A 110,723-nucleotide genomic window follows, 5' to 3' on the forward strand; every position below is an offset into this window, starting at 1 on the left:
GGGCCGCAAGGGCCGGCGTACCCCGTGAGGGTCGGCGGTTCAGTTGGCGAGGCCGAACTGGATCTCGATCTCGTGATAGCGGGCGCCCTGGCCCGCCCAGCGGTGGTAAATCTCGCGGCTCTCGCCGGAGAAATTGTGCCTGGACATCTCGATCTTTGCGACCAGCGGCGCGTAGCCCTGGGTGAAAAGGCTGCGCATCGGACCCTGGTGCAGCGTGGACGCCACCATGATCGGCTCCAGTTCGATCAGATCGAGCGCGCCGCGATAATCCTTGCCGCCCGTGACCGGGCGGCAGATGCGCCAGTCGAACGGCGTCTTGGCGTTTTTCGGTAGATCGTTCGCGATGAAGATCCAGGGACCTGCGGGCATCATTCCTGCACGTTCCATCTCCGCCTCGATGAGAGGCGCCAGCATGGCGCTCTCCGTCTTGACGTCTGGAATGGTGAGCCGCCGACCGATCGATAACACCCGCATGGCGTCGGTTTCCTTGATGAGCATTCGAGCCTCCGTTTCGGTGCGAAGGTCCTGCGCGATCAGGTCAAGCGCAAGCAAAAAGCCGGAATAATCTTGCGATTTTTTCTCGACAATGGGCTCCCTCGGGAATCGTTTTGCGTGCACATGCCTGGCTGCCGCCTGCGCTTGCTTGAAGGCAGGGAGGCTCTATCTTGATGGCAGTGGCGACGTCGTCGCACCGGGAAGTAGAGGAGATGCATGCATGCGTTATGAGGGAAGCTGTCATTGCGGCAAGATCGCCTTCGAGGTGGAAGGGGAATTTGGCGAAGCGATCGACTGCAATTGCTCGCTCTGCCGCCGTCGCGGCGGACTGCTCGCCTTCGTTGCCCGCGACAAGCTGACGCTGACGACGCCGGAAGCGGACCTCTCGACCTATGTCTTCAACAAGCATGTGATCCAGCACCGGTTCTGCGACACCTGCGGAATCGCGCCATTCGGTGAGGGCGACGGGCCGCGTGGGAAGATGGCGGCGATCAACCTGCGCTGCCTGCCGGAGTTCGATATCGAGGCGGTGAAAGTCGTCAAATACGACGGCCGGTCGGTTTAGGACCGGACCGAAAAATGCAGTCCTGGTTGCGCGTGCGCATATGGCACAACGAGACCTTGCCGATTAAATTGTTGCTACCCTTGTCTTTTGGCGGGCAGCGCCTACATCTTCAGCGGAAGCTGATAAACCCCAAAAAGCGACAGGAACGGTGATTTTTACCGAATCATCCGGTTTTTCAGCGGAAATGCTTGACGGGATCGAAAATTCTGGGAATCACCATTTCCGAATAAGAAATGGCGAGATGACACGGCGGTTAGGGAATCATGCCAGAGACGTTTCAGTGGCAGGACTGTCGGAGCTTGTCCGCTTTGCCACGAGTACACTCGTGGTTAAACAGGAATTAAACATCATCCCGTTACGTCAGGGGAAATGATTCGGTGGCGGGTGCGCGGCGCACCCGGACCTTCGAGCGGCATTGGCACCGGGCTCACGCCGGTTGCGACAAGGAAAGCGACGAACTAAATGGCAACCAAAGTCAAAGAAAACGAAGAAGCTGACGTAGAACGCGAAGGCGCTCCGGACGGCCCGCTTCTCGATCTTTCCGATGACGCTGTCAAGAAGATGATCAAGGCCGCCAAGAAGCGCGGCTACGTGACGATGGACGAGTTGAACTCGGTCCTTCCGTCCGAGGAAGTCACCTCCGAACAGATCGAAGACACGATGGCAATGCTGTCCGACATGGGCATCAACGTGATCGAGGACGAGGAAGCCGAAGAAGCTGCCGGCGGCGGCGACGATGAGGCCAGCGACGACGATAACGAAAGCGAAGGCGGCGAACTGGCCCCTTCCAGCGGTACTTCGCTTGCGACCAGCAAGAAGAAGGAACCGACCGATCGCACCGACGACCCGGTTCGCATGTACCTGCGCGAAATGGGTTCGGTCGAGCTTCTGTCGCGCGAAGGCGAAATCGCGATTGCCAAGCGCATCGAGGCTGGCCGCGAGACAATGATCGCCGGTCTCTGTGAGAGCCCGCTGACCTTCCAGGCGCTGATTATCTGGCGCGACGAACTGAACGAAGGCCAGACGCTTCTGCGCGAGATCATCGATCTCGAGACCACCTATTCCGGTCCCGAGGCCAAGGCTGCTCCGCAGTTCCAGAGCCCGGAAAAGATCGAGGCCGACCGCAAGGCTGCCGAGGAAAAGGAAAAGACCCGCAAGGTTCGCTCGCCTGCCAATGACGACGACATCACCAATGTCGGCGGCGACGTCATGCCGGCCGAGGAGGAAGAGGAAGACGACGACGAGTCGAACCTCTCGCTCGCCGCCATGGAAGCGGAACTGCGCCCGCAGGTCATGGAAACCCTCGACATCATCGCGGAGACCTACAAGAAGCTGCGCAAGCTGCAGGACCAGCAGGTGGAAGCCCGCCTTGCTGCCACCGGCACGCTGTCGCCCGCCCAGGAGCGCCGCTACAAGGAACTCAAGGACGAGCTGATCAAGGCGGTCAAGTCGCTGTCGCTCAACCAGAACCGCGTCGACAGCCTGGTCGAGCAGCTCTACGACATCTCCAAGCGCCTGATGCAGAACGAAGGCCGCCTGCTGCGTCTCGCAGAATCCTACGGCGTCAAGCGCGACTCGTTCCTGGAGCAGTATTCGGGCGCCGAACTTGATCCGAACTGGATGAAGTCGATCAGCAACCTGGCCGGCAAGGGCTGGAAGGAATTCGCCAAGAGCGAAAACCAGACGATCCGCGACATCCGCCAGGAGATCCAGAATCTGGCCACGGAAACCGGCATCTCGATCGCCGAGTTCCGCCGCATCGTTTCGATGGTGCAGAAGGGCGAGCGCGAAGCGCGTATCGCCAAGAAGGAAATGGTCGAAGCGAACCTGCGCCTCGTCATTTCCATCGCCAAGAAGTACACCAACCGCGGCCTGCAGTTCCTCGATCTCATCCAGGAAGGCAACATCGGCCTGATGAAGGCGGTCGACAAGTTCGAATACCGCCGCGGTTACAAGTTCTCGACCTATGCCACCTGGTGGATCCGTCAGGCGATCACCCGGTCGATCGCCGACCAGGCCCGCACGATCCGCATCCCGGTGCACATGATCGAGACGATCAACAAGATCGTCCGCACCTCGCGCCAGATGCTGCACGAGATCGGCCGCGAGCCGACGCCGGAAGAACTGGCCGAAAAGCTCGCCATGCCGCTCGAAAAGGTCCGCAAGGTCCTGAAGATCGCCAAGGAGCCGATCTCGCTCGAAACGCCTGTCGGTGACGAAGAGGATTCGCACCTCGGCGATTTCATCGAGGACAAGAACGCGCTGCTGCCGATCGACGCCGCCATCCAGGCGAACCTGCGCGAGACAACCACCCGCGTTCTCGCTTCGCTGACGCCGCGCGAAGAGCGCGTTCTGCGCATGCGCTTCGGCATCGGCATGAACACCGACCACACGCTTGAAGAGGTCGGCCAGCAGTTCTCGGTTACCCGCGAACGTATCCGTCAGATCGAGGCGAAGGCGCTCCGCAAGCTCAAGCATCCGAGCCGCTCCAGGAAGCTCAGAAGCTTCCTCGACAGCTAAAGTCGGGTACATGGAAAGATCGAAAGCCGGGCCACGTGCCCGGCTTTTTCGTTTCCGCCTCACCCATGCGATTTATTGTGGGCGCTTTCGCCGGGGAGTATAGTCGCCCCTTCGCAGTAATCTGGGGCACCCCGTCTTGTACGCGGGAGCAATCGCACCGCGGGCGTGAAGCGTGCCCCCGTGGAGGTGTCAGATGACGACGTATGTCATGCTCCTCAACTGGACCGAGCAGGGCGTCAAGAATGTGCGTGATTCCCCGAAGAGGCTCGACCTCGCACGGAATGTGCTCGGCGAGATGGGCGGCTCCTTCAAGCATTTCTTCCTGACCATGGGTGACTACGACATGGTGGCCATCGTCGAAGCGCCTGACGATGCGGTGGCCGCACGCTTCGCGCTCACGCTTGGCATGGCCGGCAATGTGCGCTCGACGACGCTGAAAGCCTTCCCTGAGGCTGCCTATCGCGAACTGATTGCCTCGCTTGGATGAACAGCCGGTGTTGCGGCCGTGAGGATAATCGCGGCCACAACGCCAGATGCCTCGTTCACGGCGCACCGTTTCCCGAGAGGATGCGGGCCGCGCCGCGCATGGCGTTGCGAAAGGCGTCGTCAAAGCTGATGCCGCTCAACTGCCAGCGGTAACGCTTGCCGCCCGCGTCCATCTGCCATTGGGCGATCCAGCCACGGGCGGCGTCGGACCAGACGAGCGTGCCGATGAGCCGCACGTCGCCGTCGGTTTGTGTCACGGGTGAAAAGAGCTGCGCCGGATCCGCTTGCGGCAGGGTGTCGAGCGCGGGTTTCCGGGCGGTTACGGTCGCTGCATCCGGCAGCACGGTCGAAAGCGCCAGCGGCTTTGCAGCTGCCTCAAGCGAATCCGCCATATAGGGACTTTCACTGCTGTCGCGTGTCAGCACGAAGCGGCGCTTCTGGTCCTTGACCGCCAGCCATACGGCGATCGCCGGGCGAGGGGAGAGCCATGGCTTGCGGCCGAGTTCTGCGAGAAGCGGATCCAGCGTTGCTGGCTGGTACCGGCAGGTGAGGTCATGCGGGCGGTCGTGCGTGCCCTGTTCGTCATGGATCGGGATGCCTTCGAGGCGATCGCGATAGGAGAAGGTCGAGACGAAGCTGCCGGCCTTGGCCTCCGCTGCAGCAAACCGGGGCGCCTCCGTGATCGTCGGATCGCCGGATAGTTTGACGAGCACTTCACGCAGGCATTCGCGAAAACCGATCGCACGATTGGCCTCACCCGTGCCGGTGACGATCGCGTCACTGCGATAAAGCGCGTCGATATCTGCCGCCCCGGCGTGGCTGCCGGCGTGGCAGAGAAGCGCCGCTACGAGCGCCGTGACCGTCGCTCTTTTCCGGATCAGTTTGCCGGCGGCAGGACGCAACTGAGATCGCCCTCCTCACAGCTCAGATAGGTCTTGAAGTCGGCGACGCGCTTCTGTGTGCGATCGTCGCGGCATTCAAGCGTGATCATCGGCTGGGCGGAGCCGCCGGCAACGCCCGAGCTTGCGAAATCGCATTCGGCATCGCGATAGGCGATCCAGGCCCTTTGCGCGGCAACCAGCAGCTTCGTCTTGTCGGCATCGTCCTTCAGGCGTCCCTGGATTTGCTTGTAAAGGGCGTTCAGTTCGGCGTCGGAGGCCTTCAGCGCCTTGTCGGCGCAGGCATTCATCGTCGCCTGGTCGCTCGCATCGGCGCATTCGTCGGCGCGCGCGAGGCCAGTCGCGGCGAACAAGCCGGTGAAGGCGAGCACCATCAAGGCGGATATTTTCATCGATACGCTCCTTTGCGCCCAATGGCTGGCGCGGCATGTCTCCCGTGGATCGTAAAACCTCCGGTGGCGAAAGTTCAATGGCCGGGCCTTCGATGGTTCTCCTTTGAATCAAAAGAGATCCTTAAGGTTTACGTTTTATCAATCTCTGGAGCGCCGCGGCCCCGACGGGCGGCCCGTGGTGTTCGAGCATTTTTCCCGCGGCATTGCCTTGCGCGCAATCGCCGTGCTGCGGGGAAGCAAGAGGTTCTGCGATGCGTTGCGTATTTGTCGTCGTCCTCCTGTTGCTGGCCGGCTGCGGAACGGTGCCGAGAGACACCCGGAATGCCTGCGCGGTTTTCGAGCAGCAAGATGGCCTTTTCAACAATTGGCGCCGGGAAGCCTATAGCGCCCAGCGTGAATACGGCGTGCCCGTGCCGATCCTGATGGCGACGATCTACACCGAATCCGGCTTCCGCCATAATGCCCGTCCGCCACGCACCAAGCTTTTCGGCTTCATCCCCTGGACGCGCGCTTCGACAGCATACGGCTATTCCCAGGCGCTCGACGGCACCTGGGCGCGCTATCAGAGCGAGACCGGCCGCTGGGCAGCGCGGCGTTCGGACTTCGGCGACGCGATTCGCTTCATCGCCTGGTACCATCGCGAAAGTGCCCAGCGGAACGGCATCGCCCTCAACGACGCTTACAGGCTCTACATCGCCTATTACCATGGCCACGGCGGCTATTCCCGAGGCAACTGGAGCGATACGGCCAAGAACGGCGCCAAGCGGGCGGCCGGCATGGCCCAGGTCTACAGCAAGCAGCTCAGAGGCTGCGGCAGCTAACGCCGCAGCCCGGTTGAGCCGGCGCCAGGGGACCGTTCTTCCGCTTAACCAGCGGCTGCGCGATCAAGTTCCGCGACATCGATCTTCACCATGCCCATCATCGCCTGCTGGGCGCGGGCCGCACGCGCCGGATCAGGATCGCCGAGGTGACGCATCAGGGCGTCCGGGATGATCTGCCAGGAAAGACCGAACCTGTCCTTCAGCCAGCCGCAATGCTGCGGCGTGCCGCCGTCCAAGAGCCTTTCCCAGAAGTAGTCGACTTCCGCCTGGTCGGTGCAGCGCAGGAAGAACGACACGGCCTCGCTGAACTTGAAATGCGGCCCGCCGTTGAGCCCCATGAAGTGCTGCCCCTCGAGCTCGAAGGATGCGGTAAAGGCCCTGCCGTCGGGGCCCCGCTTCACGTCGGTGATGCGGGTGTTGCGGAAAATGGCGGTGTAGAAAGCGATGGCGTCCTCCAGCTGATCGTCGAACCAGAGAAACGGCGTGATCTTCTGCATGGGTGTCTCCCGATTTGGATGCTACCGGCCAAGGACGAACGGGGAAGCGCGGTTCCGACAAAAGCCGCGCCGCACTTGAAAGAAAATTCCGTCCCGATGTCGGAACTCTTGGCCGTCCTGCGTCCTATGCTCGTAGAACGAACAGAGGAGACTATATCGATGACCTATGTGGATGGCTTTATCGTTGCCGTGCCGAAGGCGAATATCGAGGCCTACAAGGCGATGGCGAAGGCGGCGGGTGCGGTGTGGATGGAGCACGGCGCGCTCGCCTACAACGAATGCCTGGCGGATGACGCGCCCTATGGCGAAGTGACGTCCTTTCCCCGCTCGGTGCAGGCCAAGGACGATGAGACGGTGGTGTTCTCCTGGATCACCTACAAATCCCGCGCCGAGCGCGACGCGATCGTTGCCAAGGTCATGGCCGATCCGCGGCTGCAGGGCGATGCCTGGAAGCAGGTGTTCGACGGCAAGCGCATGATCTATGGCGGCTTCGAGACCTTCCTGGAGATGTAGGCACGCCACCGCGACGGATTGCGGCAGATCGCCTTGGACCGGGAACGGTCCGGGGATAGAAGCATTGGGCATATCAACGGGTCGCACCGCCTCTCGGGCGGATGCGACCGCCTGCCGGAGGCCTTCATGCCGCAAACGCGCATCACCATCGCCACCCATGGCCAGGGGCTCTATGAATTTACCGACGAGGCGGCGGCCTTCGTACGCGCCAACGCCGACGGCGAGGGGCTGCTCACGGTCTTCGTGCGGCACACCTCCTGTTCGCTTCTCATCCAGGAAAACGCCGACCCGGACGTGAAGCGCGATCTGGACGCCTTTTTCCGCCGCCTCGTGCCGCCTTCCTCGGATCCCTCCATGCGCTGGATCGTGCACACCCAGGAAGGCCCCGACGATATGCCGGCACATATCAAGGCGGCGTTGACGCCGGTATCGCTCGGCATTCCCGTCAGTGGTGGCCGGATGCTCACCGGCACCTGGCAGGGGCTCTACCTCTTCGAGCATCGCGACCGCCCGCATCGCCGCGAGATCGTCCTGCATCTTTCCGCCTGATTGGCCGGCGCCGACGATTGAACGGCGGCGCAAGGGTTCTAGATAAAGGGGCGAGAGCAAGGGCTTGGGAACCGGCCTTCGAGGCTAGGGAGGAACCGGAATGACCGATGCACAGACGATTGCCAGCGGCTTTATCGAGGCGCTGAACCAGCGGGATTTCGAGGCGCTGGCGCGGCTCGTGCATGAGGACATAGAACTCGATTCGCTGACCGGTCAACGCACCGTCGGCGTCGGCCCCTTGCGCGCCTGGCTGATGAACTATCTGCGCCGATTCGACGAGCAGTTCGGAGACGTGGTGCTGATGCGCGATGCCTTCGGCCAGCGCGTGGCCGCCGATTTGACGGTACGGGGCACCTACCGCGAGACCATGGAAGGCTTTCCCCCTGCGACTGGCCAGAGCTACTCTATCCCCAGCGTGCTCGTCTTCGAGATCGAGGACGGCGCCATCACCCGCCTCAGCCATTATCGCAATATTCGCGTCTTTGAGCGGGCGCTTGCCGCCTGAGGGACGCGTAGCCGACCGCTCCTGACGGCCGCGCCCCTTCATTTTCAAGTTTTCTTACTGACCGCCGGATGACTGATCATGTCTTGATCGGGAAAATACCGGCGCGAATCACTTCTGGCACGCCGATGACGGCGGCTGATTCGCCGCTTGTCCAAGCGCAGGCGAAGGCGCGTCCCGGCGCCTTGGCCGCGGTCAAAGCCCTTCGAAATACTTGTTTATAAGCAATGCCTTATCGACTGTGACTTGCACGAAAGTCTCCTCCACGCGCGTGTGGTCATCACGTTCTGGCAATCTGAACGTCCCATGAACATCGGGTTCCGCTGTCGTTCAGCTTGGCGACCCTATTCTCTGATCAATCGCTTGGGACGGTGATTGCCCCTCGAACCCTTCAAGCTTGGAGAGATCTTATGAAGAACCGCCTTTTTAACGCCGCTGCCGCCGCCGTCATCGGACTTACCGGCCTGCTGGGTGCCGCCTCCACCGCTTCGGCGGAATCGATCGAATTCGGTTTCGGCCCGCGCGGTGGCGTCGACGTCCAGTATCGCGACTACGACGGCGGCTACGGTGACGAGCGCGACTGGGGTCGCGGCCGTGACCGCCACTGGGACCGTGACCGCCGCGGCCGTTGCGCGCCCTGGATGGCCGTCGACAAGGCCCGCGATCGTGGACTCCGCCGCGCCTATGTCGCCGACGTCTCTTCGCGCCGCGTCGTCGTCGAAGGCCGTCGCCACGGCCAACGCCAGACGATCGTGTTTGCGAACGCCCGCGGCTGCCCGACGATCGGCCGCTGGTAACACCTAAGCAATCTTCCCGCCTCGTCTCCCCCGGCCGGCGGAAGAATGGCCCCTCATGCCAAGGCATGGGGGGCTTTTTGTTTGACGCCGCAGCGACCAAGGGGCCGGTTGCGCGCAGTCCTGGTCGGGACGCGTGAACGAAGCGAAGTGGATCAGGCCGACAGCGCGGTCCACACGTGCGAATCGTCCGCTCGGGCGATCGTCGTGTCAGGCACCGTAGTTGCCGAACCGACGGCAAAGCTCCGGCCGGTTTGCCCTCTAGCATTGCCAGACGAATGAACGCGCGGCGCAGTTCCATCGCGGACATCTGCGGCCTAGGCATCGGCTGATCTTCTTCAGACCAGATCCAGCCCATGTGTCAGCCATCGCCCGGAATACCTGCCAAGGATCTCCTCGACCGAACACTCGGGACCAACGATCCATGCGATGTGGCTGGAGGTCCGCTTTAGCGGCGAAGATGACGAGGACGTGGAGGCGAGGGCGACGCCAGGCGGAGATCGCGGAGCGGTCGCGGGCGATGCCGCAGGGCGAGGGGCGGCAGCAAATCGCGCGCGGGAAGCGATGTCAAAGCAGGTGCCGGCAAATTTAAGCCTGGAGGTCGGACGGCATTCAGCGCCGGGCCCGGTCTTAGTCGAGTGCATCGCGAGCACCAGCGCCCAAAAGAAAAGCCCCCGGCACCGATCCTTTGGCACCAGGGGCGTTCGATCGTTGAACGCCCGCGCTTGGCCGCGGGCGTTGCTGACAAGCCTTACTGCTTGATTTCGAAGGTCACGTTGACCGTCACGTTGTAGCTGTTTTCGCCGGTTGCGACCGGAACGGCGTCGGCGGCATATTCCTTGGCCATGCCGGCGCGCATCATCGGCACCGGCTCGGGGCGGAAGCCCTGCTCGGAGATGTTGACGATCTTGCCGACCGAGACGCCGGCCGCTTCGGCCAGCACCTTGGCCTTCTCAACGGCATCGGCAACGGCTGCCTTGCGCGCTTCGGTGATCACGGCTTCCGGCTTGTCGTTGGTGAACTGTACGCCGCCACCCTGGTTGACGCCGAGCGAAACCGACTTGTCGATCACTTCGCCGAGCTTGGCGAGATCGCGAACGCGGACGCTGACGCCGTTCGTCACCTGGTAGCCGATCAGCTCCGGCGCGCGGTTGCTGCCGTCGGTGTTGGTCGGGTAGCTGTATTGCGGGTTGAGCATGAAGCCGCTCGTCTGCAGGTCGCGATCGGCAATGCCGCCGTCCTTCAGCGCCTTCAGCACTTCGGCCATGGTCTTGTTGTTGGCGTCCAGCGCTTCACGCGCGGTCTTGCCATCCTTGACGACGCTCAGCTGCAGGACTGCCATGTCCGGCGCGGTCGTCGCGCGGCCTTCGCCGGCAACGACGATGGTGGCCTTGTCCTTGTCCGTCTCCTGCGCCTGAGCGGCGGCAACGCCAGCAAAAGCTGCAGCGAAGGCGGCGATCGAAAGCGTGCGGGCAGTGCGTGTGGAAATCATCTTCAATGTCTCTCCGGTTGTTCCGTCCCAAGCGTCTTCTTGGCTATCGATTGTGTGAGCATTGCGGCAATGGCTTGTCCGCAAAAAGGTTTTCCGCTAGAGCCTTGGCCACCCGCAAACTGCCATTGGTTCGCGGGCCTGGATCACGACGGTGCCACGCCTCGTTCAGAAGCGCAAAGGCCGCCGTAGCACTTAAAGTTGCTGCCCCGTGTCTTATCCCTGGACCGTTACGGTTTAAGGACAGGAGCGGATCCAGAGTGGGCCTGTAGCTCAATGGTTAGAGCCGGCGGCTCATAACCGCTTGGTTGGGGGTTCGAGTCCCTCCGGGCCCACCAGTCACTTGCGAACATTGAATTTTCTAGGTTTTCTGGCTGATTTTTGCCCAGATTTGATGTGCGCGCAGGTTTGGGACACTTCCAGCGATTTTGTTACGACGCGAAATTGCGCACGGCATGTTCCGCCAACGTTGGATAATCCAACCCTCTTCCTCGTGGTTTCTGCTAGGATGGCCGGCCAGGCAGCAATGGAGAATTTCGATGGCTGGTCCGGGCGCGGAAATGGTGCGAATCGTACGTCGCAACAAGCTGGTTGGCTTTTGGGCGGCGGAGAAACTGGCCCTTGCCGGCGAAAATGCCAAGACCTACTCGGATGGTCTTGCGATGGCGGCGCTGGACGTCGAACGCAGCGACATTCTTGCGATCATTCGAAGAGACTTTGACGCGGCAGGCGTGGTCCAATCGGACGACGACATTCTGGCGGTCATGAACGTCTGCTGGCTGGAGGCGGGAAAACGAACAAAGGGGTCAGACGGCAGCGATGCAGCGCTGGTGCAGATTGCACGTCACCTCATGCAAGGATCGTGAGCGACGGATCCTCTCCGGCGCAACAGCTATTCGGGTGCCACGAACGTCGATGCCGGCAAGCTGCTGGTCAACGGCAACCAGTCGATTGCAACCGGACTGACGACGGTTGGTTCTGGTGCCTTGCCCGGCGGCAGCGGCACGATCGGCGGCAGCGTCGTCGTGATCGACCGCAGCACGCTTGCGCCCCGCAACAGCCCGGGAACGTTGACGATCAATGGCAATCTGTCGCTCGCTGCCGCTTCCTTCCTCGATTTCGAATTCGGCCAGGCCAATGTCGCCGGTGGCGCGCTCAACGATCTTGTCGATGTCGGTGGCAACCTGGTGCTCGACGGCACGCTCAACGTTTCCGTCCCCTCCGGCGGCAGCTTCGGCGCCGGCATCTACCGGGTCTTCAACTGCGGCGGCACGCTGACCAACATTGGTCTACAAAGCGCTCGCCTGTCACGACCGCTTTGTCAGGACATACCCTTTCCGAGGCTGCGTTCGCGGTTGTCTCCGCCAACGCGGCCAGATCCTTAGCCGGAAGCGGGGATGGCCCGGGGCTTCATCGTGGCCCTCGGGGTGCTCGAGTTTTCCAGTGCCGAAAGCGCCACGGCGTCCCATTGGGAGAGGATATGTTCGGCGTCGTAGCGTCTGACATTGGCTTCGGCGTTGGCCGCGAGACGGGCGCGCAGGGTCTCGTCGCCCATCAGGTTGGAGAGGGCTTCGGCCAGGGCGTTGATGTCGCCGTTTTCGACGAGGATGCCGTCGTCGCCGTTGGCAATCATGTCGGTCGGGCCCCATTCGCAGGCGAAGGAGACGACGGGGAGGCCTGCGGCCATCGCTTCAAGCAGGGCGATGCCCCAGCCTTCGTAGCGGGATGACAGGACGAAGAGGTCGGCGGTTTCGACCCAGAGGCCGGGTTTCGCGGTGACGCCGGGCATTTCCACCCGGTCGGCCAATCCGAGCGCGTTGCGCTGGGCTTCCAACGCTTTTCTCGCCTCGCCTTCGCCCCAGATGACGAGCTTCCATTCGGGGTGGTCACTGGCCACCTTGGCGAAGGCTTCGAGCAGCAGATCGAAGCCTTTTTGCTCAGTCAGGCGCCCGACGGCGGTGAGCACATTGTTGCCGCGCTTCTTTTGCCAGCCGTCGGGCAGATTGATCGCATTGGCGATCACCCGGCTGGAGCGGCGAACATTCGGCGGGAAATAGTCCAGCGCGCCCTTGGTCATCGTCACCAGCGCAAAGGCGCGCGGGTAGAGACGAAGCTGCAGCCATTTCCAGAAGGGGCCGAAGGGCTGCACCGCCGGGTTGTTGCGCTCGGACACGATCACCGGAAGCCTGAGGCCTCGTGTTGCGAGCAGCGTCAACACGTTCGTGCGCGTCAGGAAGCTCAGGACGAAGTCGGGACGGGTGCGGCTGATCGTGGAGCGCAGTCGGTAGAGCCGCCTTGCCACCAGCCAGGCGGCTCGCAGCTTGCCAGCCTTCTGAACCGGCACGTCGAGCCGCTCGATGGTGACGCGCGGATCGAGCCTGTAATAGGGTTCGGAGGTCGGCGCTTCGAGTGTAATCACCGTGACGGTGCAGCCGAGGCGGGCCCAGTGGCTGGCAACGAGACTGACGACGTGCTCGGTGCCGCCGGCGCCGAGTGCAGAAACAATGATGGTTATGCGCGCGCCAGCGATGCCGGCGGCTCCGACGATGTCGGCACCTGTATCTTGATCCAATTTGGATTGCCCCTCGCTCTCCGCTTTCTATTATTAACAACTCCTTAAATTCGCGCAATGGGACTTTCGCAGTGTGGTAAACGCGCTGGCGAGCAGCCGATCGCGGCTGGCCGGCGCGCAGTTCGCATGTCCCATCGGCAAGGCGAGGCCAGACGTTGGAAGGCCTCAGCCCGTGCAATGGGCGTCGAGGATGGGGCGGGTTGAAGCGGCGCGCGGGGGAAGGTGTCGTCTCTGGGAATACCGGGCGGCTGGTGCTCGCAGGGCTACCGTGCGCGCAAAAAAATGCCCGCGGGAGGCGGGCAGTTTTGGAGTGGGCGCATACGCTCAAACATGTTGCGCCTCGCTCCAAGGTGGCCGTCAGAGGTCAAGGATCCGTAAATGCGCGATAGCTAAAAATAGCGAATGGCAGCGGCCCGTCGTCCCCGCCAGCCGCCGCCGTCCGGATTCCAGCGGAGAACCGGTGGCTGGGGTCGATTTTTTGTCCGGGGACATCAGCCGTAGCATTGGCCGGATATTGCCACCGGGCGTGGTGGCGCGGAAGCGGCAGAGACGGATCGCCGTTCGCCGATGCCGTGATACAGGGGGCCCGGCAAGCCTTTGCTTTTCCGCAATTGTTTCGCTCATAGCCCGCGCCGATGCCTGCGTCCGCCGTCCGCAAGGCGTCGATGTTCGCCAGCGCAAGGCGAAAGCGGCGGCACAACCATGGCGGAATCTCTAAGAAAGGAATTGTTAATTTAAGCAATGAATAATGAAAAAGGGGGTTGAAGATCGCCGCCTTTTCGCCCAAAGGAAGCCCCAGGCGGCTGGACCGCTATTCGAAAGGACGTTTATGCGAATCAAAACCGCATGTGCCGGCGTAGGCCGCACCGCCGTTTCGGGTTTCAAGTTTCTCGTACCGACGACATCAGTTCTAAGCCTCCTGCTTCTGTCCGCCGGCTGCTCGTCGACGGTCGTCAGCGAAACGCCGCTGTTTGCATCGGGCCATTCGAGTGCCTATGCGAGCCCTTCGATCAAGGTCCGCAAGGAAGAGAAGCAGCTGAAGATCGCCGAGGCGGATGAAGACATCGTCGAGCCGGCACCGACGCGCAGGCGCACGGCAACCTACCTCGGCCGCGCGCCCTATATCTGCTCGCCGAGCGGCTTCGGGCGCACGTCACACTGTTTCCTCAGAGCCTCGCTCTAACAGTCTGTCGCGTTCGGGAAGGCAGGCGCAATCGATCATGGAGACGGGGCGGTTGCCAGCCTTGGCGGCGGCCTTTTTGCCATCCGGGCATGACGCCCACGGCCTCGCGATCGCACCGGCTTCCAGCGCGCAGCAAGCCATGTCTGGTTTTATGCGGTGCCAGATGTGGCACGCCGGAGAAAATCGTTGCCTATTGCTGTCCCAAGATCGGTCCTCGGTGCTGGCGCGCTGGCGCTTCTGGCGGTTGCCGGAGTCACGCCGGGCCGCGCGCAGGATCCCGTAGACGGTATCGACCGGTCGCTGACGACCGCCGCCATCACGCCTGAGGCAAGGGAGCGGGAAACACGCACGGTCGAAATCGGTGTTTACGATCCGCATGATGCGGTCGCATCCAGCGACGCGCTGACACTCGAGCATGTCTTCGTCTACTGGCAGAAGCCGGATCGGGCGCAGCTGAAACGGAAGTTCGCAAATGCCGCGCGACAGGGGCGGGCGCTGATGCTTTCGGTCGAGCCCTATACCCATGCCGCCGACTGGCGCGCCGGCGGCAACCGGCTGTTTGCCGATATCGGTAAGGGCCGCTTCGATCGCGAGATTACCGATATTTGCACGCGCGCCGCCGACTTCCGCGGGCCGGTCTACGTTCGCTGGGGCCATGAGATGGAGGAGCCCGGCGAGCGCTATCCCTGGGCGCGGCGCGACAGCGAAGGCTACAAGACGGCGTTCCGCTACTTCGTCAGCAAGTGCCGGGAACTCGCGCCGGCCGCCCGCTACGTCTGGTCGCCGAAGGGCCATCGCAATCTCGCGGCCTATTATCCGGGCGACGATGTCGTCGATGCGATCGGCATCCCTGTCTGGGGCCTGCAGAAGATGGACGTCGACTATTGGGGCCGCGAGCGTCGCTTCGGCGAAGCGCTCAAGGAAAAGTACCAGCGCGTTTCGCGTTACGGCAAGCCCGTGATCGTTGCCGAACTCGGGGTCTCCGGCTCGGCCGATTACAAGCGTGCATGGTATGCCGAAATCCTGGATCAGCAGACCTACCGCCAGGCCTTCCCGCTTCTGACGACCGTCGTCTTCTTCAACGACAAGGAGCCGTACAAGTGGCCGCTCGGTTACGGCGCGCCGGACTGGCGGCTCGACAAGGCGGCGCTCAAGGCGCTTGCCGACCGTGGACCGAAGGAAGCGGCCGAACTCGCCGACTGATCGCCGCGCGTGGCATGAAATCTTGCTGATCGCAGCAGAGGTGCTTTCGGTCGGGGCGATGCGCCGATCGTCCTTCGGCGCATCGTGAAAGCTTCAAACTCCGAGCTCTTGATATCCCGGATCACCTTTGCGGTTCCGGATCATCCCGGTCGCCCGCATCAGGCCAGCAACAGGCCCGATTCCCGGGCGGCTGCGGCAAAGCAGCGGCTCGCTCGGTCCGTACTCGTCAATCCATCCAGCGCATCCAGGCAGCGCCTGAGGGCTGCGCGATATTCCCGGCCACGACGGCCCGGCCACTGCCTGAGCAGTTCCACGGCTTCGAACACCGTTCTGACCACGGTCTGCCGTCGTGCCGAAAGTTTCAGGGGGATGGGAGTGGGAAAGAGTTTCTCGCTCATTGCATTCCTCGTTCACAGTCTTTTCGAGCGAGAGGGCAACGCGAGAGCAGCGGGATGGTTCCATGTTGTCGACCGATTTTATTCGCGCTGACGGCAGGCGAGTTCTCTCCGGCTTTGCGAACCTGATCTTTTGGTTGCGTCGCTTTTGCCGACGGCGGACGAAGGGAGGTGCGGCGGGGAGCTCCATCGGGCTCGGACCGGTGTTGAAAAGCTTTGAAAATCCAGGCCCGGCGCAGGTGGCGGCACTAGAGTTCCAGCGCTGCCTTGAGGTCGGTCGACTTCAGAACGCGCAGGTCGAGGTCGGCTTCGATATGGTCGATGTGGTGGACCATCAGCCGCGCGGCCGCGTCGATGTCGCCACGCTCGATCGCGTTGACGATCTCGTCGTGTTCGCTGTGGCCGCAGCTCGAAACGGTCGATTGTCCGTAAAGCGCGATGACCAGCGAGGAGCGGGCGACGAGCTCGTCCATGAAGCGGCGCAGAATGGTGTTGCCCGAGAGGTCGGCAAGCGCCAGGTGGAAATCGCCCGATGCCTTGATTTCCGCACGACGGGCCGATTGACCGCGCTGTTCGGTCAGTTGGCGCTCGGCTGCCAGCATGCGCCTGAGTTCGGAAAGCTCCGCCTTGCCGATCTGGGCGGCGGCGGCGCGCACGACGCCGGGCTCGATCAGCCGGCGGGTCGCAAAGATCTGGCGCGCCTCGTCGATCGAAGGGTGCGCAACGAAGGCGCCGCGGTTCTTCTCGACGTTGACGAGGCCCTCATAGGACAGCGCCTGCAGGGCGGCGCGCACCAGCGTTCGGCTGACGTTGAACAGTTCGCCGACGTCGCTTTCCGAAAGCTTCGTGCCAGGCGCAAGCCGCCGCTCGACGATCGCATCGCGCAATGTATCGCGGATGTGCTGACTGCCGGTGTCGGTGGTCGGGTCTGTGGCCAGTTCGGCCTGATGGGGCGTGGTGGTCAAGGACATGAATCGATCCGCGAAGCAACGCGCCATCTTATCGTCGGACGAAGCGAAGGGAAACGACAATCTGACGCGCAAAGGTTGCGGGGGCATCGTCCGGTCTAGCGAGGCTACTTGTCGAGCTCCGGATAGACCCGGTCGAGGAAGCCCGGCCGCAATTTCTCGCCGATCAGGCAATCGGGCGCCGGGAAGGCATCGACATAGCGTATGGTCGGCGGCGGTGGCAGGCCGCTGACTTCGAGCACCAGTTTCTGGCGGATCGCGATGGAGAAATCTTCGGGCTCGTGCACCGGCAGCACGAAGGAGCCGGGGCCGCCGATGACACATTCGGCATAGTATTGGTCAAGCGGGCCGGTCGAAACCGACGGGCGGATGAGGATGGCAAGCCCGTTGATGGTGATGCCGCGCGTGATCGCGATCTCGCGGGCTGGAAGCACCGGCGGGCCGATGTTGTTCGGCCCGTCGCCGGAGATGTCGATGACCCTACGCACGCCGCTGAACGCGTTGGAATCGATCAGCGCCGTGCCATAGGTGATGGCGTTGGAGATGGAGGTGCCGCGGCGTGTGCCGACCGGCCGCGCTTCGATCAGCTTGGCGAAGGCGTCGGCGTCGGCGGCATTGTCGATGACCTTCCAGGCGACAACGGAGGACTCGTTCACCGTTCCGGCCCATTCGAAATAGCCGATGGCGATCTTGCCCAGCTGGCCGCTTTCGACCGCATCAAGGAAGTCGCGATGCCGGAGTGCCTCGACATAGCCGGCCCGCTGGATGCGGGCCTCGTCGAGATCCATCGATCCGGACATGTCGACCGCCAGGATCAGTTCGACGTCGACATTCGTCGCCTCGGCGGTCGATGGGCTCGGGCCACCACTCAATGAAAGGAGTAACGCCAACACGCTCAACATCGCTTCAACCAGTCATTGCGCGCGGTCAGATTAGAAGACTGTAACACAAGATTGGATTTCGGCGACCGTTTGGGTGTAGTTGGCCTTCACTAAAGAGTGATTTTGCCGGGTCCTGCATGAGGCCGGATGTCGGACAGGAAAGGCGAAATGCCGCAGCGTACGGAAAATACTGAGCGATTTCAGATCGATCGATTGCAGCAGACGGCGTTCGGGTATTTCCTCGAACATTCGGATCCGGTCACCGGACTGATCGCCGACACCGCGTTGCCGGGCGCGCCGGCGAGCATCGCTGCGACCGGCTTCGGCCTTTCCTGCTATCCGATCGGCGTCGAGCGCGGCTGGCTTTCGCGCAGCGATGCCGCGCGGCGGGTGGCGACGACGCTGCGCTTCCTTGTCCAAAGCCCGCAGTCCCGCCACCGGCAGGCGACCGGCTATCGCGGCTTCTACCATCACTTCCTCGACATGCGGACCGGCGAGCGTACCTGGCAGAGCGAGCTTTCGACCGTCGATACGGCGCTGCTGATCGCCGGCTGCCTGACCGCCTCTGCATATTTTTCCGGTAGGGATGCGGACGAATGCGAGATCCGCGCTCTTGCCGATCGGCTCTATGCGCGGGTGGACTGGCGCTGGGCGCTCAATCGGGGCGACACGCTGACGATGGGCTGGCGGCCGCCGGGGCGGTTCTTGAAGCATCGCTGGCGGGGTTACAGCGAAGCGCTGCTGCTCTATGTGCTGGCACTCGGCGCGCCCGACCATTCGATCGAACCGGAGCACTATGCGGCCTTTGCCGAGGGCCATGACTGGATTCCCGTCGACGGCCGGCCGCATCTGCATGCGGCGCCACTCTTCATCCATCTCTTTCCGCAGGCCTGGCTCGATCTGCGCGGGCTTTCCGACCGGCCGATGCGGGAGCGGGGGACGGACTATTTCGAGAATACCCGACGCGCCATCGCCTTGCAGCGGGACCATGCGCGCTCCAATCCCGGCGGTTTCGCCGGATATGGCGAGCACCTGTGGGGCCTGAGCGCCTGCCATGCGCCGCGCGGCCGGCTGCGGCTTGCGGATGGGCGCCAGCAGCGGCTTTTCGGCTATGTGAACCGCGGCGCACCCTACGGCCTTGATGACGGCACGCTCGTGCCCTGGGCGCCGCTTGCCTGCCTGCCGTTCGAGCCGGATGCGGCGCGGGCCTCCCTGGTGCATATGGCAGACAGTTATCCGGGACTTTTGAGCGAAGGGCGCTTTCCTGGCGGCTTTAACCCGAGCCTGGCCGCCGGCGCAGGCCCGGAGGGCTGGATCGATGCGCGGGTCGTCGGTCTTGACCAGGGCCTCGTTGTCATGATGATCGAGAACTGGCAAAGCGGCCTTAGCTGGGCGCTGATGCGCAGCATGCCGGCGATCCGCCTCGGCCTTGAGCGGGCGGGCTTCGACGGTGGCTGGCTGCAGGAGGGGGAAGGCGCGTGTGGTAATCCGCCCGCATCCCGCGCCAGAGGATGAGAACGGACGACGGAGACGGCATGCGCTTGAACGACCACCGGCCGACAGCGGAGACCGCGGCGTTTGCGCCGCAGGCGCTGGCCGTCGCCGACCATCCGCGTGCCCAGTTTCCCGAGGCTGCCGTCTCGCTCGGGCCGGCGGCCAGTGATTTCAGCGCGCCGGGCGACTTCTGGGCTGCGGGCAGCGCTGGCCTCGAGGCGGGGCTCGCCTATCAGGATTTCTTTGGGGTCGGCATGACCGACCGGGTCCGGGCGGCGCATCTGATCGCCTTCTATAGCCGCCAGCTGAGCGTGGTCCTTGGCGCGTTCCATCTCGGCGCCGGGTTGCAGGCGGAGGTGGCCGGCATTCGTTTCGAGGATTGGACGCGGCTTCACCGTGGCGTCGAAATCGCGGGCAAGCGCTATCATTTTCGCCTGCATCCGCCGGCGACGGAGCGCCAGGGTGGCGAAGGTGCCAGCGCATTCGAACAGGGCTTCATCGCCCATCTGGCACCCGTCGTTGCGGTTCTGAAAGCGCGAGCAGGGCTGTCGAGCGGGGCGCAATGGCGGCTCGCGGCCGATGCCCTGGCCGGCGCGTTCCTGGAAATCGGCCGCGCGATCGGCGACGAGGCGCGCGGCATGGCCGAGGCGCTGGCGATCGTCAAACGACCGGGTTCGCGGCTCTACTCAGAGGAGCTCTGCTACGAGCAGATCGCGGCTCTCGATCCGGCAAGCGGCGCTGAGCTGTCGCGCCAGTATCGGATCCGTTGCGGCTGCTGTCTCTACTTCAAGACGGAAGGGGGCAGTTTCTGCGACTCTTGCGTGCTGCTGGAGCCGGAAGATCGCCGCGCGCGGCTGGCGGCGCATCTCATGCAAAACGGCGGGACCTGAACCCCGCCGTCGCTTTGCTGACGATCTGTGATCTGTGATCTGTGATCAGTGATCACTGTGCCTTGACGAAGCGCTCGTTGATGAAGCCGGAGACGACGCCGAGCACGATCCAGAAGGCAAGCGTGGTGGCGAGTGCGGCAACCGCAAACTCGGCGCCGAGCACGGCCGGAACGTTGCTGGTGATATCGAGCGGCTGCGGCGCCCCGTAGACATGGGGTGCTGCGATCGCCACCAGGCCTGCGACCTTGGAGACGATCTCCTCGCGCAGGACGACGAGATAGAGGCCGACGGCGGAGAGCGCCACGGTCACCAGCCACCAGGTCTGGCGGTCGCCGAGTTCGGCTGCCGGAAAGCCCGGCAGTTCCGGCGGCAGACCGATCGCCGGCAGCATGTGCACGGCAAGCCAGCCGCAGGCGCCCCACAGCGCGCCGTTCCTGAGCGTGATCGGGTAGCCGATCACCAGGCTGACGCCGGCGAGCAGCAGGCCGAAGCCGGAACCTGTGACGAGGTTCGCCATCAGCGTGCCGGAGAAGCGGCTCATGCCGAACATGATGCCGCCTTCCTCATGCTCGCCCTCATGGGCATAGGCCGGGGTGATCGGCGACAAAGCGTCGAGGAAAGCGCCGAACGGCGACACGGCTTTGAGCGACGAATGCTGGTCGTGGTTTTCTGCGGCCGGCTGTGCCGCACCCGGCTGGGCGGCGGGCTGTTCGGTAGCGGCCGGTGCCTCGCCTTCGAATTCTTCTGCATGCAGGATCAGCGGTGTGACGCGCAGTTCCTGGGCGCCGGTCATGAAGACACCGGCAATCAATCCAGCCACGATCGCGGCCAGAAGCGTTCTGACAATCATCTTGAAATCCCTCGATAACGACAAAAGCCACGCCCTGTGGCGTGGTCCTTGAGCCTTCCCATTTTCCCTATGCTGCGGATGGCCTTCGCGCGCCGGAAAAACCGGGATGCACGCAGGCCTCCATCCGGCTCGGGCCGGATGCGTTCAGGTCCGCAGATTGTTCGATGCGGAACGTTGTTCACGTTCCGGCGCATCGGTCAGTGGCAGGGGAAGCCGTAGGAGTGGCGGGTGTCGTGCGCCGTGTCGTGCAGCACTGCCGAGTTGGCAAGGCCGGCGCCAAAGACGAGGAATGCGCCGATGAAGAGCGCGATGACGCCAGCGGTCAGACGATCGCTGAGGGAGAGCGGGGTGCTCGAAATGGTAGACGTAGCCATGACAACCTCCGTGATGGCATCGGGAAATTCCCGGTTGGGCCCTATGCCCGTATCGAGTGGCAGGTTTCCTGGCTCACGGCGTTGGGCTCGATGCCCTCGATCTGCCTCGCCTTCCCAGCTCGGCCGCCCTCTCGCGGTCTTGCCAGTGGCTTCTTCCGGATCGCTCCGGAACGGTGGATCGACGTCGCTCTACAGTCGCGGGGTCGGCCGTGATTTGAATGCCCAGCTTGGGTCCATCCGTCACATTCCCGTTTACTCCCGAAACACGTTCGCGTCCCGGGAACCAATCGATCCCAGATGATTAGGATTGTGTCATGGAGTTGTCAATTGAGTGCGCGCCGCCGCGCGGTCCATCCGCGACAAAATCCTTGATGGTCATGCGTTTGTAGGCTTCGACGATCTGGTCACCCTCGGCCCGGTCGACCGAGACTGCAAGTCGCATGGTGCAGTCGCCGAGATGCATGATCAGGAAGGCGGCGCTGTCGATCTCTTCGCGCGGTGTCTCCGGCACAAGGCGGGCCCAGACATCGGCAAGCAGCTTTCCGCCGGCGCGGCTTTGCGCAAGATCGATCTCGCGCAGCGCCTTGTCGGCCTGCATCGCCGACCAGATGTCGCGCATGACCGGCTCGGCGAGGAACATGTCGTAGTAGATGTCGAACAGCAGCGAGAAGGCGTCGCGCAGTTCGGCTATCGACGTGACCTTGGCCAGTTCGGCCGCGATGCACTCGTTGCAGACCGCATTGTAGCGCTCGGCCAGCGTGCGCACGATTGCCGCCTTGTCGGGAAAGTACTGATACAGCGAGCCGATCGAAATCCCCGCCTTTTCAGCGACTTCGCTCATGCGCATGGCGTCGCTGCCCTTCTCCTGGATGAGCGCCGTCGCGCAGGCAAGGATCTGCTCGACGCGCTCGCGGCTGCGCTTCTGGCTCGGCGTCCGGCGCAGCGCAGGCTCGTCGTCGGCGGGAAGCGTGGCGGGACTTGCATCTGGAATCATGAGTAATGCTCACATTTTGACTTGACTCCTAAAATACGAGGATTTATCACATTTGCAAATGTGAGAGATACTCATGTTTGTTGGTGGAACCTCAGGAGGAAACGATGTCTCAGAAAGTCACACTGGTTTTGGGCGGTACCGGCAAGACGGGGCGGCGGGTGGCCGATCGCCTTCGGGAGCGGGGCATAGCGGTCCGCATCGGCGCCCGTTCGGCGTCGCCTTCCTTCGATTGGACGGATGAGGCGACCTGGACGCCCGCCCTTGAAAATGTCGATCGCATCTATGTCTGCTACCAGCCCGATCTGGCGGTGCCGGGCGCCGTCGACGTCATCGCCAAGTTCTCGAGCCTTGCCGTTCGCTCCGGCATCAAACGGTTGGTGCTCCTGTCGGGCCGCGGCGAGGACGAGGCGGAAGCCTCCGAGCGTGCGCTGCAGGCCTCCGGCGCCGACTGGACGGTCATCCGGGGCAGCTGGTTCTTCGAGAATTTCGACGAAGGTTTCCTGGCCGACGGCGTGGTGAGTGGTTCGGTCTTCCTGCCGGTGGACGAGGTCACCGAGCCCTTCGTCAGTTGCGACGACATTGCCGACGTGGCGGTTGAGGCCCTTCTGGACGATGCGCATATCGGCAAGGTCTATGCCTTGACCGGCCCGCGCCTGATGACCTTTGCCCAGGCCGTCGCCGAGATCGCCGCGGCCGCCAACCGTCGGATCTCTTATCAGGCCATTCCGGTTTCCGACTTCGCAGCGCATCTCAAGGCGGACGGCGTGCCGGATGACTATGTCGAACTCATCCGCTATCTCTTCACCTCGGTGCTCGACGGACGCAATTCCAGCATGACGTCCGATGTCGAGCGCGTGCTTGGGCGGCGTCCGCGCGACTTTGCCGATTACGCCCGGGAAACCGCAGCAACTGGTGTTTGGAGTCTTGCCGCATGATCCCGCTGATCCCCGCTCTGGCGTTTGCCGCCGCGATCGGTTCCGGCCTGATGGCCGGGCTGTTCTTCATCTTCTCGGTTTGCATCATGCAGGCCCTGTCGCGGCTGCCGCCGGAGCAGGGGATCGCCGCGATGAACGCCATCAATGTCGTGATCCAGAACCCGATCTTCCTCAGCGCCTTCATGGGCACGGCGCTGCTCGCCCTGGCGCTCGTCGTCGTCGCCTTCATCTCGGGGGGCGAGGGCAGGTGGTGGCTTGCCGCCGGTGGCATTGCCTATGTCGTTGGCGTGCTGCTGGTGACCATTGTCTTCAACGTGCCGATGAATGACGCGCTCGCCGCGGCAGCCCCCGGTCAGGCGGCGACCGATCTCTGGCGTGAGCGCTATCTGACCGATTGGGTCTGGTGGAACCACGTGCGCACATGGGCCTCGATCGGCGCGCTGGCGTTTTTCGTTCTCGGTTTCGCCCGCGCCTGACGAAAAGCGCCGGCAAGTCGATCCTTGCCGGGGCCTGCACGCGCCTTGACCTTCAAGCACATCCCGCCGTCAGGGCTTCGGAATACGCGCGTCGTATTGCGCTTCAAGGTCGGCAAACTTGCTCCAGAAGGCTGCCGGCTTTTCGCCTTCGAGCAGGGAACGCAATATGTCGAGGTGTACGTGCCAGCCGGCGGAGAAGCTGGTCATGACCGCGCGGTCGGCGATGCGCTTATGGGTGACGACGAGCAGCACCTTGTCGCCGCGGGGGCTGAGTTCGAAGCGGACCTCCGACGGGGTGCCGGTCTCTTCGTTCCAGGTATAGGCCAGTAGTCGTGGCGGCTCCCAGGCGAGCACGTGGCCGTAATTGCGCACCTCGCCGGCGTGCTCGGCGTATTTCTGCGGTGGCCGATCGTCCTCCGTCGTCAGTTCCGAATGGCGGAAGACGTGCTCGACCTCGGCCCCTTCCTTCGATCCGATCGTTCCGGACGCCATCCAGAGCCGGCGCTTGCTTTCCTCCGTCAGATAGGACCAGACCCGCTCGATCGGGCCGGGAAGCAGGCGCTCGATGCGCACCGCGTCCGGTGCGACGACACGGCCGTAATCGGCGCCGGCAAAGGCTGTGGCAGACGAAGTCATGGCTTTTCCTCCGGATCAGTTTGGATTGTGGCGTCTTCGGCGAGAAGCAGCGCCTCGAGTGCGTCGATGCGGGTGCGCCAGAAGGCTTCGTAGTGGCGCATCCATTCCATGCCGGCATGCATCGGCGCGGCATCGAGCCGGCACACATGCGTGCGACCTTTCACTTCGCGGCGCACCAGACCTGCTCCTTCCAGTACCTTGATGTGCTTCGATGCCGCGGCCAGCGAGATCGAGAACGGCGCCGCAAGCTCGCCCACCAGTCTTTCGCCCTGCGAAAGGTCTTGGAGCATGGCGCGCCGCGTCGGGTCCGAAAGCGCGTGAAACACGGCATCGAGATGTGCGTTCTGATATTCAACCATATTGTTGAATATCCTCTCGCTCGACCTAATTGTCAACCGTTCGGTTGAATTTAAAAGTATCGCGAAAAGAGACCAGGCCGCGGTGGGTCGTCGTGGAGGCGCCGCCCCTTCCAGGCGGCAAGCGCATCGGCAAGATCGTCGGTCGGCACCATCTGGGCAAACTGTTCGCTTTCGACCAGCAGCCCCTCGGCGATCGACATGTTGAGGCCGCGGGTGACGGCGGTGATGATCGAGCGCACTGCAAGCGGGGAGTGGCCGATGATGCGTTTTGCCAGGTCACGGGCGGCCGACATCAGTTCCTCATGAGCGACGACGTGGTTGACGAGCCCCAGCTCCAGCGCGCGATCGGCCAAGAAATCCTCGCCTGTCAGCAGCAGTTCAAGCGCGCGCTTGCGGCCGGCGAGCCGCGGCAGGCGCTGGGTGCCGCCGAAGGTCGGCGGCATGCCGAGCTTGATTTCCGGTTTGGCAAAACGCGCCCGGTCGCTTGCAACAGCGAGATGCACCGCTTCGGTGATCTCGCAGCCGCCGCCATAGGCAAGCCCGTTGACGGCAGCGATGACCGGCTTCGGAAAGGCTTCGAGCCGGGCCGTCAGGCCCTGGCCGCGACGGACGAAATCGCGCACGGCCGCGTTTACGCCCTTGGCCACGCTTTCCGAGAACTCATGGATATCGCCGCCGGCGGAAAAGGCGCGGTCGCCGGTGCCGGTGATGATCACGGCGCCGACGCCGTCGTTCGCTTCGATCTGGTCGAGAAGGCTCATGAGCCGGTCGATCAGCTCGTAGTTCAGCGCGTTGAGTTTCTCTGGTCGGTTGAGAGTGAGGAGGGCGATGCCCTCGGAAATCTGCATCAGCACGGTGTTCGACATGGTTGCTCTCCGGCAGCTGTTGACGGGGAGAGGCTAGGTGAGGGAAGATGCCATGTATATTCACTAGTCGGTATACATGAGAGATGGCGAAAGCAGAGAAATCGACCCGGGACCTGATCGTCGCAGCGGCGGAAAAGCTGTTTTATGCCGAGGGCATCCGCGCCGTCAGCGTCGATGCGGTGGCGGAAGCCGCGGGCGTGACCAAACGCACGCTCTACTATCATTTCGACAGCAAGGACGAGCTGATCGCCGCCTATCTCGAAGGCCGCGACCAGCCCAATCTGAAACTCTTCCGCAAGTGGTTCGACGCGGGCGACGGGGACATTGCCGACAAGGTCGAGGCGATCTTCGTCAACCTGGCGCGGGCGGCGCGCCATCCGAAATGGAAGGGCTGTGGCTTCCTGCGCACCTCCGCCGAGCTTGCCAACATGCCCGGTCATCCGGCGATCCGCATCGGTGCCGCCCACAAGAAGAAGTTCGAGGCCTGGATTGCCGAGACCTTTACCGAAGCCGGTGTCGCCGAGCCGGCCGTGCTGGCAAAGCAGATCCTGCTGCTGCTCGACGGCAGTTTCGCGGTCGTGCTGCTGCACCGGGATCCAAACTACATGGAGGTGGCGGGCAAGGCTGCGGCGACGCTTGTGCGGGTGGCGCTTGCCGGAGCAAACCCGAAGGCGCCATCGGAACATGCGGCGGCTTCATTCTGAAGCGAGGCGATTTCCGCTTTCAATCGGCTGCCGTTGGCGGGCAGTATGAGCTGTATCGTTATCAGCCGAACAACCAGTAAGCGTCGATGCTGCCGCGTTGCGGCGCGTCGAAGGGAGCAGAATTCCATGACAGTCAAGCGTATCGTCTCAAACCTCTACGCCCCGGACCCGCAAGTGGCGCGCGCCTTCTACGGCGACCTGCTTGAACTCGACGTGGTGATGGATCACGGCTGGATCCTGACCTTTGCCGCCGAGGGCAAGGCCGCGATGCCACAGGTGAGCATCGCCAGCGAGGGCGGCAACGATACGCCGGTGCCGGTGCTTTCGATCGAGGTGGACGATGTCGACCGGGCCTATCAGCGAGCCAAGGCCGCCGGTGTCGAGATCGTCTACGACATCACCAACGAGCCCTGGGGCGTGCGCCGTTTCTACATGCGCGACCCGTTCGGCAATATCGTCAACATCCTGGCGCACTGAGCAGTTCCAGGAAAAGTGCGCAGCGGTTTTCCGTCCGGAATTGCACCAGCCAAGCGAGCGAATTCCAGGAAAAGTGCGAAGCGGTTCTCCGTCCGGAATTGCGCCAGCCAAGCGAGCGAATTCCAGGAAGAGTGCGTAGCGGTTTTCCGTCTGGAATTGCGTCCTTGCAAACTCGCGAAGGATGCCGCCGGCTGGACCGGCGGCCTCTTGCATCAGGCGAGCGACAGCGCGTTTGAAAGATCGGCCACGAGGTCGTCGGGATGCTCGATACCGATCGACAGGCGGATGGTCGATTCCAGCACGCCGATGCGGTGGCGCACCTCGATCGGCACGCCGGAATGGGTCATCGCTGCCGGGTGGCTGGCGAGCGATTCCGTGCCGCCGAGGCTGACGGCGAGCTTGAAGATCTGCAGCGCATTGAGGAAGCGGAAGGCCGCCTCCTGGCCGCCAGCGATATCGAAGGAGAAGGTCGAGCCAGCGCCGGTGCACTGCGTCTTGAAAGTGCGGCCGACCGGCGTGTCCTCGCCGTGGAAGGGCAGGTAGTGGATACGCTCGACCTTCGGGTGGTCGTGCAGGAATTCGGCGACGATGCGGGCATTGTCGTCGGCCTTCTGCATGCGCACCGCCAGCGTTTCGAGCGAACGGCCGAGCATCCAGCAGGAATGCGGATCGAGCTGCGTGCCGATCGCACCGCGTAGCGCCTTCACCTGCTTCATCACCGCCTTGGAACCGAGCGCGGCGCCGGCGATCAGGTCGGAGTGACCACCGACATACTTGGTCAGCGAATAGAGCGAGATGTCGGCGCCGTGCTCGATCGGCCGCTGGAAGACGGGCCCAAGCAGCGTGTTGTCGCAGGCGACGATCGGGGTATGGCCCTGCTTCCTGCCGATCGCATCGGCAACGCGGCGGATCATGGCGACGTCGACGAGACTATTGGTCGGGTTCGCCGGCGTCTCGATCAGGATCACCGAGACCCGGCCCTTGGCCATCGCCTCTTCTGCGGCGGCGCTGACGGCCGCCTCGTTCACGCCATCGGCAAAACCGACGGCGGAAACGCCGAGATTGAGGAAGGTGCGGGCAAGCAGCGTCTCGGTGCCGCCATAGAGCGGCTGGCTGTGCAGCACCGCGTCGCCCGGCTTGACGAAGGCGAGCAGCGTCGTGGCGATCGCCGACATGCCTGACGAGAACAGTGCGCAGCTTTCGGTGCGCTCGTAGACGGCGAGACGGTCTTCGACGATCTCGCTGTTCGGGTGGTTGAAGCGCGAATAGACGAGGCCGGCGCCGACACCCGCCGGCGGTTCCTTCCGGCCGGAGACAAAGTCGAAGAAGTCGCGGCCCTCTTCGGCGGAGCGGAAGACGAAGGTGGAGGTCAGAAAGACCGGAGGTTTGACCGCGCCCTCCGACAGTTCCGGATCGTAGCCATAGTTCAGCATCTGCGTTTCAGGATGCAGCTTGTGGTTTCCGATGTGGGTTTTGGAGGGATGCGGTGCGGTCATGGCTTGTCTCCTCAAGCGAAGCGGACTCGACTGACAGGCAAATTATATCAGATGCTTGGACCGATCCTTGCTATTTCCGGCGGGATCGCCTTGAGTTGCGCAAAGATTTGGCTGAGTTGAGAAGATATGGCGCAGAAAATTGCCGACGAGACGGATCGCAGGATTTTGAAGGAACTGGTGGCGGATGCCCGCCTGACCAACAACGAGCTCGCCGAGCGGGTGGGGCTCTCGGCGTCGCCCTGTCTGCGTCGGCTACGGCGGCTGGAAGAGACCGGGGTCATCCGCGGCTATACGGCTTTGGTCGATCCCGCAGTCGACGGCTGGACGATGACGGCGATTGCGACCGTCACGCTCAGCCGCCAGCACGAAGACGAGATCGTCATGTTCGAAGAGGCGGTGCGCGGCTGGGACGAGGTGCTCGAATGCCATCTGGTGACCGGCTCGCGCGACTACGTGCTGAAGGTGATGAGCGCCGGCCTCGATCAGTACGAGCGTTTCATCAAGGAAAAGATCGCAAGGCTCAAATGCGTCGCCTCGATCGAGACGAGTTTCGTGATGAACACGATCAAGGAGCGGCGAGTCTAGCGCCAACCCCTCCATAAGCCTCTGAAGCGGTTCGATAATCGTCCATCCGGCTTTGAAACCATCAGGGATGCCCTAGATTCGAGTTAGGAGGGCGTCCCACACGCTCGGCGGGCGCCTTGCTCTCTCGGAGAGAGACGATGGATTTCGCAACAGCGCTCGATGCCGCCGCTTCCTGGCTGCAGACGGTCTTTTTGAACGAGTGGACCTATTATCAGCTCGCCATCATCGTCGCCGGCTACCTGGTCTGCGGCGCACTGGCGAAGCGGATAGAGCCGCGGGTCGAAGCCCGAGCCCGTCTGATCAAGGGCAATCCGGATCTCTTGCGGGTCATCATCGCCTTCATGCGGCGGCTGCGGTGGCTGTTTCTGATCGTCTGGCTCTGGATTGCCGACGGCATGATCCTGCGCTTTGGCTGGCCGTCCTATCGCTGGCTGGTGGCGACCGCGCTGACGCTGACGGCGGCGTGGTTCGTCATCTCGGTGCTCACACGCATCATACGCAACCAGATGCTGGCGCGCGTCACCGCCGTCGTCGGCTGGATCTATTTTGCGCTCTATGCGGTCGGGCTCGACCGGGTGATCCTGACGACACTTGACGGCGTTGCCATCAATCTCGGTGCGGTTCGCCTATCGCTGCTGCTCGTCCTGAAAGCCATCGTGCTCTCCGCCGCGCTGATCTGGCTTGCCGTTTTGATCGGCAATGTCTCGTCGCACTGGATCCAGCGGTCAGCGGACCTGACACCCTCGTTCAAGGTTCTGATCAGCAAGCTGGTCAAGATTGCGCTGATTGGCTTTGCCGGCGCAATCGCGCTATCGGCCACCGGCATCGACCTGACGGCGCTGACGGTTTTTTCCGGGGCGGTCGGTGTCGGCATCGGTTTCGGTCTGCAGAAGGTGGTTTCCAACTTCATCTCCGGTATCATCATCCTGCTCGACAAATCCATCAAGCCGGGCGACACGATCACGCTCGGCGATACCTTCGGGTCCGTGCGCGACCTGCGCTCCCGCTTCGTCTCCGTCATCACCCGGGACGGCAAGGAATACCTCATTCCAAATGAGGACTTCATTTCGCAGCAGGTGGTGAACTGGTCGTTCTCCAGCGACTTCGTCCGCATCGAGGTCGATTTCGGCACCTCCTATGACAGCGACCCGCACGAGGTGGCGCGCATCGCCATCGAGACCGCCGCATCGCTGCCGCGGGTGGCGAGCAGCTACGCCCAGCCGGTGTGCTGGATGACGGGTTTCGGCGCCTCGTCGCTCGATTTCAAGCTGAGGTTCTGGATTTCCGATCCGAGCAACGGGCTCACCAACATTCGCGGGCAGGTGCTGATGGCGCTCTGGGATGCGTTCAAGGCGGCGGGCATTTCGATCCCGTTCCCGCACCGTGAAATCATCATGAAGACGCCGGTCGAGGTCACCCGGGTTTAGGGGCCGAAGTGCCCGTCGACCGGTTCGCGTCAGGGTCTCTTGCGGTTGTAGGCGATTGACTGGACACGCCGGGGAAGCGACATTGCCGGCGCCGGAACAGCCCGCAGTCGTTCCGGTGACCGTGCCAGCATCAGTGGGGACCCGACGCCATGGACCATCTTCAACAAACGCCGCTGTCGAGGTTGCCGATGCCGCGTTTTCTCTCGACGCTGCTGGCATCGTTCTCGACCACGGGGCTCATCGTCGGCGTCTTCTTCTTTGCCATGTCGCTGACGCCGAGCCTCATCCCGCGGCCCTATGTGGTGCAGGCGGTGATTTCGGGCCTGTCGCTTTCCGCCGGCTATGCGATCGGCGTACTGTTGCGCTGGCTGTGGTCCTTGCTCGACCTGCCGGAGATCCGCGGCCGCACAGGCCTTACGGTGAAGGTGCTAGCGGCGCTCGGCTGCACCGCGGTTGCGCTCGCCTTCCTCTGGAGGACCGCCTACTGGCAGAACACGGTGCGGCAGATCATGGGGCTCGACCCGGTCGAAAGTGCTGAGCCGTTCAAGCTCGGGCTGATCGCGGCCCTCGTGTTTGTCGCCATCGTGCTCATCGCGCGCCTGTTCCGCTTGACCTTCCGGTTTCTGACCCGCCGCTTCGAGCATGTGCTGACACGGCCGCTGGCGAAGGTCGCTGGCGTGGTCGCGGCGCTGGCGCTTTTCTGGTCTGCGGCCGATGGCGTTATCTTCCGGTATGCGCTGCATGCGGCCGACAGCTCGTTCCAGCGGTTGGACGCGCTGATCGATCCGGATGTCGCGCCGCCGACCGATCCGTTGAAGACCGGCAGCAACGCGTCGCTGATGACGTGGGACGCACTCGGCCGCCAGGGGCGCCAGTTCATCGCTTCCGGTCCGGCGGCGAAGGACATCGCCGGCTTCTTCGGCGGAGAGGCAAAAGAGCCATTGCGCGTCTATGCCGGCCTCAATTCGGCCGAGACCGCCAAGGAGCGGGCGAAGCTCGCGCTGGAGGAATTGAAGCGCGTCGGCGGCTTCGAGCGCACGAACCTTCTGATCGTGGTGCCGACCGGCACCGGCTGGATCGATCCGCCCGGCCTCGATTCGCTCGAATATCTGATGAAGGGCGATGTCGCCAGCGTCGCTGTGCAGTATTCCTATCTCACGAGCTGGCTGTCGCTGCTGGTCGAGCCGGAATATGGCGCGGAGACGGCCGATGCGCTCTTCGATGCGGTCTATGGCTACTGGACGACGTTGCCGAAGGACAGAAGGCCGAAGCTCTATCTCTATGGCCTCAGCCTCGGCTCGATGAACTCGCAAGGCTCGGTCGATCCCTTCGATATCATCAGCGATCCGTTCCAGGGCGCGCTCTGGGTCGGCTCGCCGTTCCCGACCAAGACCTGGCTGCAGATCACCCGAAACCGCAATCCGGGCTCGCCGGAGTGGCGGCCGCTTTATCGCGACGGCTCGGTGATCCGTTTCACCAATCAGGAGAATGCGCTGAACATCCCGGGCGCGACCTGGGGCAATGTCCGCATCGTCTATCTGCAATATGCCAGTGACCCGATCACCTTCTTCGATCCATATTCCTTCTACCGCGAGCCCGACTGGATGAAGGCGCCGCGCGGTGCCGACGTCTCTCCTGCGCTCAGATGGTTCCCCGTCGTCACCATGTTCCAGTTGCTTGCCGACATGGCGCTCGCGACGACCTCGCCGATCGGCTACGGCCATGTCTATGCGCCGGAGCACTATATCGACGCGTGGATGCAGGTGATGGCACCGGCTGATGTCAGCGAGGCGGACGCCGAGCGGCTGAAGGCGCTGCTCAAGGGTCGCTACTGAACCTGCTTGTCGCCGGACCGCTCGCCACGCAGGTGCGCGGCGATCTGGTTGGCGAAGGCCTGGATCAGCGGCTCCTCCGCCTTTTCCGTCGGGCAGAGCAGATAGTAGCCGGCCGAGGCCGGTATCGCCGTCGGGAAGGGCTGGATCAGGCGTCCTTCGTAGAGGTAGGAGCGTGTCAGCACGTCGGAGACGAGCGCGATGCCCTGGCCCTGTAGCGCCGAGGCGACGGCGATCGCGACCGATTGCACCCGCACGCTCCGGCTGCCTTCGAGCGAGATGCGCGATGCGGCCGACCAGCGCGTCCATTCCCGGCCGTCATCCTCATGCAGCAGCGTGACGTCGCGCAGCTTCCGCTCGCGCAGCGGGCCTTCGAGCCGGGGGAAGAGGAGCGGCGAGCAGACCGTCCTGAGCTTCACGTCGCTGACTGCCTGCCACCACAGGCCGTCGAAGGGCGGATTGTCGTAGACGACGGCGAGATCGACATCGTCCCAGACGACGTCGCTGGCGCGGATGCAATTGCGCATCGAAAGATCGGTGACGCCGCGCGCACCCGCGAACTGTACGAGGAGGCCGGCCATCCAGGCAATCGCGAGCGCCGGGGGCAGGCCGACCGTCAGCTTGCGCTGGTGGCTTTCGAGCCGTCGGTCGGTGCCGTCCTCGACGGCGGCGGCAAGGTTGCCGATCGCGTGGGAAACCGTCTGCGCGAACTCGCGGCCGGCGGCCGTGAGCTTGATGTTGCGGCCGGATTTTTCAAGCAGCGTCAGGCCGGTCGTCTCCGAGAGCCGGCGCAGCTGCAGCGACACGGCGCCGGGACTCAAGCCCAGCTCATCCGCCGCCTGGCGCACGGAACCGATGCGCGCGACCGCCTCGAACGCCCGGATATAGGGTAGGAAATGCAACGCCTTCACGTGAGCCCTCCCGCTCTGATCGCGCGCCTCACGGCGTGAAATCGTTTAGCCAGACTGCACAATATCAAGCATAAAAAATCGCTATTCCCAATCGATTTTTGCTCCTATGAATCGGACCGGAGAGAGGGAGGACTACGATGATCGAGGCACAACCGTTTGATTTTCCTTATGATGGAAAGCTGGTTCCGGCGCAGACGGCGCTGATGGTGATCGATCTGCAGATCGACTTCTGCTCGCCCAACGGTTACTTCGCCTCGATGGGCTACGATCCGGCGCCGCTGGCCGCGATCGTGCCCGCGGTCAACCGGGTGATTGCGGCGGCACGGCAAGCCGGCTGCCTGATCATCCACACGCGCCAGGGCTACCGCGCCGATCTCGCCGACATGACGCCTTACGAGAAATGGCGGCGCAAGCGCTCGGGACTTGAGAACACGCAGGTGCTTTTGCGTTCCAGCCCCGGCTTCCAGTTGCTCCCGGAACTCGATGTCGCCGGCACCGACGTCATCATCGACAAGACCTGCAACAGCTCCTTCACCTATACGGATCTCGAGCATGTCTTGAGATCCCAGGGCATCACCCACATGCTCTTTACCGGCTGCACCACGGACGTTTGCGTGCATACGACGCTGCGCGAAGCCTGCGACCGCAATTTCCAGTGCCTGACGATTTCGGACTGCTGCGCCAGCGGCGAGCAGTGGGCGCATGAGGCGGCGATCAACATGATCTCGATCGAGAACGGCATCTTCGGGACGGTCTCGACCAGTGATGCCGTTATTGCCGGACTGGCCAAGGCCGCCGCCCGCTAGCGCTCTGGCGCCGCGCAATTCCGGGCGAAAAGCCGCTTCACGCTTCTCCTGGAATTGCTCCAGGCGCGGTCCTCACATTTCCAAAGCTTTTGCCAACCGTTCAACGGAATGATGCCCCATGCAAAGATACATCTCGCTGATGCGACTGACCTCGAAAGGACTGGCCGAGCTTGCCGATAGTGGCAGCCGGCGCAAGGTGAGCGAGGATCGGGTCGCAGCGCTCGGCGGCCGCTCGGTCGCCTTCTATGCCACGCTCGGGACCTATGACTTCGTCCAGGTTTTCGAGATGCCGGACAATGCGTCGATGATGCAATACGTGCTGACGGCGCGGCGCGACGGCTTTGTGGATCCGCTCATCCTTCCTGCCTTCGACAGCCAGACCTATGGCGACATCGTCGGCCGCGTTTCACCAGCACAATGAGGGGAATGAAGATGATCAGACTGGCATCCTGCGCAACCCTTCTTGCAGCCGCCGTGCTTACGGCCGGCGCCGCACAGGCCGAGCCGCCGGCTTTCGCCGCCGATGGAGAGGTTGGCGTCTGCACTACCGCGGCCTTTCCGCCGCTTTCCTTCAAGGAACATCCGGCCGATGCGAAGCCGACCGGCATCGACATCGAGATCGCCGAAGCGCTGGCCGCGCAATGGAATGCGAAGGTGAACTACACCGTCACCGAATTCGCCGGCCTCTTGCCGACGCTCGGGGCAGGGCGCTGCGACGTCATCGTCAGCGGCATCTACATCAACGCCAAGCGGCGCGAGACCTATGACGGCGTGCCCTACATGAAATCGGCGACCGCCATGGTCACCAAAGCGGGCAGCGATACGATCAAGGCGCCGGAGGATCTCAGCGGCAAGGTCATCGCGCTCGAAGCCGGCGCCTACTACAAGGAAGAGCGGATCGGACCCTTAAACGAGGCGCTCGCGGCCAAGGGCCTGCCGCCGGTCGATGTGCAGGAATACCCGACCCAGCAGGCCGCCTACCAGCAGGTGCTCGTCGGCCGCGTCGATGCGACCGTAACGGAAGAGGCGGAGGGCGCCTATCGCGCGTCGCGCTCCGACGGCGCGCTCACGCTCCCCTATATCTGGGCCTCGGACTTCAAATACGGCATCTACAGCCGCCGTGACGGTGGCGATGCAGCCGCGGTGAAGGCAGGGCTGAAGGCGCTCAAGGAGAAGGGCTTCTTCGGCGATCTCGCCAGGAAGTACGGGCTCGATCCGGCTCTGTTCGACGTCGACTACGACTCCTGAGCGAAAGGAGACGGGGCATGAACTTCGATACGAAACTGTTTTTCGATGCCCTGACCATGCCCGTCATGTTGCAGGGGGCGGGCATCGCCATCCTGCTGTCGATCCTGGTGCAGGCGGCGTCGTTCCTGCTCTGCCTGCCGCTGGCCGTCGCGCTCAATTCGATGGCGGCGGTCAGGCGCACAGCGGCGCAGGTCTATGTCTGGCTGTTTCGCTCGGCGCCGCTGATACTCGTGCTCCTGATCGTCTGGAACGGCGCACCGCAGCTCTTTCCGGGGCTCACGCGGGCGCCCTGGTACACGCCCTTCGTCGCTGCCTTCATCGCGTTTACGCTGGTCACCGCCGCCTATATGGCGGAGGCGATGCGCGGGGCGCTTGCGGCGATCGGCCAGGGGCAGACGGACGCCGCCCGCGCGCTCGGGCTCAATCGCTGGCAGACCTTCTTTCTGGTGGTCCTGCCGCAGGCGCTCAGGATTGTCATGCCGGTGCTGGTCAACGAGTTCATCAACCTGATCAAGCTGACCTCGCTTGCCTATGTAATCTCGATGCGCGAGATCATGGCGGTCGTCAACGACGCGATCGCCTCCAGCTTCCGCTTCGTCGAGTGGTATTCGGCAGCGCTGGTCTACTATCTCGCGATCGTTTCGATCCTGATGTTTCTGCAGCGGCTCATTCAACGCCGCATGGCTTAACCCGTTTCCGAATTCGGCACCGGCAGCGTTGCAAGCAGATCGGCCATGGCGGCGATGATCTTGCGGTGCTGGTGGGCGTGGCGGGTGCGCAGGCTGGTGGCGGCATAGACCGTTTGCGGGATGACGGGCGCGTCGTGGACGCGCGCGGCAAATCCATCGTCCGCCAGCCGCTCGGCCGTCGCTGCTGTCACGTAGGCCGATCCGCCGAGTGTGCGAAGCAGCCGGGTGATCGCCATGTTCTGGCCGGCAGCAAGCAGCGCTGCGGAGAGATGCGGCAGCGCCAGCCGGTGGGCGCGATCGAAGCCTGGCGAATAGCTTGAGCGGATGTAGCTCTCGGAGCGGATCTCGGCGAGCATCTGCGCCTCCGTGCTCACCATCACGTAATGCAGATCGCCGATCCTTTCGTAATAAAGATCGGGCAGGTAGTGGGGCGTGTAGAGGATCGCCAGATCCAGGTCGCCAGCGCCGAGATCGCGGTTCATCTGGTTGGAGTAGTCCGCCTCCATATAGATCTCGATGCCGGGCAGCTCCCGGCGGATCGTCGCCATCCATTCCCCGGCAAAGGCTTCCGCCAGATCATGCTGGACACCAAGCCGCATGGAGCGCTCCAGCGCGCCGGCATTGGTGACCGCACGTGTGGCCTCATGCCATTGGTTTTGCAGGGCTTTTGCGTAATCTAGAAAGCGCAGGCCAGCGGCCGTCGGCACGGTGCCGCCCTTGTTGCGGGTAAAGAGCTTGCGGTTGAACTGCGCTTCCAGTGCCTTCACCCGATGTGAGACGGTCGACTGGGTAAGGTTCAGGCGCTCGGCGGTGCGGTTGAAGGAGCGGCTCTCCATCAGGTCCAGGAAGGTTTCGATCAGCTCCACCTGCATGCCGTTCTCTCCCGCTGCAACCGCTCCAATCTAATCGAAAACATCGATCAATAAAGCCTGTTTCCGTTGCTTGATGGCGCCCGGCTTCACCGGCAAGAATTCGCCAAAACGAGGGAACAGTTGATGTCGAATTTGCCGTCGCACGCACGCGTCGTGATCATCGGTGGGGGAGCGATCGGGGCTTCCTCGCTTTACCATCTCGCCAAGGCCGGCTGGACCGACTGCGTGCTTCTGGAAAAGAACGAGCTGACGGCTGGTTCCACCTGGCATGCCGCCGGCAACGTGCCGACGTTTTCGTCCTCCTGGTCGATCATGAACATGCAGCGCTATTCGGCGTCGCTCTATCGTGACCTCGGGGCGCTCGTCGACTATCCGATGAACTATCACGTCACCGGCTCGATCCGGCTCGGCCACTCCAAGGAGCGGCTGCAGGAGTTCAAACGCGTCGTCGGCATGGGGCGCTACCAGGGCATGGATCTCGATATCCTGTCGCCCGACGAGATGCGCGCCCGCTATCCCTTCCTCGAAACCCACGAGCTGACCGGCGCGCTCTACGATCCCTATGACGGCGACATCGACCCGGCGCAGCTGACCCAGGCGCTCGCCAAGGGCGCGCGCGACATGGGCGCCAAGATCATCCGCTTCTGTCCCGTCACGGCGGCACGCCGCGAAAACGACGAATGGGTGATTTCGACGCCGCAGGGCGAGATCCGCTGCGAATACGTCGTCAACGCCGCCGGCTATTATGCCCGCGAAGTCGGCAAGATGTTCGGCCGTGACGTGCCGATGATGGTGATGAGCCATCAGTATATCCTGTTCGACGAAATCCCGGAGCTTGCCGCCTGGTCGAAGGAGGCCGGCCACAAGCTGCCGCTCCTGCGCGACGTCGACAGTTCCTACTATCTGCGCCAGGAAAAGAACGGCATGAACCTTGGCCCCTACGAGCGCAACTGTCGCGCCCACTGGGTAACGCCCGACGACCCGATGCCGGAAGACTTTTCGTTCCAGCTCTTCCCGGACGATCTCGACCGGTTGGAATGGTACCTGAACGATGCCGTGGAGCGCGTGCCGATCCTCGGCACGGCCGGCCTTTCGCGGATCATCAATGGCCCGATCCCCTATGCACCCGACGGTAATCCGCTGATCGGCCCGATGCCGGGCGTGCCGAACGCCTTCGAAGCCTGCGTCTTCACTTTCGGTATCTGCCAGGCGGGTGGCGCCGGCAAGGTGCTCGCCGAATGGATCACCGAGGGCCAGACCGAGTGGGACATGTGGTCCTGCGATCCGCGCCGCTACACCGACTACACCGACCAGGATTATTGCATCGCCAAGGGCATGGAGATCTACGGCCACGAATACGCGATGCATTTTCCCAAACACTATTGGGCGGCCGGCCGTGGCAAGAAGCTGTCGCCGATCCACGATCGCATCGCCGCACTCGGCGCCCAGTTCAAGCCCTATAACGGCTGGGAGCGTGCGATGTGGTACGCCAAACCAGGCGATGACACCTCGGAAGAGGCGACGCAGACCTGGGGCCGCGAAGGGCCTTGGGCCAAGCGCATCGAAGAAGAGTGCCTGGCCGTGCGCGATGCCGCCGGCATACTCGACCTGCCGGGCTTCTCGCGCTTCCGGGTAAAGGGCGAGGGCGCGACCGCATGGCTCTCCGGCCTCATCACAGGCCGCGTGCCGAAGCCTGGGCGCATCGGCCTGGCCTATTTCGCCGACGACAAGGGCCGGATCGTTACCGAGATGTCGGTGATGATGCTCGACGAAAACTTCTTCTTCCTCATCACCGCCGCAACCGCGCAGTGGCACGATTTCGAATGGCTGATGAAGCACCGGCCGGCCGACGCCGCCTTCACCATCGACGACGTCACCAAGTCCTTCTCCTGCCAGATCCTGACCGGGCCAAAATCGCGCGCGATCCTCGCCGAGGTCAGCGAAGCGGATCTCGCCAAGGGCTGGCTCACGCACCAGACGGCGCAGATCGCCGGGCGCTATTGCCAGCTCGTGCGCGTCTCCTTCGCCGGCGAACTCGGCTGGGAGATCCATACCAAGGTCGAGGACACGGCCGCCATCTTCGACGCCGTCTGGGCGGCGGGACAGAAACATGGCCTGAAACCCTTCGGCATGGAAGCGCTCGACAGCCTGCGCATCGAGAAGGGCTACCGCGCCTGGAAGGGCGATCTTTCGACCGATTACACCATCCTGCAGGGTGGGCTGGAGCGTTTCGTCGACTGGGGCAAGCCGGGCTTCAAGGGCACGTCGGCGCTGGAGCGTGAGAAGCAGCAGGGCGTTTCCAAGCGCTTCGTGACGCTGACCGTCGCCGCCGACGGCTGCGACGCGCCTTATATGTCGACGCTCTGGTCGGACGGAGAGGTTGTCGGCGAGACGACCTCGGGCAACTGGGGCTACCGCGTCGGCAAGTCGATCGCGCTCGGCATGCTCAGGGCCGATCTCGCGGTGCCCGGCAAGGAAATCGAGGTCGAGATCTTCGGCGACCGCTTCAAGGCGACGGTCGAGGCGGACCAACCGCTCTGGGATCCCTCCAATGAAAGACTGCGCGCATGAGCAAGCCCATTCCCTCGAAAGCCCGTGCGGTCATCATCGGCGGCGGCGTCTCCGGCTGTTCGGTCGCCTATCACCTGGCCAAGCTCGGTTGGACCGACGTGGTGCTGCTTGAGCGCAAGCAGCTCACCTCCGGCACCACCTGGCATGCGGCCGGCCTCATCGGCCAGCTGCGCGCCTCGCAAAACATGACGAGGCTCGCGAAATATTCGGCTGACCTCTACGTCAAGCTCGAAGCCGAAACCGGCATTTCCACCGGCATGCGCCAGAACGGCTCGATCACCGTGGCACTGACGGAGGAGCGCAGGCAAGAGATCTATCGCCAGGCGTCGCTGGCGCGTGCCTTCAATGTCGACGTGCGCGAGATCACGCCTGACGAAGTGAAGGCGATGTATCCGCACCTCAACACCTCGGATGTGAAGGCGGCGGTGCATCTGCCGCTCGATGGCCAGTGCGACCCGGCCAATATCGCCATGGCGCTCGCCAAGGGCGCCCGGCAAAACGGCGCAACGATCATCGAGGGCGTCAAGGTGACGTCCGTCCTGAAGAAGGACGGCCGGGTCACCGGCGTCACCTGCGAGCAGAACGGCGAGAGCTACACGATCGAGACCGATCATGTCGTCAACTGCGCTGGCATGTGGGGCAGGGAGTTTGCGCGGCAATCGGGCGTCACGGTGCCGCTGCACGCCTGCGAGCATTTCTACATCGTTACCGAGGCGATTCCGGAGCTGAAGCGCCTGCCGGTTCTGCGCGTGCCGGACGAGTGCACCTACTACAAGGAAGATGCCGGCAAGATGCTGATCGGGGCCTTCGAGCTCAAGGCCAAGCCCTGGGGAATGGACGGCATCCGCGAGGATTTCTGCTTCGACCAGTTGCCGGACGATTTCGACCACTTCGCGCCGATCCTCGAAATGGCGGTCAACCGCATGCCGATGCTGGAAACGGCTGGGATCCATACCTTCTTCAACGGCCCGGAAAGCTTTACGCCCGACGACCGCTACTATCTCGGCGAAGCGCCGGAGGTTAGGGGATACTGGGTCGCGGCCGGCTACAATTCGATCGGCATCGTTTCCTCGGGCGGCGCCGGCATGGCGCTCGCCCAATGGATGAATGACGGCGAGCCGCCCTTCGATCTCTGGGAGGTGGATATCCGCCGGGCGCAGCCGTTCCAGAAGAACCGCGCGTATTTGAAAGACCGCGTCTCGGAAACGCTCGGCCTGCTCTACGCCGACCATTTCCCCTATCGCCAGATGGCGACCGCGCGCGGGGTGCGCCGTTCGCCGCTGCACGAGCATCTGAAAGCTCGCGGCGCTGTCTTCGGTGAAGTCGCCGGATGGGAACGCGCCAACTGGTTTGCGAAGGAAGGCCAGGAGCGCGAGTACCGCTATTCATGGAAGCGGCAGAACTGGTTCGAGAACCAGAGGGACGAGCATCTTGCGGTGCGAAACGGCGTCGGCCTGTTCGACATGACCTCCTTCGGCAAGATCCGGGTCGAAGGGCGCGATGCGCTTTCCTTCCTGCAGCGGCTCTGCGCCAACGAGATGAACGTCGAGCCCGGCCGGATCGTCTATACCCAGATGCTCAACGCCCGCGGCGGCATCGAGAGCGACCTGACGGTGACGCGGCTGTCGGAAACCGCCTTCCTGCTGGTCGTGCCCGGCGCCACGCTCCAGCGCGACCTCGCCTGGCTGCGCAAGCATCTGACGGACGAGTTCGTGGTGATCACCGATGTCGGCGCTGGCGAAAGCGTGCTCTGCGTCATGGGGCCGAAAGCGCGTGAGCTCATGCAGAAGGTGAGCCCGAACGATTTTTCCAACGCGGCGCATCCGTTCGGCACGGCGCGCGAGATCGAGGTCGGCATGGGCCTCGCCCGCGCCCACCGCGTCACCTATGTCGGCGAGCTTGGCTGGGAGCTCTATGTCTCGACCGACCAGACGGCGCATGTGTTCGAGGCGCTGGAGGCGGCGGGGCAGGACCTGGGCCTCAAGCTCTGCGGCATCCACACACTGGATAGCTGCCGCATCGAAAAGGCCTTCCGCCATTTCGGCCACGACATCACCGACGAAGATCATGTGCTCGAAGCCGGGCTCGGCTTTGCGGTCAAGGCCGACAAGGGCGATTTCATCGGCCGCGAGGCGGTGCTTGCCAAGCACAATCGCGGGCTTTCGCGCCGGCTGGTGCAGTTTCGGCTCGCAGATCCCGAGCCGCTGCTCTTCCACAACGAGGCGATCGTTCGCGACGGCAAGATCGTCGGCACGATCACGTCAGGCAACTACGGCCACCACCTCGGCGGCGCCATCGGGCTTGGCTACGTGCCCTCGGAAGGCGAGAGCGCAGAGGACGTGCTCGGATCAAGCTTCGAGATCGAGATCGCCGGAACGCGGGTGAAGGCGGAGGTGTCGTTGAAGCCGATGTACGACCCGCGGGCGGAGCGGGTGCGGATGTAGGCAGGCGTTTGGGTGGCGTGCCTGGCGCTTGAGACAACCCCTCACCGCGCGGATGAGGGGCTCTTCGAGGCACAACGAAAATACGCGTGCCGGATCGCGGGTTTCCGGTCTTCTTTCTGGAGTTCAGTCCATGCTCGCATCGGAGCTTAAGGATACGACAGTTGCGGGCGACCGCATCGATCAGCTGGTCGCCGGCCATCGTCCGGGCCATGGGCTTGCCCGCGCCTTCTACCTCGACCCGGAGATCTATGAACGGGACCTCGAGCGGCTTTTTCGGCGTCACTGGCATTGCGTCGCCCATGAAAGCGCGATCCCCAACGCCAATGATTTCGAGGTCTTCCGCATGGCCTCCGAGCAGGTGATCGTCACCCGTACGGCAAGCGGCGAGATCCATGCAATGCTCAATGTCTGCCGTCATCGCGGGGCCGAGGTCTGCACCAAGGACAAGGGCAATGCCCGTGCCTTCGTCTGTCCCTACCATGCCTGGACCTATGGCAATGATGGCGCGCTGAAGGCGGCGCGGCTGATGCCCAAGGACTTCAAGCGCGAGGACCACGGCCTGAAGAAGCTCAACGTGCGTGTCGTCGAAGGATTGATCTTCATCTCCTTTGCCGCCGAGCCGCTTGATTTCTCCGAAGTCGAGCGCCTGTTGCGTGCGACCTGCGGCCAGTATGGCTGGGGATCGGCGAAGATCGCCCATCGTCAGAGCTATGCGATCGACGCCAACTGGAAGCTTGCGGTCGAAAACTATGTCGAGTGCTACCATTGCGGGCCGGCGCATCCGGAATATTCCGAAACCCATGCGCTGGAACAGCCGCTGCACCTGATCGAGGAACTGAACGCCAGGATGGAGGCGCGCACCTGCGCGCTCGGGATCGAGGTCGCCTCCGGCAATCACTGGCAGAATTCCACCGGCGGCAAGGAGACCATCCATGCCTTCCGCTACGCGCTCTATGATGGCGTCCAGACCGGCAGCAAGGACGGGCAGGCGCTGAGCACGCTGATGGGCCGCTTCACCGATTTCGACGGCGGCGTCACCTCGATCCATCTGGGTGGCACCACCTTCCTCGTCTGCTATCCGGACCACGGCATGATCTACCGCTTCATCCCAAAGACGGCCGAAACCTCGGAGATGGAGCTGATCTGGCTCGTCGACGGCAAGGCCGAGGAGGGGCGCGACTACGATCTGGAAAAGCTCACCTGGCTCTGGAAGGTGACGACCGACGAGGACAAGGCGATCATCGAGCACACGTCGCGCGGCGTGCGTTCGCACTACTTTGTGCCAGGCCCAATCGCGCCGATGGAGCAGAACGAGCTGCGCTACATCAACTGGTATCTCGACGAGATCAGCCGGCCGGCCTGAGCGGCAAGCTGCAGGCAAATCGCGTCGCCGGTGCAAGCGTGCCGGCGACGCATTTCGTTTGCCTAGTCCCGCCGGTTGAAATGCGTCCTCAGCGCCACATGCGTCTGCACCGTCGCGACGCCCGGGATGATCGATATCTGGCGGCGGATGGTGTCGAGATCGCCGTTGGAGGCGCACTCGACCAGCACCATCAGGTCGGTGGCGCCGGCGAGCGACCAGCAGGTGACGATCGGCGGCATGGCCGAGAGATGCGGCACGATATGGTCGCAGTTCTTGCCGGGCTGGAAAGTGATCGCGATCAGCGATTTGACGGTCGGGCTCTGGTCTTCGATGCCGAGGCGGATGGTGTAGCCGGCAATGACGCCCTTCGATTCCAGCCGTCGCAGCCGGTCATGGGCCGCGCTGCGCGAAAGGCCGCTGTGGCGGGCCAGTGCCACCAGGCTCTGGCGCGAATCCTGCCTGAGCGCTGCCAAAAGCAGGCGATCCTTTTCATCGATTTCCGTCAAAACGTCGCCTCCTTGTCGCCATTTCCGGACATATGTCCGGTCAGGCGTCACCATGTCCAGTGAAATCGGACGATAGGCAAGATAGCGTCTCCCTACAACCAAGGAGCCTTGCCATGCCCAAAATGAGTGTCCCCGACAACGCCGTGCTGCTGCCGATCGACATGCAGCAGGCCTTTGACAGCGGCCCCTGGCCGCGTCGCTGGAATGAGGCGGTCGACAGCAACGGCCTTGCGCTCCTTGCCGCCTGGCGGGCAAGCGGCCGACCAGTCATTCACGTGCGCCACGACAGCGTCATGCCCGGCTCGACGCTTTCCCTCGGCGCGCCCGGCAACGGCTTCCGGCCGGGCTTCGGGCCGATGGGAGACGAGGCACTCGTCACCAAGGGCGTGAACGCCGCCTTTATCGGTACCGACCTCGACTTGCGCCTGCGTCGTCTCGGCGTCGAGACGGTCGTCGCCTTCGGCATTTCTACCGACATGTGCGTCTCGACCTCGGTGCGCGTCGGCGCCAATCTCGGCTACCGCATGATCCTCGTCGAGGATGCCTGCGATTGTTTCGACCAGCCGGACGGCGAAGGCGGAGTGATCTCGGCGCGGGAAATCCACCGCGCCCACGTGGCGACCTTGCGGGCGGAATTTGCCGAGGTGTTGTCGACGGCGAAGCTCGTCGAGGCGTTGCAGCGACCGGCAGCGGCTTGACGGTCGGGCGCGGGCAGGCGGGGGCTACCGTTCAGGTGCTTCCGCTCCCGCGCCGCCGACTACCGGTTGGCGCCGCGGACTTCCTGGATCTCGGTCGTCCATTTCGGCGCCGTCAGGCTTTCGCCCTCGCGGTTGGGGAAGGTGAGGAAGGTTTCGAACGAACGGCTCTGGCCCGCCGGCACGCGGGCGAGGATGAGTGCGGTGTCGTTGCCGATCGTCTCGCAATTACCGTCAGGGCAGTTTTCGAGCGTTACCGCGAGGCGGAAATACTCGAGTAGTTGCGGCCCTTTGTTCGTCACCGTGCCGCGCAGCCGGAAGCTTCTCTCCGGCTGGCTCTGTTCGAAGGTCAGGCCTTCGAGGGCAACGTCGGCGGCCGTGAGGCCGGCCGGTTGGGTTGTCTCAACGGGCGGCGGCGCGGCCGGCGTGCGACCGTCGCGGTCGGCAAACCAGATGATGAAGGCGACGAGCAGGCCGAGCGCCACGGCGACGGAGAGGATCGGTTCGGCCCAATGACGAAAGCGGCTGAAGCGCGCTGCCAGATACACGACGACAAGACCCAGCGGTAACGCGATCAACCATAGCATCAAGATCCTCCTCAACCCCGCATCATTCCTTGGTCCGGAACCGACGCAACAGAGAAATCGTGCAGCCGATCAACGTGTTACAGCGACGCTCGCCTTTTGGAACGGCGCGCTACACCACCTGGCCTTTATATAGGGTGGGCGCCGACTGGCAACACGCCGGGGCGTCGGACGAAAGGAAGCACCCTGACGAATTGGTGAACACGCGTGACGATACCGTGTGGGTCCGCGCTCGCGTGTGCAGGACGTCTCCCTATCTGGCGGGTGTCAGGTCCACCCAGTAGGTGCCTTCGAACGGCACCGCGGCGAAGCGGGCGTTGATCTCGGCAAGGCTCTTCTGGGGGTCGAGATCGCCAAACAGATCCGGCCGGATCCAGGTGGCGAAGGCTTCGGCGGCGACGATGTTGAGCGGGATCGCATTGAAGAAGTTCCAGAGACCGTGCACGCGCTTTTCCTCGACGGCGCGGATGGTCTTCAGCGCCGGCGCCTCGATGGTGCGGGCCAGCGTCTCGCGCGCTTCGTCTTCGCTGACGCCGGGGCCGATCGAGAGCGTGCCGTATTTGCCGCCGGGCGAGGAGGTGGCGATATAGATTTCCGGATTGGCGGCCATGATCGCCTCGGCGTTGACGGTCCCGCCCGGCCGCGGCAGTACGCCTTCGGCAAAATTGCGGCCGCCGGCCACCGTCAGGAATTCGCCGAGACCGCCGGTGCCATAGGCCCAGCAACAGCGGTCGGGTTGGGGGAAGGCGTCCATCAGCACCAGCGGGCGCGGTTCCGGCTTGGCGGCGATGCGGTCGCGGATCAGCTTGAGCTTGTCCTCGTAGAACCGGGCGAAAGCTTCTGCCTGTTCGTCCCGTTCGAGGATGCGGCCGAGCAGACGCATCATGCGCGGCGTGCCGGTCAGCGCGTCGTTGTTGAAATCGACCACCACCACGGGCACGCCGATGCCGGTCAGATACTCGATGGCGCGCCTGCCGGACTCGGTGTCGGATTGCCAGTTATTGAGCAGCGCGAGATCGGCCTTCACCGTCAGCAGCGTCTCGAAGGAGAGGCCCGGGCCGGTGCCATCATCGATCTGCGGCACGTCGGCGATATCAGGAAACTTACGCCGGAAGCTCTCGTAGATCTCGGGGTTGTCGGTCTTCATGTCGCCGGACCAGGCCGCAAGCAGGCTGACGGGATCGGGATGGATGAGCGACAGGGCGACGAGATTGAAGCCGCTTCCAAGCAGGATCGCCTTCGGCTTTGCCGGTATCGTCACCTCGCGGCCGACCGCATCGGTGACGGTCATCGGCCAGTTGCTTTCGGCGCGGGCGGAGACAGCAAAGAGCAGGGCGGTGATGAAAAGGAGCGTCAGCCGAAGGGCGGCCGGGAAGAGGAAGCGGGAAGACAAAACCTATTGGTTCCTTTGGCTTGGGAGGGCGCAGAGGCTGCCGCAGCTCGGGACGCCGGGCAGCAGATAGCGCAGGCAGCAGATCTTGCGCCGGCAGACACGGGCGCCATCTTCCTCCTCGTGCCGCAGGCAATCGAAGAAGGGATTGGGTGTGCCGTCCGGCAGGGACTTGCTGCCGATCAGCGCGTCGGCCTGCGCGTTCAGCGGCTCGATGCCGGAGGCGCGCAGCGCATAGTCGATATAGACGAGCGCATTGTTCCAGGCGAGCTTCGGGGCGATGCCGCCGACGGACTTGAGATAGCTGACGACCTCACGCAGATGCCCCTGCATCAGGGGGGCAAGCGTGGCGAAAACGTCGCTATCGTCCGCTTTCTGCCAGTCGCCCGGTGTGGCGACACCGAAGGTTCGCGGCAGGCCATCCTCGGCGAGCGCCACCTTCATCTGATCGAAGGCGACGGGCAGCACCTGATGGTCAAGCACGCGCGCGACGAGATAGGGAATGGTGAGGCTCGAAAAATAGTAGAGCGACCACATGGAGGCGACGGCACGGCGGTCGCTGGCGCCGGATTTCTCCGTGTAGGTATCGAGCGCGCGGTCGAAGGCGCCGGAGGCAAAGAAGTCCGGCAGCGCCATGCCGTCGGAAAGCTCGTCCGAGAGCACCATCTTCTCATTGCACCAGGCATGGGTGCCGGCAAAGGCGGCCGACAGCGCCTTGGGGCCGCCTGTCGCGACGACCGGTTCGGACACGGCCGCCGTCAAGACGTCACCCGCGCGCGGGTAAGCCCGATCGGAAATGGAGCCTTGGAAGAACGCCGTCCTGCAAGCATGCGATACCTTCTGAGCGTGGTCAGAAACTCATAAGGTGATCGTGTTACTCAAGATTTTTTCCGGTGCAAGTCATTTATGAGTTTTGTATTCATGATTTGAAGCCAAGAGACGATGGCCGGAAGCCGAAGCCTGCGGCCATCGAAGCGGCGAAACCGCCGCTCGGCTCGTCTACTGCATCAGACCGAGCTGCTTGTAAAAGCCGAGCGCGTCGTAATAGTCGTTCTGGGCGGCGATCTTGCCATCCTTGACGGTAAAGACCGAGGCGCCGGTGAACTTGAAGCTCTTGTTGGTCGCGGCCGTGCCGTCGGCCCAGGCGCCCGAATTGGTGCCGGAGAACTCCCATTCGAAGGAGACCTTGTCGCCGCTAGCGATAGGATCACCCTTCATGGTCCAGACGGCATCAGGCACCGCGTTCAGGAAATTGTCGATGACGCCGGTCTTGGCGGCATCCTTGCCGGTGACCGGCTTGCCGACCGACGCGTCGTAATAGGTGACGTCATCGGCGAAGTAGGATGCGGCCTTGCTCGAGTCATGGGCATTCCAGGCCGCGACATAGGCCGCGACCACATCCGGCGCCGCGTCGGCGGCAAACGCCGCCGGCGTGAGCACGAGGGCGCTGAGGCCGAGGGCTCCAGCGGCAACAAGCAATTGACGACGGTACATCGCAAACTCCTCCCGTTTGTTTCGTTTGCATGCATTCTCCGCGCCCGGGGCGGTGAGCCTCAGCCGTGGTTGATCATGATGTGGCGAACGGCGGTGTAGTCCTCGAGCGCGTAGACCGACATGTCCTTGCCGTAGCCCGACTGCTTGACGCCGCCATGCGGCATCTCGTTGGTCAGCATGAAGTGGGTGTTGATCCAGGTGCAGCCGTATTGCAGGCGGGAGGCGGCCTTCATCGCCCGGGAAATGTCCTTGGTCCAGACGGAGGAGGCGAGGCCATAGTCGCTGTCGTTGGCCCAGGCGACGGCATCGTCCTTGCCGGTGAAGCGGGTAACGGAGACGACGGGGCCGAAGACTTCGCGGCGCACGATCTCGTCTTCCTGCGTGGCGCCGGCCACAACCGTCGGCTGGAAAAAGAAGCCGTCCGAGCTGCCGGCGGCACCGCCGGTGGTGATCTCGATGTGCTTCTGGTCGGCAGCGCGCTCGACGAAGCTCGCAACGCGATCGCGCTGGCGGCGCGAGATCAGCGGGCCGATCTCGTTTTCGGTGTCGTCGGCGAGGTTGTAGCGGATGGTCGAGACCGCCGAGGTGAGGTCGGCGACCAGCTTCTCGTAGATACCGGCTTCGGCATAGATGCGGCAGGCGGCGGTGCAGTCCTGGCCGGCATTGTAATAGCCGAAGGTGCGGATGCCGTTGACCACCGCTTCGAGGTCGGCGTCGTCATAGACGATGACCGGGGCCTTGCCGCCGAGTTCGAGATGGGTGCGTTTCACGGTCTTGGCGGCCGCCGCCAGCACTTTCTTGCCGGTAGCGATATCGCCGGTGATCGAGACCATCGAGATCTTCGGATGGTTGATCAGCGCATTGCCGACGGTTTCGCCGCGGCCGCTGACAACATTGACCACGCCTTCCGGCAGGATGTCGGCAAGCACCCGCGCGAGCTTCAGCGCCGTCAGCGGCGTCTGTTCGGAGGGCTTGAAGACGACGGTGTTGCCGCCGGCGATCGCCGGCGCCAGCTTCCAGGCCATCATCATCAGCGGATAGTTCCACGGCGCGATCGAGCCGACGATGCCGATCGGATCGCGGCGGATCATCGAGGTGTGGCCGGGCAGGTACTCGCCTGCGGTCGGGGCGTGCAGGTTGCGCACGGCGCCGGCAAAGAAACGCCAGCAGTCGACGATAGCGGGCAGTTCGTCGTTCTTGACCGCATTGATCGGCTTGCCGCAGTTGAGCGCCTCGAGGGCTGCAAAGCCGTCCGCATCCTTCTCGATCGCATCGGCGATCTTCAGGAGATAGTTGGAGCGTTCGGCCGGTGTCGTCTGCGACCAGCTGGTGAAGGCGCTTTCAGCGGCGTCGACGGCCGCCTCGACCTGGGCATGCGAGGCTTCCGGCAGATCGACGATCTTGCCGCCCGTCCGCGGGTTCAGGATGTGTTCGTCGGCCTCGGTGCCGGCCTCGAAGCGCGATCCGATCAGCAGTTGGGTGTCCATGTCTGTTCTCCCTTGATAGTCGAGTTATTTGCCGGCGCCGGCGATCTGGTCGCCGTCGCGGGTGAGGTAGTAGGCGCCGAGGATCGGCAGGAAAGTGACGAGCACCACGACCATGGCAACCACATTGGTCACCGGGCGCTGGCGCGGGCGGATCAGCTCTTCGAGCATCCAGATCGGCAGCGTGGACTGCTGGCCGGCAGTGAAGGTGGTGACGATCACCTCGTCGAAGGAGAGCGCGAAGGCGAGCATGCCGCCGGCAAGCAAAGCCGTGCCGATGTTGGGCAGGATGATGTAGCGGAAGGTCTGGAAGCCGTCGGCGCCAAGGTCCATCGAGGCCTCGATCAGCGAGCCGGAAATCCGCCGGAAGCGCGCGACCGCATTGTTGTATACGACGACGATGCAGAAGGTCGCGTGGCCGAGCACGATGGTCCAGAAGGAAAACGGAATATCGGCCATCGAGAAGGCGGAGCGCAGCGCAATGCCGGTGATGATGCCGGGCAACGCGATCGGCAGGATGACGAGCAGCGAGACCGTCTCGCGGCCGAAGAAGCGCGTCTGGCTGACGGCTGCGGCGCAGAGCGTGCCGAGCACCAGCGCGACCGCGGTTGCGATTGAGGCGACCTTGACCGAAAGCGTCAGCGCCGCCCAGACGTCGGGCCGGTTCCAGGCAACGGCGAACCACTGCGTCGTCAGCCCCGGCGGCGGGAACTGATAGCTCTTTTCCTCCGTCGTGAAGGCATAGAGGAAGATCAGGAGGATCGGCAGGTGCAGGAAGGCGAGGCCGGCGGCGGCCGCAATCTTCAGGCCCATCGGTGAGCGGTTTCGTTCAGAGCGCATCGAAGGCTCCCATGCGTTTGGCGACGAAGAGGTACGCGCCCATGATGACGATCGGGACGACCGTGAATGCGGCGGCCAGCGGGATGTTGCCGGCCGTGCCCTGCTGGGCATAGACGGCCTGGCCAATGAAGAGGCGCGACGAGCCGACGATCTGCGGGATGATGTAGTCGCCGAGCGTCAGCGAGAAGGTGAAGATCGAGCCGGCGACGATGCCGGGAAGGGCCAGCGGAAAGAGCACGTAGCGGAAGGTCTGGGCCGGCGTGCCGCCGAGATCGGAGGACGCCTCGATCAGGTTGCCGGGCACGCGCTCCAGCGCTGCCTGGATCGGCAGGATCATGAAGGGCAGCCAGACATAGACGAAGACGATGAAGGTGCCGGTGTAGCTGACCGAGAGCGAGTTGCCGCCGACCACGGGTAGCGACAGCCAGCCGTCGAGCAGCCACATGAGATGCAGCTTTTCGAAGAACCAGGTGAGGATGCCCTCCTTGGCCAAAATCAGCTTCCAGGCATAGATCTTGACCAGATAGCTCGACCAGAGCGGCAGCATCACGCCGAGATAGAAGAGCACCTTCCATTTCCCCTGTGCGTAGCGCGCGGCGTAATAGGCGATCGGGAAGGCGATGACGGCGGAAGCGACGGTGACGGTCGCCGCCATCAGCACGGTGCGCAGGATAATGTCGAGATTGGTTTCGCTGAGCAGTTGGCGATAGGTCGCGAGCGTGAACTCGTAGTTGATCAGGCCCGAGAAATCGTCGATCGAGAAGAAGCTCTGGAGCAGAAGCGCAAACAGCGAGCCGAGATAAACGACGCCGAGCCAGAGCAGCGGCGGGGCGAGCATGATCAACAGAAGCAGATGCGGGTGCTTCCAGAAGAAGTCCGACAGGCGGCCGGCGGGGCCTCGGCGTTCAGGCAGAACGAGGGGTTCGGCAAAGGCGGTCATGCGTCCTCCATCGGGTGCAGCTCGTTTGCGGCAAAGCTGATGGTGACGGGGCTGCCGAGCGCGGGCACGGCGAGCGCTGCGGGGCTGGCGACCGCGACGCGGGCGCCATCGACATCGACGACGACACGGTTGACGGCGCCGAGGAAGCTATGGGCCGAGACGGTGCCCGAGAGGCTGAGCGCGCCATCTACCGGCTGGGCGAGGACGATCGCTTCGGGACGCAGGCTCGCACAGGGTGCCTTCAGCCCGAGCCGCTGGCAGAGCTTTTGCGGCAGCACGTTGGACGAGCCGACGAAATCTGCGACAAACCGCGTCTTCGGCTGCTTGTAGACGTCTTCCGGGCTGCCAAGCTGCTGGATGCGGCCATCGTTGAAGACGGCGATGCGGTCGGCCATCGACAGCGCCTCGCCCTGGTCGTGGGTGACGAAGACGAAGGTGATGCCGAGCGACTTCTGCAGGCTCTTCAGTTCCTCCTGCATCTGCTCGCGCAGCTTCAGATCGAGCGCGCCGAGCGGCTCGTCGAGGAGCAACACCTTGGGCTTGTTGACAAGTGCCCGGGCGAGCGCCACGCGCTGGCGCTGACCGCCGGAGAGTTGCCCGGGACGGCGGGTGCCATAGCCCGGCAGCTTGACCATGGCGAGTGCGTCCTCGGCCGCCTTGCGCCGCTCCTCGCGGCCGACACCCTTGACCATCAGCCCATAGGCGACGTTGTCGAGGATCGAGAGGTGCGGGAAGAGCGCGTAGTCCTGGAAGACGGTGTTGACGCTGCGGCGATAGGGCGGCACGCCCTCCGCCGTTTCGCCGAAGATCTCGATATGGCCGCCGGTCGGCTGCTCGAAGCCGGCCATCAGGCGCAGGCAGGTGGTCTTGCCGGAGCCTGAGGGGCCGAGCATGGCGAAGAACTCGCCCTCGGCAATCTCGAGGTTCACGCCATCGACGGCGCGCACGGCGCCGAAGTGGCGGGAAACATTGTCGAAGAGAACGGCGGTGGTCATTGTATGGCTCCGGGAAATGTGGCCCCTCATCCGCCCTGCCGGGCACCTTCTCCCCGCAGGCAGGGCGAAGGGGACGTGCGGCGGGCGTCTTGCCTCAAGTTCACGCCCTACGGTTTGGCCGGGGGCGTTCCCTCTCCCCGCGTGCGGGGAGAGGGTCAGGGTGAGGGGCAAATGCTTGCGATAGGTCTGACGGCTTAGCGGCCGCCGATCACGCCGATATAGTCGGAGACCCAGCGGTGATAGGGCACGCATTCGCCCTGGCTTTCACACTTCGTCACCGGCGTCTTCCAGAACTTGACCTTGTCGAAGTCCTCGTAGCCGTTGGTCTTGCAGCCGGCGTCGGTCAAGAGTTCGTTGCCCTTGCAGGCCGCACCGACCGACGGGTTGGCGCCGAACCAGGCGGAGACGTCGCCCTGGACCTTCGGCGACAGCGAGTGCTCCATCCACATATAGGCGCAGTTCGGATGCTGGCTGTCGGCGTGCAGCATGGTGGTGTCGGCCCATCCGGTCACGCCTTCTTCCGGAATGGTCGAGGCGATCGGCAGCTTCTCGGCTTCCATCAGGTTGACCTGAAACGGCCAGGAGCCGGAGGCGACGACGCCTTCGTTCTTGAAGTCGTCGATCTGGATCATTGCGTCGTGCCAGTAGCGGCCGACGATCTTGCGCTGGCCGCGCAGCAGCTCGAGCGCTGCCTTGTACTGGTCTTCATTGAGTTCGTAGGGGTCCTTGATGCCGAGTTCCGGCTTGTGCTTCATCAGGTAGTTGGCAGCGTCGGCCACATGGATCGGGCCGTCATAGGCCTGGACGCGGCCCTTGTTGGACTTGCCGTCGGGCAGGTTCATTTCCTCGAAGACGACGTTCCAGCTCTTCGGCGCTTCGCCCTTGAAGGCGTCCTTGTTGTACATCAGCACGTTCGGGCCCCAGACGTAGGGCGTGCCGTAGTGGACGCCATTGACTGTGTACCAGGGCGCGTTCTGCATGCGCTCGTCGATCGTCTTCCAGCTCGGGATGAGATCGGTGTTGATCGGCTGGACGCGCTTGCCGGCGACGAGGCGCAGCGAGGCGTCGCCCGAGGCGGTGACAAGGTCGAAGCCGCCTTCGTTCATCAGCGCCACCATTTCGTCCGAGGTGGCGGCGGTCTTGACCGAGACCTTGCAGCCGGTCTGCTTTTCGAAATCCGTGACCCAGTCATAGGCCTTGTCGGTCTCGCCGCGCTCGATGTAGCCGGCCCAGGCGACGATGGAGAGTTCGCCTTCGCCCTTGCCGAGTTCCTTCAGCGGCTCCTGCGCGAAGGCCGGGGCGACAAGGCCGAGCGACAGGGTCAATGCCGTGCAGGATTTGAGCATCTGCTTCATCTGAATTCTCCCAGTTTTGAGCCGCGTTTTGCGGCTTCGTTCCCAGGATGAAGCGTGCCTTCATTTCACCGTATTCGCAAATTCATTAAACAGAATGTCGCTTTCGGTTTTTCCGATATCGGTCACCCACCGGCACGCCAAAGGTGTGGCCAGTGTCGGGAGAAGACTAATAAATTTAGTGAATTAGCGCGGTCTGGCGCTTCTCAGCGCTTCGGCGATGCCGACGAAATCGCGCGCCGATTGTGGCAGGCCGGAGCCCTTGCGCCAGACCATGCCGACCTGCACGACGGGAAGCGCGCCCGACACGTCGCGGCTCTCGATGCGGTCGCCTTCCAGCGACCAGGGGCGGTAGACGAGGTCAGGCAAAAGCGCGATGCCGGCGCCTGTCGCCACCAGGCTGCGCACCGCTTCGACCGAGCGGGTGCGGAAGGCGACATGCGGGCGGGCGCCAAGTGCGGACAAAAGCTTGCCGGTGTTCTCCTCGATTTCGTCCACTGTCAGCATGATCAGCGGTTCCTTGGCGATATCGCTGACGGAGATGATGTCGGCGCTGACCAAGGGATGTCCGATCGGCAGCCATAGGCGATAGGGCGAGGTCTCCAAAATCTCCGCCTGCAGCGCCATGCGGTCGCGCAGGTTGGATATGACCATGACGGCGACATCGAGCTCGCCGCCGATCAGCAGATGTTCGAGATAGGAGCCGTTGTCCTCGATGGCGCTGACTTCCACGCCGGGGCAGGCGCGGCGATAGCGGGCGAGCAGATCGGAAAGCACGTAGCCAGCAACCAGCGAAGTGACGCCGAGGTTGAGCTTGCCGCCGGTTTCCTCGCGGCTGTCGGAAAAGCTGCGGCGGGCGTCCGAGACGTTGGAGAGGATCTTGGTGGCGTGGCGCAGGAACTGGTGGCCGTTGTGGGTGATCGACAGGCCGCGCGGATGCCGGTCGAAGAGCTCGACGCCGAGATCGCCTTCCAGCTCCTTGATCGCCTCGGTGATCGAGGATTGCGAGATCGAGAGGTTCTGCGCCGCACGGGTGATCGACCCCTGTTCGGCGACGGCGACGAAATACTGCAACTGTCTGAAAGTGAAGGCCATGGCGCGAGTTAATAGGTGCGAGGCCGGGCTGGCAAGCGGGTGGCCGATGCAACCGGATCGACCGCCGATTTTTTCCCGTCATGTCGGTTTTCGGACAGGGAGCCGGAACGCCGGTGCTAAGCTGCTGGCGACTTCGGGATTGCAGGGAGGACGACGTGGATCAGGTGACCAAGCGGCCGATGCCGACGGAGGAGGGGATCCTCGCCTTTCATCGCCGCTGCGAGGACTTCTATCCCGCCGACGCGGTCGATGCCTCGATCGAACAGCAGCGCAAATGGTATGACGCGCTCTGCGCCGAGTTCGATGCGCCGAGCCCGGCCGGGCTGACGCGCATGGATGAACTCGTCGACGGCCGTATCCCGACCCGGCGCTACCGGCCGGCCAAGGTCTCGAGCGAAACGCGCATCTATTACATCCATGGCGGCGGCTTCGTCGTCGGTTCGCTCGACAGCCATGATGCGATCTGTGCCGAGCTTGCGAATTTCGCTCAGGCCGAGCTGGTCTCGGTCGATTATCGGCTCGCGCCGGAGCATGTCTGGCCGGCTGCCTTTGACGACAGCTACGCAGTGCTGCAACACCTCCTGTCCGACGGCCGCCCGGTCGTCGTGGCCGGCGACAGCGCCGGCGGCAATCTCACGGCTGGCATCGTTCTCAAGGCACGGGCGGAAAGGCTTTCCGGCATCGTTGGCCAGGTGCTGATCTATCCCGGCCTTGGCGGCGATCTCGTGTCGGGTTCCTATGAGGAGATGGCCGAGGCGCCGGGGTTGACGACCGCCGATGTCAGCTACTATCGCGATATCCTCAAGGCGCCGATGGGCAATCCCTTCGCCGCGCCGCTGGCGGAAACGGATCTCTCGGGCCTGCCGCCGAGCTATGTAACCGGCGCCTTCTTCGACCCCTTGCGCGACGATGCCCGCATTTATGCGGCGCGGCTTGCCATGGCGGGCGTGAACGTCACCTTCCGCGAGGAGCCGCAGATGATCCATGCGTGGCTGAGGGCGCGGCACATGAGCGAGGGCGCGCGCGAAGGCTTTCGCCGGCTGGCGGAAGGCGTGGCGGTCCTTGTCGGAACGCGTTGACGACCTGCTGTGTCCGTTTGTGAAGCGGGCCTAGCTCTTCGGCTTGAACACCAGCACCGGATTTGCCTGGAAGGCCTCGGGGAACAGGGTTCTCAAGTTCTCGATCTTCGGCAGGTCGTTGTAGACGATATAGGGGTGCGTCGGGTTTCGCGTCAGGAAATCCTGATGATAGTCCTCGGCAGCGTAGAAGCCCTTGAAGGGCGAAACCTGCGTGACGATCCTTGCCGGGAAGGCGGCTGATTTGCCGAGCTGGGCTATATAGGCATCGGCGATCCGCTTCTGTTCATCGGTGACGGCAAAGAGCGCCGATCGATACTGCGGGCCGTGATCCGGCCCCTGATAGTTGAGTTGGGTCGGATTGTGGGCGACGGAGAAGAACACCTGCAGCAGCCGGCCATAGGTGACGTCGCGCGGATCGAAGGTCACTTCCACCGCCTCCGCATGGCCGGTCTTGCCGCCGCTCACGGTTTCGTAGTCGGCGGTTGCCGCGGTGCCGCCGGAATAGCCGGAGACCGCTTTCTTCACGCCCTTAAGGTGCTGGAAGACGCCCTGCACGCCCCAGAAACAGCCGCCGGCAAAGACGGCGATTTCGGTCGAAGCGGATGACTTCTCGTCGAGTGACGGCGGCGGGATGACGACGGCCGGCTCCTGGGCGGCGGCGATGGGCGAAAACGCCAGCAACGCGGCGAAGACCGCGGTCAATCTTGTGAGGGATCTGTCAGAGGTTTGTACCGACTTGCTGCGCGCCATCGCGTCCTCCCGTCGCCCGGCTCCAGCGCCGGCGTTCGATGACCTCATGTTTTCATGGGATTGGCAACGGTCAAATCGCGATCGCGTGCTTCACGCCAACGTGACGATCCGATACCAGTGGGCAAGCACGAGGCGCCGAGAACGAGGGACGATGACATGGCCGGAGAAACGGATCTCGCGAAACTGCTTTCGACGATGAACCCGGTGCTGTTTCCGCAGACCTACGTCTATTGTACCGTCGCCTATCAGGATCAGGCGCGCTACCAGGCGCTGGAGGCGCTTGCCACCTATCGCGAGGACGAGGGGCTGACCCTGGTCGTTACCCGCGCGGCCGCTGACGAGGCCGGGCTCGCCTATGGTCCGCTGCTTCGCCGCATCACGCTCAACGTGCATTCGGCGCTCGAGGCCGTGGGGCTGACGGCGGCCGTTTCGGCAGCGCTGACGCGCGAGGGCATCAGCGCCAATGTGATCGCCGCCTATTACCATGACCACATCTTCGTGCCGGAAGCGGATGCCGAGCGAGCGCTCGATGCGCTCCGGGCGCTGACCGTCGCCTGACTGGCCGTGTGCGCTCACATGAAGCGCGTGTCGGCGGGCGCGTTGAAGTGGTCGTCATCGCGGCCGTTTTCGTAGATGATCGGCGCCTCGGCGAGTTCCGCGTCGCTGACGCCATCGAGGCAGGCGACATTGACCGCGTAGAAATGGCCGATGAAATCCTTGTGGTAGCCGCGCGAGAAGGGCCGGACACCGCAGCGGCTGCAAAAATAATGATCGACGTCGCCTTCGATCCAGCTCGAATTGTCGGCCCGGTAGCTCGTCAGCCGGTCCTTGCTTGACGTGATCTCGAATTCTTCGCGCAGCGCAAAGGCCTTCTGCATGCGCGTCTTGGCGCAGAAGGAGCAGTTGCAGCGGCGGATGCCCTCGGCGAGATCAAGCTGGCATTCGAAGGCGATGGCGCCGCAATGGCAGCTGCCGCGATAGAGCTTCTTCATCGGTTTCCTCCCTGGGATTGGACGCAGATCATCGCCCGCCGGCCATATGGCCGGCGCCGCTTGATATTGCGCTACTTTGCGTTTCCGGCCTGGCGCCGGGCACCGTTAACCGGCGTTGCCCGAAGCAGCCGGCTGATCGGCGGCCACCTGCGCCTTGCCGTCACCGTCATCGCTGGCCTTGCGCAGGAGCAGGAAGGCGATGAGTGCGGTGCCGAGCGATAGCAGCACGCAGATCGAGGCGGTGAAGGCGAAGGACTGAGTGAAGACGTCGCGCGCCGCCGTCAGCAGCCGTTCGGCTTCTGCAGGTGGCAGGTCGGCAGCCACCGCGACCGCTCCGCCGAGCGTCTGCCGGGCGGCGGCAACGGTTTCCTCCGGCAGGCCGGTGACCACCAGCTGGTCCATGCGGCCGCGATAGGCCGAGGTCAGCAGGCTGCCGAGCACGGCAATGCCGAGCGCGCCGCCGAACTCGAAGCTGGTCTCCGAGATCGCCGAGGCGGCGCCGGCGCGCTCCGGCGGGGCAGAGCCAACGATCATATCCGTCGTCAGCGTGCCGACCGGTGCAAAACCGAGGCAGAGCACCACGAGGCCTGTGGTGACGAGAAGCGGGCTGCTTGTGGTGCCGACCTGGGTGCAGATGGCAAAGCCGATCGCCGTCAGCACGAAGCCCGCTGCAATCAGGTTGGAGGCGGCAAAACGGGTGGCAAGCATAGGCACGGTCATCGAGGCGACGATCATCGCCACACCCGTCGGCACCGACCAGAGACCGGCGACGAAGGGCGTGAGCCCGAGCACCAGCTGCAGGTACTGCGCCACGAACAGGAAGGCGCCGAAGCCGACGAAGAGACCGAGGATATTGACGCCAAGGGCGGCGCTGAAGGCCGGCGTCCTGAACAGCGCCAGATCGATCAGCGGATCGGCGAGACGAAGCTGGCGCCGCGCAAACAGGATCGCGACGACGATGCCGAGCAGGATGAAGAAGACTGCGATCGTATCGAACCCGGCCTCGGCGATGTGCTTCATGCCGTAGATCACCGAAAGCACGGCGACGAGCGACAGGGCGGCGCTGACGAGATCGATCCGGCCGGCCTCGGGATCGCGGAATTCCGGCAGGAGGATCGGCCCGAGGATGAGGATCAGCACCATGACCGGCACGGCGAGCAGGAAGACCGAGCCCCACCAGAACTGCGACAGCATCAGCCCGCCGACCACGGGGCCGATGGCGCCGCCGGCCGAGAAGCTGGCGATCCACACCCCGATCGCAAACGTGCGCTGGCGGTCGTCGAGGAACATGTTGCGGATGAGCGAGAGGGTGGAGGGCGCAAGCGTTGCTGCCGCGACACCAAGCACCGCGCGCGCGATGATCAGCGTCTCGGCATTCCAGGCGAAGGCGGCGAAGATCGACGCCAGGCCAAAGGCGACCGAGCCGATCATCAGCAGGCGCCGGCGGCCGATGCGGTCGCCGAGCGTGCCCATGGTGATCAGCGAGCCTGCGACCATGAAGCCGTAGATATCGATGATCCAGAGAAGCTGGGCGGCCGAGGGCTTGAGCTGTTCGGCAAGCTGCGGGACCGCGAGGTTCAGCACCGTCAGGTCCATGGAATAGAGCATGCAGGGCAGCGCCAGCACGGCGAGCCCGATCCATTCGCGCCGGGTCGCCTTCGGACCGGGCGCGTTTTCGGTTTCAAGGTTCGAAATCTCAGACATGGTCGACGTAATCCCTGAGCCGCTCGAGGCACTCGCCCCAGCCATCCTGGTGCGAGTCGCGCTCTTCGACGGTCTCGAATGGTGTTTGCTGGAAGGTGAGCCGCGTCTTGCCGCCGATATCGGCGAAGGAAACGGTGATCAGCGTGTCGCTGCCGGGCTCGCCGTCTTCGTCCCAGGCGAAGGTGAAGACCAGCTTCTCGGGCTCGCGCACTTCGCGAAAGATGCCGCTCATCCAATAGTCCTGGCCTTCGGGCGAGCGGATGCAGGCGCGCCAGGCCCCGCCCGGACGGAAGTCCATGTTGACCGAATGCGGCGTGAAGTCCTGCGGTCCCCACCAGCGCAACAGGTGCTCCGGCGTCGACCAGACCTTGAAGACGAGGTTTATCGGCGCCTCGAAGTCGCGCACGATTTCCAGGCTGATATCCTTGCGTGCTGCGTTTGCGGTGGCCGCTGTCATGAATCCTCCTCCTCTGGGCGCCCCAATACGCCCAGTCTTTAACCGTAGAGTTATTTAACTTAGCGGTTAATATCCGTGCGAAAAGGCGATTGTCAAGGCAGGCTCAAGCCGCGATCTGATTTTTGTCAATTTGGGCGGGGGAGGAAGGGTGGTCGCTTGCTTTTACGATGATACGGGCAGGCGCGCCTTGAGGCGGGCCAGCACCCGGACGAAGGCGCCGGGGTCCTCGAGGCTTCGGGCAAGGATCAGCGCGCCCTGGATGCCGCCGACGATTTCCTCGGCAAGGCCGTCGCACTCGGCGGCCGGTGTGCCGGCGCGTTCAAGCGTTGCGGATAGATCGGCACGCCAATCGGAGAAATAGCGGTTGAGTTCGCGGGCGAAGCGGTCGTGTGCGCCGCTCGTGGCGATTATCCCCATCAGGCAGAGGCGTCTGCCCTGGCGGAAGTAGCCGTCGACGGCGGCAAACATCGCGTCCAGCGCTGCGGCCGGGTCTTCCGCATTGCGTAGTGGCTCGAAGATGTGCGTGCGGAACCAGGCGGCGATATCGCCAAGCACGGCCTCTGCCATCTCCTCCTTCCCGCCGGGGAAGAAGTGGTAGAGGCTGCCTTTGCCAAGCCCGGTCTTCTCGGTGATCAGGCTGAGGCTGGTGCCGTCATAACCGTGCTCGCGGAAGATTTCCGCAAGCATGGCGATCACGTCCTTTCGCTCAGCGACGACGCGGCTCATGCGGGCTTCCTCACCAGCGGATACTCGACCTTGGCGAAACGGTGGAACAGCGCGCCAACGGCGACGAGAATAAGCGAGCCGGTCAGCACCGGGAAGAGCAGGAATTCGAAGCCGGGATCGGCGGCGAAGACGACGAGCGGGTTGGCGCCTGCCGGCGGATGGGTGATGCGCAATGCCGCCATCAGCGCGATCGCCGCGCCGACGGCGATGGCGACCGCCCACCATTCATTCGGAAAGACGGTTCTGAGGATCAGGCCGACGAGGGTGGCAACGAAGTGGCCGCCGACGACGTTGGCCGGCTGCGACAGCGGGCTCGCCGTGACGGAAAAGATCAGCACGCAGCTGGCGCCGAAGGGCGCCATCAACATGGGGTGGCCGACAAGGCCTGTGAGGGCGCCGACGGCGGCGATGGCGACGAGGCCGCCGATGCCGGCAATCAAGCCGCGGTTGATATGAACGGGAGGCTGATGACGCGAGAAGAAATGGCGCATGGTTGTACCAATCAGTAAACTCTTTACCGATTGGTACAATGACTTGTGTGAGATGTCAATGCGGGGGCGGGGCAGCGCGTTGGAACCGGCCGCCCGTGCCCTTCACATGAAGTCGCGGGGGATGCGCTTCTTGAAATGCTTCTCGAAAATCCGTGTCTCGCCCTCATAGGCGACGACCTCCGCCTCGGTGATCCACTCGCTTTTCGTGCAGTGGAGCGTCGAGGTCGAGACGGTACGCACAGACCAGCCCTCGCGCTTGGCAACACAGGTCCAGGTCGAGGTTCCGATCATCGACGAGGGGTCGTCCGGTGCGATCGACCAGGTCTCGTCGCGGATATCCTGGGTGGCAAGGCCCGTATCCGGATGTTCTGAAAGCCCGGTGTCCTCGTAGATACGGTAATGGGTCATGCCGTGGGTCATGTCGCGCTCGACGGTGCGGCTCGAAGTACCGCGCGTCAGCTCGCGATACTTTGGCAGCGGGTCGGGGTTCTCCGGCTCGGGCACGGCGATCTCCCTGTGGGCGCCGAGCAGGGGAAGGGCGAGCGAGAGGCTTGCTGTGTCGATCGAAAGACCCGGATCGGTCGGGGGGGGAAGGATCAGCGGCCAATAGGAGGTCGAGAGCGACACCCGGATGCGATTGCCCGCGCGGAAGCGGTAGCCGCAGGCATCGAGCGTAAGCGTGATGCGCGTCTTGCGCCCGGGCTCCATGGCGCGCGGCTGGGCGTTGCCGTCGCGATGCGAAAGGTTGAGCACGCCGAAGGCGACGCGGGTGGCGGTACCGTCCGGATGCACGTCGACGAGGCGCACGGCGAGATTGGCGGTCGGCTCCTGGCAGGTGACGTCGACGGTCAGCGTTGGCTGGCCGAGATAGTCGGCGGCTTCCAGTAGCGGTGCCGTCTCGAAGGTGAGTGAGCCGGCATCGTCGATGCGCTGGTCGCCGGCCATTTCGGCATCGGGCTTCAGCGTGAAATACTCGCCGGATGCCGTGCCGGTATCGAGTGGCGATTTCAGGTAGACCTCGCCGATGCCGGTGCCGCCGGCCGACGGCGTCAGCCGGCCGTCATGGGAGATGCCGAAGAGATGCATTTCCGGCGTTGCCCAGGCGTCCTTCGCCACCCAGCGGCCGGGATCGCTGTCACGCCGGAGCGACGGGCGGGGCCCGTCGAGAATATAGGCGCGCACCTGTGGCTCGTTCTCGGCGCCGTTTTCCTCGTCGCGCAGCCAGCGGTTCCACCAGCGGATCGCCTCGCCGTGGAAATCGGCGCGCGGCTTCGGAAAGGCGAAATGCGGGTACTTGTGCACCCAGGGGCCGATCAGCGCCTTGGCCTTGTCCCCAAGGCCTTCGACCGCCTTCAAGGGCGTGTTGCGGTAGCCGTCGGCCCAGCCGGCGATGACCAGCGCGGGGATCCCAACCCTGTCGAAATCTTCGCAGATCGATCCGTGCTGCCAGAATTCGTCGCGACGCTGGTGCTCCAGCCATTCCTCCATGAAGAAGGGCTCCTTCTCCAGCCGCTCCATCCACATCTGCTTCCAACGGTCGCCGACGATGGCGGGATCCGGCGAGCGCGACTGGTAGCCGAGCATGGTCGCCGCCCAGGACAGCTGGGCGGAGAGGTGGCAGCCGTTCTTGTAGTGGATGTCGTCGTTGTAGCGGTCGACGGTCGAGGCGATGGAGATGACGGCTTTCAGCGCCGGCGGCTTCAAGGCCGCGACCTGCAGGCAGTTGAAGCCGCCCCAGGAGATGCCCATCATGCCGACCTTGCCGTTTGACCAGGGCTGGGCGGCGATCCATTCGACGATCTCGCAACCGTCGGAAAGCTCGCGCGGCGTATATTCGCCGTCGATCACGCCTTCGCTTTCGCCGGAGCCTCTGATGTCGACGCGCACGCCGGCAATGCCGGCGGCGGCAAACACGGGATAGGTGGATTCGTCACGCAGGCTCGTGCCGCCCTGCTTGCGGTAGGGCAGGTATTCGAGCACGGCCGGAACCGGATCGGCCTCCGTGCCGGCCGGCATCCAGATGCGGGCGGCAAGCTCGGTGCCGTCCTTCAGCCGGATCCATTCGTTTTCGATGACTGTGAATTCGCGCTCTGACATGTGGTTCTAACGATCTCTTTGTTTTCTCGGGAAATGCCGGACGCGAGCCCGCGTCCGGCATTCGTCGCAATGGCTTAGCTGTCGAACCAGACGCGGCTGCCGACGTAGCCGTTCGAGAGATCGTTGCCGATGTCGTCGACGAAGCCCTTGAGCGAAGCCGAGGCGGCGTTCACGTAATCGTTGAAGACGGGCAGGATCAGGCCGCCTTCGTCGCGCACGGTCATCGCCATGGTGCGGTACATTTCCTTGCGCTTGGCCTCGTCGAGCTCGGAGCGGGCCTGCAGCAGGAGCTTGTCGAAATCCTCGCGCTTGAAGCGGGTGTCGTTCCATTCGGCGGTCGAGAGATAGGAGGTCGAGTAGCGCGAATCCTGCGTCGGCCGGCCGCCCCAATAGGAGGCGCAGAAGGGCTGCACGTTCCAGACATTGGTCCAGTAGCCGTCTTCCGGCTCGCGGCGCACTTCGATCTCGATGCCCGCCTTCTTGGCGCTTTCCTGGAAGAGCACCGCGGCGTCGGCAGCACCCGGGAAGGCGGCGTCGGAGGTGCGCAGCAGGATCGGCCGGTCATGGCCGGACTTCTTGAAGTGGAAGGCCGCCTTGTCCGGGTCATAGGCGCGCTGCTCGATGCCTTCGGGTGCCAGCGCATAGTTGCCGTTGACGGGATAGTCGTTGCCGAGGGTGCCGAAGCCGCCGAGCACCCGGTCGAGGATCGCCTGTCGATCGACCGCATATTTCAGCGCCAGTCTGAGGTCGTTGTTGTCGAAGGGCGCGGTGTCGCAATGCATCAGGAAGCTGTAGAAGCCCTTGCCGGAGGTCCTGAGGATCTCGACGCGCGGGGCGCGCTTCAGGAGCGGCACGGTCTTCGGGTCGATGTTGTTGATGAAGTGGACCTGGCCGGAAGAAAGTGCTGCGATGCGCGCCGTCGTGTCGTTCATCACGATGATCTCGACACTGTCGACGAAGCCGCGGTCCGAGCGCCAGTCATCGGCGTTCTTCTCGAAGGTGGCGCGCAGGCCTGCCTCGTAGCTTGCAAGCTTGTAGGGGCCGGTACCAACAGGCGAGGCCGGATTGTCGACGCCGCCCTTCGGCTGGATGATCAGGTGATAGTCGGTCAGAAGCAGCGGCAGGTCGGCATTGCCTTCGGTGAGCGTCAGCACCAGGCTGCCTGCCTTCTCCTCGATCGTCTTGATCGAGCGCATCAGCCCGAGCGCGCCGGACTTCGAGCCTTCGTCCGCATGGCGCTTCAGCGTGGCGACGACGTCGGCAACGGTCAGCTTGCTGCCGTCGTGGAAGCTCACGTCGCTGCGGATCTTGAAGGTCCACTCGGACGCATCGGCCGAGGGCTCCCAAGATTCGGCAAGCGCCGGCAGGGGCGCGCCGGTCTTCGGGTCGGATTCGACCAGCGTATCACCCCAGAGGTGACCGATGACGAAGGAAACGGAACCGCTATAGGCGGCCGGGTCGAGCGAGTCCGTCGTGGCGCCGCCCTTGAGACCGAGCTTCAGATGGCCGCCACGCTTCGGCTCCTGAGCCCTTGCGTCCGTGGCGGCGAGCGTGCCGCCGAAACCGGCCGCAAGGCCCAATGCTGCCGTGCCGGCCAGGAAGCCGCGCCGGCTGAGGCCGGTCGAGGCAAGGCTCGCGGGGATAAGGAGGCCGTCAGGACGCTTCGTGAATTCGGTCATTCTAGGGTTCCCTTTGGAGTGATGCTTGTTAGGGAAAACCTAGCGTTTGCCGACCGGCACACAATTTCGCGACTTGACGCTTCTTTACGCTCTTTTACGCTACCTGAATGCTTCCTGTTCGACAGGGATTGGAAGCGCGTTGAATGGGGTTCGAAAAGCATCGTGCAGGACATCGACATCTTCGCCGCCAATCTCAAGTTTGCCTGTGCGACGCGACGGTCGATTTCGCAGATCTGCCGCGAAATCGGCATTAACCGCCAGCAGTTCAACCGCTACATCGGTGGCGAGGCGCGGCCATCGGCGCACAATGTGGCGCGCATTGCCCGCTTCTTCGGGCTTTCGGCCGAAGACTTCGCGTTGCCGGCCAAACAGTTCGAGGCGCGCATGACGCGCCCCGATCGGGACCGCTCGGATGCCGGCCTGCTGCTTGAGGGTTTCCCGGGCGACATCGCGGGCCTCCGGCGCCATGTCGGCTACTACCAGACCTATCACGTGTCGCTCTCCTGGCCGGGGCTGGTCGTCTGCTCCTGCGCGCGGATCTACGAGGAGGCAGGCTCGATCCGGGTGAAATCGATCGAGCGCATCCGCGATCCCGCAAACGAGATCCAGCAGTTCTCAAAATATGTCGGCCTCGTCACTCTCTGGCGAAACCGCATCTTCATCGCCGAGCGCAGCATCGGGCGCGAGCCGATGCTGGCGCAGACCATCCTTCTGCCGTTCGAAGTGCATCAGCGGGTCTATCTGCGCGGCACCACCATGGGGGTCTCCTGGCGCAAGGAAAACCTGCCTTACGCGTCCCGGATGATCTGGCGCTCGCTCGGGGCGCAGCCGGATCTGCGGCAGATGCTCTCACGCTGCGGCGTGCTGTCCTTCGGCTCGCGGCACCTGCCGCAGACGGTGCGAGCCTTCCTCGATACGCCCGATGCCGAGCTCTTGACCGTGCCGACCGAATATTGAGGCGGCGTCGCCATGTGGTAGGTTTCGCCGAACGCACCGATCGAGGAGGGGATCATGAAATCTGCTTTGGCCGCTATCGCCTGCCTTTGCTTCGCATTGCCGATGTCACCGGCAAAGGCCGAGGAGGCACGGGCGCCGATCCCGTCCTGTGCGCTTTCGGGTGCGTCCAGCGTGATGATCGGCGGGCAGCCGGCGCTCAGGCTTTCCGATGTCGCCAATTGCCCGCCGGAACTCTACGAGGTGGTGCCGAGCATCATGGTCGAAGGCCAGCCGGTGGTGCACTTCCGCGCCGGCAGCGGCGAAAAGGGCGACTGCTCGGCCAAGGGCGAGGCGACGGTGACCTTCGAAGGCGAGGCGGCGCAGAGGGTGGGCGACGTCGATTGCCGGCAGAAGTGACAGCTATCGTCAGACGAGCCTGGCCAACCGGGCACCCTCCCGAACGGCCGAAAGCGCCGGCGGATTGGAGATGGGATAGCCGGCAATGAAGCCCTCGACCGTGAACGACGGGAACTGGGTTTGCAGCCGCGATACGACCTCTGCCGCTTCCTCCATCTCGCCAAGGTACGCGTGTGCCATCGCCTGGAACATCAGTGTGTTCGGCGATTCCTGCGAACTCTTTTCAAGCGCGGACAAGCACGCGCGATAGCGCCCGACGACGAAGAGAACGCGCGCGAACATGCCGTGGTACCAGGGAGGGCCGAGCGGGTTGAGCGAGAGGGCGCGCTCGATGAAGGGAATCCCGTCGGCGGGATCGCCGACGATCAGGGCCTTGGCTCCCGCGAGCAGCGCCAGCGTATCGGCGTTGTTCCTGCCATATTCGAGCGCCCGGGCGTGGGCCTCGGCGGCACCCGCCAGATCACCGATGCAGGCTTTGAAATCGCCGATACAGGTATGGCCGGCCGGATCCGTCGGATCGAGCCGCAGCGCCTCCTCGGCGGCGCTGCGCCAGTTCTTTCTTGCGCTTTCGAGGTCGTCGCCGAAGCCGTTCGCCGCCTGGATGGAATGGGCATAGGCAAGTTCGGTCCAGGCGCGCGCCCGCCCCGGATCGAGCTCGATCGAGCGCGTCAGCAATTGCATGGCGGCGGCGTTGCCATCGGGGCTGAAGCGATTGTGCTGTTCGACGCCCAGCAGGAAGTAGTCATAGGCTTGCAGGCTGCCCGGCGGCTTTTGCCGGCTCGCCTTACGGCCGATGGCGGCCAGCGTGCCGAAGCAGCCGGCGAGCACGTTGATGACGCTTTCGGTGAGGCTGTCCTGCAGCGTCAGCAAGTCCTCCATCGTGCGCTCGTAGCGCTCGCTCCAGAGCGTCATGCCGGTGCGGGTATCGGAAAGCTGGATCGTCAGGCGGACCCGCCGGTCGTCCGCGCGCAGCTGCCCGGTGATGGCATAGGTGGCGCCGACCGCCTGGACGTGGTCTTCGAAGCTTTCCGGCCGGTTGCCGAGCAGCTTCATTGTGTGGAAGGCGATCACGGGCAGATCGGCGAAGCGCGCGAGATCGACGCAGATGTCGGATGACAGCCCGTCGGCGAAACGGCGCCAGCGCTCCTCCGGATTGAGGCTTTCAATGGGAAAGACGGCGAGCGTCGGCGAGGCGGGCTCGGCGTCGCGCAACGGCGCGACCGCCTCGGTCGCCGTCCTGCCGGCCACCATCTGCGCGACCGAGGCGGCAAGCTCGATCTTGTTGCGAACGCCGAGCTTGCCGTAGATCGTCGCCAGATGCGTGCGCACCGTCGACGGCGCGATAAACAGCGCCCCGCCGATTTCGCGATAGGTCAGGCCGGCGGCAAAACGCTCGGCCACGGCGCGCTCGCGGTCTGACAAGGCTTCGGTGGCGACCTGTGGTGTCGGGATACGGTTCATGGCTGCTTCCTGCCATCTGACCGGGCCGTTTTCAATGGCGACATAAGGCAAGGTGCCACAGTGCCTCTTGCGCGTCCAACGGGGCGCGCGGTGCTGCAGGCAAAATACTACAAATGCAGGAGAGGAAAACACAGCAGCTGCGCGATGTGGGACGCGTTCCACGGGCCTAGAGTTCCGACAATGTTTCAACGCCCTGAGGGGCAGGAAGAGGTGGGAACGGCGATGAGCAGCCTGCTTTCGGGAATGTCCGATTTCTATCATGCCGTCCGGCTTGATCTCAACCAGCCGGCCAAGCATCTGGCCGACAGCCTCGGCCGCCACGATCCCTTCCGGATCCTTGTCGTCTGGGAGGACCGCGTTCGCGTCCGCGAGCAACTTCAGCTTATGGCCGATCAATATCCGGAGCGGCTCAAGGATATCGGGATGACGAGGGCTGAGGTTCGCGCAGAGACGAGCAAGGCCTTCTGGCAACGCTGAGCTTGCCTGACGAAGGCATGAGACGGCGGCACGCGATCGTGCCGCCGTCTCGTTTTTCAGTTGCCGGCGCTTTCCATGCGGCGTGTCTTCAGCACCCGCTCCAGCCAGCCGATTTCCATCTCCGGAACCGACTTCAACAGCAGGTCCGTGTAGTCGTCGAAGGGCGGCGACAGCACCTTCGACTTCGGCCCGAAGCGCACGAGGCGGCCGCGATGCATGACCGCGACGCTGTCGGCGATCGCCCGCACGATGGCGATGTCGTGGGTGATAAATACATAGGAAACAGCGGTTTCCTCCTGAAGCTTCAGAAGCAGATTCAGGATGCCTTCGGCCACAAGCGGATCGAGTGCCGAGGTGGGCTCGTCGCAGAGGATCAGCTCCGGCTTGGCGGCGAGCGCCCTTGCGATCGCCACGCGCTGCTTCTGGCCGCCCGAAAGTTCGGCCGGATAACGATCGAGGAAACGCGTTCCCATTTCGATCTGGTCGAGCAGTTCCTTGACCCGCTCCGTCTTCTTCTGGCCGTGCATGCCGAAGTAGAAGGAGAGCGGTCGACCGACGATGTCTCGCACCGTCTGGCGCGGGTTCATCGCCGTATCGGCCATCTGGTAGATCATCTGGATGCGGCGGAGCTCGTCGTTGCTGCGGCCTTTCAGCGCCCGCGGCAGCTCCTTGCCCTCGAAGGTGATGCGCCCCTCGGTCGGCGGCAAAAGCCCGGTGATGACGCGGGCAAGGGTGGACTTGCCCGAGCCGCTTTCGCCGACGATCGCCAGTGTCTGGCCTTTCGGCAGATGCATCGAGACATCATGCAGCACCTTGAAGCCGTTGGCATAGCCGGCGCTGATATGCTCGATCTTCAACTGCGTCCCGGTCTGGTCGGCGGCTTCCTCGCGTTTCGTCTGGCGGACGCTGACGAGTGCCCGGGTGTATTCCTCGCGCGGCTCTTCGATGATCTGCTTCGTCGAGCCGTATTCCACCGTCTTGCCATGGCGCAGCACCATGATGTCGTCGGAGATCTGGGCGACGACGGCGAGGTCGTGGGTGATGTAGAGGGCTGCCGTGTGCGTCTCTTCGATCGCATGCTTGATCGCGGCGAGCACGTCGATCTGGGTGGTGACGTCGAGCGCGGTCGTCGGCTCGTCGAAGACGATCAGCTCCGGGTTGGGGCAGAGCGCCATGGCGGTCATGGCGCGCTGCAGCTGGCCGCCGGAGACCTGGTGCGGATAGCGCTCGCCAAAGGTTTCCGGATTGGGCAGGCCCAGCACGCGGAAGAGATAGAGCGCCCGCTTCTTAGCCTCCTCGCGGCTCATGATGCCGTGGCGGAGCGACGCCTCGATCACCTGGTCGCCGAGCCGATGCGCCGGATTGAAGGCGGCCGCTGCCGATTGCGCGACGTAGCAGACGCGGGCGCCGCGGATCGAGCGGATGCCGTTCTTGTCGAGCGTCAGAATGTCCTTGCCGTCGAGCAGGACCTGACCGCCGGTAATGCGCACGCCGCCGCGGCCATAGGCGAGCGCCGAAAGGCCGATGGTCGACTTGCCGGCGCCGGACTCGCCGATGAGGCCGAGCACCTTGCCCTTCTGAACGTCGAAGGAGACGCCCTCGACGAGGGTGACGACCTTCGGCGGTTCGCCCGGCGGGTAGCTGGTCGCTTCGATCTTCAAGTTCTTGACGGAGAGCATCTCAGGCATCGCCGCGTCCTCCCTTGAGGCTGGAGGTTCTCTTCATCAGCCAGTCGACCACAAGGTTGACGCAGATCGCGAGCGTCGCGATCGCAGCACCGGGGATGAGCGCTGCCGAAATGCCGAAGATGATGCCGTCCTTGTTGTCCTTGACCATGCCGCCCCAGTCGGCTGCCGGCGGCTGGATGCCGAGGCCGAGGAAGGAGAGGGTGGAGAGGAACAGGATCGAGAAGGCGAAGCGCAGGCCGAATTCGGCCAAGAGCGGCGACAGCGTGTTCGGCAGGATCTCGCGGAAGATGATCCAGAGCGAACCTTCGCCACGCAGCCTTGCCGCCTCGACGAACTCCATGACCGCGACATCGAGCGCCACGGCGCGGCCGATGCGGAAGACGCGGGTACTGTCGAGTACCGCCATCACCAGGATCAGGATCCACAGATGCTGCGGCAGGACGGCGAGAACGACGAGGGCGAAAATGAGCGTCGGAATCGCCATCATCAGGTCGTTGAAGCGGGAAAACAGCTGGTCCGTGAAACCACCGACAACAGCGGCGGTGAAGCTCAGGATCATGCCGAGCGAGAAGGAAAGCACGGTTGCCGCAAATGCCACGAAGATGGTGGTGCGGGCGCCATAGATCAGACGCGACAGCAGGTCGCGGCCGAGATTGTCGGTGCCGAGCAGGAAGTCGCCGCCGGCCGGAAGCCAGACGTCGCCGACCACGTCGCGTTCACCGAAGGGGGCGATGACAGGCGCAAAGAGGGCGCAGAAGATCGCAATCGCGATGCCGGCGATGCCGATCCAGGCGCTGAAGGGGATGGATCTCAGGTTCATCGCGGATGCCTCAGTCTCGGGTTGGCGATGATCGCGAGAATGTCGGCCGCCATGTTCAGGAAGATGTAGAAGGCGGCAAAGATCAGACCGCAGGCCTGAACGACCGGCATGTCGCGCACGGTCACCGCATCCACCATATACTGGCCCATGCCCGGATAGACGAAGACCACTTCGACCACGACGACGCCGACCACGAGATAGGCCAGGTTGAGCGCAATGACGTTGATGACCGGCGCCACCGCATTGGGGGCGGCGTGACGCGCGATGATGCGGAACATGCCGAGGCCCTTCAGCTCCGCCGTCTCGACATAGGCCGACGACATGACGTTGAGGATCGCCGCGCGGGTCATGCGCATCATGTGGGCGAGAACGACGAGAACGAGGGTCGCGACGGGAAGCGCGATCGCCGAGAGACGTTCGGTGAAGCTCATGCTGTCATAGACGGTCGCGGGGAAGGTCGCGACGCCGTACTTGACGGCGAAGAACATGATCAGGAGATAGCCGACGAAGAACTCGGGCAGCGAGATCGCCGCGAGCGAGACGACGTTGATGATCTTGTCGGGCAGCCGGTTGCGGAACTGCACCGCCAGCATACCGAGGCCGACGGCGAGCGGTACGGAGACGAGGGCTGCGAAGAAGGCAAGGAACAGCGAGTTGCCGAGGCGCTTGGAAATCTGCTCGCCGACCGAATTCTTGCTCGCCCAGGAGGTGCCGAAATCGCCTTGGACAGCGCCGCCGAGCCAGGAGACGTAGCGTTCGGTCCAGGGCCGGTCGAGGCCGAGATCCTTGCGGATGTTTTCGACCGCCTGCGGCGTTGCCGACTGGCCGAGATAGGTGGTGGCGAAGTCGCCGGGAAGCGCCTCGATGCCGCCGAAGATCATCAGCGATACGGCGAAGAGAAGGCCGACGCTCAAGCCGAGGCGCTGCAGGATCAGCGCCGCGAGCGGGCGGCGGAAGGTGAAGCGCCGCCAGAAGGTGCCGCCGATTTCACCGTTCGAGGGATTGGTGGCAGGGTTGGGTTTTGCTGGTACTCCGGAAAGTTCGGCAGACCGCGGGTGTGTTGCACCCGCGGTTCCATCCGTCGGAACCGGACCAGTGAGCGGTCCGCTTTCCATCATCATGCGTCCAGCCATACCCGGGTTGCGACATAGCCGTTCGACATGTCGTTGCCGATGTCGTGCACGTAGCCTTTCACCTGCTTGGTGGAGGCGTTCACGAAGTCGTTGAACATCGGCAGGATCAGGCCGCCTTCGTCACGCACCATCATGGCCATGGTGCGGTACATGTCCTTGCGCTTGGCCTCGTCGAGTTCAGAGCGGGCCTCGAGCAGGATCTTGTCGAAATCCGGACGCTTGAAGCGGGTGTCGTTCCAGTCGGCGGTCGAAAGATAGGCGGTGGAGTACATCTGGTCCTGGGTCGGACGGCCGCCCCAGTAGGAGGTGGAGAAGGGCTGCACGTTCCAGACGTTGGTCCAGTAGCCGTCACCCGGCTCGCGCTTGACCTCGATCTCGATGCCCGCCTTCTTGGCGCTTTCCTGGTAGAGCACCGCTGCATCGACAGCACCCGGGAAGGCGACGTCGGAGGTGCGCAGCAGTACCGGACCGCTGTGGCCGGATTTCTTGTAGTGGAAGGCCGCCTTGTCCGGATCATAGGCACGCTGCTCGATGCCTTCGGGGAAGAGGGCGTAGGTGTCGTTGATCGGGAAGTCGTTGCCGACCTTGCCGTAGCCGCCGAGGATGCGCTGGACCATGGTCTCGCGGTCCATCGAATATTTCAGCGCCATGCGCAGGTCGTTGTTGTCGAAGGGTGCGGTGTTGCAATGCATGATGAACACGTAATGGCCGCGGCCGGACGTGTTCAGGATCTCGACCGTCGGCGCCTTCTTCAGAAGGTTGACCGTCTTCGGATCGACGCGGTTGATGTAGTGCACCTGGCCGGAGGAAAGCGCGGCGATGCGGGCCGTGGCGTCGTTCATGGCGATCAGCTCGACCGAGTCCACATAGCCGCGGTCGGTGCGCCAGTCGTCGGCATTCTTCTCGAAGGTGGCACGAACGCCGGCTTCGAAGCTCGTCACCTTGAAGGGGCCGGTGCCGATCATTGCGTCCGGCTTGTCGATGCCGCCGCCCGGCTGGATGATGAGGTGATAGTCGGTCAGAAGCAGCGGCAGGTCGGCATTGCCTTCGGTCAGCACGAGCACCAGCTTGTCGCCGTCGGCCTTGATTTCCTTGATCGACTTCATCACGCCGAGCGCGCCGGATTCAGACTTTTCGTCGGTGTGGCGCTGCAGCGTCTTGATGACGTCGTCGAGCGTCAGCTCCTTGCCGTCGTGGAATTTTACGCCCTTGCGGATGGTAAAGGTCCAGGTCGACGCGTCGGTCGAGGGCTCCCAGGATTCGGCGAGTGCCGGCACCGGCGCGCCGGTCGTCGGGTGGCTTTCGACGAGCATGTCGCCCCAGTTGCGGCCGACGACGAACATGAATTGCGACAGCGCCTTGGCCGGGTCCTTCGAGTCGGTGGCGGCAGCGCCTTCGAGACCGAGTTTCAGGTGACCGCCGCGCTTCGGCTCCTGCGCTGCAGCGCTGGTGGCAAACAAAGTGCCGGCCGTCGAGGCGAGAATGCCGGCTGCTGCCGCGCGGCCCAAAAACTCGCGCCGGTTCATCTTGCCGAGCATGACCTGTCGTGTGAGGTAATCCTTGTAATCGCTCATTCCCCTGTTCCCTTTTCTCGTCGGCATTCGCCGTTCGTTGTGGTTGGTAGAGATTGCTGCGTACAGCCATTGTATCGATGGCTTCGGACTGGGCCGGAGGGCCGCTTGTTTTCTTCCGGGTTCTTGTCTCTCCTTCCTTCTGGCCGGGCGTCCTTCGTTCAGATCGATAAGCGTAATCGCTGGAACTCTTGTTGTAACGCCCTAAATTACAATTTATTTCCATAAGCGTGGCTTATGGACACGTGTTTAATGGCGCGCGATGTTGCCCGCGCGTCTCGTCACGTTCCGGTGCCGGTCATCCGGCTCTGTTGCCTACGCCGCCAAGGGTCGGCGGTGCTGTTCGAAGCGCGTTGCGGGCGGAAACCGCACGCATTCTCGTTCGGTCTCAGCGACCCTTCCACACGGGGTCGCGCTTCTCCGCGAAGGCGCGCGCGCCCTCCAGCTGGTCTTCGCTCGAATAGAGAATATCGACGGTCTTGAACTGCCGCTGGGTGATCTTGTTCATGGTCGTCTGGAAGGCTTCGCCCTCGGCGGCGCGGACCACTTCCTTGATCGCCGCATAGACCAGCGGCGGGCCGCTTTCGAGCAGGCGGGCGAGCTCCCAGGCGCGCTCCATCAGTTTGCCCGCCGGCAGGATCTCGTTGACGAAGCCCCAGCGGTGGGCTTCCTGCACGTCGAGCCAGCGGCCGGTCAGAAGCATGTCCATGGCGATGTGATAGGGGATGCGCTTCGGCAGCTTGATCGAGGCAGCATCGGCAACGGTGCCGGAGCGGATTTCGGGCAACGCGAAGGTCGCGTGTTCGGCGGCAAGGATCAGGTCGGTCGAAAGCGCGATCTCGAGGCCGCCGCCGCAGCAGATGCCGTTGATCGCGGCGATGATCGGCTTGTTGAGATCGCGCAGTTCCTGCATGCCGCCGAAGCCGCCGACGCCGTAGTCACCATCGACCGCGTCACCGTCGGCAGCAGCCTTCAGGTCCCATCCCGGACAGAAGAATTTTTCACCGGCGCCGGTGATGATCGCGACACGTAGACTGTCGTCGTCGCGGAAGTCGCGGAAGATCTCGCCCATGACCCGGCTGGTTTTCAGGTCGATGGCGTTCGCCTTCGGCCGGTCGATCGTGACTTCCAGAATACCGCCTTCGCGGCGTGTGAGGATAGGTCCGGTCATGAGGGTCAGTTCCTCCGGCGAATGAGAGCGTCGGCGGCAACGGCACCCTGACCGTTCGGCAACACCATCAATGGATTGATATCCAGTTCTTCGAGTTTCGAAGCGTTTGCAACGACATAGGATGCCGCTGCCGCGACAGCCGCGGTTAAAGCGGCGTAATCGGCAGCAGGCGCGCCGCGATAGCCGTCGAGCAGCTTGCGGATCTTCAGCCCGCCGATTGCTTCCCCGATCGCTTCCGGCGTCGTCGGCAGCGTCAGGATGGCGGAATCATCGAGCAGTTCCACGAGGATGCCGCCGGCACCGATCGTCAAAACCGGGCCGGCGACGGGGTCGCGCGTGGCGCCGATAATGAGCTCGGCGACCGGTTTCGCCACCATCTTCTCGACAAGGTACCCGGAGGTGACGGCGGCCATGGCCTTGGCCGCCGCAAGGACGTCCGCGCGGCTCGCAAGGTTGAGTTTCACGGCACCCGCTTCGGTCTTGTGGGCGACGCCGAGGCCTTTCAGCACGACCGGGAAACCGAGCGCTTCGGCAGCGTCTGCGGCTTCTTCGGCGGTTGCTGCGGTCTTGCCCTTCGGCACGGTCAGACCGGCGGCAGCAAGCTCCACCTTGGCCTCGTGTTCGCTGAGCGTGATGGCTTCACCGGCAGCGGCGACACCGCCATCGTGCAGGCGGGGCGGGGCGGGTTTGGCCCAGGCGGCTCCGATGTCGGCGGCCGTCTCGATGGCTGCCAGTGCCTCCTCGATGCCGAAGAAGGGTACGACGCCCGCCTTCATCAGGAAGAGGGCGGTGGCTTCCGGCATGTTTTCGCCAAGGCTGGCGACGATGCCGGCGCGGGCACCCGTTGCCCGGGCCGCGTCGATCACCGCATGGCAGGTGGTTTCCCAGTCTGCCGGGTCGCAGCGGTCAAGGCGCGGGAAGTCGAGCACGAGCAGATTGATCGCGTAGCCGCCCTTCATCATGGCGGTAAAGGCGGTGGTCTGCTTCTCGCGGTTGCCCCAGACGAAGGTGTGGTAGTCGAGCGGGTTGGCGATCGTCACCATCTCGCCGAGCGCATCCTTCAGCGGCTTCTTCTGCTCGTCGCGCAAGGGCCGGTAATTGACCCGGTAGCGCTCGCCGGCATCCGCCATCAGCGAGGCCTCGCCGCCGGAGCAGCTCATCGAGGAGATGTCGTTGCTCTCGAGTGGGCCTGCCACATGCAGCAGCTTCAGCGTTTCCAAGAGCGCCGGCAACGTGTCCACTCGGCCGATGCCGAGGCGGGCAAGAAGCGCCGAGGAGACGCGGTCGTTGCCGGCAAGCGATGCGGTGTGCGACACCGTCGCAAGCTGCGCCGCTTCCGACTTGCCGACCTTCAGCGTCACGACCGGTTTGCCGAGTTCGCGCGCGCGCGTCGCCAGCCGCTCGAGGGCAACAACGCTGTCGAAACCCTCGATATGCAGGCCGACGGCGGTGACGCGCGGGTCTTCGAGCACGGCGCAGGCGATGTCGGAGAGGCCCGTCTGCGCCTGGTTGCCGGCAGTCATGACATAGGCAAGCGGCAGACCGCGCGTCTGCATCGAAATGTTGCAGGCGATGTTGGAGGACTGCGTCAGGATCGCGACGCCCTTTTCGACGCGTTGCATGCCGTGCTGGTCCGGCCAGAGCAGGGCGCCATCGAGCATGTTGATGAAGCCGTAGCAATTCGGCCCGACGATCGGCATGTCGCCGGCAGCCGCCACCAGCGCCTCCTGCATGTCGTTGCCGTCGTCAAGCTCGCTTGCCGCCTCGCGAAAGCCGGAGGCGTAGCAGACGGCGCCGCCGGCGCCGCGGCTCGCAAGATCGCGGATGATATCGATCGTCAGCTGCCGGTTGACGCCGACGAAGGAGGCATCCGGTGCGCCTGGCAGTTCTGCCACCGAGCGATAGCACTTGCGGCCGAGGATTTCGGCTTCGCGCGGGTGCACTGGCCAGATCTCACCGGTAAAGCCCATCTTGTCGCATTGCTCGATGACACGCCGGGCTTCCTTGCCGCCGAAGACGGCGATGGTGCGCGGGCGGATGAGGCGGTCGAGGGAGCGTATCATCGGCCGATCACGCTCCCAGCGGCCGCAGCAGGTCGCGGCTGATGATGTGGCGCTGGATTTCAGACGTGCCGTCCCAGATGCGCTCGACGCGAGCGTCGCGCCAAAAGCGGGCGAGCGGCAGGTCGTCCATCAGGCCCATGCCGCCGAAGATCTGGATCGCCTCGTCGGTGACGCGGGCGAGCATCTCGGTGGCAAAAACCTTGGCGGACGCAATCTCGCGGTTCGAGGGCAGGCCGTTATCGAGCCGCCAGGCGGCCGAAAGGGTCAGGAGGTCGGCGGCGTCGATCTCGGTGATCATGTCGGCGAGCTTGAAGGAGACGCCCTGGTTGGCACCGATCGGCTTGCCGAACTGCTTGCGTTCGGCGGCGTAATTCAGCGCATAGTCGAAGGCGCGACGGGCACGGCCGACCGAAGTCGCCGCCACCGTCAGGCGGGTGGCGAACAGCCAGTCGTTGGCGACGTCGAAACCCTTGTGCACCTCGCCGAGGATCTGGGCGGAGGGCAGGCGGCAATCGTCGAAGGTCAGGACACAGTTGTTGTAGCCGCGGTGCGACACGGAATTGTAGCCCTTGCGGATCTCGAAGCCGGGCGTGCCGCGATCGACGAGAAAGCAGGTGATCTTCTTCTTCGGGCCGCGCGGCGTATCCTCTTCGCCGGTCGCGATGAAGACGATGACGAAATCGGCGATGTCGGCGTGGCTGATGAAATGCTTCGTGCCGTTGACGATCCAGTCGTCGCCGTCCTTGCGGGCAAAGCACTTCATGCCGCGCACGTCCGAGCCGGCGTCCGGCTCGGTCATCGCAAGCGCATCGAACTTGTCACCTTTGACGGCCGGCAGCAGGTACTTTTCGCGCTGCTCGGCGTTGCAGGCCATCAGGATCCCAGAGGGGCGACCGAAGAAGACGGTCAGGCCCATGGAGCCGCGGCCAAGCTCGCGCTCGACCAGGGTGAAGGAGGTGTGATCGAGACCGGCGCCGCCGACTTCCTCCGGGAAATTACAGCCGAAGAAGCCGATCTCCTTGCATTTTCGGGCGATCTCCTGACCGAGTTCGCGCGGCACTACGCCGGTGCGCTCGACCTCGTCCTCATGCGGATAGATTTCCGTTTCGACGAAGCTCCTGACCGTATCGACGATCATCTGCTGTTCTTCGGTCAGTGCGAAGTTCATTGTGTTGTTCCCCTCGTTTTCGCGCCGCTGACGTAGGTGCCGCAAACGATGGCCGCCTCCTCAAGCGTCCTTCGGCTGCGGTTTGCGGCTCCGCCGGAAGGCGAAGCTGCCTGTTGTTGCTGGCCTGCCGCTGTTGCGGTCAGGCGCGCTTCTGGCCGACGAAGCGTCCGGCACCATCGGGCGTCTGCAGTTGCGCATGGGCTTCAGTGATTGCGCGGAGCTTGCTCAGCACCGCCTCGGGTGCCGCGACCGCCTTGCCGGCCTTGCTGTCGACATGAAGCATCATCTGTTCGGCGGTGGCGACGGCCTCGTTGGTTGCGGCGTTGTAGATCGTCGAAAAGATGTGAAGACGCTTTTCGTCCGACGACAGGATCTGGCAGGTCGAGTAGAGCGCCTCGCCGAGCTTGGCTTCGCCAAGGTTCCGGATATGGGTCTCGACCGTGTAGTAGCTGTGACCGTCGCGGACATAGTCGAGGTCGACGCCGATCAGGCGCAGCACGCCGTCGGAGGTGTCGCCGAAGACCTGGAGATAACGGTGCTCGGTCATGTGGCCGTTGTAATCGACCCAGGCGGCGCTGACCTTGGTGTCGAGGATGCGCAGCGGCTTGACGTCGCCGAGGTCGGCTTCCGGCTTCCGGGCGTTGGCCCAGAGCTTGGCCTCGAAATCGGCAAGCAGCTTGCCCGCACCCCAGCCTTCGCCGCCGTTACCGGATTTCAGCGCATGCATGATGCCGACGAGGTTTTCGTCGCGGATGCGTTCGAGCTCGCGGATCGAGCGACCGGCGGCCTGCGCGTCCGACTGGGCGCCGATCTTTTCGACCAACGCATCGTCGAGGTCGACGACGTCGGTGAACTTCGTCCAGGGCCACTTCAGGCAGGGGCCGAACTGGGCGAGGAAGTGGCGCATGCCGGCCTCGCCGCCGGCGATGCGATAGGTCTCGAACAGGCCCATCTGCGCCCAGCGCATGCCGAAGGAATAACGCATGACGTTGTCGAGCGTTTCGGTATCGCAGATGTCGTCCTGGATCAGCCAGAGCGCCTCGCGCCAGAGTGCCTCGAGCAGGCGGTCGCCGACGAAGGCCTCGATCTCCTTGGCGATGACGACGCCCTTCATGCCGATCTGCTCGACGCCCTGCATGGCGCGCTCGATCGTCGCCTTCGACGTCTTCTTGCCGCCGACGAGCTCGACGAGCGGCAAGAGGTAGACGGGGTTGTAGGGATGCGCCACGAACATGCGCTCGGGGTGGTGCATCTCGGACTGCAGGTCGGAGGGCAAAAGGCCCGAGGTGGAGGACCCGATCAGCGCATCGGGCCTTGCGGCGGCATCGATCTTGGTGATCACGCCGCGCTTCAGTTCCAGCCGCTCCGGCACGCTTTCCTGAATCCAGTCAGCGCCTTCGACCGCTTCCTCGATGCTCTTGCAGAAGGTGAGCTTTCCCTTCGGCGGCAACGGCGCCATGGTCAGCATGGCATAGGCGCGCTCGGCATTGGCCATGACTTCGCCGATGATGCGCTCGGCTTCCGGATGCGGGTCGAAGATTTTTACGTCGATGCCGGCAAGCGCAAAGCGCGCCACCCAGGCGCCGCCGATGACGCCGCCGCCGACACAGGCTGCTTTGGTTATAAAGCTCATGGTGTCCAGTCCTTGCTCAGCGCTTCGTCAGCTTCAGTTTCTCGCGGACCTCTTTCGGTCCGATGATCTTGGCGCCCATGCCCTCGATGACGCCAACCGCCTTTTCGACGAGCTGACCGTTGGTGGCGAGCTGGCCCTTGCCGATATAGAGGTTGTCTTCGAGGCCGACGCGGACGTTGCCGCCGGCAAGGATGGCTGCTGCCGGATAGGCGAGCGCATTGCGGCCGATGGAGAAGGCCGAGAAGGTCCAGTTGGCAGGCACGTTGTTGACCATGGCCATGAAGGTGTTGAGGTCGTCGGGCGCGCCCCACGGAATGCCCATGCAGAGCTGGATCAAGACCGGATCCTCGATCAGGCCTTCCTCGACCAGCTGCTTGGCAAACCAGAGGTGGCCGGTGTCGAAGGCCTCGATCTCCGGACGCACGCCAAGGGCGGTCATCTGGCGGGCCATTTCGCGCAGCATCGACGGCGTGTTGGTCATGACGTAGTCGCCGAGCGAAAAGTTCATGGTGCCACAGTCGAGCGTGCAGATTTCCGGCAGACATTCGGTCACGTGGGCGACGCGCTCGGTGGCGCCGGCCATGTCGGTGCCTTTCTCGCTGAGCGGGAGCGGGCTTTCGACATTGCCGAAGATCAGGTCCCCGCCCATGCCGGCGGTCAGGTTCAGCACCATGTCGACATCGGCAGAGCGGATACGGTCAGTCACTTCCCTGTAGAGATCAAGCCTGCGGGCCGGCGCGCCGGTCTCCGGATCGCGGACGTGGCAGTGGACCACGGCAGCGCCGGCCTTGGCCGCCTCGACCGCCGCTTCGGCGATCTGTTTCGGCGTGATCGGCACGTGGCTGGACTTTGAAACGGTGTCTCCCGAGCCGGTGACGGCACAGGTGATGAATACCTCGCGGTTCATGCTGAGCGGCATTGCTGTCTCCCTTTTATTGCGCCCATTACGAGCCAAGAAAGACCGCGTTGCTTTTCATTATCGGCTTCATTCTATACATTATCGGCGACAGAGTGGAGAAGTTTGGGCATGGATCAGAACGTTTCGCAGGTGCAGCACGTCGATGTCCTGGTGCTGCCGGAGACCAATCTGATCCTCGTTGCCTCGGTCATCGAGCCGATGCGTGCCGCCAACCGCATTGCCGGCCGCCCGCTCTACGACTGGACGATCTACAGCCCCGACGGTGCGCCGATCGAAACGAAGAGCGGCATCCCCATTCCGGTCTCCGGTATCTTCCGGCCGCAGCGCGAGACGTCGCCGCTTTTCATCCTCTCGAGCTACAACTGGCAGCGCAGCGCCACTTCGCAGCTAAAGATGCTGCTCTCGCAGACCGCGCGGCACCGCGAGCTGATGGCCGGCATCGAATCCGGCTCCTGGCTGCTTGCCGAGACCAGCCTGCTCGACAATTTCAAGGCGACGACCCACTGGGAGGATTTCGAGGATTTCACCGCTGCCTACCCGCAGGTGACGATGGTGCGCGAGCGCTTCGTCATCGACGGCAAGCGCATCACGACCGGTGGCTCGTTGCCGACGCTCGACCTGATGCTGGAGCTGATCCGCCGGGCGCATGGCTATTCGCTGGCACTCGAAGTCTCCCGCCTCTTCATCTACGAGCAGGAGCGCACCCGCGGCGATCTCCTGCAGATGCCGACGATCGGCAACATGCGCATCCTCGATCCACGCGTCGGTGCCGCCGTCAAGCTGATGGAGGAAACGGTGGAAGCGCCCTTGACGCTCGCCAGGCTCGCCCGCCGCATCGGCGTCAGCACCCGGCATCTGCAAGATCTCTTTCGCGACACGATGGGCGTTGCGCCGCACGAGCACTACCTGGCGCTTCGTCTCAATGCGGCGCGGCGCAAGGTGATCGAGACGCGGATGGAATTTGCCGACATTGCCGCGATCTCCGGCTTCAACTCGTCGTCTTCTTTCTCGCGCAGCTACAGGGCGCACTACCGTGAAAGCCCGAGCGAAACGCGCAGGCGGCTGAAGCTGAAGAGCTGAGCGCGCGCTTCAAGTATCGATTCAGGCGGGAATTTCAGAGTCGTTTCAGGCGTTTGGCGGCCGATGATCAGGAACTGATTCCGCCGGCGATCTCGTCTCGGCGCTCATCTTCATCATCGAAATCATCAACTCGCCGATCTCGGCGGCGAAGGCGCCGCGCGGCCAGACGAGTGTCAGCGACTGCCGATAGGCGGGGCCGAGCCGGATCATGGCTGGCGGGCGATGCACGCGGGCGAGCGAGGATTGCGGCAGCACCGAGAGATAACCGTGCTGGCGAACGAGGTTGATGATCACGGGGATGGAATCGACCTCGACGAGGGTGATGCGCCGCCGTTCGGCTTCATCAAGCGTGTCGTCGAGGAAGCGCGCGGCCTCGCGGCGAAGGCCGCTCCGGACGCTCGGCACCGCGATCGGGCAGGCGGCGAGCAGCCGGGGCAGGTTGCCGCCCAGTTCCGAAAGGGCGGAGGCTGGCCCCGCCAGCACCAGCGGCGTCTGCGACACCAGCCGGCCGTCGCAGTCGGCCGGGATCTCGGCGACATCGAGCAGCGCGACATCGAACCGTCGGCTGCGAAGGCCGACGAGCAGTTCGTCGGCCGTGGTGCTGGAAATGAACAGTGGTTGGCGCGGGCGGGCGCGGTGCCAGTTCGCCGTCAGGGCCGCCAGCATGCGGGCGATCTCGCTTTCCGGACCAAGCGGCATGACGGCGCCGAGCCGCCAGGTGGCGACGTCGCGGCGAAAGCGGTCGGCAGAGGCGTGGGTCAGCCGCGCCCAGATATCGAGCAGGGCCTCGCTGAGAGGAATGATCCGCTCCGCGGTTGGCGTACAGAGGACCCCGCCATGGGAGCGTTCGAACAGCCTGGTGCCGAGATGGCGTTCGAGATCCGCCATCTGCCGCGTCAGTTGCGGCTGGCCGAGGCCGAGCGCCTTTGCCGTGGCACGGATGCTGCCGGAGCGGGCGATGCGCACGAAGCGGTCGAGCGCGACGAGGCCTATCGGCGGCACGGGGGCGGTCGTCTCCCGTTCGACGCCTTCCAGGATGGCGGTGATCTTGCCGGTTGCCTCTTCGACGTCGACGGCGCGCGCGCGCGCTTCGAGCGTCACCACCAGCGCTGTTTCTTCCCGACGGAAAAGCGGCATGGAGATCGCCTGAAGCGCTTGACCGCGGCGCTCACGCTCGACGGCGCCCGGCCGCAGAGAGTTGCGGCGCGGCGAACGCCACCTTCACGAAGCACCGCATCGACCAAAGCGATCGTCGCCATATCCATTCCAATGACCCCGGACGTGGCACCTTCATCAGGTGCGTTCTGAAATATGCATCACCCGTTCCGGATTTGGGATATAGCATGGATGCGCGATAAGCGCATAGCATGCATGAAGCACCCCGGCGTTTTCGAGCGTCGGGTGCGAGACATCAGAGCATCCGCGCACCGTTTCGAAACCGAAGCGCGCTCGGCGCGGAAGGATATTTATCGGCATGCTGTATCAGGTCAAAACCACCGTTCTCTGCGGGAAACCGCTGGACTTCGCGACGCTCGAGGATATCGGGGCGGGAAGGGCGCGACCGGTGGCTGACGACGGCGGCATGGAACGGGTGGCCGCCGCCCACAAGGTGGTTGCCGAACGTGTCGCGATGGGGCTTCCCGTCTACGGCTCCAACACCGGCGTCGGCTCGATGAAGGACCGGCTCTGGACCGCCGACGATCTCGCCGAATTCAACAATGCGCTGGTCAGAGCCCACCATTTCGGCACCGGCGAATTCTTTGCGCCGGCGATCGTACGCATGGCGATCGCCATCCGCGTGAACACCGCGATGCGGGGCCACACCGGCTGCAGCCCGGACCTGATCCGGGCGTTTCTGGCACTCAGCGAGCACGACATCATTCCGGCGGTGCGCCGCCACGGCTCCATGGGCTGCGCCGATATCGGGCTGATGGGCCAGATCGCCTCGGTGCTGACCGGTGTCGGCGAGGCCTATTACCAAGGGCGCCTCGTTTCGGCCGATACGGCGCTTGCCGAGGCGGGTCTCAAGCCGTTCGTCATGCAGCCGCGCGATGCACTGGCGGCTCTCAGCGTCAACGCCATTTCCTTTGCCGCTGCCGTAAACGTGCTGCGCGAGGCGGCGGCCGCGATCCGCGTGTTGCTCGTCACCGGCGTCATGTCGTCTCAGGCGCTTGGTGCCTCCGCCGACCCGTGGCGGGTGGCCGCGACGCTCTCGACCCGCGGCGAGGCGCTGGTCGGCTCCTGGCTCTATGGCCAGTCCGGCATTTCCGACTGGCCGTTACCGACGGCGATCCACGATCCCTTGAGCCTGCGCATGACCGCCCAGGTCTTCGGCGCGGTCGTCGATACGCTGCTGGTCGCCGCCGGCCGGCTGGTGGAGCAGACCTATCTCTCCGACGACAACCCTGTTGTCATCGGCGGCCAGGTCCATTCCTCCGGCGCATCGCTGCCGCTGACGACGACGCTCTATATCGAGGCGGCGCAGATCGCCTTTTCCCATGCGGCGCGCAATGTTTTGAACCGCTGCATCCTGCTGTCGAACGGCGGACGCCGCAATCTCTCGGTCAATCTGGTGGCGCCGGGGGAAGTCGCGACCGGGCTCGGGCCGCTGATGAAGCTTGCGGTCGAACTCTATATGCGCGTGCAGTCGCTCGCCGTGCCGCTTTCGGCGCAGTCGATCGTGGTTGCCGGCGGTCTCGAAGAGGAGGCGACCTTCCTGCCGCTGATCGTCGAGCGCATGGAAACCCAGGTGCGCGATCTGCGCCAGCTCGCCGCGATCGAGGCGATGCTTTCGGCCCAGGCGATCGATCTCGTCGGCGACCAGCCGCAGGGGATCGTCAAGCGCGCCTATGACCAGACCCGTTCGGTCAGCCCCATGTATCTCAAAGACCGGCCGCTCTCGAAGGAGATCGAGGCGCTGCAGGATGCGTTCACCTGCCACGACCTGTTGCGCTCCTTCGTCGCTCTGGCGCCGATGCCGGAATTCGACGACTTCTTCGCGCTCGACAAATAATCCGACTGGGAGAGCAGCATGTCCGATTTCGATCTCGTTCTGAAAGGCACCGTTGTTCTCCCCGAAAGGATCGTCGAGGGCGGCCACGTGGCGGTGCGCGACGGCAAGGTGGTGCATGTCGGGCAAGGGGCTGCACCCGCCGCGCGGGAGCGGCATGATCTCGGCAACGCGCTGATCCTGCCCGGAGCCGTCGACGCGCAGGTGCATTCGCTGTCGCAGAAGAACCAGGAAGATTTCATCTGGTCGACCCGTTCGGCGGCGGCCGGAGGTGTGACCACCATTGTCGACATGCCCTATGACGAGGGCAATCTCGTCTGCTCTGCCGAAGCCCTTCGCCGCAAGATCGACCATGCGGGACCGCAGGCGCGCGTCGACTTCGCGCTCTATGGCACCGTGGACCCGGAGGAGGGACCGGCGCGCATCGGCGAGATGGTGGAGGCGGGTGTCGCCGCCTTCAAGTTCTCGACCTTCGGCACCGATCCAAAGCGCTTTCCCCGCATTCCGGCAGCCCTTCTCGAAGACTGCTTCCGGGCGATCGCGCCGACCGGGCTTTCAGCCGGCGTCCACAACGAGGATGACGAGGCGGTGCGTGCGGCGATCGACAAGGTCAAGGCGGCTGGCATCACCGACTACCGCGCCCATGGGCTGTCGCGTCCGCCGCTGACGGAACTGCTCGCCACCAACCAGATCTACGAGACGGGTGCCGCCACCGGCTGCCCGGCGCATGTGGTGCACTGCTCGCTCGGGCGCGGCTATGAGATTGCCGCCGCCTATCGCGCCCAGGGCTACAAAGCGACGATCGAGTGCTGCATCCACTACCTGACGCTCGACGAAGAAAACGATGTTCGCCGTCTCGGCGGCAAGGCCAAGATCAACCCGCCGATCCGGCCGCGCGCCGAGGTGGAAAAGCTCTGGCGGCACGTGGCCGACGGCACGGTGACGATGGTCTCGACCGATCACGTCAGCTGGTCTGAGGATCGCAAGACCAATCCGGACATGCTGGCGAACGCATCTGGCGTGCCGGGGCTCGAAGTCATGGTGCCGCTCTTCGTCAAGGGCGCGCTGGAGCGCGGCATTCCCTTGACGCGCGCAGCCGAGCTGATGACGCTGAACCCGGCCAGGCATTTCCGTCTTGATCATCAGAAGGGTGCGCTGGAACCTGGAAAGGATGCCGACATCATCGTCATGACGCCGGAGCCCTATGTCTATGATGCGGCCGAGAGCGGTCACAACGTCGTCGGCTGGTCGCCCTATAATGGCATTAGACTGCCCTGGCGGGTTTCAGCGACCTATCTGCGGGGCAGGCTTGCCTTCGATGGTCGCCAGGTTTTGGCCGAGCCGGGCGCGGGACAGTTTGTCCGGCCGCTCGCCACTTTGGCTCTGTAAAGCGGAATGCGGAAAAGTGCGTGCGATTTTCCGCCCGCATCCCGCATCGAGATTTAGGAAATGTGATGAGCAAGACCGCCCACAAAGCTCCGGCCAATCTGCCCGTCAATGCCAGCCGCATTGCCGGCATCGTCAACGGCCTGGCTGGTATCACCGAGCCGGACCGGCCCTACACACGCCGCGCCTTCACGCCGCTGTTCCTCGAGGGCCGGGCCTTTCTCGACCGGCGTTTTCGCGCGGCCGGGCTCGAAACCCGCATCGACGCCGCCGGCAACCTGATCGGCCGGCGCAAGGGGAAAAAGTCGGCGCTCGGCACGATCCTGCTCGGCTCCCATTCCGACACGGTGCCGGATGGCGGCCGCTTCGATGGCATCGCCGGCGTGGCGGCGGCGCTTGAAGTGGCGCGCGCGCTTTCTGACAACGGCATCGACCTCGACCACGATCTGGAGATCGTTGATTTCCTGGCCGAGGAAGTGTCGATCTTCGGCGTTTCCTGCGTCGGCAGCCGCGGCATGGCGGGCGTGCTGCCCGATGGGTGGCTCAGCCGCACGCAAGGGGATCTGAGCCTCAGGCAGGGTATCGTCGAAGTGGGCGGTGACCCCTCCAGGCTTTCCGGCTCGAAACGCTCCGACATCAAGGCCTTCCTCGAACTGCACATCGAACAGGGGCCCATACTGGAGACTGGGCGGCTCGATGTCGGGGTGGTCACCGCCATCTCGGGCATCACCCGCATCGAGATCATCGTCGAGGGCCAGGCGGACCATGCCGGTACGACTCCGATGGGGCATCGGCGCGATGCGCTGGTTGCCGCCTCGCATCTGGTGCTGGAGATCGAGCGGCTGGCGACAGAATTTTCTCACGGCGACGGGCATTTCACCGCGACGGTCGGTGAATTCTCGATCGAGCCGAATGCAGCCAATGTGGTGCCGTCTCGCGTCCGGCTGCTGATCGATGCGCGTGCCGAGCTGCGGCCGCAAATGGAGCGGTTCCTGGCTACGCTCGCCTCTCTTTGCCAGGGTGTCGCCGAGGCATCGGTTGTGACGATCCCGCCCGCCAATGTGATCTCGGACAACCACCCGACGCCGGGCGATCCGCTCCTGCTTTCAACGCTCGAAGAAAGCTGCGATGCGATCGGCGCCAAGCATCGGCGCATGGCCTCCGGCGCCGGTCACGACACCGCCTGGATGGGACGCATCACCCGTTCGGCGATGATCTTCATTCCCTGCCTCGGCGGGCGCTCGCATGCGCCGGAGGAATGGGCCGAAAACGATGATATCGCGCTCGGCGCGGCCGTTCTCTTCGATGCGGTGAAGCGACTCGACAAGAAATTGCAGGAGAAGGTGTGAGATGGGCCGGATACTGAAGGAAAAGGATGTCGAGGCAGCGGTCAAGGGCGGTTCCGTCTATGCCGCCGGGGGCGGTGGCTGGGCCGATCATGGTCGTATGCTCGGCTATGCAGCGGTCTCGATCGGCAAACCCGAGCTCGTCTCGATCGACGAACTCGAGGCACAGGACTGGGTGGCGACGGCCGCCGCGATCGGTGCACCGGCCTCGACCACGCCTTGGGAGATGCGTGGGGTCGATTACGTCAAGGCCGTGCAGCTGTTGCAGGAGGCGCTCGGCGAGAAGCTCTCGGGGCTCATCATCGGCCAGAACGGCAAGTCCTCGACGCTGAACGGCTGGCTGCCGTCGGCGATCCTCGGCACCAAGGTGGTGGACGCGGTCGGCGACATCCGCGCGCACCCGACCGGCGACATGGGCTCGATCGGCCTTGCCGGCTCGCCCGAGCCGATGATCCAGACGGCGGTCGGGGGAAACCGCGAGGAAAATCGCTACATCGAACTGGTGGTGCGCGGCGCCACGGCCAAGGTCTCGCCGGTCTTGCGCACCGCCTCCGACATGTCCGGCGGCTTCATTGCCTCCTGCCGCAATCCGGTCAGGGCATCCTATGTGAAAGCCAATGCGGCGCTGGGCGGCATCTCGCTGGCGCTGGCGCTCGGCGAGGCGATCATCGCGGCGGAAGCCAAGGGCGGCAGCGCAGTGATCGACGCGATCGTCAAGACGACCAATGGCGCGATCCTCGCCGAGGGCACGATCACCGACAAATCGGTCGTCTATACCAAGGAAGCCTTCGACATCGGCACGGTGACGCTGGGGAAGGGCGCTGACTCAACGGTATTGCACGTGATGAACGAATACATGGCGGTTGACTCTGCGGAAGGCACGCGGCTTGCGACCTTCCCCGACGTCATCACCACGCTCTCGCCGGAGGGCGAGCCTTTGAGTGTCGGCCAGCTGCAGGTGGGCATGAGGATCTTCGTGCTGCATGTGCCGAAGACGGTGATCCCGCTGTCCTCCAGCGTGCTCGACCCGACGGTCTATCCATCGGTCGAAAAGGCGATGGGCATCGAGCTTGCCCGCTACGCGCTTTCCGGCCGTAGCTGACGGGAGCAGGGTGATGGCGCGCGATGCAGGGCTAGAGGAACTAATCCGCGAAGAACTCGGTGACCGCGCCGGGCTTTCGGAAAAGGCCATGTTCGGCGGCTGGGCCTATCTGCTTCAAGGCAACCTGCTACTTGGCGCGCGCGAGGGCTCTCTGCTCGTGCGCCTCGGCAAGGGCAATGACGGCTGGGCGTTGGCGTTGCCGGATATCGAGCTGATGGTGATGAACGGACGGGCGATGCATGGCTGGGTGCGCGCAGGGGCGGATGCCTATGGCGATGATGCGCTGCGCCGGCGGTTGCTTGATGGGGCGATCGCGTTCGTCGAGACGCTGCCGCCGAAGTGAATGAGGCTCGCTGCCTCGGCGGCGAGCCTCATTGGCCGCTCTCGCCAGTGCGTGTCGGGCCGTCACCACCCGTCGCCACAAGCATGAGAGGCGGCGACTTGCGCGTGCCACGAATGCAAGGGAGCAGGGATCTGCCCCCGCCATAAACGAGAGGCAGCGACCTCCCGTCGCCATGAATGCGTGGGGCAACCACCCCGCCGACAAGACAAAGAGGAACGAGACGATGCCCAAGGCCAATCCCCGTCATCCTGGTTTTCCCATCCCCGGTGGACCGGAGTTGCGCGCCAAGGGCTGGCGGCAGGAAGCGCTGCTGCGGCTCCTGGAAAACGTGCTTTCGGTCGGCGAGGATCCGGACAATCTGGTCGTTTATGCCGCGCTCGGCAAGGCGGCGCGCAACTGGCCGGCGCACCGGGCTATCGTCAAGACGCTCATCGAAATGGACGAGGACCAGACGCTCGTCATCCAGTCCGGCAAGCCGGTGGGGCTCTTGAAGACCCACGCCAAGGCGCCGCTCGTCATCATGGCCAATTGCAACATTGTCGGCCAATGGGCGAAGGCCGAGGTGTTCTATGATTTGCAGCGAAAAGGGTTGATCTGCTGGGGCGGGCTGACGGCCGGCGCCTGGCAATATATCGGCAGCCAGGGCGTGATCCAGGGCACCTACGAGATCTTCATGCGCATCGCCGAACGCCGTTTCGGCGGCGATCTCTCCGGGCGTTTCGTGCTGACGGCGGGGCTTGGCGGCATGGGCGGCGCCCAGCCGCTTGCCGGCCGGATGGCGGGGGCGGCGATCCTCTGTGTCGATATCGACGCGGAGCGGGCGAAGAAGCGCCGGGAGATCGGCTATCTGCAGGAGATCGCGCCCGATCTCGATACTGCGCTCTCGATGATCGACGCGGCAGTGAAGGACAAGCGGGCGCTCTCCGTCGGCCTCGTCGGCAATGCGGCTGAGATCTATCCGGAGATCGCCCGGCGTGGCATCGTGCCCGACGTCGTCACCGACCAGACGTCAGCGCATGATCTCGTCTACGGCTATGTGCCGAAGGGCATGAGCCTCGACCAGGTGAAATCGCTGCGCGACGACGGCCAGGGGCAATTGATGGCGGCGAGCCGCGCCTCGATCGTCGAGCACGTCAAGGCGATGCTCGACTTCCAGCAGAAGGGCGCGGAAGTCTTCGACAACGGCAACCTGATCCGCACCCAGGCGCGCGAGGGTGGGGTTGCCAATGCCTTCGACATTCCGATCTTCACCGAGGCCTATCTGCGCCCGCTCTTTGCCCGCGCCATCGGCCCCTTCCGCTGGATGGCGCTTTCCGGCGAGGAGAGCGACATCGCCCGGATCGACGATCTGCTGCTCGACATGTTTCCGCACAACCGCATCGTCACCAACTGGATCAGGCTTGCGCGCCAGCATATTCCCTTCGAGGGCCTGCCGGCCCGCATCGCCTGGCTCGGCCACGGCGAACGCACGGCGCTGGCGCGGCGCGTCAACGAACTGGTGGCATCTGGCGAACTCAAAGGCCCGATCGCGTTTTCCCGCGACCATCTCGATGCCGGCGCCATGGCGCATCCGAACATCATGACCGAGCGGATGAAGGACGGCTCGGACGCGATCGCCGACTGGCCGCTACTCGACGCCATGCTGCTCTGCTCCTCCATGGCCGATCTCGTGGTCGTCCATTCCGGTGGTGGCGGTTATGCCGGCTACATGACGAGCTGCGGCGTGACCGTTGTTGCCGACGGCACGGTCGAGGCCGACGAGCGCCTCGACTATGCCCTCACCAACGACACCTCGCTTGGCGTCATCCGCTATGCGGATGCCGGCTATGACGAGAGCCTTGAGGAGATCGCCGCCAAGGGCATCGGGCATGTGAAGGTGTAAGGACCTGGCGGCGGCTTTGCCATAAGCAGTTTTGCACCTGTCACGGCACTCTGGAATCCATTTCAGGATAAAGAACAACGCTCTCCTGCGCGGTTGGCTCGTTGCGCGCCCCGATAAATACGGCTGGTTGGGCAGCTCGATTAACGGCCACGTGCAACACGTTGGCGGGGATGTACAGATAGTCTCCTGGGTGCATCACATCCCGGTGCTGGAGTTCATCGCCACTCCATAGTTCCAGCTCTTCGCCGCTCAACATGTAGAAGGCAGTTTCGTGGCGCTCATGCACATGCGCCTTGGTACGCTTTCCAGGCGGTATCGTAGCGATACCGAGCCACAGTGCGGTGGAGCCAACCGACTCTGCACTAACGCCGGGCAGGTAATCGGGCCCCTGTTCAGCCCGGTAACCTGCGTCCCCTTTGGATACGAGGGCCTTGCCCCGCGAGAAGCCGGGACGCGCGTCGGTTCGTTCTTCTGAAATCGTCATTTTTTGGTCTCCTCTGTGATAGTCTGGTCGACCTGCGCAAAGGATCGCAAGAAGACCGGCTGGAGTCCTGAATGGGAGGGCGAAAAGTTCCGAATTCTTCCGAAGACGTCGTGGCCGATAGTGTCGAGCCGCAACTTTTCGCGTTCGGGACATTCATCCTCGACATGGAGCGCGGCGCACTGACGCGTGAAGGGCGGCGGGTCGCAATTGGCTATAAGGGCTTGTTGCTGCTGCACGCGCTGGTGCGAGCGTCGATGCAGGTCGTGAGCAAGTCCGCGCTGATGGAGGCAGCCTGGCCCGCGGCTGTCGTCGAGGAGAGCAATCTCTCGGTTCAGATCGCTGCCTTGCGCAAGATGCTGGGCCCTCAACCGGAGGGGAACGAATGGATCGCCACCGTGCCGCGTGCGGGCTATCGTTTTGCCGCCCGGGTGAATAGCCTGCATCCGGCTGCCGCTGATGCGTCGCCGGAATTGCCAGGTTCGCCCGCGAACCCGGGCAGACCATCGATCGTGGTCCTACCGTTTGCAAATCTGAGCAGTGACAAGCAACAGTCGTATCTGGTCGATGGCATCACCGAAGATGTGATCACCGCGCTTACGAGATTTCGGTGGTTTCGGGTCATCGGGCGCAATTCAAGTTTCGTCTACAAGCACAAGTCGGTGAGCGCCAAGCAGGTGGGCCGAGACCTGGATGTCGATTACGTGCTCGAAGGAAGCGTGCGCCGCTCCGGCGGCCGTCTTCGGGTCTCCACGCAACTGGTCGAGACCACCTCGGCCAGCCAGGTCTGGGCCGAACGGTATGACCTGGAAATGGAAGAGGCATTCGCAGTTCAAGACGCCATCGCAGAGAGAGTTGCAGGTGCGATTGAACCAGAACTGTTGAAGACGGCATCATTCCCCTCGCCGGCGCGGCACACGGGAAATTTGTCGGCGTGGGAGATCGTGCGGCAGGGGACCTGGTATTTTCACCAGGTTGGCCAGCAGACCCACTTGATGGCGCGAGAGCTATTCAGGGAGGCGTGTCGGCTTGATCCCGAGCTTGCCGAAGCGCATCTCTGGCTTGGTCGCGTGAGCGCAGGCATCGTCGCCTATGGATGGAGCGAGCTTCCTTCCGATGACATCAGAGAGGGTTTGGACGCCGCCTTGGCAGCCGTTCGGCTCGACGAAAAGAACCCGTACACACACTATGCGCTGGCGATCTGCAGCGCGTACGCGAATGCGCCCGAGCAGGCGGTCCTTGCCGCCGAAAGGGCGATCGAGATCAGCCCGAGTTTCGCCCTTGGCCACCTTGTCCTGGGGATGGCGGAGCTGTTCAGGGGGAACGTGTCCGGTGCCATAGCGTCACTGGAACACGGTCTCATGTTGAACGCCAATGACCCGCAGAACTTCGTCTGGCTGAATTTTCTGGCGCTCGCCCACCTGTTTGCAGGCGACGGAACGAACGCGCTCGCTGCTGCCGTGAAGGCCCAAAAAGTGCGCCCTGCATGGCGGCCGGCCCAAGAAACGCTGGCCTGCTGTTATGCGGCCGCTGGGCGTCTTGCAGAGGCTCGATCATCGCGCGCGTTGATGAGCGAAATGGAGAACGCGTCAGGCGATGCTCTAGAGCCGCTAAGACAGCGCAATCCACATTGGCAGGAACGATTGGCGGAATTGTTGCAGCAAATCCCGAGCAACCCGCTTCAGACGCCTCAACGTTCCTGACTTTGCAGGCGATCTGACGACCGTTGCTCCCACCGTTGCTGCTGACGGCGCTCGAGCGGTGAGCCGGTCTCTTGGTGTCGCGCCTGCCGCACGTTACAATGCACGCCTCACTGCCCGGAGGCGATCATGACATCGAGCTTCAATGTGCAGAGTGCTGCCGGCTACGAACAGTTGATGGGTCGGTGGAGCCGGCAGCTTGCGCCGCCATTCATCGACTTTGCGGGTGTTGCCGACGGTGAGCGGGTGCTGGACGTCGGCTGCGGCACGGGCAGCCTCACCTTTGCGCTGCCGCATGCAGCCGATATCAGCGAGATTACCGCGATCGACTTCTCGCCCGTCTTCGTCGAGGCGACGATCAAGGCGAACAGCGATCCGCGGATCGAAGTCCAGCAGGCCGATGCCTGCGCGCTGCCCTTTGCCGATGCATCCTTCGACCGGGCGATGGCGCTGCTGGTGCTGCACTTCGTGCCGGAATCGGGAAAGGCGGTCGCCGAGATGCGCCGTGTCGTGCGGCCGGGTGGCGTCGTTGCCGCCGCTGTCTGGGATCACTTCGGCGGCATGCCGGGGATGCGCATGGTACTCGATGTGGCGGCGATGCTCGATGGCAATGCCGAGCAGGTGCGCAGTCGCTATTGTTTCCAGCCGATGATGCGGCCGGGTGAGATGATGCAGAGCTTCGTCTCGAATGGCCTCGCGGACGTCCGGCAGACCTCGCTCCTGATCCGCATGGACTATCAGTCCTTCGCCGATTTCTGGGAGCCGATTGCCGCAGGCGAGGGGCCGCTCGGCAAGTATGTCGGCTCACTGGGTGCGGGGATGCGGACGAAGCTCGACGCGGCCATTCGCGCCGCCTACGAAGCCGGCCAGCCGGATGGGCCGCGGTCCTTTGCGGCGGTTGCGTGGGCCTGTCGGGGTATCGTTCCCGGGTAATGACGGGCCTTTCATCCGCCGCTTCTCATCTCCGTGCTCGTCACAGAGATCCAGCAGCGCGAGGCAGCTCCTCTCGGAACTCTGGGCTCAGGCCATCACACCACTGTTTCGCCGCCGTCCACCACCAGGATCTGGCCGGTCATATAGGAGGAGCGGTCGGAAACGAGGAAGAGGATCGACTCGGCGATCTCCTCGACGCTGGCCCAGCGGCCGAGCGGAACCTTTTCGCGGATATAGGATTCGATTGCGCCGCGGCCGCCCATTTGCGCGATGAACGGTTCGTTGAAGGGGGTGTCGACCCAGCCGGGGCAGAGCGCGTTGACGCGAATGCCGTGGCGGGCGTAGTCGCCGGCCATCTGTTTGGTCATGGCGATGACGGCGTGTTTGGTGGTCGTGTAGGCGATCATCTCGCGGTCGTAGAGCACGCCCGAGGATGAGGAGGTGTTGAGGATGACGCCGCGGCCGGCGGCGCGCATCGACGGCATGACCAGCCGCGCTGCCATGAAATGGGCGCGGACATTGAGGTTCCAGGAGCGATCGAAGCCGGCGACCTCGACCTCTTCCAGGTCCCCCGCGACCTGGGCGCCGGCGTGGTTGTGCAGAATGTCGATGCGGCCGTGGCGATAGAGGATATCGGCGATGCCGTCAGAAAGGGCCGCGTCATCCGTCACGTCGATGGCGAGCGCCTCGGCGCTGCCGCCTTTGGCGGCGATTGCCTCGACGGCGGTTGCCGCGGCCGAAAGGCTGCGGTCGATGACGACGACATGGGCGCCTTCGCGCGCCATGATGGCCGCACCCGCCTGACCGATCCCGGAGCCCGCTCCGGTCACGATCGCGACCCGGTCTTTCAGGATCATGGTTTCACTCCCCGGATTTCGTTTTCTTTTCCCGCATCAGGATGCGGGCGGTCAGGATCAGAAGCAGCGAGGCGACGAGCACCAGCGTCGCGATCGCGTTGATCTCGGGCGTCACGCCGCGGCGGATCGAGGCGAAGACGTAGATCGGCAGCGTGGTCTTCGAGCCCGCGACGAAGAAGGCGATGATGAAATCGTCGAAGGAGAAGGTGAAGGCCAGAAGAAAGCCGGCAAGGATCGACGGCAGGATCTGCGGCAACACGATCAGCCGGAAGGTGGTGAGCGGTGTCGCGTAAAGGTCGCTCGATGCCTCGACGATATCGCGGCCGAGGCTGGCGATGCGGGCCTTCACGATCATCGTCACCAGCGCCATCGAGAACAGGCCGTGAGCGGCGATGATCGAGCCGTAGCCAAGGCCGAGCTGCGGCGGCTGGTCGCCGGGCCAGATCGTCGCCAGCGCCGGGTTGACGAAGGAGAAGACGGCAACGAGGGCGACCAGCGTGGCGATGCCGATGACGACACCGGGCACGACGATTGCGGCTGCAAACAGCGCATCGAAGATCGCCCGGTTGCGCGGAGCCATCCGCTCCATCCCGAGGGCTGCCATGGTGCCGAAGATCGCGGCGAGCGTGGCGCTGGTAAAGGCGATCAGCAGGCTGTTCTGCAGCGCCGAAACCAGGAAGGTATTTCCAAGCGCCTTGCCGTACCAGGCTGTCGAAAACCCGGTGAACTCGCTCGCATTGCGCCCGGCATTGAAGGAGAACAGGACGACGAGCGCGATCGGGGCGTAGAGGAAGAGGTAGACGGAGGAGATGAAGGCGCGCATCAGACGAGATCCACCTGTCTTGTGCCGGCGACGCGGAAGGCAATGCGCATTGCCACCATCAGGATCACGACGACGACGGCAACCAGCGTGACGGCGATCGCGGAGCCGAACGGCCAGTTTCGCGATTGAAGGAAGAGATCGACCAACGCATTGCCGATGAAGAACACTTTGCCGCCGCCAAGCAGCTGCGGGATCAGATATTCGCCGAGCAGCAGGATCGTCACCAGCGCGACTCCGGTCATGACACCGGGCAAGGAGAGCGGCAGGGTGACGCCGAAGAAGGTCGACACCGGCCTCCCGCCGAGGTCGGCGGAGGCTTCGAGCAGGCGGCGATCGAGTTTTTCGAGACTCACGTAAATGGGCATGATCATCAGCGGCAGGTAGCCGTAGACGATGCCGAGAAGCACGGCGCCCGGCGTGTTCAACATCCTCACGTCCTCGATGCCGATCATCGAGAGCAGATTGGGGATCCCGCGCGAGCCAAGAATGTACATCCAGGCATAGGTGCGCACGAGCAGGCTCGTCCAGAAGGGCACGACGACGAGCGACACGAGGATCAGCCGGTAGCGCGGGTTCGCCTTGACCGCCAGATAATAGGCGACCGGATAGGCGATCAGCAGGCAGGCGAGCGCGCCGACCGGCGCGAGGATCAGCGTGTTCCAGAAGGCGGCCGCCCGTGTCGGCAGGTTGGCGAATTGGGCAAAGGTGAAGGCTGCCTGATAGCCGCCTTCCGGTGCGCGTTCGCCGAAGGCGAAGACCAGCATGGCGATGAAGGGCAGCACGAGGAAGATCATCAGCCAGGCCGCCGCCGGCGCCACCAGCGCCGCCGTCACCAGGTTTCTCTTCGTGTTCGTTGCCGCGGTCATAAATTCGTCCGTTCGCGTTTCATCAGCACTTCGATGCGAGCGGGAGGGAAAGGCCCCTCATCCGCCTCACGGCACCTTCTCCCCGCAGGTGGGGGGAAGGGGATTCGTGGTACCCGCCCGGTCCCTTTCTTCCGGCAGAAGCAGGAGGGCAGGGAGCTTGCCGCTTGTTCCTTCTCCCCGCTTGCGGGGAGAAGGTGCCGGCAGGCGGATGAGGGGCAGTCACATGCCAGATCAAGCCGACTTGAAACGCGCCATCAGCTCGGCGCGGCCGGGGTCGGTGAGGGTCACGGCGGCGCCGAATTCGAGCGGCGTCAGCGCGGCCTCGTCCGGATAGACGATCTTGTTGGAGGTGACGTCGACCGGCAGCAGCTTCATGACGCGGCTGTCGGTGGTCGGTGCGCCGTTGGCGATGTGCTCCTTCATGGCGTTTTCCGGCGCCATCAGATAGTTGAGCAGCGCGTAGCCGGCGGCCTTGTTGGCGGCACTCTTCGGGATCGCGTAGAAGTCCGACCAGATCTCGCCGCCGTCCTTGCCGAGCGTGAACAGGATTTCCGGCATGTCGCGGTTGAGCTGGGCGCCGTCATTGGTCCAGCACATGGTCATCCAGGCATCGGTCGCGCGCATCGACGGCTGGTAGTCGCTGTTGATGGCGTAGAGGTGCGGCTTCACCTTGATCAGCAGTTCCTCGGCCTTGGCGAGTTCGTCCGGCTTGATCGAGTTGAAGGAATAGCCGAGCGACACCAGCGCGTTGCCGATGGTGGTGAGCTGGTAATCGTGCACCATGGCGCGGCCGTCGCCTTCGGTCATGGCGATCTCGAAGAATTCCTTCCAGCTCGTCACCGGCTTCTTGATCTTCGCCGAGTTGACCGCGATGCCGGTCGTGCCCCAGTTCTTCGGCACGGCATAGGTCTTGCCGTCGACGATGCCTTCGTTGGTGAAGCGCGCCGTCTCGGTCGACGCGTCGTAGTTCGCAAGCTTGGAAAGATCGAGTTCGTCGATGAGGCCAAGCTTCACATAGGTCGAGATCGTGTAGTTGGTGGGAACGAAGAGGTCCCAGCCGGTGCCGCCGGCCTGGAGTTTCGCCAGCATCTCTTCGTTGGAGCCGAAGACGTTGACCTCGACGGCAACGCCGGTGGCCGCCTGGAAGGCTTCGAAGGTCGCCGGATCATGGTAGTTCGGCCAGGTGGCGATCGACATCTGTGTGCCGAGGTCGCCGGCAAAGGCGGTGGAATTGAAGAGGCCGGGCTGGCGCGCCAGAACGGCGGTCGCAAGACCGAGGCCGGTGACGCCGAGGAAGTGGCGGCGCGTGACCGAGCCGCGCTTCAGGCGCATCAGTTCGTCCGCGAGCTGGTCGGCGGTGATAGGGGCATTTTCTCTGTACCATTTGCTCATGACGCTGTTCCCTTTATCGTTTGACGTTCATGCGTAGGCGGCAGAACCGGCTTCGGAAGCCGGGCGATGTCAGGCTGGAAAGACGTGAAGCGCGTTCGGATCGAAGGCGAGGCCGACCTTTTCGCCGGGCTCGACCAGTTCGCTGTCGCCGAGCGTGCGGCGGTCGGCCGTCACGAGGAAGTCGCCGAGACCGTCGACCGCGACGGAATATTCGACCGCTGACCCCAGGAAGATCCGGTGGGTGACGGTGCCGGCCAGCGCCGCCGTGCTGACGGCACCGTTACGCGTCAGGCGGATCGCCTCGGGCCGAAGTGCCACCATGGCCGCCCCCCGTGTGCCGTTGATCGCGGGGGCGGCAAAACGCGTGCCGTTGGCGAGCTCGATCGAGGCATTGCCGTCGACGGTCGCCGAGATGCGGTTGGTCTTGCCGACGAAATCGGCGACGAAGAGGCTTGCGGGCCTGTCGTAGATTTCCTGCGGCGGGCCGACCTGGACGATGCGGCCGGCATTCATGACGCAGACGAAATCGCTCATCGACAGCGCTTCCTCCTGGTCGTGGGTGACGAGCACGAAGGTGATGCCAAGCTCGCGCTGCAGCGTCTGCAGCTCGATCTGCATGGCGGTGCGCAGCTTCTTGTCGAGGGCGGCGAGGGGCTCGTCGAGCAGCAGCACCTTCGGCTTGTTGACGATGGCGCGGGCGAGCGCCACGCGCTGCTGCTGGCCGCCGGACATTTCGTGGATGCGGCGCTTGCCGAAACCGCCGAGCCGTACCATCTCCAGCGCCTCCTGGGCGCGGCGAGAAATCTCGGCGCCGGCGATGCGCGGCCGCATCTGCTTCAGCCCGTAGGAGACGTTCTGCTCGACGTCGAGATGGGGGAACAGCGCATAGTGCTGGAACACCATGTTGACCGGGCGGCGATAGGCGGCAACGCCATTCATCGGCTCGCCGCTGATGAAGACCGTGCCTTCGCTCGGCTGCTCGAAGCCGCCGATCATGCGCAGACACGTGGTCTTGCCGCAACCCGATGGCCCGAGAAGCGCCATGAAGGCGCCGCGCGGCACCTGAAGATTGATGTCGGAAACGGCCGTCACGGCGCCATAACGTTTGGCGACCGAACGGAACTCGATGTCGTTCGTCGAAGCGGATGTCACGTCTGTTCCCTGCGGTTGTTATCGGATGTCGCCAGGATCTTGCATCCTGGCACTCCACCGTCATTGACACACAGCCTAGTCACCGCGTGCCCTGCCGGTATATACCCCGAGAGAGGTATTTCAACGCAGATTGCTCTGTGTGAGGAGTATACCCCAGAGCAGGAAACACCGGCCGGGAGGGCGGTTTGAGCGTCGATCTCGAAGGACTTTTTCAGGTCATGGTGCCGCTGGTGGCGGGTGCCGCGATGGACGACGATGCCGTCGGCTCTACCTATCGGCGGCTGATGTCGACGCTGATGACCTTCGACTACGTGGTTGTCTTTGCCTATCGCGGCAAGGAACGGCCGATCGACCTCTACAGCACCTTCAACGCCAAGGATCACGTGCTCTTCGTCAGCCTCTATCAGGCTGGACCGTACCTGCTCGACCCGTTCTACCACGCGGCGATCAAGAGTGAGCCCGGCGTCTGGCGGATGCGGGAGCTGGCGCCCGACCGGTTCTTCTCATCGGAATATTATCGCACCTATTATGTGCAGACGGGGCTTGCCGAAGAGGTCGGCTTCTTCGTGCCGATCGACGAGCAGATCACCGTCGTGCTTTCGCTGATGCGGCGCGAGGCGACGGGGACTTTCAGCGCGACGGAATTCGCGCTGTTGAAGAAGGTGGAGCCGCTGGTCTCCGGCCTGGTGCGCCATCACTGGGCCGATCTCGGCCGCCGGTTCGATGCGGCGCTGGCGAAAACCGGGCGTAGCAGGCGCAAGGCGACGCACCCGCCGGCCGACGGCGTCTGGCAGCATCTCAATCTGACGGACCGCGAAGCCTCGATCATCGAACTGGTGCTGCAGGGCCATTCGTCAGAATCGATCGGCCTCAGGCTCGGCATCTCCACCGGCACGGTGAAGGTTCATCGCCGCAACGTCTATCGCAAGCTCGGCATCTCCTCGCAGACACAGCTTCTGTCGCTCTATCTGAGAAATCTCGGGCAATAATCCTGCGATCCTTGCACCGCTGATCGGCCGTTCGATCTTCCGCCTGCGTTGCCCTTTTTCCGCTTTTGACGAGCCTACGCCGTCTGGCGCTTGCCTGCGACCGCTGCCCCTGCGTGCAGCCGCCGCAACTGCTCAACCGTCTCTTCGCAAACGTGATCGCTCATTTGTCAAACGCTATTGACAAAAATTTCACGCCATGAAATTTCTTTCATTAATGGATAAAAATATCACGCGGTGCAAAAAATATCATGCAGCGCAACAAGAGCCGGGTGGAGACAATGACGATTGGCGGGACGGGCATTCGTGATGACGAAACCAGCATGGCGACACGGGCGGCGTGGCTGCACTATGCCGGCGGCCTGACCCAGGCGGAGGTCGCCAAGCGCCTGGGGCTCACCTCGCTCAAGGCCCACCGGCTGATCATGAAGGCCAACCAGGAAGGCCTGGTGAAGGTCTATATCGACGGCGAAGTCTCCGAATGCGTGGAGCTCGAACAGGCGCTTTCGGCGCGCTACGGCCTCGACTATTGCGAAGTGGTGCCGGACTTCGACGCCGATGACCTGCCGCTGAAGGCGCTTGGCATTTCCGGCGCACAGTTCCTGAAGCGTGAGATCGAGCGTGGCGAGACGGCGCTGGTCGGAGTCGGTCATGGCCGCACGCTTGCCGCTTGCGTCGAGTATCTGCCGCGGATCGCCAGCGGCAACACCCGCTTCGTGTCGCTGCTCGGCGGGCTTACCCGCAAGTTCTCCGCCAACCCGCATGACGTGATCCACCGGCTCGCCGAGCGCACGGGGGCAGAGGCCTATGTCATGCCAGTGCCGTTCTTTGCCAACACGGTCGAGGATCGCGACGTGCTCTTCAGCCAGCGCGGCGTGCGCGAAGTCTTCGATCTCGCCAAGACAGCCGATCTCCTGATGGTCGGCATTGGCACCGTCGAGCGCGAGGCGTCGCTGGTTTCGACCGGCATGATCGAGACCAGCGAGATCGAGGACATCCAGAAGGGCGGGGCGATGGGAGAGTTGCTCGGCCACTTCTTCGACCGCGACGGCAAGCCGGTCGAGACGACGCTTTCCGACCGGACGTTTACGCTCAGCCGCGAGGACCTGAAGAACCGCCGCACGGTCGCTGTTGCCGGCGGCAAGATCAAGGTTCCGGCCATCCGGGCGGTGCTCGCCAGCGGGCAATTGAGCGGTCTCATTACCGACGAGAGGACTGCGAGGGCGCTGGCCGCCGACGGCGCATGAGGCGCTGACACATTCGAGGCCATGCGGAGGGCAGGGAGGATCTGCCATCCGGGCCTTAACGGGAGGAATACCGGTGGGGTAGCCGGCAGTCGCAATCATACCCGCAACGGAGGAGAAGACGAATGTACGAGAAGGAGAAGGACCTCATCAGCGCATTCCTGCGTGGGGAGGTGGACCGCCGCGGCATGCTCAAGGGATTGGGGGCTGCAGGCCTGGCAGCCGGCACGGCCGGCACGTTGTTCAACATGATGTCGACGCAGGCGCTCGCCGCCGATTTCGACTGGAAGGCGCATTCGGGCAAGAAGCTGAAGCTGCTTTTGAACAAGCACCCTTACGCCGATGCGATGATCGCCAACCTGCAGGCCTTCAAGGACCTGACCGGCATCGACGTTACCTATGACGTGTTTCCGGAAGACGTCTATTTCGACAAGGTGACGGCGGCGTTGTCTTCGGGCTCGGCAGAATACGATGCCTTCATGACCGGCGCCTACATGACCTGGACCTATGGACCGGCCGGCTGGATCGCCGACCTCAACGAATGGATCAAGGATCCGGCCAAGACCAACCCCAACTACAACTGGGACGATTTCCTCGCAGGCGTGAAGAATTCCTGCGCCTGGAACGGCCAGCCGGGCGGGGCGCTCGGCTCGGAAGACGCCAAGCAGTGGTGCATTCCGTGGGCGTTCGAGCAGAACAACATCACCTATAACCGCGAGATGTTCGACAAGGCCGGCGTCGAGCTGCCGAAGAACCTCGACGACATGATCACGGTTGCGGCCAAGCTGCAGAAGGACATCGGTGGCATCTACGGCATCGGCGTTCGCGGTTCGCGCTCCTGGGCGACGATCCATCCGGGCTTCCTGTCGGGTTATGCCAACTTCAACCAGAAGGACCTGAACGTCTCGGCCGACGGCAAGCTGTCAGCGGCGATGGGCACGGCAGAATCCAAGGCCTACCACGCCAAGTTCGTGCAGATGATCCAGGAAAGCGGTCCGAAGGACTGGTCGACCTACACCTGGTATCAGGTCGGCACCGACCTTGGCGCCGGCGCCTCGGCGATGATCTTCGACGCCGATTGCCTCGGCTACTTCATGAACGGTGGCGACAACAAGATGGCCGGCAAGCTCGGCTATGCCGCCTTTGCCGCCAACCCCGAAGCGACCGCCTCGACGCCGAACATCTGGATCTGGTCGCTCGCCATGTCCAACTTCTCCAAGGACAAGGACGCCACCTGGTACTTCCTGCAATGGGCTTCCGGTCCGGAGCATGCGCTGTTCGGCGCCACCAAGATGGACTTCGTCGATCCGGTTCGCCAGTCGATCTGGAAGGACGAGATCTTCCGCGAGAAGCTCAACGGCAAGTATCCGGGTTACGTCGAAATGTTCGACGCCTCGGCCGCCGGCGCCTCCATCAAGTTCACGCCGCAGCCGCTGTTCTTCGACGTGACCACCGAATGGGCGTCGACGCTGCAGAAGATGGTCGCCAAGCAGGTGCCGGTCGATGAAGGTCTCGACCAGCTCGTGGAAAGCATCAACCGCCAGCTCCAAGAGGCGGGTCTCGGCTGATAGGCCTCCCAAGCGATCCCCGGCGCCAGCACGCGCCGGGGATCCCGAGATGCCGGCTCGACCGGCCTGTTGCGACCGGTTTGAGGTCGCGCCGAAATCAACCTGAGATGCCGAGGAACTGGCGCGGCGCCTGAAGGCTGCCGCGTGCCGCGTGCTCTTTAAAGACGTCAGGAACGGAGCTCGACATGGCTTCAACAGAAACCCTCAAGAGACCAGCCTCCGGTTTCAGGATCAGCAGGAAGATGCTTCCCTATGTGCTGAGCCTGCCGGCGCTGCTCGTCTGCATCGGCATCCTCATCCCGTTCTTCACGGCGGTCATCTACTCCTTCCAGCGCTACCGGCTGAGCCAGCCCTGGGCGCGCCAGTTCAACTGGGGCGAAAACTACCTCAACTTCTTCACCGACCCGGCCTTCTGGAACACGCTGAAAGTGTCGCTGCTCTATGCCGGCCTCACCGTGACGCTGGAGCTGCTGCTCGGTCTCGGCATCGCGCTGCTGCTGCAGCGGCGCTCCGCGGTCAACAACTTCATCTCGATCATGCTGCTTTTGCCGCTGATGATTGCGCCGGCGCTGGCCGCCTTGATGTGGAAGCTGATGACCAATCCGAGCTTCGGTATCCTCAGCTATCTCGCAAGCCTGATCGGACTGCATGATTTCCGCTGGGCGTCCTCGCCGGACACAGCGCTGCTCACCGTCGTGCTCGTCGACATCTGGGTCTATACGCCCTTCATCATGATCCTGCTGCTTGCGGGCCTGCGCTCGCTGCCGACGCAGCCCTTCGAGGCGGCGGCACTCGATGGCGTGCCGCGCAGCTTCGTCTTCTTCCGCATCACGCTTCCGATGCTCACACCTTACATCCTGACGGCAACGCTGTTCCGGTTGCTCGACAGTATCCAGCAGTTCGACATCATCTACGCGATGACCCAGGGCGGGCCTGGCAACACGCTCACCGTCTTCCAGGTCGAGGCCTATCTCAACTTCTTCCAGTCGACCAATGTCGGCCGGTCGGCGGCACTGCTGATCATCCTGTGGGCGATCACCTACACGCTGTCCAACGTCTTCATCAAAAACTGGCTGCGGCTGCGCGAACGCGCACGCGGCGAAGCGTAAAGGAGGGACCAATGGAAACCATGTCTCCGCTCGAACGGACCTTGCGCGGTCTCGCCCTCACGCTCGTCGTCGTCTTCTTCATGTTCCCGATCTTCTGGATCTTCCTGATGTCGTTCCAGACGAACGAGACGATTCTCGCGATCCCGCCATCGGTCGTGTTTTCGCCGACGCTTTCCAACTATGCGGCGCTGATCACCGGCAAGCTGCAGACGGCGGCCGGAACGCTCGACATCGCCTTCATGCGCAATCTCGGCAACTCGATCTTCCTGTCGGTCGCCTCCGTCGCCGTGGCGCTGGTGCTCGGCGTGCCAGCGGCCTATGCGTTTGCCCGCCACAAGTTCAAAGGATCGGAAGACATCGCGTTCACGCTGCTGTCCTTCCGCTTCGCGCCGCCGCTGCTGGTGCTCCTGCCGCTGACGCAGTACTTCCAGTGGCTCGGGCTCTCCAACACTTACTTCGGCCTGATCTGGGTCTACCAGCTGATCTGCCTGCCGCTGATTCTCTGGATCGTGCGCGGCTACTTCGAGGACATTTCGGCCGACGTCGAATATGCCTATCGCATCGCCGGGCACTCCTGGTTTGCGACGTTCCGCAAGATTGCGCTGCCGCTTGCCGGACCGGGCATTGCCGCTGCCGGCCTGCTCGCCTTCATCTTCGCCTGGAACAACTTCGTCTTCGCGCTGGTGCTGGCATCTGCCGACAAGCAGCCGGTGACGGTCGGCGCGCTTGCCTTCGTCACCTCCTCGGGCATCCAATACGGACAGATCGCCGCGGCCATCGTGCTTTCGGTGACGCCGACGCTCGCACTTGCACTCTACGCCCAGCGCTACCTCGTCGAAGGCCTGTCGCTCGGCGCGGTGAAAGGGTAACTCATGACCACGCTGCAACTGAAGAATATCGTCAAGCGCTACAAGAGCCAGACGGTTCTCGACGATCTTACGCTTGACGTCGCCGACGGTGAACGGCTGGTGCTCTTCGGCCCCTCCGGCGCCGGCAAGACCGTGCTGCTCCGGCTGGTTGCCGGCGTTATCGAGCCGGACGAGGGCAGGGTGCTGATCGGCGGCGAGGACATGACCGATGTCGATGCCGAACATCGCGGCGTCGGCATGGCCTTCCAGAACTTCGCGCTCTTCCCGCACATGAGTGCATTCGACAACATTGCAAGCCCGCTGACGGCGACGCGATCGTCGAAGGAGAAAATAGCGGCAGGCGTGCAGAAGGTCGCCAAGCTCTTAAAGATCGACCATGTGCTGACGCATCACCCGAAGGCACTGTCGAACGGTCAGAAGCAGCGCACGGCACTTGCCCGTGCGCTTGTCGGCTCGCCGCCGCTGCTTCTCCTCGATGATCCCTTGCGCAACGTCGACGCGAAGCTCCGCTTCGAGATGCGGCTGGAACTGCCGCGACTGCTCGCAGCGCAAGGCGCCACCGTCGTCTACGTCACCCAGGACTACAAGGAGGCGATGGCGCTCGGCGACCGGATCGCGGTCATGGCCTCAGGCCGCATCCGCCAGATCGGCACGCCGCAAGAGATCTACAACGCGCCCGCCGATATCGAGATCGCACGGCTCTTCGGCGATCCGACGATCAACCTGCTGGATGTCACGCCGCAGCGCAGCGGCGGAGACGTCTTCGTCGAGCTCTCGAATGTCCGGGTGCGGCTCGGCGACTATGGCGCCGATGTCGTCGGCAGTCCGTGCGTTATCGGGCTCAGGCCGGAGGCGATCAGTTTCGTCGATGCGGCAGCACCTGGCGCCATTCCTGTGACGGTCGAGGCGGAAACGCCGCTCAACGAAAAGACCGTGACGCTGGCGCTGACGGCACGCGGCCGCGAAATCCTGGTGTCGCGTCCGGCCGGCACGCCTGGTCCGACCGCCGGACCTGCCCATATTGCCGTCAATGGCGCGCAGGCCTTTCTCTTCGACAAGACGCGCGGCGCTCTTTTGCCGCGCGCCGACCTTGCAGCCAAGCGCAATGGAGAAGCGGCATGACCGACACCGCTCTTTTGATCAAGGACGTCGACAAGTTCTACGGCCCCGTCGACTTCGGCGTGCATGCCGTGAAGAAGCTGAACATGGATGTGCGAAAGGGCGAGATCATCGCTTTGCTCGGCTCCTCCGGATGCGGCAAGACTTCGACCTTGCGCATGATCGCCGGCTTCGAGGCGGTCTCGCGCGGAACGATCTCGCTTGCAGGCAAAGAGGTCCAGACGCTGCCGCCGGTGCGCCGCAACGTCGCCATGGCATTCGAGGGCTATTCACTCTATCCGCCGCTGACGGTGCGCGAGAACATCGCCTTTGCGCTGAAGGCCTCGAAGCTCTCGCAGGGCGTCGTCGACGAGAAGGTGGCCAGTATCGCCAAACTGCTCGAAATCGAGGACATTCTCGGGCGCTATCCGAGCTCGATCTCCGGCGGCCAGCAGCAGCGCGCCTCGCTCGGGCGGGCGCTGATCCGCGACGCCAACCTGCACCTGCTCGACGAGCCGATGGGACAGCTCGAGCCGCAGCTTCGGGCGCTGCTTCGCGGCCGCATCAAGCACTTCATCAAGGAGCGCGGGCTGACCGCGATCCTCGTGACCCACGACCAGACCGAAGCGAACGCGCTTGCCGACCGCATCGCGGTCATGGAGGGCGGCGTGCTGCAACAGTTCGATACGCCGCAGAAGATCAAGGAGCGGCCGGCCAATCTGTTCACCGGCACCTTCGTCGGCGAGCCGCCGATGAACGTCTTTGAGGCCAGCGTCACCGGCTCGGACAGCAAGATGGCCTTTGGGCTCAAGGACGGCGTGCGGCTCGAATATGCGGCGTCGGATTTCTCGCATGCGGTGCGCGACGAACTCGTCAAGCGGCAGAAGGTGGTGCTCGGAATCCGGCCCTATTCGGTGCGCCGCAGCGCTGATGGTGTGACGGGCCGCGTCGCCGTCAACCAGTGGCTCGGCGACCAGACCCATATCGCCGCGGACTTTGCCGGCGGCACCATGGTGCTGGTCGAGCACGATCGCACGGAGCTCGATGTCGGCCAGCCGATCGGCATTCATCTCGATCCGTCGAGCCTGCATGTGTTCGATGGCGAGAGCGGACGGGCGATTAGTCACGGACAGGAGCTCGCCTGATGCGGGACATCCTCATCGGCATCGATGCGGGCACGTCGGTCATCAAGTCGGTGGCCTTCGATCTCACCGGCCGGCAGATCGCCACGGCGGCACTACCGAACGCCTATGAGGCCGTAGGCCGCGCCGGCAGCGTGCAGGATCTCGACCGCACCTGGGCCGACGCGGCAACGACGCTGAAGCAGCTCTCCGACAAGATCGAGAACCTCGCCGGCCGTGTTGCCGCGATCGCCGTGACCGGTCAGGGCGACGGCACATGGATGATCGACAAGGCCGGCGTGCCGGTCGGCAAGGGCTGGCTGTGGCTCGACGCGCGCGCCGGCGAGACCGTCGAGCGGCTGCGCGCCGACAGCGGCGATATCGCCCGCTTCGAAAGCACCGGCTCTGGCCTTGCCGCCTGCCAGCAGGGGCCGCAGCTGCGCTGGATGCGCGACCATGCGCCCGAGATGCTCTCAGGCGTCGCCACCACCTTCCACTGCAAGGACTGGCTCTATTTCAAGCTGACCGGCAAGCGGGTGACCGATCCGTCCGAGGCCAATTTCAGCTTCGGCAATTTTCGCATCCGCAGCTACAGCGACGACGTCATCGCCTTCCTCGGCCTTGAAAAGCTGAAGCACGTGCTTCCCGAGATCGTCGACGGCGCCACCACCCATCACAAGCTCTCGGGCGAGGCCGCGAAGGCCACGGGCCTCACCGAAGGCACGCCCATCGTGCTCGGCTACGTCGATGTCGTCTGCACCGCGATTGGCGCCGGGCTCTACGATCCGGGCACCGATACCGGCTGCTCGATCATCGGCTCGACCGGCATGCACATGCGGCTCGCCAATGGCGCCGACGATGTGCGGCTGAACCGGGACTTGACCGGCTACACCATGTGCATGCCGATCCCCGGCGCCTATGCGCAGATGCAGTCGAACATGGCCGCGACGCTCAATATCGACTGGATCCTCTCGCTGGCCTCAGGCCTCTTGAAGGGCATGGGGGTCGAGAAATCCAAGAGCGAGTTGCTCGCTTTTGTCGACGGCTGGCTGGCCGATGCCAAGGACACGCCATTGATCTTCCAGCCCTATATCTCGGAAGCCGGCGAGCGCGGCCCCTTCGTCGACGCGACGGCGCGGGCGTCCTTCGTCGGGCTGTCGGCCAACCACGGCTTTCCCGATATGGTAAAGGCGGTGTTCGACGGGCTCGCCATGGCGGCGCGCGATTGCTACGCCGAGATGGGGCCGCTTCCAGGCCGCATCCGGCTGACGGGGGGAGCTGCCCGCAGCGCCTCGCTCCGCCGCATCCTCGGTGCGGCCCTCGGCGCCAGCGTACAGACGAGCGAGCGGGAAGAGGCCGGTGCTGCCGGTGCCGCGATGATCGCCGCCGTCTCGCTCGGCATCTATCCCTCGATGGCCGATTGCCTCGGCGATTGGGTGACGCCCTATCAGCGCCCCGCGGAGGCCGCCGATCCGGCGCTTGCCCGCCGCTACAACGAACTCTTTCCCACCTACCAGCAGTCGCGCACAGCGCTCAGGCCCGTCTGGCACGCACTCTCCCAAGGTGCGGCCGCGGGAACTCAACAGGAAACATCGAAATGAAGAAGATAGCCATTATCGGCGACCGGTTCATGCTGCCGGACGTGTTTCGCGACAAGATCGTCGAGGCGACCGGCAACGGCCATGACATCCGCACGCTCGAACTGCCCTGGCCGGATGTGCCGATGGAGCACGGCTATGCCGTCGAGGGCATGGACGGGCTCAAGGAATATCTCGGCAAGCCGGAGGACATTATCGACTTCATCGGTGACGCCGAGATCCTGGTGACGCAGCTGGCGCCTCTGTCGCGCGGAATGCTTCAGGCACTGCCCGGCTTGAGGCTCGTCGCCGTCTCGCGCGGCGGTCCTGTCAACATCGACATGGGGGCCGCACGCGATGCCGGCGTTCGCGTCGTCAACACGCCCGGCCGAAATGCCAACGCCGTCGCCGAGTTCACGCTTGGTGCCATTCTCGCCGAAACGCGGCTGATCCGCACCGGCCACGAAGCCTTGCGCAAAGGCGAGTGGCGGGGCGATCTCTACCGCGCCGATCGCACCGGTCGCGAGCTCTGCGAAATGACCGTCGGCGTCATCGGCTACGGCAATATCGGCACCAAGGTGGTGCGCCTTTTGCGCGCCTTCGGCACCAAGGTGCTGGTGCACGATCCCTATGTGCAGCTCTCGGCCGATGATCTGAACGCCGGCGTCGAGCAGGTGTCGCTCGCCACGCTTCTCTCCCGTTCCGATGTCGTGACCTTGCATCCGCGCGTCACGGAGGAGACGCGCAACATGATGAACGCCGAGACCTTCGCCAGGATGAAGCCGGGCGCGATCTTCGTGAACACGGCGCGCGGTCCGCTCTGCGACTACGACGCCCTTTATGAGAACCTGGTGAGCGGCCATCTGTCGGCGGCGATGCTCGAAACCTTCGCGATCGAGCCGGTGCCGAAAGACTGGCCGCTGCTGCAACTGGCGAATGTGACGCTGACGCCGCATATTGCCGGCGCCTCGGTACGCACCGTCACCTTCGCCGCCGAAATGGCGGCCGAGGAAGTCCGCCGCTACATCGCCGGTCTGCCGCCGGTCAATCCGTGCTGATGACAGGAGCAACGATGGTGAGTTCCGAGACCGGAATATACGATCTGTTCGTCGTCGGCGGCGGCGTCAATGGTGCGGGCATCGCGCGCGATGCGGCCGGGCGCGGGCTCTCGGTGCTGTTGTGCGAAAAGGACGACCTGGCGCAGGGCACCAGCTCGCGCTCCGGCAAGCTGGTGCATGGCGGCCTGCGTTATCTCGAATATTACGAGTTCCGGCTGGTGCGCGAGGCGCTGATCGAGCGCGAGGTGCTTTTGGAGTCTGCGCCGCACATCATCTGGCCGATGCGCTTCGTGCTGCCGCATAACCCTCAGGACCGCCCGGCCTGGCTCGTCCGGCTCGGGCTGTTCCTCTACGACCATCTCGGCGGGCGCAAACGCCTGCCGGGCACCCGCAGCCTCAACCTTGCGACGGCGCCCGAGGGCGCGCCGATCAAGCGCGATTATCGCAAAGCGTTCGAATATTCCGACTGTTGGGTCGATGACGCGCGCCTCGTGGTGCTCAACGCTCTCGATGCCACCGCTCGTGGCGCCCGGGTGTTGACCCGGACCGCCTGCAGCGCGATCCGAAGGCGGGACGGGCTCTGGTTTATCGAGATGACCGACACGCGCACCGGCGCCAAGACCGAGGCGAGGGCGCGCTGTGTCGTCAACACCGCCGGTCCGTGGGTCAACGACGTCATCGGCCGGATCGGGGGCCTGAACTCCACCCGCAGCGTGCGCCTCGTCAAGGGCAGCCACATCGTCGTGCCGAAATTCTGGGAGGGGCGGCAGGCCTATCTGGTGCAGAACCCGGACAAGCGGGTCATCTTCATCAATCCCTACCAGAACGACCTGGCGCTGATCGGCACGACGGATATCCCCTACGAAGGCCGTCCGGAGGACGTGACCGCCGACGGCAACGAGATCGCCTATCTCTTGAAATCGGTGAACCGCTACTTCAAGCAGCAGCTGACGTCGGACGATATCGTCTACAGCTTCTCCGGCGTACGACCGCTCTATGACGACAATGCCGAAAACCCCTCGGCCGTCACCCGTGACTATATTTTCGAGGTCGATGCGACTGACAACCAGGCGCCGTTGCTCTCGGTCTTCGGTGGCAAGATCACCACTTTCCGCAAGCTTTCCGAACATGCGCTGGAGCGGCTGAAGCCGTTTTTCCCCAAGATGGGGCCGGCCTGGACGGCGAAGGCGCATCTGCCGGGCGGCGACATGGCGGCGGCCGATTTTGATCTGTTCCTGGGTGAGTTGAAGGCGCGCTATCGCTGGTTGCCATCGGATCTCGCCAAACACTATGCGCGGCTCTATGGCACCCGCACGCACGCGCTGCTTGCCGGCGCTACATCACTTGATGATCTCGGCCCGGCTTTCGGTTCGCTCTTTCGCGAGCGCGAGGCGCGCTTCCTCATCGAAAACGAATGGGCGCTGACGGCGGACGACATTCTCGACCGGCGCACCAAGCATGGCCTGCACATGACGCCGGCCGAGCGGCAGGCCTTTACCCATTGGCTGGACCGCCAGCAGGCCGCGGCCTGAAGGAGAACGTATGCGAAGTCTGGAATTCGAAGCGCTTCTCGATCTTTCGGCCCGCGTCGGGGCGGATCCGCTGCTGGTGCAGGGGGCGGGCGGCAATACCTCGATCAAGGAGGGCGGCACGCTCTGGATCAAGGCCTCGGGCCTGTGGCTGGTGCATGCGCGCCAGCGCGACGTCATGGTGCCGGTGGCGCTCGAGCCCTTGCTCAATGCGTTGGAAGCGAACGACCCGGCAACCGAGAAGGCGCAGGATTTCGTGATAACCGAGCGCAACCCTTCGGGCCTGCGCCCCTCGATCGAAACCACCGTGCATGCGCTGATGCCGCAGAAGGTGGTGGTGCATGTGCACTGCGTCGAGACGATCGCGACGGCGGCGCAGAC

General features: G+C 63.9%; 109 protein-coding genes, 1 tRNA gene and 1 riboswitch (1 of these 111 cut by a window edge). Of the genes, 55 read left to right on the top strand and 55 right to left on the bottom strand.

Annotated elements, in window-relative coordinates:
* Positions 1–39: 39 nt before the first annotated feature.
* On the bottom strand, positions 40–498 hold the full coding sequence (locus ASE71_RS36255; protein WP_060516152.1) for a hypothetical protein: 459 nt from the start codon (positions 496–498) through the stop codon (positions 40–42).
* A gap of 217 nt (positions 499–715) precedes the next feature.
* Here ASE71_RS36255 and ASE71_RS19250 point away from each other — a divergent pair, with 217 nt between their 5' ends.
* The 3 genes from ASE71_RS19250 (at position 716) to ASE71_RS19260 (ending at position 4,067) form a co-directional block, all read left to right on the top strand.
* Positions 716–1,060, top strand: a complete 345-nt coding sequence (locus tag ASE71_RS19250; protein WP_060515845.1) for a GFA family protein — start codon at positions 716–718, stop codon at positions 1,058–1,060.
* Between the two features lie 462 nt (positions 1,061–1,522).
* Positions 1,523–3,580 carry an RNA polymerase sigma factor RpoD gene (rpoD, locus tag ASE71_RS19255; RefSeq protein WP_034803439.1) on the top strand — a complete coding sequence of 686 codons (2,058 nt, stop codon included), beginning with the start codon at positions 1,523–1,525 and terminating at the stop codon, positions 3,578–3,580.
* A gap of 193 nt (positions 3,581–3,773) precedes the next feature.
* Positions 3,774–4,067: a GYD domain-containing protein gene (locus ASE71_RS19260; RefSeq protein WP_034803438.1), complete on the top strand. Its 294-nt coding sequence runs from the start codon at positions 3,774–3,776 to the stop codon at positions 4,065–4,067.
* 55 nt (positions 4,068–4,122) lie between these two features.
* Here the strand turns inward: ASE71_RS19260 and ASE71_RS19265 are convergent, their stop codons facing one another.
* Both ASE71_RS19265 and ASE71_RS19270 read right to left on the bottom strand, forming a co-directional pair.
* Entirely contained in the window at positions 4,123–4,968 is an 846-nt protein-coding gene (locus ASE71_RS19265; RefSeq protein ID WP_060515846.1) for a DUF2066 domain-containing protein, read from the bottom strand.
* Positions 4,944–5,357, bottom strand: a complete 414-nt coding sequence (locus ASE71_RS19270) for a lysozyme inhibitor LprI family protein (protein ID WP_082566223.1) — start codon at positions 5,355–5,357, stop codon at positions 4,944–4,946. Before ASE71_RS19270 ends, ASE71_RS19265 begins: the two co-directional genes overlap by 25 nt.
* Positions 5,358–5,608: 251 nt before the next feature.
* On the opposite strand from ASE71_RS19270, the gene ASE71_RS19275 reads away from it, so the two are divergent.
* Entirely contained in the window at positions 5,609–6,178 is a 570-nt protein-coding gene (locus ASE71_RS19275) for a membrane protein (RefSeq protein ID WP_034803436.1), read from the top strand.
* A gap of 44 nt (positions 6,179–6,222) precedes the next feature.
* Here ASE71_RS19275 and ASE71_RS19280 read toward each other — a convergent pair whose 3' ends face one another.
* Positions 6,223–6,675, bottom strand: a complete 453-nt coding sequence (locus ASE71_RS19280) for a VOC family protein (protein WP_060515847.1) — start codon at positions 6,673–6,675, stop codon at positions 6,223–6,225.
* 159 nt (positions 6,676–6,834) lie between these two features.
* Here ASE71_RS19280 and ASE71_RS19285 point away from each other — a divergent pair, with 159 nt between their 5' ends.
* The 4 genes from ASE71_RS19285 (at position 6,835) to ASE71_RS19300 (ending at position 9,036) form a co-directional block, all read left to right on the top strand.
* Positions 6,835–7,188 (top strand): DUF1428 domain-containing protein, encoded by a 354-nt coding sequence (locus ASE71_RS19285; RefSeq protein WP_060515848.1) that lies wholly within the window; start codon positions 6,835–6,837, stop codon positions 7,186–7,188.
* Between the two features lie 126 nt (positions 7,189–7,314).
* The gene (locus tag ASE71_RS19290) at positions 7,315–7,737 is read left to right on the top strand and encodes a secondary thiamine-phosphate synthase enzyme YjbQ (protein ID WP_060516154.1); all 423 of its coding nucleotides are present in this window, start codon (positions 7,315–7,317) and stop codon (positions 7,735–7,737) included.
* 100 nt (positions 7,738–7,837) lie between these two features.
* Entirely contained in the window at positions 7,838–8,242 is a 405-nt protein-coding gene (locus tag ASE71_RS19295) for a ketosteroid isomerase-related protein (RefSeq protein ID WP_060515849.1), read from the top strand.
* 407 nt (positions 8,243–8,649) lie between these two features.
* Positions 8,650–9,036, top strand: coding sequence for a hypothetical protein (locus tag ASE71_RS19300; RefSeq protein WP_034803430.1), 387 nt, complete (start codon positions 8,650–8,652; stop codon positions 9,034–9,036).
* A gap of 748 nt (positions 9,037–9,784) precedes the next feature.
* Here ASE71_RS19300 and ASE71_RS19305 read toward each other — a convergent pair.
* A complete protein-coding gene (locus ASE71_RS19305) occupies positions 9,785–10,525 on the bottom strand; it encodes an SIMPL domain-containing protein (protein WP_034803426.1) in 741 nt (246 codons plus the stop codon).
* Between the two features lie 259 nt (positions 10,526–10,784).
* Between ASE71_RS19305 and ASE71_RS19310 the strand changes: the two genes are divergently transcribed.
* From ASE71_RS19310 to ASE71_RS19320, 3 genes are all read left to right on the top strand, one after another.
* Positions 10,785–10,860: transfer RNA gene (locus tag ASE71_RS19310), tRNA-Ile, on the top strand.
* A 201-nt stretch (positions 10,861–11,061) separates the two neighbouring features.
* A complete protein-coding gene (locus tag ASE71_RS19315) occupies positions 11,062–11,388 on the top strand; it encodes an ATPase inhibitor subunit zeta (RefSeq protein ID WP_060515850.1) in 327 nt (108 codons plus the stop codon).
* Between the two features lie 120 nt (positions 11,389–11,508).
* Entirely contained in the window at positions 11,509–11,907 is a 399-nt protein-coding gene (locus ASE71_RS19320) for a hypothetical protein (RefSeq protein ID WP_060515851.1), read from the top strand.
* On the opposite strand, the gene ASE71_RS19325 is transcribed toward ASE71_RS19320, so the two are convergent.
* The gene (locus ASE71_RS19325) at positions 11,904–13,094 is read right to left on the bottom strand and encodes a glycosyltransferase family 4 protein (RefSeq protein ID WP_060515852.1); all 1,191 of its coding nucleotides are present in this window, start codon (positions 13,092–13,094) and stop codon (positions 11,904–11,906) included. The two genes, ASE71_RS19320 and ASE71_RS19325, sit on opposite strands and share 4 nt — an antisense overlap.
* Before the next feature lie 364 nt (positions 13,095–13,458).
* Positions 13,459–13,881 carry a hypothetical protein gene (locus ASE71_RS35815; RefSeq protein WP_127889300.1) on the bottom strand — a complete coding sequence of 141 codons (423 nt, stop codon included), beginning with the start codon at positions 13,879–13,881 and terminating at the stop codon, positions 13,459–13,461.
* A gap of 42 nt (positions 13,882–13,923) precedes the next feature.
* Between ASE71_RS35815 and ASE71_RS19330 the strand changes: the two genes are divergently transcribed.
* A complete protein-coding gene (locus tag ASE71_RS19330) occupies positions 13,924–14,277 on the top strand; it encodes a hypothetical protein (RefSeq protein WP_034791958.1) in 354 nt (117 codons plus the stop codon).
* 186 nt (positions 14,278–14,463) lie between these two features.
* Positions 14,464–15,480, top strand: a complete 1,017-nt coding sequence (locus ASE71_RS19335) for a glycoside hydrolase family 26 protein (RefSeq protein ID WP_060515853.1) — start codon at positions 14,464–14,466, stop codon at positions 15,478–15,480.
* A gap of 158 nt (positions 15,481–15,638) precedes the next feature.
* Here the strand turns inward: ASE71_RS19335 and ASE71_RS19340 are convergent, their stop codons facing one another.
* The 3 genes from ASE71_RS19340 to ASE71_RS19350 form a co-directional block, all read right to left on the bottom strand.
* Positions 15,639–15,878 carry a DUF982 domain-containing protein gene (locus ASE71_RS19340; protein WP_034791960.1) on the bottom strand — a complete coding sequence of 80 codons (240 nt, stop codon included), beginning with the start codon at positions 15,876–15,878 and terminating at the stop codon, positions 15,639–15,641.
* 245 nt (positions 15,879–16,123) lie between these two features.
* On the bottom strand, positions 16,124–16,846 hold the full coding sequence (locus ASE71_RS19345) for a GntR family transcriptional regulator (protein WP_060515854.1): 723 nt from the start codon (positions 16,844–16,846) through the stop codon (positions 16,124–16,126).
* 104 nt (positions 16,847–16,950) lie between these two features.
* Positions 16,951–17,745, bottom strand: coding sequence for a DUF1194 domain-containing protein (locus ASE71_RS19350; protein ID WP_034791962.1), 795 nt, complete (start codon positions 17,743–17,745; stop codon positions 16,951–16,953).
* A gap of 147 nt (positions 17,746–17,892) precedes the next feature.
* Between ASE71_RS19350 and ASE71_RS19355 the strand changes: the two genes are divergently transcribed.
* Together ASE71_RS19355 and ASE71_RS19360 are read left to right on the top strand one after the other, a co-directional pair.
* Complete coding sequence (locus ASE71_RS19355; protein ID WP_060515855.1) at positions 17,893–19,239, top strand: glucoamylase family protein; 1,347 nt, start codon at positions 17,893–17,895, stop codon at positions 19,237–19,239.
* Between the two features lie 20 nt (positions 19,240–19,259).
* Positions 19,260–20,108 (top strand): (2Fe-2S)-binding protein, encoded by an 849-nt coding sequence (locus tag ASE71_RS19360; protein ID WP_113544707.1) that lies wholly within the window; start codon positions 19,260–19,262, stop codon positions 20,106–20,108.
* Between the two features lie 52 nt (positions 20,109–20,160).
* Here ASE71_RS19360 and ASE71_RS19365 read toward each other — a convergent pair whose 3' ends face one another.
* From ASE71_RS19365 to ASE71_RS19375, 3 genes are all read right to left on the bottom strand, one after another.
* Positions 20,161–20,958, bottom strand: coding sequence for a CbtA family protein (locus tag ASE71_RS19365; protein ID WP_034791964.1), 798 nt, complete (start codon positions 20,956–20,958; stop codon positions 20,161–20,163).
* 197 nt (positions 20,959–21,155) lie between these two features.
* A complete protein-coding gene (locus ASE71_RS19370; protein ID WP_034791966.1) occupies positions 21,156–21,332 on the bottom strand; it encodes a CbtB domain-containing protein in 177 nt (58 codons plus the stop codon).
* 40 nt (positions 21,333–21,372) lie between these two features.
* A riboswitch (cobalamin riboswitch) is annotated at positions 21,373–21,635 on the bottom strand.
* Positions 21,634–22,326, bottom strand: coding sequence for a TetR/AcrR family transcriptional regulator (locus ASE71_RS19375; RefSeq protein WP_060515856.1), 693 nt, complete (start codon positions 22,324–22,326; stop codon positions 21,634–21,636). (Overlaps the previous riboswitch by 2 nt.)
* A 104-nt stretch (positions 22,327–22,430) precedes the next feature.
* Here ASE71_RS19375 and ASE71_RS19380 point away from each other — a divergent pair, with 104 nt between their 5' ends.
* A complete protein-coding gene (locus ASE71_RS19380) occupies positions 22,431–23,261 on the top strand; it encodes an NAD(P)H-binding protein (RefSeq protein ID WP_060515857.1) in 831 nt (276 codons plus the stop codon).
* A complete protein-coding gene (locus ASE71_RS19385) occupies positions 23,258–23,737 on the top strand; it encodes a DUF1772 domain-containing protein (protein ID WP_034791970.1) in 480 nt (159 codons plus the stop codon). The genes ASE71_RS19380 and ASE71_RS19385 overlap by 4 nt, the downstream gene beginning before the upstream one ends.
* 69 nt (positions 23,738–23,806) lie before the next feature.
* Here ASE71_RS19385 and ASE71_RS19390 read toward each other — a convergent pair whose 3' ends face one another.
* From ASE71_RS19390 to ASE71_RS19400, 3 genes are read right to left on the bottom strand one after another with little or no spacing between them, the layout of a single operon-like run.
* Entirely contained in the window at positions 23,807–24,373 is a 567-nt protein-coding gene (locus tag ASE71_RS19390) for an SRPBCC family protein (protein WP_034791972.1), read from the bottom strand.
* Entirely contained in the window at positions 24,370–24,732 is a 363-nt protein-coding gene (locus ASE71_RS19395) for an ArsR/SmtB family transcription factor (RefSeq protein WP_034791974.1), read from the bottom strand. Before ASE71_RS19395 ends, ASE71_RS19390 begins: the two co-directional genes overlap by 4 nt.
* A gap of 50 nt (positions 24,733–24,782) precedes the next feature.
* Entirely contained in the window at positions 24,783–25,598 is an 816-nt protein-coding gene (locus ASE71_RS19400; RefSeq protein ID WP_060515858.1) for a crotonase/enoyl-CoA hydratase family protein, read from the bottom strand.
* Between the two features lie 83 nt (positions 25,599–25,681).
* Between ASE71_RS19400 and ASE71_RS19405 the strand changes: the two genes are divergently transcribed.
* Complete coding sequence (locus tag ASE71_RS19405; RefSeq protein WP_060515859.1) at positions 25,682–26,302, top strand: TetR/AcrR family transcriptional regulator; 621 nt, start codon at positions 25,682–25,684, stop codon at positions 26,300–26,302.
* Positions 26,303–26,428: 126 nt separating this feature from the next.
* On the top strand, positions 26,429–26,779 hold the full coding sequence (locus tag ASE71_RS19410; protein WP_034792008.1) for a VOC family protein: 351 nt from the start codon (positions 26,429–26,431) through the stop codon (positions 26,777–26,779).
* 212 nt (positions 26,780–26,991) lie between these two features.
* Here the strand turns inward: ASE71_RS19410 and ASE71_RS19415 are convergent, their stop codons facing one another.
* Positions 26,992–28,275, bottom strand: coding sequence for a cystathionine gamma-synthase family protein (locus tag ASE71_RS19415; RefSeq protein WP_034792023.1), 1,284 nt, complete (start codon positions 28,273–28,275; stop codon positions 26,992–26,994).
* Between the two features lie 126 nt (positions 28,276–28,401).
* On the opposite strand from ASE71_RS19415, the gene ASE71_RS19420 reads away from it, so the two are divergent.
* The 3 genes from ASE71_RS19420 to ASE71_RS19430 all read left to right on the top strand — a co-directional run bounded on the left by ASE71_RS19420 (position 28,402) and on the right by ASE71_RS19430 (position 32,122).
* Positions 28,402–28,860: an Lrp/AsnC family transcriptional regulator gene (locus tag ASE71_RS19420; protein WP_034792047.1), complete on the top strand. Its 459-nt coding sequence runs from the start codon at positions 28,402–28,404 to the stop codon at positions 28,858–28,860.
* A 137-nt stretch (positions 28,861–28,997) separates the two neighbouring features.
* The gene (locus ASE71_RS19425; protein WP_060515860.1) at positions 28,998–30,287 is read left to right on the top strand and encodes a mechanosensitive ion channel family protein; all 1,290 of its coding nucleotides are present in this window, start codon (positions 28,998–29,000) and stop codon (positions 30,285–30,287) included.
* A gap of 149 nt (positions 30,288–30,436) precedes the next feature.
* Complete coding sequence (locus ASE71_RS19430; protein ID WP_060515861.1) at positions 30,437–32,122, top strand: alpha/beta hydrolase; 1,686 nt, start codon at positions 30,437–30,439, stop codon at positions 32,120–32,122.
* Here the strand turns inward: ASE71_RS19430 and ASE71_RS19435 are convergent.
* Positions 32,116–33,030: a LysR substrate-binding domain-containing protein gene (locus ASE71_RS19435; RefSeq protein WP_060515862.1), complete on the bottom strand. Its 915-nt coding sequence runs from the start codon at positions 33,028–33,030 to the stop codon at positions 32,116–32,118. The genes ASE71_RS19430 and ASE71_RS19435 overlap by 7 nt on opposite strands.
* 137 nt (positions 33,031–33,167) lie before the next feature.
* Here ASE71_RS19435 and ASE71_RS19440 point away from each other — a divergent pair, with 137 nt between their 5' ends.
* From ASE71_RS19440 to ASE71_RS19455, 4 genes are all read left to right on the top strand, one after another.
* Positions 33,168–33,836 (top strand): cysteine hydrolase family protein, encoded by a 669-nt coding sequence (locus ASE71_RS19440; protein WP_060515863.1) that lies wholly within the window; start codon positions 33,168–33,170, stop codon positions 33,834–33,836.
* Between the two features lie 118 nt (positions 33,837–33,954).
* Positions 33,955–34,257, top strand: coding sequence for a GYD domain-containing protein (locus ASE71_RS19445; RefSeq protein WP_034792064.1), 303 nt, complete (start codon positions 33,955–33,957; stop codon positions 34,255–34,257).
* A gap of 11 nt (positions 34,258–34,268) precedes the next feature.
* Positions 34,269–35,084, top strand: coding sequence for a transporter substrate-binding domain-containing protein (locus ASE71_RS19450; protein ID WP_162251800.1), 816 nt, complete (start codon positions 34,269–34,271; stop codon positions 35,082–35,084).
* Between the two features lie 17 nt (positions 35,085–35,101).
* Positions 35,102–35,773 carry an amino acid ABC transporter permease gene (locus ASE71_RS19455; protein ID WP_034792072.1) on the top strand — a complete coding sequence of 224 codons (672 nt, stop codon included), beginning with the start codon at positions 35,102–35,104 and terminating at the stop codon, positions 35,771–35,773.
* On the opposite strand, the gene ASE71_RS19460 is transcribed toward ASE71_RS19455, so the two are convergent.
* Positions 35,770–36,645, bottom strand: coding sequence for a LysR family transcriptional regulator (locus ASE71_RS19460; RefSeq protein ID WP_060515865.1), 876 nt, complete (start codon positions 36,643–36,645; stop codon positions 35,770–35,772). The genes ASE71_RS19455 and ASE71_RS19460 overlap by 4 nt on opposite strands.
* Before the next feature lie 123 nt (positions 36,646–36,768).
* Between ASE71_RS19460 and ASE71_RS19465 the strand changes: the two genes are divergently transcribed.
* From ASE71_RS19465 to ASE71_RS19475, 3 genes are all read left to right on the top strand, one after another.
* Positions 36,769–39,216: a GcvT family protein gene (locus tag ASE71_RS19465; protein ID WP_060515866.1), complete on the top strand. Its 2,448-nt coding sequence runs from the start codon at positions 36,769–36,771 to the stop codon at positions 39,214–39,216.
* Positions 39,213–41,660, top strand: a complete 2,448-nt coding sequence (locus ASE71_RS19470) for a GcvT family protein (protein ID WP_060515867.1) — start codon at positions 39,213–39,215, stop codon at positions 41,658–41,660. Before ASE71_RS19465 ends, ASE71_RS19470 begins: the two co-directional genes overlap by 4 nt.
* A 130-nt stretch (positions 41,661–41,790) precedes the next feature.
* Complete coding sequence (locus ASE71_RS19475; RefSeq protein ID WP_060515868.1) at positions 41,791–43,023, top strand: aromatic ring-hydroxylating oxygenase subunit alpha; 1,233 nt, start codon at positions 41,791–41,793, stop codon at positions 43,021–43,023.
* Between the two features lie 62 nt (positions 43,024–43,085).
* Here ASE71_RS19475 and ASE71_RS19480 read toward each other — a convergent pair whose 3' ends face one another.
* On the bottom strand, positions 43,086–43,529 hold the full coding sequence (locus ASE71_RS19480) for an Lrp/AsnC family transcriptional regulator (protein ID WP_226020607.1): 444 nt from the start codon (positions 43,527–43,529) through the stop codon (positions 43,086–43,088).
* A gap of 113 nt (positions 43,530–43,642) precedes the next feature.
* On the opposite strand from ASE71_RS19480, the gene ASE71_RS19485 reads away from it, so the two are divergent.
* Entirely contained in the window at positions 43,643–44,227 is a 585-nt protein-coding gene (locus ASE71_RS19485) for a cysteine hydrolase family protein (protein WP_060515870.1), read from the top strand.
* A gap of 59 nt (positions 44,228–44,286) precedes the next feature.
* Here the strand turns inward: ASE71_RS19485 and ASE71_RS19490 are convergent, their stop codons facing one another.
* The 10 genes from ASE71_RS19490 to ASE71_RS19535 all read right to left on the bottom strand — a co-directional run bounded on the left by ASE71_RS19490 (position 44,287) and on the right by ASE71_RS19535 (position 54,398).
* Positions 44,287–44,811, bottom strand: a complete 525-nt coding sequence (locus tag ASE71_RS19490; protein ID WP_060515871.1) for a hypothetical protein — start codon at positions 44,809–44,811, stop codon at positions 44,287–44,289.
* A 250-nt stretch (positions 44,812–45,061) separates the two neighbouring features.
* The gene (locus ASE71_RS19495; RefSeq protein WP_060516156.1) at positions 45,062–46,165 is read right to left on the bottom strand and encodes an ABC transporter substrate-binding protein; all 1,104 of its coding nucleotides are present in this window, start codon (positions 46,163–46,165) and stop codon (positions 45,062–45,064) included.
* A 39-nt stretch (positions 46,166–46,204) separates the two neighbouring features.
* Positions 46,205–46,864 carry a siderophore-iron reductase FhuF gene (fhuF, locus tag ASE71_RS19500; protein ID WP_082566241.1) on the bottom strand — a complete coding sequence of 220 codons (660 nt, stop codon included), beginning with the start codon at positions 46,862–46,864 and terminating at the stop codon, positions 46,205–46,207.
* Positions 46,865–47,197: 333 nt separating this feature from the next.
* Entirely contained in the window at positions 47,198–47,692 is a 495-nt protein-coding gene (locus ASE71_RS19505; protein ID WP_060515873.1) for an ester cyclase, read from the bottom strand.
* A gap of 59 nt (positions 47,693–47,751) precedes the next feature.
* Positions 47,752–49,179, bottom strand: a complete 1,428-nt coding sequence (locus tag ASE71_RS19510; protein ID WP_034792090.1) for a gamma-aminobutyraldehyde dehydrogenase — start codon at positions 49,177–49,179, stop codon at positions 47,752–47,754.
* A gap of 24 nt (positions 49,180–49,203) precedes the next feature.
* The gene (locus tag ASE71_RS19515) at positions 49,204–50,016 is read right to left on the bottom strand and encodes an ABC transporter permease (protein ID WP_034792091.1); all 813 of its coding nucleotides are present in this window, start codon (positions 50,014–50,016) and stop codon (positions 49,204–49,206) included.
* Positions 50,006–50,956 (bottom strand): ABC transporter permease, encoded by a 951-nt coding sequence (locus tag ASE71_RS19520; RefSeq protein WP_060515874.1) that lies wholly within the window; start codon positions 50,954–50,956, stop codon positions 50,006–50,008. The genes ASE71_RS19515 and ASE71_RS19520 overlap by 11 nt, the downstream gene beginning before the upstream one ends.
* On the bottom strand, positions 50,953–51,951 hold the full coding sequence (locus ASE71_RS19525; RefSeq protein ID WP_060515875.1) for an ABC transporter ATP-binding protein: 999 nt from the start codon (positions 51,949–51,951) through the stop codon (positions 50,953–50,955). Before ASE71_RS19525 ends, ASE71_RS19520 begins: the two co-directional genes overlap by 4 nt.
* Positions 51,952–52,145: 194 nt before the next feature.
* Positions 52,146–53,306 carry an ABC transporter substrate-binding protein gene (locus ASE71_RS19530; protein ID WP_029742594.1) on the bottom strand — a complete coding sequence of 387 codons (1,161 nt, stop codon included), beginning with the start codon at positions 53,304–53,306 and terminating at the stop codon, positions 52,146–52,148.
* A 183-nt stretch (positions 53,307–53,489) separates the two neighbouring features.
* Positions 53,490–54,398 (bottom strand): LysR family transcriptional regulator, encoded by a 909-nt coding sequence (locus tag ASE71_RS19535; RefSeq protein ID WP_029742595.1) that lies wholly within the window; start codon positions 54,396–54,398, stop codon positions 53,490–53,492.
* A gap of 179 nt (positions 54,399–54,577) precedes the next feature.
* Here ASE71_RS19535 and ASE71_RS19540 point away from each other — a divergent pair, with 179 nt between their 5' ends.
* A complete protein-coding gene (locus ASE71_RS19540; protein ID WP_082566242.1) occupies positions 54,578–55,477 on the top strand; it encodes an alpha/beta hydrolase in 900 nt (299 codons plus the stop codon).
* A gap of 30 nt (positions 55,478–55,507) precedes the next feature.
* On the opposite strand, the gene msrA is transcribed toward ASE71_RS19540, so the two are convergent.
* Positions 55,508–56,227, bottom strand: coding sequence for a peptide-methionine (S)-S-oxide reductase MsrA (msrA, locus tag ASE71_RS19545; RefSeq protein WP_060515876.1), 720 nt, complete (start codon positions 56,225–56,227; stop codon positions 55,508–55,510).
* Between the two features lie 156 nt (positions 56,228–56,383).
* On the opposite strand from msrA, the gene ASE71_RS19550 reads away from it, so the two are divergent.
* On the top strand, positions 56,384–56,785 hold the full coding sequence (locus ASE71_RS19550) for an ACT domain-containing protein (protein ID WP_029742599.1): 402 nt from the start codon (positions 56,384–56,386) through the stop codon (positions 56,783–56,785).
* Between the two features lie 14 nt (positions 56,786–56,799).
* On the opposite strand, the gene ASE71_RS19555 is transcribed toward ASE71_RS19550, so the two are convergent.
* The 7 genes from ASE71_RS19555 to ASE71_RS19585 form a co-directional block, all read right to left on the bottom strand.
* Positions 56,800–57,219, bottom strand: coding sequence for a GFA family protein (locus tag ASE71_RS19555; protein ID WP_060515877.1), 420 nt, complete (start codon positions 57,217–57,219; stop codon positions 56,800–56,802).
* 105 nt (positions 57,220–57,324) lie between these two features.
* A complete protein-coding gene (locus tag ASE71_RS19560) occupies positions 57,325–58,923 on the bottom strand; it encodes an MFS transporter (protein ID WP_060515878.1) in 1,599 nt (532 codons plus the stop codon).
* Positions 58,916–59,380, bottom strand: coding sequence for an SRPBCC family protein (locus tag ASE71_RS19565; RefSeq protein WP_034792113.1), 465 nt, complete (start codon positions 59,378–59,380; stop codon positions 58,916–58,918). The genes ASE71_RS19560 and ASE71_RS19565 overlap by 8 nt, the downstream gene beginning before the upstream one ends.
* A 162-nt stretch (positions 59,381–59,542) precedes the next feature.
* Entirely contained in the window at positions 59,543–60,106 is a 564-nt protein-coding gene (locus tag ASE71_RS19570; protein WP_060515879.1) for a TetR/AcrR family transcriptional regulator, read from the bottom strand.
* Positions 60,103–60,597, bottom strand: coding sequence for an HPP family protein (locus tag ASE71_RS19575; RefSeq protein WP_029742604.1), 495 nt, complete (start codon positions 60,595–60,597; stop codon positions 60,103–60,105). Before ASE71_RS19575 ends, ASE71_RS19570 begins: the two co-directional genes overlap by 4 nt.
* Before the next feature lie 102 nt (positions 60,598–60,699).
* Positions 60,700–62,694, bottom strand: coding sequence for a CocE/NonD family hydrolase (locus tag ASE71_RS19580; RefSeq protein ID WP_060515880.1), 1,995 nt, complete (start codon positions 62,692–62,694; stop codon positions 60,700–60,702).
* Positions 62,695–62,768: 74 nt separating this feature from the next.
* Entirely contained in the window at positions 62,769–64,373 is a 1,605-nt protein-coding gene (locus ASE71_RS19585; protein WP_060515881.1) for an ABC transporter substrate-binding protein, read from the bottom strand.
* Positions 64,374–64,535: 162 nt separating this feature from the next.
* Here ASE71_RS19585 and ASE71_RS19590 point away from each other — a divergent pair, with 162 nt between their 5' ends.
* Together ASE71_RS19590 and ASE71_RS19595 are read left to right on the top strand one after the other, a co-directional pair.
* Positions 64,536–65,330: a helix-turn-helix domain-containing protein gene (locus ASE71_RS19590; protein WP_029742607.1), complete on the top strand. Its 795-nt coding sequence runs from the start codon at positions 64,536–64,538 to the stop codon at positions 65,328–65,330.
* 54 nt (positions 65,331–65,384) lie between these two features.
* Positions 65,385–65,726 carry a PAAR domain-containing protein gene (locus tag ASE71_RS19595; RefSeq protein WP_060515882.1) on the top strand — a complete coding sequence of 114 codons (342 nt, stop codon included), beginning with the start codon at positions 65,385–65,387 and terminating at the stop codon, positions 65,724–65,726.
* Between the two features lie 9 nt (positions 65,727–65,735).
* Here the strand turns inward: ASE71_RS19595 and ASE71_RS19600 are convergent, their stop codons facing one another.
* Positions 65,736–67,187: a LuxR C-terminal-related transcriptional regulator gene (locus tag ASE71_RS19600; RefSeq protein ID WP_060515883.1), complete on the bottom strand. Its 1,452-nt coding sequence runs from the start codon at positions 67,185–67,187 to the stop codon at positions 65,736–65,738.
* 180 nt (positions 67,188–67,367) lie between these two features.
* On the opposite strand from ASE71_RS19600, the gene ASE71_RS19605 reads away from it, so the two are divergent.
* Positions 67,368–67,664 (top strand): DUF1127 domain-containing protein, encoded by a 297-nt coding sequence (locus ASE71_RS19605; protein ID WP_127889278.1) that lies wholly within the window; start codon positions 67,368–67,370, stop codon positions 67,662–67,664.
* A 56-nt stretch (positions 67,665–67,720) separates the two neighbouring features.
* Here the strand turns inward: ASE71_RS19605 and ASE71_RS19610 are convergent, their stop codons facing one another.
* From ASE71_RS19610 to ASE71_RS19650, 9 genes are all read right to left on the bottom strand, one after another.
* Positions 67,721–69,352, bottom strand: coding sequence for an ABC transporter ATP-binding protein (locus ASE71_RS19610; protein WP_034792132.1), 1,632 nt, complete (start codon positions 69,350–69,352; stop codon positions 67,721–67,723).
* A complete protein-coding gene (locus ASE71_RS19615) occupies positions 69,345–70,172 on the bottom strand; it encodes an ABC transporter permease (RefSeq protein ID WP_029742612.1) in 828 nt (275 codons plus the stop codon). The genes ASE71_RS19610 and ASE71_RS19615 overlap by 8 nt, the downstream gene beginning before the upstream one ends.
* Positions 70,169–71,305 (bottom strand): ABC transporter permease, encoded by a 1,137-nt coding sequence (locus ASE71_RS19620; RefSeq protein WP_060515884.1) that lies wholly within the window; start codon positions 71,303–71,305, stop codon positions 70,169–70,171. The genes ASE71_RS19615 and ASE71_RS19620 overlap by 4 nt, the downstream gene beginning before the upstream one ends.
* Entirely contained in the window at positions 71,290–72,879 is a 1,590-nt protein-coding gene (locus tag ASE71_RS19625) for an ABC transporter substrate-binding protein (RefSeq protein WP_029742614.1), read from the bottom strand. The genes ASE71_RS19620 and ASE71_RS19625 overlap by 16 nt, the downstream gene beginning before the upstream one ends.
* A gap of 385 nt (positions 72,880–73,264) precedes the next feature.
* Positions 73,265–74,047: a carnitinyl-CoA dehydratase gene (locus ASE71_RS19630; protein WP_029742615.1), complete on the bottom strand. Its 783-nt coding sequence runs from the start codon at positions 74,045–74,047 to the stop codon at positions 73,265–73,267.
* A gap of 5 nt (positions 74,048–74,052) precedes the next feature.
* The gene (locus ASE71_RS19635; protein ID WP_034792136.1) at positions 74,053–76,110 is read right to left on the bottom strand and encodes an acetate--CoA ligase family protein; all 2,058 of its coding nucleotides are present in this window, start codon (positions 76,108–76,110) and stop codon (positions 74,053–74,055) included.
* Between the two features lie 7 nt (positions 76,111–76,117).
* Positions 76,118–77,278: an acyl-CoA dehydrogenase family protein gene (locus tag ASE71_RS19640; protein WP_029742617.1), complete on the bottom strand. Its 1,161-nt coding sequence runs from the start codon at positions 77,276–77,278 to the stop codon at positions 76,118–76,120.
* A gap of 139 nt (positions 77,279–77,417) precedes the next feature.
* A complete protein-coding gene (locus ASE71_RS19645) occupies positions 77,418–78,911 on the bottom strand; it encodes a carnitine 3-dehydrogenase (protein WP_034792138.1) in 1,494 nt (497 codons plus the stop codon).
* A 16-nt stretch (positions 78,912–78,927) separates the two neighbouring features.
* Entirely contained in the window at positions 78,928–79,830 is a 903-nt protein-coding gene (locus ASE71_RS19650) for a 3-keto-5-aminohexanoate cleavage protein (RefSeq protein WP_060515885.1), read from the bottom strand.
* Positions 79,831–79,938: 108 nt separating this feature from the next.
* Between ASE71_RS19650 and ASE71_RS19655 the strand changes: the two genes are divergently transcribed.
* Entirely contained in the window at positions 79,939–80,910 is a 972-nt protein-coding gene (locus ASE71_RS19655) for a GlxA family transcriptional regulator (protein ID WP_029742620.1), read from the top strand.
* A gap of 45 nt (positions 80,911–80,955) precedes the next feature.
* Here the strand turns inward: ASE71_RS19655 and ASE71_RS19660 are convergent, their stop codons facing one another.
* On the bottom strand, positions 80,956–82,047 hold the full coding sequence (locus ASE71_RS19660; RefSeq protein WP_060515886.1) for a LysR family transcriptional regulator: 1,092 nt from the start codon (positions 82,045–82,047) through the stop codon (positions 80,956–80,958).
* 337 nt (positions 82,048–82,384) lie between these two features.
* Between ASE71_RS19660 and ASE71_RS19670 the strand changes: the two genes are divergently transcribed.
* The 6 genes from ASE71_RS19670 (at position 82,385) to ASE71_RS19695 (ending at position 89,979) form a co-directional block, all read left to right on the top strand.
* Positions 82,385–83,923, top strand: a complete 1,539-nt coding sequence (locus ASE71_RS19670; RefSeq protein WP_034792145.1) for an aromatic amino acid ammonia-lyase — start codon at positions 82,385–82,387, stop codon at positions 83,921–83,923.
* An 18-nt stretch (positions 83,924–83,941) separates the two neighbouring features.
* Positions 83,942–85,309 carry a dihydroorotase gene (locus tag ASE71_RS19675; protein ID WP_029742624.1) on the top strand — a complete coding sequence of 456 codons (1,368 nt, stop codon included), beginning with the start codon at positions 83,942–83,944 and terminating at the stop codon, positions 85,307–85,309.
* A 65-nt stretch (positions 85,310–85,374) separates the two neighbouring features.
* A complete protein-coding gene (locus ASE71_RS19680) occupies positions 85,375–86,655 on the top strand; it encodes a Zn-dependent hydrolase (RefSeq protein WP_060515887.1) in 1,281 nt (426 codons plus the stop codon).
* 1 nt (position 86,656) lies between these two features.
* On the top strand, positions 86,657–87,754 hold the full coding sequence (locus tag ASE71_RS19685) for a DUF917 domain-containing protein (protein ID WP_060515888.1): 1,098 nt from the start codon (positions 86,657–86,659) through the stop codon (positions 87,752–87,754).
* Positions 87,755–87,767: 13 nt separating this feature from the next.
* Positions 87,768–88,097 (top strand): TfoX/Sxy family protein, encoded by a 330-nt coding sequence (locus ASE71_RS19690; RefSeq protein WP_034792152.1) that lies wholly within the window; start codon positions 87,768–87,770, stop codon positions 88,095–88,097.
* A 223-nt stretch (positions 88,098–88,320) separates the two neighbouring features.
* Positions 88,321–89,979: a urocanate hydratase gene (locus tag ASE71_RS19695; protein ID WP_029742628.1), complete on the top strand. Its 1,659-nt coding sequence runs from the start codon at positions 88,321–88,323 to the stop codon at positions 89,977–89,979.
* Between the two features lie 40 nt (positions 89,980–90,019).
* Here the strand turns inward: ASE71_RS19695 and ASE71_RS19700 are convergent, their stop codons facing one another.
* Positions 90,020–90,463 (bottom strand): cupin domain-containing protein, encoded by a 444-nt coding sequence (locus tag ASE71_RS19700; RefSeq protein ID WP_029742629.1) that lies wholly within the window; start codon positions 90,461–90,463, stop codon positions 90,020–90,022.
* Positions 90,464–90,534: 71 nt separating this feature from the next.
* Between ASE71_RS19700 and ASE71_RS19705 the strand changes: the two genes are divergently transcribed.
* Entirely contained in the window at positions 90,535–92,163 is a 1,629-nt protein-coding gene (locus tag ASE71_RS19705; protein WP_082566226.1) for a winged helix-turn-helix domain-containing protein, read from the top strand.
* Positions 92,164–92,289: 126 nt separating this feature from the next.
* A complete protein-coding gene (locus ASE71_RS19710; protein WP_060515889.1) occupies positions 92,290–93,093 on the top strand; it encodes a class I SAM-dependent methyltransferase in 804 nt (267 codons plus the stop codon).
* Between the two features lie 95 nt (positions 93,094–93,188).
* Here ASE71_RS19710 and ASE71_RS19715 read toward each other — a convergent pair whose 3' ends face one another.
* The 5 genes from ASE71_RS19715 to ASE71_RS19735 all read right to left on the bottom strand — a co-directional run bounded on the left by ASE71_RS19715 (position 93,189) and on the right by ASE71_RS19735 (position 98,183).
* On the bottom strand, positions 93,189–93,950 hold the full coding sequence (locus tag ASE71_RS19715; RefSeq protein WP_029742633.1) for an SDR family NAD(P)-dependent oxidoreductase: 762 nt from the start codon (positions 93,948–93,950) through the stop codon (positions 93,189–93,191).
* A 4-nt stretch (positions 93,951–93,954) separates the two neighbouring features.
* Entirely contained in the window at positions 93,955–94,773 is an 819-nt protein-coding gene (locus ASE71_RS19720) for an ABC transporter permease (RefSeq protein ID WP_029742634.1), read from the bottom strand.
* Positions 94,773–95,639, bottom strand: coding sequence for an ABC transporter permease (locus tag ASE71_RS19725; protein WP_029742635.1), 867 nt, complete (start codon positions 95,637–95,639; stop codon positions 94,773–94,775). The genes ASE71_RS19720 and ASE71_RS19725 overlap by 1 nt, the downstream gene beginning before the upstream one ends.
* Before the next feature lie 231 nt (positions 95,640–95,870).
* The gene (locus ASE71_RS19730) at positions 95,871–97,031 is read right to left on the bottom strand and encodes a spermidine/putrescine ABC transporter substrate-binding protein (protein ID WP_029742636.1); all 1,161 of its coding nucleotides are present in this window, start codon (positions 97,029–97,031) and stop codon (positions 95,871–95,873) included.
* A gap of 69 nt (positions 97,032–97,100) precedes the next feature.
* Positions 97,101–98,183, bottom strand: a complete 1,083-nt coding sequence (locus ASE71_RS19735) for an ABC transporter ATP-binding protein (RefSeq protein WP_034792163.1) — start codon at positions 98,181–98,183, stop codon at positions 97,101–97,103.
* A gap of 245 nt (positions 98,184–98,428) precedes the next feature.
* On the opposite strand from ASE71_RS19735, the gene ASE71_RS19740 reads away from it, so the two are divergent.
* From ASE71_RS19740 to ASE71_RS19790, 11 genes are all read left to right on the top strand, one after another.
* The gene (locus ASE71_RS19740) at positions 98,429–99,172 is read left to right on the top strand and encodes a helix-turn-helix transcriptional regulator (protein ID WP_164475044.1); all 744 of its coding nucleotides are present in this window, start codon (positions 98,429–98,431) and stop codon (positions 99,170–99,172) included.
* A gap of 278 nt (positions 99,173–99,450) precedes the next feature.
* Positions 99,451–100,416, top strand: coding sequence for a sugar-binding transcriptional regulator (locus ASE71_RS19745; RefSeq protein ID WP_060516159.1), 966 nt, complete (start codon positions 99,451–99,453; stop codon positions 100,414–100,416).
* A 122-nt stretch (positions 100,417–100,538) separates the two neighbouring features.
* Positions 100,539–101,981: an extracellular solute-binding protein gene (locus ASE71_RS19750; RefSeq protein WP_034792193.1), complete on the top strand. Its 1,443-nt coding sequence runs from the start codon at positions 100,539–100,541 to the stop codon at positions 101,979–101,981.
* A 185-nt stretch (positions 101,982–102,166) separates the two neighbouring features.
* Positions 102,167–103,090: a carbohydrate ABC transporter permease gene (locus ASE71_RS19755; RefSeq protein ID WP_034792195.1), complete on the top strand. Its 924-nt coding sequence runs from the start codon at positions 102,167–102,169 to the stop codon at positions 103,088–103,090.
* Positions 103,091–103,101: 11 nt separating this feature from the next.
* Positions 103,102–103,959, top strand: coding sequence for a carbohydrate ABC transporter permease (locus ASE71_RS19760; protein WP_034792198.1), 858 nt, complete (start codon positions 103,102–103,104; stop codon positions 103,957–103,959).
* A 3-nt stretch (positions 103,960–103,962) separates the two neighbouring features.
* On the top strand, positions 103,963–105,081 hold the full coding sequence (locus ASE71_RS19765; RefSeq protein WP_060515891.1) for an ABC transporter ATP-binding protein: 1,119 nt from the start codon (positions 103,963–103,965) through the stop codon (positions 105,079–105,081).
* A complete protein-coding gene (locus tag ASE71_RS19770) occupies positions 105,078–106,202 on the top strand; it encodes an ABC transporter ATP-binding protein (protein ID WP_060515892.1) in 1,125 nt (374 codons plus the stop codon). Before ASE71_RS19765 ends, ASE71_RS19770 begins: the two co-directional genes overlap by 4 nt.
* Positions 106,202–107,779: an FGGY-family carbohydrate kinase gene (locus ASE71_RS19775; protein WP_060515893.1), complete on the top strand. Its 1,578-nt coding sequence runs from the start codon at positions 106,202–106,204 to the stop codon at positions 107,777–107,779. Before ASE71_RS19770 ends, ASE71_RS19775 begins: the two co-directional genes overlap by 1 nt.
* Complete coding sequence (locus ASE71_RS19780) at positions 107,776–108,813, top strand: 2-hydroxyacid dehydrogenase (protein ID WP_060515894.1); 1,038 nt, start codon at positions 107,776–107,778, stop codon at positions 108,811–108,813. Before ASE71_RS19775 ends, ASE71_RS19780 begins: the two co-directional genes overlap by 4 nt.
* A gap of 14 nt (positions 108,814–108,827) precedes the next feature.
* On the top strand, positions 108,828–110,345 hold the full coding sequence (locus tag ASE71_RS19785) for a glycerol-3-phosphate dehydrogenase (RefSeq protein ID WP_112974992.1): 1,518 nt from the start codon (positions 108,828–108,830) through the stop codon (positions 110,343–110,345).
* 10 nt (positions 110,346–110,355) lie between these two features.
* On the top strand, positions 110,356–110,723 hold the start of the coding sequence (locus ASE71_RS19790; RefSeq protein WP_060515895.1) for a class II aldolase/adducin family protein. The gene runs 685 nt beyond the window's last position; the window shows 368 of its 1,053 coding nt (coding positions 1–368); its start codon is at positions 110,356–110,358; the stop codon falls past the right edge of the window.

The organism is Ensifer sp. Root954 (assembly GCF_001429005.1).
Lineage (GTDB): Bacteria > Pseudomonadota > Alphaproteobacteria > Rhizobiales > Rhizobiaceae > Ensifer > Ensifer adhaerens.

What these genes read in the sequence shown, in the direction of transcription:
- ASE71_RS19620 (WP_060515884.1), bottom strand. Translation starts at nt 71,305, where the DNA reads ATGGCTGGACGCATGATGATGGAAAGCGGACCGCTCACTGGTCCGGTT.
- ASE71_RS19660 (WP_060515886.1), bottom strand. Translation starts at nt 82,047, where the DNA reads ATGCCGCTTTTCCGTCGGGAAGAAACAGCGCTGGTGGTGACGCTCGAA.
- ASE71_RS19350 (WP_034791962.1), bottom strand. Translation starts at nt 17,745, where the DNA reads ATGTTGAGCGTGTTGGCGTTACTCCTTTCATTGAGTGGTGGCCCGAGC.
- ASE71_RS19650 (WP_060515885.1), bottom strand. Translation starts at nt 79,830, where the DNA reads ATGCCGCTCAGCATGAACCGCGAGGTATTCATCACCTGTGCCGTCACC.
- ASE71_RS19675 (WP_029742624.1), top strand. Translation starts at nt 83,942, where the DNA reads ATGTCCGATTTCGATCTCGTTCTGAAAGGCACCGTTGTTCTCCCCGAA.
- ASE71_RS19530 (WP_029742594.1), bottom strand. Translation starts at nt 53,306, where the DNA reads ATGAAGCAGATGCTCAAATCCTGCACGGCATTGACCCTGTCGCTCGGC.
- ASE71_RS19640 (WP_029742617.1), bottom strand. Translation starts at nt 77,278, where the DNA reads ATGAACTTCGCACTGACCGAAGAACAGCAGATGATCGTCGATACGGTC.
- ASE71_RS19375 (WP_060515856.1), bottom strand. Translation starts at nt 22,326, where the DNA reads ATGATTCCAGATGCAAGTCCCGCCACGCTTCCCGCCGACGACGAGCCT.
- ASE71_RS19615 (WP_029742612.1), bottom strand. Translation starts at nt 70,172, where the DNA reads ATGAACCTGAGATCCATCCCCTTCAGCGCCTGGATCGGCATCGCCGGC.
- ASE71_RS19450 (WP_162251800.1), top strand. Translation starts at nt 34,269, where the DNA reads ATGATCAGACTGGCATCCTGCGCAACCCTTCTTGCAGCCGCCGTGCTT.
- ASE71_RS19365 (WP_034791964.1), bottom strand. Translation starts at nt 20,958, where the DNA reads ATGATTGTCAGAACGCTTCTGGCCGCGATCGTGGCTGGATTGATTGCC.
- fhuF (WP_082566241.1), bottom strand. Translation starts at nt 46,864, where the DNA reads ATGGTGCTCTCGGACGAGCTTTCCGACGGCATGGCGCTGCCGGACTTC.
- ASE71_RS19560 (WP_060515878.1), bottom strand. Translation starts at nt 58,923, where the DNA reads ATGTCTGAGATTTCGAACCTTGAAACCGAAAACGCGCCCGGTCCGAAG.
- ASE71_RS19415 (WP_034792023.1), bottom strand. Translation starts at nt 28,275, where the DNA reads ATGACCGCACCGCATCCCTCCAAAACCCACATCGGAAACCACAAGCTG.
- ASE71_RS19755 (WP_034792195.1), top strand. Translation starts at nt 102,167, where the DNA reads ATGGCTTCAACAGAAACCCTCAAGAGACCAGCCTCCGGTTTCAGGATC.
- ASE71_RS19425 (WP_060515860.1), top strand. Translation starts at nt 28,998, where the DNA reads ATGGATTTCGCAACAGCGCTCGATGCCGCCGCTTCCTGGCTGCAGACG.
- ASE71_RS19700 (WP_029742629.1), bottom strand. Translation starts at nt 90,463, where the DNA reads ATGACGATTTCAGAAGAACGAACCGACGCGCGTCCCGGCTTCTCGCGG.
- ASE71_RS19535 (WP_029742595.1), bottom strand. Translation starts at nt 54,398, where the DNA reads ATGGCCTTCACTTTCAGACAGTTGCAGTATTTCGTCGCCGTCGCCGAA.
- ASE71_RS19490 (WP_060515871.1), bottom strand. Translation starts at nt 44,811, where the DNA reads ATGCTATGGTTGATCGCGTTACCGCTGGGTCTTGTCGTCGTGTATCTG.
- ASE71_RS19600 (WP_060515883.1), bottom strand. Translation starts at nt 67,187, where the DNA reads ATGAACCGTATCCCGACACCACAGGTCGCCACCGAAGCCTTGTCAGAC.
- ASE71_RS19585 (WP_060515881.1), bottom strand. Translation starts at nt 64,373, where the DNA reads ATGACCGAATTCACGAAGCGTCCTGACGGCCTCCTTATCCCCGCGAGC.
- ASE71_RS19740 (WP_164475044.1), top strand. Translation starts at nt 98,429, where the DNA reads ATGGACGACGATGCCGTCGGCTCTACCTATCGGCGGCTGATGTCGACG.
- ASE71_RS19460 (WP_060515865.1), bottom strand. Translation starts at nt 36,645, where the DNA reads ATGCAGGTGGAGCTGATCGAAACCTTCCTGGACCTGATGGAGAGCCGC.
- ASE71_RS19705 (WP_082566226.1), top strand. Translation starts at nt 90,535, where the DNA reads ATGGGAGGGCGAAAAGTTCCGAATTCTTCCGAAGACGTCGTGGCCGAT.
- ASE71_RS19710 (WP_060515889.1), top strand. Translation starts at nt 92,290, where the DNA reads ATGACATCGAGCTTCAATGTGCAGAGTGCTGCCGGCTACGAACAGTTG.
- ASE71_RS19750 (WP_034792193.1), top strand. Translation starts at nt 100,539, where the DNA reads ATGTACGAGAAGGAGAAGGACCTCATCAGCGCATTCCTGCGTGGGGAG.
- ASE71_RS19360 (WP_113544707.1), top strand. Translation starts at nt 19,260, where the DNA reads ATGCGCTTGAACGACCACCGGCCGACAGCGGAGACCGCGGCGTTTGCG.
- ASE71_RS19645 (WP_034792138.1), bottom strand. Translation starts at nt 78,911, where the DNA reads ATGAGCTTTATAACCAAAGCAGCCTGTGTCGGCGGCGGCGTCATCGGC.
- ASE71_RS19295 (WP_060515849.1), top strand. Translation starts at nt 7,838, where the DNA reads ATGACCGATGCACAGACGATTGCCAGCGGCTTTATCGAGGCGCTGAAC.
- ASE71_RS19525 (WP_060515875.1), bottom strand. Translation starts at nt 51,951, where the DNA reads ATGACCACCGCCGTTCTCTTCGACAATGTTTCCCGCCACTTCGGCGCC.
- ASE71_RS19680 (WP_060515887.1), top strand. Translation starts at nt 85,375, where the DNA reads ATGAGCAAGACCGCCCACAAAGCTCCGGCCAATCTGCCCGTCAATGCC.
- ASE71_RS19505 (WP_060515873.1), bottom strand. Translation starts at nt 47,692, where the DNA reads ATGTACCGTCGTCAATTGCTTGTTGCCGCTGGAGCCCTCGGCCTCAGC.
- ASE71_RS19355 (WP_060515855.1), top strand. Translation starts at nt 17,893, where the DNA reads ATGCCGCAGCGTACGGAAAATACTGAGCGATTTCAGATCGATCGATTG.
- ASE71_RS19340 (WP_034791960.1), bottom strand. Translation starts at nt 15,878, where the DNA reads ATGAGCGAGAAACTCTTTCCCACTCCCATCCCCCTGAAACTTTCGGCA.
- ASE71_RS19485 (WP_060515870.1), top strand. Translation starts at nt 43,643, where the DNA reads ATGCCCAAAATGAGTGTCCCCGACAACGCCGTGCTGCTGCCGATCGAC.
- ASE71_RS19390 (WP_034791972.1), bottom strand. Translation starts at nt 24,373, where the DNA reads ATGACTTCGTCTGCCACAGCCTTTGCCGGCGCCGATTACGGCCGTGTC.
- ASE71_RS19780 (WP_060515894.1), top strand. Translation starts at nt 107,776, where the DNA reads ATGAAGAAGATAGCCATTATCGGCGACCGGTTCATGCTGCCGGACGTG.
- ASE71_RS19270 (WP_082566223.1), bottom strand. Translation starts at nt 5,357, where the DNA reads ATGAAAATATCCGCCTTGATGGTGCTCGCCTTCACCGGCTTGTTCGCC.
- ASE71_RS19385 (WP_034791970.1), top strand. Translation starts at nt 23,258, where the DNA reads ATGATCCCGCTGATCCCCGCTCTGGCGTTTGCCGCCGCGATCGGTTCC.
- ASE71_RS19300 (WP_034803430.1), top strand. Translation starts at nt 8,650, where the DNA reads ATGAAGAACCGCCTTTTTAACGCCGCTGCCGCCGCCGTCATCGGACTT.
- ASE71_RS19420 (WP_034792047.1), top strand. Translation starts at nt 28,402, where the DNA reads ATGGCGCAGAAAATTGCCGACGAGACGGATCGCAGGATTTTGAAGGAA.
- ASE71_RS19315 (WP_060515850.1), top strand. Translation starts at nt 11,062, where the DNA reads ATGGCTGGTCCGGGCGCGGAAATGGTGCGAATCGTACGTCGCAACAAG.
- ASE71_RS19280 (WP_060515847.1), bottom strand. Translation starts at nt 6,675, where the DNA reads ATGCAGAAGATCACGCCGTTTCTCTGGTTCGACGATCAGCTGGAGGAC.
- ASE71_RS19565 (WP_034792113.1), bottom strand. Translation starts at nt 59,380, where the DNA reads ATGACAGCGGCCACCGCAAACGCAGCACGCAAGGATATCAGCCTGGAA.
- ASE71_RS19630 (WP_029742615.1), bottom strand. Translation starts at nt 74,047, where the DNA reads ATGACCGGACCTATCCTCACACGCCGCGAAGGCGGTATTCTGGAAGTC.
- ASE71_RS19605 (WP_127889278.1), top strand. Translation starts at nt 67,368, where the DNA reads ATGTTTCAACGCCCTGAGGGGCAGGAAGAGGTGGGAACGGCGATGAGC.
- ASE71_RS19785 (WP_112974992.1), top strand. Translation starts at nt 108,828, where the DNA reads ATGGTGAGTTCCGAGACCGGAATATACGATCTGTTCGTCGTCGGCGGC.
- ASE71_RS19345 (WP_060515854.1), bottom strand. Translation starts at nt 16,846, where the DNA reads ATGTCCTTGACCACCACGCCCCATCAGGCCGAACTGGCCACAGACCCG.
- ASE71_RS19520 (WP_060515874.1), bottom strand. Translation starts at nt 50,956, where the DNA reads ATGACCGCCTTTGCCGAACCCCTCGTTCTGCCTGAACGCCGAGGCCCC.
- ASE71_RS19540 (WP_082566242.1), top strand. Translation starts at nt 54,578, where the DNA reads ATGCCGACGGAGGAGGGGATCCTCGCCTTTCATCGCCGCTGCGAGGAC.
- ASE71_RS19685 (WP_060515888.1), top strand. Translation starts at nt 86,657, where the DNA reads ATGGGCCGGATACTGAAGGAAAAGGATGTCGAGGCAGCGGTCAAGGGC.
- ASE71_RS19575 (WP_029742604.1), bottom strand. Translation starts at nt 60,597, where the DNA reads ATGCGCCATTTCTTCTCGCGTCATCAGCCTCCCGTTCATATCAACCGC.
- ASE71_RS19610 (WP_034792132.1), bottom strand. Translation starts at nt 69,352, where the DNA reads ATGCCTGAGATGCTCTCCGTCAAGAACTTGAAGATCGAAGCGACCAGC.
- ASE71_RS19380 (WP_060515857.1), top strand. Translation starts at nt 22,431, where the DNA reads ATGTCTCAGAAAGTCACACTGGTTTTGGGCGGTACCGGCAAGACGGGG.
- ASE71_RS19715 (WP_029742633.1), bottom strand. Translation starts at nt 93,950, where the DNA reads ATGATCCTGAAAGACCGGGTCGCGATCGTGACCGGAGCGGGCTCCGGG.
- ASE71_RS19745 (WP_060516159.1), top strand. Translation starts at nt 99,451, where the DNA reads ATGACGATTGGCGGGACGGGCATTCGTGATGACGAAACCAGCATGGCG.
- ASE71_RS19770 (WP_060515892.1), top strand. Translation starts at nt 105,078, where the DNA reads ATGACCGACACCGCTCTTTTGATCAAGGACGTCGACAAGTTCTACGGC.
- ASE71_RS19275 (WP_034803436.1), top strand. Translation starts at nt 5,609, where the DNA reads ATGCGTTGCGTATTTGTCGTCGTCCTCCTGTTGCTGGCCGGCTGCGGA.
- ASE71_RS19570 (WP_060515879.1), bottom strand. Translation starts at nt 60,106, where the DNA reads ATGAGCCGCGTCGTCGCTGAGCGAAAGGACGTGATCGCCATGCTTGCG.
- ASE71_RS19405 (WP_060515859.1), top strand. Translation starts at nt 25,682, where the DNA reads ATGGCGAAAGCAGAGAAATCGACCCGGGACCTGATCGTCGCAGCGGCG.
- ASE71_RS19635 (WP_034792136.1), bottom strand. Translation starts at nt 76,110, where the DNA reads ATGATACGCTCCCTCGACCGCCTCATCCGCCCGCGCACCATCGCCGTC.
- ASE71_RS19765 (WP_060515891.1), top strand. Translation starts at nt 103,963, where the DNA reads ATGACCACGCTGCAACTGAAGAATATCGTCAAGCGCTACAAGAGCCAG.
- ASE71_RS19445 (WP_034792064.1), top strand. Translation starts at nt 33,955, where the DNA reads ATGCAAAGATACATCTCGCTGATGCGACTGACCTCGAAAGGACTGGCC.
- ASE71_RS19285 (WP_060515848.1), top strand. Translation starts at nt 6,835, where the DNA reads ATGACCTATGTGGATGGCTTTATCGTTGCCGTGCCGAAGGCGAATATC.
- ASE71_RS19730 (WP_029742636.1), bottom strand. Translation starts at nt 97,031, where the DNA reads ATGAGCAAATGGTACAGAGAAAATGCCCCTATCACCGCCGACCAGCTC.
- rpoD (WP_034803439.1), top strand. Translation starts at nt 1,523, where the DNA reads ATGGCAACCAAAGTCAAAGAAAACGAAGAAGCTGACGTAGAACGCGAA.
- ASE71_RS19760 (WP_034792198.1), top strand. Translation starts at nt 103,102, where the DNA reads ATGGAAACCATGTCTCCGCTCGAACGGACCTTGCGCGGTCTCGCCCTC.
- ASE71_RS19550 (WP_029742599.1), top strand. Translation starts at nt 56,384, where the DNA reads ATGGCCGGAGAAACGGATCTCGCGAAACTGCTTTCGACGATGAACCCG.
- ASE71_RS19475 (WP_060515868.1), top strand. Translation starts at nt 41,791, where the DNA reads ATGCTCGCATCGGAGCTTAAGGATACGACAGTTGCGGGCGACCGCATC.
- ASE71_RS19510 (WP_034792090.1), bottom strand. Translation starts at nt 49,179, where the DNA reads ATGGACACCCAACTGCTGATCGGATCGCGCTTCGAGGCCGGCACCGAG.
- ASE71_RS19305 (WP_034803426.1), bottom strand. Translation starts at nt 10,525, where the DNA reads ATGATTTCCACACGCACTGCCCGCACGCTTTCGATCGCCGCCTTCGCT.
- ASE71_RS19555 (WP_060515877.1), bottom strand. Translation starts at nt 57,219, where the DNA reads ATGAAGAAGCTCTATCGCGGCAGCTGCCATTGCGGCGCCATCGCCTTC.
- ASE71_RS19595 (WP_060515882.1), top strand. Translation starts at nt 65,385, where the DNA reads ATGAAATCTGCTTTGGCCGCTATCGCCTGCCTTTGCTTCGCATTGCCG.
- ASE71_RS19515 (WP_034792091.1), bottom strand. Translation starts at nt 50,016, where the DNA reads ATGCGCTCTGAACGAAACCGCTCACCGATGGGCCTGAAGATTGCGGCC.
- ASE71_RS19580 (WP_060515880.1), bottom strand. Translation starts at nt 62,694, where the DNA reads ATGTCAGAGCGCGAATTCACAGTCATCGAAAACGAATGGATCCGGCTG.
- ASE71_RS19410 (WP_034792008.1), top strand. Translation starts at nt 26,429, where the DNA reads ATGACAGTCAAGCGTATCGTCTCAAACCTCTACGCCCCGGACCCGCAA.
- ASE71_RS19455 (WP_034792072.1), top strand. Translation starts at nt 35,102, where the DNA reads ATGAACTTCGATACGAAACTGTTTTTCGATGCCCTGACCATGCCCGTC.
- ASE71_RS36255 (WP_060516152.1), bottom strand. Translation starts at nt 498, where the DNA reads ATGCTCATCAAGGAAACCGACGCCATGCGGGTGTTATCGATCGGTCGG.
- ASE71_RS19655 (WP_029742620.1), top strand. Translation starts at nt 79,939, where the DNA reads ATGGATCAGAACGTTTCGCAGGTGCAGCACGTCGATGTCCTGGTGCTG.
- ASE71_RS19465 (WP_060515866.1), top strand. Translation starts at nt 36,769, where the DNA reads ATGTCGAATTTGCCGTCGCACGCACGCGTCGTGATCATCGGTGGGGGA.
- ASE71_RS19725 (WP_029742635.1), bottom strand. Translation starts at nt 95,639, where the DNA reads ATGACCGCGGCAACGAACACGAAGAGAAACCTGGTGACGGCGGCGCTG.
- ASE71_RS19775 (WP_060515893.1), top strand. Translation starts at nt 106,202, where the DNA reads ATGCGGGACATCCTCATCGGCATCGATGCGGGCACGTCGGTCATCAAG.
- ASE71_RS19625 (WP_029742614.1), bottom strand. Translation starts at nt 72,879, where the DNA reads ATGAGCGATTACAAGGATTACCTCACACGACAGGTCATGCTCGGCAAG.
- ASE71_RS19370 (WP_034791966.1), bottom strand. Translation starts at nt 21,332, where the DNA reads ATGGCTACGTCTACCATTTCGAGCACCCCGCTCTCCCTCAGCGATCGT.
- ASE71_RS19330 (WP_034791958.1), top strand. Translation starts at nt 13,924, where the DNA reads ATGCGAATCAAAACCGCATGTGCCGGCGTAGGCCGCACCGCCGTTTCG.
- ASE71_RS19290 (WP_060516154.1), top strand. Translation starts at nt 7,315, where the DNA reads ATGCCGCAAACGCGCATCACCATCGCCACCCATGGCCAGGGGCTCTAT.
- ASE71_RS19260 (WP_034803438.1), top strand. Translation starts at nt 3,774, where the DNA reads ATGACGACGTATGTCATGCTCCTCAACTGGACCGAGCAGGGCGTCAAG.
- ASE71_RS19670 (WP_034792145.1), top strand. Translation starts at nt 82,385, where the DNA reads ATGCTGTATCAGGTCAAAACCACCGTTCTCTGCGGGAAACCGCTGGAC.
- ASE71_RS19250 (WP_060515845.1), top strand. Translation starts at nt 716, where the DNA reads ATGCGTTATGAGGGAAGCTGTCATTGCGGCAAGATCGCCTTCGAGGTG.
- ASE71_RS19695 (WP_029742628.1), top strand. Translation starts at nt 88,321, where the DNA reads ATGCCCAAGGCCAATCCCCGTCATCCTGGTTTTCCCATCCCCGGTGGA.
- ASE71_RS19690 (WP_034792152.1), top strand. Translation starts at nt 87,768, where the DNA reads ATGGCGCGCGATGCAGGGCTAGAGGAACTAATCCGCGAAGAACTCGGT.
- ASE71_RS19400 (WP_060515858.1), bottom strand. Translation starts at nt 25,598, where the DNA reads ATGTCGAACACCGTGCTGATGCAGATTTCCGAGGGCATCGCCCTCCTC.
- ASE71_RS19430 (WP_060515861.1), top strand. Translation starts at nt 30,437, where the DNA reads ATGGACCATCTTCAACAAACGCCGCTGTCGAGGTTGCCGATGCCGCGT.
- msrA (WP_060515876.1), bottom strand. Translation starts at nt 56,227, where the DNA reads ATGGCGCGCAGCAAGTCGGTACAAACCTCTGACAGATCCCTCACAAGA.
- ASE71_RS19395 (WP_034791974.1), bottom strand. Translation starts at nt 24,732, where the DNA reads ATGGTTGAATATCAGAACGCACATCTCGATGCCGTGTTTCACGCGCTT.
- ASE71_RS19470 (WP_060515867.1), top strand. Translation starts at nt 39,213, where the DNA reads ATGAGCAAGCCCATTCCCTCGAAAGCCCGTGCGGTCATCATCGGCGGC.
- ASE71_RS19720 (WP_029742634.1), bottom strand. Translation starts at nt 94,773, where the DNA reads ATGCGCGCCTTCATCTCCTCCGTCTACCTCTTCCTCTACGCCCCGATC.
- ASE71_RS19440 (WP_060515863.1), top strand. Translation starts at nt 33,168, where the DNA reads ATGATCGAGGCACAACCGTTTGATTTTCCTTATGATGGAAAGCTGGTT.